Annotated in this window: 97 protein-coding genes and 1 tRNA gene; 62 read left to right on the plus strand and 36 right to left on the minus strand. The window is 65.2% G+C overall.

Annotated features, from left to right (window positions below):
- Positions 1 to 468: 468 nt before the first annotated feature.
- The 3 genes from C9412_RS14635 to C9412_RS14645 form a co-directional block, all read right to left on the minus strand.
- Positions 469 to 1,677 carry an acetyl-CoA C-acyltransferase gene (locus C9412_RS14635; protein WP_107232304.1) on the minus strand — a complete coding sequence of 403 codons (1,209 nt, stop codon included), beginning with the start codon at positions 1,675 to 1,677 and terminating at the stop codon, positions 469 to 471.
- Positions 1,678 to 1,821: 144 nt separating this feature from the next.
- Positions 1,822 to 4,194, minus strand: a complete 2,373-nt coding sequence (locus C9412_RS14640; protein ID WP_107232305.1) for a 3-hydroxyacyl-CoA dehydrogenase/enoyl-CoA hydratase family protein — start codon at positions 4,192 to 4,194, stop codon at positions 1,822 to 1,824.
- A gap of 53 nt (positions 4,195 to 4,247) precedes the next feature.
- Positions 4,248 to 4,901 (minus strand): TetR family transcriptional regulator, encoded by a 654-nt coding sequence (locus C9412_RS14645; RefSeq protein ID WP_107232306.1) that lies wholly within the window; start codon positions 4,899 to 4,901, stop codon positions 4,248 to 4,250.
- Positions 4,902 to 5,218: 317 nt separating this feature from the next.
- Between C9412_RS14645 and ndk the strand changes: the two genes are divergently transcribed.
- The 18 genes from ndk (at position 5,219) to C9412_RS14735 (ending at position 29,742) form a co-directional block, all read left to right on the plus strand.
- Positions 5,219 to 5,644 (plus strand): nucleoside-diphosphate kinase, encoded by a 426-nt coding sequence (gene ndk, locus C9412_RS14650; RefSeq protein ID WP_008265389.1) that lies wholly within the window; start codon positions 5,219 to 5,221, stop codon positions 5,642 to 5,644.
- Between the two features lie 10 nt (positions 5,645 to 5,654).
- A complete protein-coding gene (gene rlmN, locus C9412_RS14655; RefSeq protein ID WP_107232307.1) occupies positions 5,655 to 6,860 on the plus strand; it encodes a 23S rRNA (adenine(2503)-C(2))-methyltransferase RlmN in 1,206 nt (401 codons plus the stop codon).
- Entirely contained in the window at positions 6,847 to 7,632 is a 786-nt protein-coding gene (gene pilW, locus C9412_RS14660) for a type IV pilus biogenesis/stability protein PilW (protein WP_107232308.1), read from the plus strand. The genes rlmN and pilW overlap by 14 nt, the downstream gene beginning before the upstream one ends.
- Positions 7,633 to 7,650: 18 nt before the next feature.
- Positions 7,651 to 8,523 (plus strand): RodZ domain-containing protein, encoded by an 873-nt coding sequence (locus tag C9412_RS14665; protein WP_107232309.1) that lies wholly within the window; start codon positions 7,651 to 7,653, stop codon positions 8,521 to 8,523.
- 65 nt (positions 8,524 to 8,588) lie between these two features.
- On the plus strand, positions 8,589 to 9,227 hold the full coding sequence (locus C9412_RS14670) for a tetratricopeptide repeat protein (protein ID WP_107232310.1): 639 nt from the start codon (positions 8,589 to 8,591) through the stop codon (positions 9,225 to 9,227).
- On the plus strand, positions 9,227 to 10,435 hold the full coding sequence (gene bamB / locus C9412_RS14675) for an outer membrane protein assembly factor BamB (RefSeq protein ID WP_107232311.1): 1,209 nt from the start codon (positions 9,227 to 9,229) through the stop codon (positions 10,433 to 10,435). Before C9412_RS14670 ends, bamB begins: the two co-directional genes overlap by 1 nt.
- 17 nt (positions 10,436 to 10,452) lie before the next feature.
- Positions 10,453 to 11,850 (plus strand): ribosome biogenesis GTPase Der, encoded by a 1,398-nt coding sequence (gene der, locus C9412_RS14680; RefSeq protein ID WP_107232312.1) that lies wholly within the window; start codon positions 10,453 to 10,455, stop codon positions 11,848 to 11,850.
- 137 nt (positions 11,851 to 11,987) lie between these two features.
- Complete coding sequence (gene moeB, locus C9412_RS14685; RefSeq protein ID WP_107232313.1) at positions 11,988 to 13,124, plus strand: molybdopterin-synthase adenylyltransferase MoeB; 1,137 nt, start codon at positions 11,988 to 11,990, stop codon at positions 13,122 to 13,124.
- A gap of 278 nt (positions 13,125 to 13,402) precedes the next feature.
- Positions 13,403 to 15,235 carry a monovalent cation:proton antiporter-2 (CPA2) family protein gene (locus C9412_RS14690; protein WP_107232314.1) on the plus strand — a complete coding sequence of 611 codons (1,833 nt, stop codon included), beginning with the start codon at positions 13,403 to 13,405 and terminating at the stop codon, positions 15,233 to 15,235.
- A gap of 210 nt (positions 15,236 to 15,445) precedes the next feature.
- Positions 15,446 to 16,324, plus strand: a complete 879-nt coding sequence (gene folD / locus C9412_RS14695; RefSeq protein ID WP_049402332.1) for a bifunctional methylenetetrahydrofolate dehydrogenase/methenyltetrahydrofolate cyclohydrolase FolD — start codon at positions 15,446 to 15,448, stop codon at positions 16,322 to 16,324.
- 459 nt (positions 16,325 to 16,783) lie between these two features.
- Positions 16,784 to 18,241: an IMP dehydrogenase gene (guaB, locus tag C9412_RS14700; protein ID WP_065175075.1), complete on the plus strand. Its 1,458-nt coding sequence runs from the start codon at positions 16,784 to 16,786 to the stop codon at positions 18,239 to 18,241.
- A 110-nt stretch (positions 18,242 to 18,351) separates the two neighbouring features.
- Positions 18,352 to 19,917, plus strand: coding sequence for a glutamine-hydrolyzing GMP synthase (gene guaA / locus C9412_RS14705; RefSeq protein ID WP_005413109.1), 1,566 nt, complete (start codon positions 18,352 to 18,354; stop codon positions 19,915 to 19,917).
- A 393-nt stretch (positions 19,918 to 20,310) separates the two neighbouring features.
- A complete protein-coding gene (locus tag C9412_RS14710; RefSeq protein WP_258190261.1) occupies positions 20,311 to 21,195 on the plus strand; it encodes a WYL domain-containing protein in 885 nt (294 codons plus the stop codon).
- Between the two features lie 64 nt (positions 21,196 to 21,259).
- Complete coding sequence (locus tag C9412_RS14715; protein WP_107232316.1) at positions 21,260 to 24,244, plus strand: type I restriction endonuclease subunit R; 2,985 nt, start codon at positions 21,260 to 21,262, stop codon at positions 24,242 to 24,244.
- Positions 24,234 to 25,508 (plus strand): restriction endonuclease subunit S, encoded by a 1,275-nt coding sequence (locus C9412_RS14720; protein WP_258190262.1) that lies wholly within the window; start codon positions 24,234 to 24,236, stop codon positions 25,506 to 25,508. Before C9412_RS14715 ends, C9412_RS14720 begins: the two co-directional genes overlap by 11 nt.
- Positions 25,505 to 26,734 (plus strand): AAA family ATPase, encoded by a 1,230-nt coding sequence (locus C9412_RS14725; protein ID WP_107232318.1) that lies wholly within the window; start codon positions 25,505 to 25,507, stop codon positions 26,732 to 26,734. Before C9412_RS14720 ends, C9412_RS14725 begins: the two co-directional genes overlap by 4 nt.
- A complete protein-coding gene (locus C9412_RS14730; protein ID WP_107232319.1) occupies positions 26,731 to 28,356 on the plus strand; it encodes a type I restriction-modification system subunit M in 1,626 nt (541 codons plus the stop codon). The genes C9412_RS14725 and C9412_RS14730 overlap by 4 nt, the downstream gene beginning before the upstream one ends.
- A gap of 465 nt (positions 28,357 to 28,821) precedes the next feature.
- Positions 28,822 to 29,742 carry a restriction endonuclease gene (locus C9412_RS14735; protein ID WP_308811143.1) on the plus strand — a complete coding sequence of 307 codons (921 nt, stop codon included), beginning with the start codon at positions 28,822 to 28,824 and terminating at the stop codon, positions 29,740 to 29,742.
- A gap of 81 nt (positions 29,743 to 29,823) precedes the next feature.
- Here the strand turns inward: C9412_RS14735 and C9412_RS14740 are convergent, their stop codons facing one another.
- Positions 29,824 to 30,180, minus strand: coding sequence for a hypothetical protein (locus C9412_RS14740; RefSeq protein WP_107232321.1), 357 nt, complete (start codon positions 30,178 to 30,180; stop codon positions 29,824 to 29,826).
- Between the two features lie 540 nt (positions 30,181 to 30,720).
- Positions 30,721 to 31,644 (minus strand): LysR family transcriptional regulator, encoded by a 924-nt coding sequence (locus C9412_RS14745; RefSeq protein ID WP_107232322.1) that lies wholly within the window; start codon positions 31,642 to 31,644, stop codon positions 30,721 to 30,723.
- 96 nt (positions 31,645 to 31,740) lie between these two features.
- Here C9412_RS14745 and C9412_RS14750 point away from each other — a divergent pair, with 96 nt between their 5' ends.
- From C9412_RS14750 to C9412_RS14760, 3 genes are all read left to right on the plus strand, one after another.
- Positions 31,741 to 32,580, plus strand: a complete 840-nt coding sequence (locus tag C9412_RS14750; protein WP_107232323.1) for a type 1 glutamine amidotransferase domain-containing protein — start codon at positions 31,741 to 31,743, stop codon at positions 32,578 to 32,580.
- A 98-nt stretch (positions 32,581 to 32,678) separates the two neighbouring features.
- Positions 32,679 to 33,416, plus strand: a complete 738-nt coding sequence (locus C9412_RS14755) for a hypothetical protein (protein ID WP_107232324.1) — start codon at positions 32,679 to 32,681, stop codon at positions 33,414 to 33,416.
- Positions 33,417 to 33,501: 85 nt separating this feature from the next.
- On the plus strand, positions 33,502 to 33,981 hold the full coding sequence (locus tag C9412_RS14760) for a hypothetical protein (protein WP_258190263.1): 480 nt from the start codon (positions 33,502 to 33,504) through the stop codon (positions 33,979 to 33,981).
- Between the two features lie 127 nt (positions 33,982 to 34,108).
- Here C9412_RS14760 and C9412_RS14765 read toward each other — a convergent pair whose 3' ends face one another.
- Positions 34,109 to 35,485: a hypothetical protein gene (locus C9412_RS14765; protein WP_107232326.1), complete on the minus strand. Its 1,377-nt coding sequence runs from the start codon at positions 35,483 to 35,485 to the stop codon at positions 34,109 to 34,111.
- A gap of 127 nt (positions 35,486 to 35,612) precedes the next feature.
- On the opposite strand from C9412_RS14765, the gene C9412_RS14770 reads away from it, so the two are divergent.
- Positions 35,613 to 36,395, plus strand: a complete 783-nt coding sequence (locus tag C9412_RS14770) for a 3-hydroxybutyrate dehydrogenase (protein WP_107232327.1) — start codon at positions 35,613 to 35,615, stop codon at positions 36,393 to 36,395.
- On the opposite strand, the gene C9412_RS14775 is transcribed toward C9412_RS14770, so the two are convergent.
- Together C9412_RS14775 and C9412_RS14780 are read right to left on the minus strand one after the other, a co-directional pair.
- A complete protein-coding gene (locus C9412_RS14775) occupies positions 36,392 to 37,156 on the minus strand; it encodes a hypothetical protein (RefSeq protein WP_107232328.1) in 765 nt (254 codons plus the stop codon). The two genes, C9412_RS14770 and C9412_RS14775, sit on opposite strands and share 4 nt — an antisense overlap.
- A gap of 97 nt (positions 37,157 to 37,253) precedes the next feature.
- Positions 37,254 to 37,631: a DUF4180 domain-containing protein gene (locus tag C9412_RS14780; RefSeq protein ID WP_107232329.1), complete on the minus strand. Its 378-nt coding sequence runs from the start codon at positions 37,629 to 37,631 to the stop codon at positions 37,254 to 37,256.
- Between the two features lie 267 nt (positions 37,632 to 37,898).
- Here C9412_RS14780 and C9412_RS14785 point away from each other — a divergent pair, with 267 nt between their 5' ends.
- On the plus strand, positions 37,899 to 38,633 hold the full coding sequence (locus C9412_RS14785; RefSeq protein ID WP_181358683.1) for an Imm52 family immunity protein: 735 nt from the start codon (positions 37,899 to 37,901) through the stop codon (positions 38,631 to 38,633).
- A gap of 21 nt (positions 38,634 to 38,654) precedes the next feature.
- On the opposite strand, the gene C9412_RS14790 is transcribed toward C9412_RS14785, so the two are convergent.
- The 4 genes from C9412_RS14790 to C9412_RS14805 all read right to left on the minus strand — a co-directional run bounded on the left by C9412_RS14790 (position 38,655) and on the right by C9412_RS14805 (position 40,912).
- Entirely contained in the window at positions 38,655 to 39,113 is a 459-nt protein-coding gene (locus tag C9412_RS14790) for an SRPBCC family protein (protein ID WP_107232331.1), read from the minus strand.
- A gap of 2 nt (positions 39,114 to 39,115) precedes the next feature.
- Positions 39,116 to 39,430 carry a metalloregulator ArsR/SmtB family transcription factor gene (locus tag C9412_RS14795; RefSeq protein ID WP_107232332.1) on the minus strand — a complete coding sequence of 105 codons (315 nt, stop codon included), beginning with the start codon at positions 39,428 to 39,430 and terminating at the stop codon, positions 39,116 to 39,118.
- A gap of 11 nt (positions 39,431 to 39,441) precedes the next feature.
- On the minus strand, positions 39,442 to 39,897 hold the full coding sequence (locus C9412_RS14800; RefSeq protein ID WP_107232333.1) for an SRPBCC domain-containing protein: 456 nt from the start codon (positions 39,895 to 39,897) through the stop codon (positions 39,442 to 39,444).
- A 175-nt stretch (positions 39,898 to 40,072) separates the two neighbouring features.
- A complete protein-coding gene (locus tag C9412_RS14805; protein WP_107232334.1) occupies positions 40,073 to 40,912 on the minus strand; it encodes an oxidoreductase in 840 nt (279 codons plus the stop codon).
- A 102-nt stretch (positions 40,913 to 41,014) separates the two neighbouring features.
- Between C9412_RS14805 and C9412_RS14810 the strand changes: the two genes are divergently transcribed.
- The 3 genes from C9412_RS14810 to C9412_RS14820 all read left to right on the plus strand — a co-directional run bounded on the left by C9412_RS14810 (position 41,015) and on the right by C9412_RS14820 (position 43,252).
- The gene (locus C9412_RS14810) at positions 41,015 to 41,959 is read left to right on the plus strand and encodes an AraC family transcriptional regulator (protein ID WP_107232335.1); all 945 of its coding nucleotides are present in this window, start codon (positions 41,015 to 41,017) and stop codon (positions 41,957 to 41,959) included.
- 118 nt (positions 41,960 to 42,077) lie between these two features.
- Positions 42,078 to 42,665 (plus strand): TetR/AcrR family transcriptional regulator, encoded by a 588-nt coding sequence (locus C9412_RS14815; protein WP_107232336.1) that lies wholly within the window; start codon positions 42,078 to 42,080, stop codon positions 42,663 to 42,665.
- Between the two features lie 92 nt (positions 42,666 to 42,757).
- A complete protein-coding gene (locus tag C9412_RS14820) occupies positions 42,758 to 43,252 on the plus strand; it encodes a hypothetical protein (RefSeq protein ID WP_107232337.1) in 495 nt (164 codons plus the stop codon).
- Positions 43,253 to 43,288: 36 nt separating this feature from the next.
- Here C9412_RS14820 and ftrA read toward each other — a convergent pair whose 3' ends face one another.
- A complete protein-coding gene (ftrA, locus tag C9412_RS14825; RefSeq protein WP_107232338.1) occupies positions 43,289 to 44,290 on the minus strand; it encodes a transcriptional regulator FtrA in 1,002 nt (333 codons plus the stop codon).
- A 260-nt stretch (positions 44,291 to 44,550) separates the two neighbouring features.
- Between ftrA and C9412_RS14830 the strand changes: the two genes are divergently transcribed.
- The 9 genes from C9412_RS14830 to C9412_RS14870 all read left to right on the plus strand — a co-directional run bounded on the left by C9412_RS14830 (position 44,551) and on the right by C9412_RS14870 (position 55,143).
- Positions 44,551 to 47,127 carry a TonB-dependent receptor gene (locus tag C9412_RS14830; RefSeq protein WP_107232339.1) on the plus strand — a complete coding sequence of 859 codons (2,577 nt, stop codon included), beginning with the start codon at positions 44,551 to 44,553 and terminating at the stop codon, positions 47,125 to 47,127.
- 53 nt (positions 47,128 to 47,180) lie between these two features.
- The gene (gene msuE, locus C9412_RS14835; RefSeq protein ID WP_107232340.1) at positions 47,181 to 47,762 is read left to right on the plus strand and encodes an FMN reductase; all 582 of its coding nucleotides are present in this window, start codon (positions 47,181 to 47,183) and stop codon (positions 47,760 to 47,762) included.
- Positions 47,763 to 47,918: 156 nt separating this feature from the next.
- Positions 47,919 to 48,281: a DUF3088 family protein gene (locus C9412_RS14840; RefSeq protein ID WP_107232341.1), complete on the plus strand. Its 363-nt coding sequence runs from the start codon at positions 47,919 to 47,921 to the stop codon at positions 48,279 to 48,281.
- Between the two features lie 14 nt (positions 48,282 to 48,295).
- Positions 48,296 to 49,273: an MsnO8 family LLM class oxidoreductase gene (locus C9412_RS14845; protein WP_107232342.1), complete on the plus strand. Its 978-nt coding sequence runs from the start codon at positions 48,296 to 48,298 to the stop codon at positions 49,271 to 49,273.
- Between the two features lie 18 nt (positions 49,274 to 49,291).
- Positions 49,292 to 50,635, plus strand: coding sequence for an LLM class flavin-dependent oxidoreductase (locus tag C9412_RS14850; RefSeq protein ID WP_107232343.1), 1,344 nt, complete (start codon positions 49,292 to 49,294; stop codon positions 50,633 to 50,635).
- A 4-nt stretch (positions 50,636 to 50,639) separates the two neighbouring features.
- Complete coding sequence (locus tag C9412_RS14855; RefSeq protein ID WP_107232344.1) at positions 50,640 to 51,860, plus strand: M20 aminoacylase family protein; 1,221 nt, start codon at positions 50,640 to 50,642, stop codon at positions 51,858 to 51,860.
- Positions 51,857 to 52,408 (plus strand): GNAT family N-acetyltransferase, encoded by a 552-nt coding sequence (locus tag C9412_RS14860; protein WP_107232345.1) that lies wholly within the window; start codon positions 51,857 to 51,859, stop codon positions 52,406 to 52,408. Before C9412_RS14855 ends, C9412_RS14860 begins: the two co-directional genes overlap by 4 nt.
- On the plus strand, positions 52,405 to 54,150 hold the full coding sequence (locus C9412_RS21015) for an amino acid ABC transporter permease/ATP-binding protein (protein WP_107232346.1): 1,746 nt from the start codon (positions 52,405 to 52,407) through the stop codon (positions 54,148 to 54,150). The genes C9412_RS14860 and C9412_RS21015 overlap by 4 nt, the downstream gene beginning before the upstream one ends.
- 15 nt (positions 54,151 to 54,165) lie before the next feature.
- On the plus strand, positions 54,166 to 55,143 hold the full coding sequence (locus tag C9412_RS14870) for an ABC transporter substrate-binding protein (RefSeq protein ID WP_107232347.1): 978 nt from the start codon (positions 54,166 to 54,168) through the stop codon (positions 55,141 to 55,143).
- A gap of 19 nt (positions 55,144 to 55,162) precedes the next feature.
- Here C9412_RS14870 and C9412_RS14875 read toward each other — a convergent pair whose 3' ends face one another.
- Positions 55,163 to 55,495: a hypothetical protein gene (locus C9412_RS14875; RefSeq protein ID WP_146161738.1), complete on the minus strand. Its 333-nt coding sequence runs from the start codon at positions 55,493 to 55,495 to the stop codon at positions 55,163 to 55,165.
- 104 nt (positions 55,496 to 55,599) lie between these two features.
- Positions 55,600 to 58,719 carry a discoidin domain-containing protein gene (locus C9412_RS14880; RefSeq protein WP_107232349.1) on the minus strand — a complete coding sequence of 1,040 codons (3,120 nt, stop codon included), beginning with the start codon at positions 58,717 to 58,719 and terminating at the stop codon, positions 55,600 to 55,602.
- 244 nt (positions 58,720 to 58,963) lie between these two features.
- On the opposite strand from C9412_RS14880, the gene C9412_RS20940 reads away from it, so the two are divergent.
- Both C9412_RS20940 and C9412_RS14890 read left to right on the plus strand, forming a co-directional pair.
- Positions 58,964 to 59,206: a hypothetical protein gene (locus C9412_RS20940; RefSeq protein ID WP_107232350.1), complete on the plus strand. Its 243-nt coding sequence runs from the start codon at positions 58,964 to 58,966 to the stop codon at positions 59,204 to 59,206.
- Between the two features lie 33 nt (positions 59,207 to 59,239).
- Entirely contained in the window at positions 59,240 to 59,737 is a 498-nt protein-coding gene (locus C9412_RS14890) for a DNA-binding protein (protein ID WP_107232490.1), read from the plus strand.
- A gap of 38 nt (positions 59,738 to 59,775) precedes the next feature.
- On the opposite strand, the gene C9412_RS14895 is transcribed toward C9412_RS14890, so the two are convergent.
- Complete coding sequence (locus tag C9412_RS14895) at positions 59,776 to 60,852, minus strand: MBL fold metallo-hydrolase (RefSeq protein WP_107232351.1); 1,077 nt, start codon at positions 60,850 to 60,852, stop codon at positions 59,776 to 59,778.
- A 105-nt stretch (positions 60,853 to 60,957) separates the two neighbouring features.
- On the opposite strand from C9412_RS14895, the gene C9412_RS14900 reads away from it, so the two are divergent.
- Positions 60,958 to 61,569: a TetR/AcrR family transcriptional regulator gene (locus tag C9412_RS14900; protein WP_107232352.1), complete on the plus strand. Its 612-nt coding sequence runs from the start codon at positions 60,958 to 60,960 to the stop codon at positions 61,567 to 61,569.
- A gap of 10 nt (positions 61,570 to 61,579) precedes the next feature.
- Here C9412_RS14900 and C9412_RS14905 read toward each other — a convergent pair whose 3' ends face one another.
- Entirely contained in the window at positions 61,580 to 63,526 is a 1,947-nt protein-coding gene (locus C9412_RS14905) for an EAL domain-containing protein (protein ID WP_107232353.1), read from the minus strand.
- A 96-nt stretch (positions 63,527 to 63,622) separates the two neighbouring features.
- Complete coding sequence (locus C9412_RS14910) at positions 63,623 to 64,339, minus strand: SDR family NAD(P)-dependent oxidoreductase (protein ID WP_107232354.1); 717 nt, start codon at positions 64,337 to 64,339, stop codon at positions 63,623 to 63,625.
- A gap of 184 nt (positions 64,340 to 64,523) precedes the next feature.
- Between C9412_RS14910 and C9412_RS14915 the strand changes: the two genes are divergently transcribed.
- Positions 64,524 to 65,327, plus strand: a complete 804-nt coding sequence (locus C9412_RS14915; protein WP_107232491.1) for an APH(3')-II family aminoglycoside O-phosphotransferase — start codon at positions 64,524 to 64,526, stop codon at positions 65,325 to 65,327.
- Here the strand turns inward: C9412_RS14915 and C9412_RS14920 are convergent.
- Entirely contained in the window at positions 65,300 to 65,884 is a 585-nt protein-coding gene (locus C9412_RS14920; RefSeq protein WP_107232355.1) for a dihydrofolate reductase family protein, read from the minus strand. The genes C9412_RS14915 and C9412_RS14920 overlap by 28 nt on opposite strands.
- 75 nt (positions 65,885 to 65,959) lie before the next feature.
- On the opposite strand from C9412_RS14920, the gene C9412_RS14925 reads away from it, so the two are divergent.
- The 4 genes from C9412_RS14925 (at position 65,960) to C9412_RS14940 (ending at position 69,338) form a co-directional block, all read left to right on the plus strand.
- Positions 65,960 to 66,490: a TetR/AcrR family transcriptional regulator gene (locus tag C9412_RS14925; protein WP_181358682.1), complete on the plus strand. Its 531-nt coding sequence runs from the start codon at positions 65,960 to 65,962 to the stop codon at positions 66,488 to 66,490.
- Positions 66,491 to 66,609: 119 nt separating this feature from the next.
- A complete protein-coding gene (locus tag C9412_RS14930) occupies positions 66,610 to 67,200 on the plus strand; it encodes a TetR/AcrR family transcriptional regulator (RefSeq protein ID WP_107232357.1) in 591 nt (196 codons plus the stop codon).
- Positions 67,197 to 68,231 (plus strand): heparan-alpha-glucosaminide N-acetyltransferase domain-containing protein, encoded by a 1,035-nt coding sequence (locus C9412_RS14935; protein WP_107232358.1) that lies wholly within the window; start codon positions 67,197 to 67,199, stop codon positions 68,229 to 68,231. The genes C9412_RS14930 and C9412_RS14935 overlap by 4 nt, the downstream gene beginning before the upstream one ends.
- A gap of 99 nt (positions 68,232 to 68,330) precedes the next feature.
- Positions 68,331 to 69,338 carry an aminoglycoside phosphotransferase family protein gene (locus C9412_RS14940; RefSeq protein ID WP_107232359.1) on the plus strand — a complete coding sequence of 336 codons (1,008 nt, stop codon included), beginning with the start codon at positions 68,331 to 68,333 and terminating at the stop codon, positions 69,336 to 69,338.
- 164 nt (positions 69,339 to 69,502) lie between these two features.
- On the opposite strand, the gene C9412_RS14945 is transcribed toward C9412_RS14940, so the two are convergent.
- From C9412_RS14945 to C9412_RS14975, 7 genes are all read right to left on the minus strand, one after another.
- Positions 69,503 to 70,390 (minus strand): DMT family transporter, encoded by an 888-nt coding sequence (locus C9412_RS14945; protein ID WP_107232360.1) that lies wholly within the window; start codon positions 70,388 to 70,390, stop codon positions 69,503 to 69,505.
- A gap of 32 nt (positions 70,391 to 70,422) precedes the next feature.
- Entirely contained in the window at positions 70,423 to 71,484 is a 1,062-nt protein-coding gene (gene murB, locus C9412_RS14950; protein WP_107232492.1) for a UDP-N-acetylmuramate dehydrogenase, read from the minus strand.
- A gap of 8 nt (positions 71,485 to 71,492) precedes the next feature.
- Positions 71,493 to 72,548: a quinone-dependent dihydroorotate dehydrogenase gene (locus C9412_RS14955; RefSeq protein WP_107232361.1), complete on the minus strand. Its 1,056-nt coding sequence runs from the start codon at positions 72,546 to 72,548 to the stop codon at positions 71,493 to 71,495.
- Positions 72,549 to 72,556: 8 nt separating this feature from the next.
- Positions 72,557 to 73,327: a class I SAM-dependent methyltransferase gene (locus C9412_RS14960; RefSeq protein WP_107232362.1), complete on the minus strand. Its 771-nt coding sequence runs from the start codon at positions 73,325 to 73,327 to the stop codon at positions 72,557 to 72,559.
- 7 nt (positions 73,328 to 73,334) lie between these two features.
- Positions 73,335 to 73,619: a DUF4190 domain-containing protein gene (locus tag C9412_RS14965; RefSeq protein WP_107232363.1), complete on the minus strand. Its 285-nt coding sequence runs from the start codon at positions 73,617 to 73,619 to the stop codon at positions 73,335 to 73,337.
- Between the two features lie 158 nt (positions 73,620 to 73,777).
- A complete protein-coding gene (locus tag C9412_RS14970) occupies positions 73,778 to 74,617 on the minus strand; it encodes an SDR family oxidoreductase (protein WP_107232364.1) in 840 nt (279 codons plus the stop codon).
- Positions 74,617 to 76,149 carry an aldehyde dehydrogenase family protein gene (locus tag C9412_RS14975; RefSeq protein ID WP_107232365.1) on the minus strand — a complete coding sequence of 511 codons (1,533 nt, stop codon included), beginning with the start codon at positions 76,147 to 76,149 and terminating at the stop codon, positions 74,617 to 74,619. Before C9412_RS14975 ends, C9412_RS14970 begins: the two co-directional genes overlap by 1 nt.
- 429 nt (positions 76,150 to 76,578) lie before the next feature.
- Between C9412_RS14975 and C9412_RS14980 the strand changes: the two genes are divergently transcribed.
- From C9412_RS14980 to C9412_RS15015, 9 genes are all read left to right on the plus strand, one after another.
- On the plus strand, positions 76,579 to 78,036 hold the full coding sequence (locus tag C9412_RS14980) for an undecaprenyl-phosphate glucose phosphotransferase (protein ID WP_107232366.1): 1,458 nt from the start codon (positions 76,579 to 76,581) through the stop codon (positions 78,034 to 78,036).
- Positions 78,037 to 78,188: 152 nt separating this feature from the next.
- On the plus strand, positions 78,189 to 78,623 hold the full coding sequence (locus C9412_RS14985) for a low molecular weight protein-tyrosine-phosphatase (protein WP_107232367.1): 435 nt from the start codon (positions 78,189 to 78,191) through the stop codon (positions 78,621 to 78,623).
- 58 nt (positions 78,624 to 78,681) lie between these two features.
- Positions 78,682 to 80,892: a polysaccharide biosynthesis tyrosine autokinase gene (locus tag C9412_RS14990; RefSeq protein ID WP_107232368.1), complete on the plus strand. Its 2,211-nt coding sequence runs from the start codon at positions 78,682 to 78,684 to the stop codon at positions 80,890 to 80,892.
- A 92-nt stretch (positions 80,893 to 80,984) separates the two neighbouring features.
- On the plus strand, positions 80,985 to 82,424 hold the full coding sequence (locus C9412_RS14995) for a lipopolysaccharide biosynthesis protein (protein WP_107232369.1): 1,440 nt from the start codon (positions 80,985 to 80,987) through the stop codon (positions 82,422 to 82,424).
- 58 nt (positions 82,425 to 82,482) lie between these two features.
- Entirely contained in the window at positions 82,483 to 83,589 is a 1,107-nt protein-coding gene (locus C9412_RS15000) for a glycosyltransferase family 4 protein (RefSeq protein WP_107232370.1), read from the plus strand.
- Between the two features lie 91 nt (positions 83,590 to 83,680).
- On the plus strand, positions 83,681 to 85,090 hold the full coding sequence (locus C9412_RS15005) for an O-antigen ligase family protein (RefSeq protein ID WP_146160135.1): 1,410 nt from the start codon (positions 83,681 to 83,683) through the stop codon (positions 85,088 to 85,090).
- A complete protein-coding gene (locus C9412_RS15010; protein WP_107232372.1) occupies positions 85,087 to 86,235 on the plus strand; it encodes a DUF1972 domain-containing protein in 1,149 nt (382 codons plus the stop codon). The genes C9412_RS15005 and C9412_RS15010 overlap by 4 nt, the downstream gene beginning before the upstream one ends.
- Positions 86,232 to 87,065: a hypothetical protein gene (locus tag C9412_RS20580; RefSeq protein ID WP_146160134.1), complete on the plus strand. Its 834-nt coding sequence runs from the start codon at positions 86,232 to 86,234 to the stop codon at positions 87,063 to 87,065. The genes C9412_RS15010 and C9412_RS20580 overlap by 4 nt, the downstream gene beginning before the upstream one ends.
- A gap of 26 nt (positions 87,066 to 87,091) precedes the next feature.
- Entirely contained in the window at positions 87,092 to 87,778 is a 687-nt protein-coding gene (locus tag C9412_RS15015) for an acyltransferase (protein WP_181358681.1), read from the plus strand.
- Positions 87,779 to 87,824: 46 nt separating this feature from the next.
- Here C9412_RS15015 and C9412_RS15020 read toward each other — a convergent pair whose 3' ends face one another.
- The 6 genes from C9412_RS15020 to C9412_RS15045 form a co-directional block, all read right to left on the minus strand.
- Positions 87,825 to 89,966, minus strand: coding sequence for a YjbH domain-containing protein (locus C9412_RS15020; RefSeq protein WP_258190266.1), 2,142 nt, complete (start codon positions 89,964 to 89,966; stop codon positions 87,825 to 87,827).
- A gap of 32 nt (positions 89,967 to 89,998) precedes the next feature.
- Entirely contained in the window at positions 89,999 to 90,760 is a 762-nt protein-coding gene (locus tag C9412_RS15025; RefSeq protein ID WP_107232375.1) for a capsule biosynthesis GfcC family protein, read from the minus strand.
- Positions 90,761 to 90,763: 3 nt separating this feature from the next.
- On the minus strand, positions 90,764 to 91,462 hold the full coding sequence (locus C9412_RS15030) for a YjbF family lipoprotein (protein ID WP_107232376.1): 699 nt from the start codon (positions 91,460 to 91,462) through the stop codon (positions 90,764 to 90,766).
- 1 nt (position 91,463) lies between these two features.
- Complete coding sequence (locus C9412_RS15035; protein ID WP_107232377.1) at positions 91,464 to 92,570, minus strand: polysaccharide biosynthesis/export family protein; 1,107 nt, start codon at positions 92,568 to 92,570, stop codon at positions 91,464 to 91,466.
- A 77-nt stretch (positions 92,571 to 92,647) separates the two neighbouring features.
- Positions 92,648 to 92,980 (minus strand): hypothetical protein, encoded by a 333-nt coding sequence (locus tag C9412_RS15040; protein ID WP_107232378.1) that lies wholly within the window; start codon positions 92,978 to 92,980, stop codon positions 92,648 to 92,650.
- 110 nt (positions 92,981 to 93,090) lie between these two features.
- Positions 93,091 to 93,681, minus strand: coding sequence for a phosphatase PAP2 family protein (locus tag C9412_RS15045; RefSeq protein ID WP_107232379.1), 591 nt, complete (start codon positions 93,679 to 93,681; stop codon positions 93,091 to 93,093).
- A gap of 109 nt (positions 93,682 to 93,790) precedes the next feature.
- Here C9412_RS15045 and C9412_RS15050 point away from each other — a divergent pair.
- A tRNA-Arg gene (locus C9412_RS15050) sits at positions 93,791 to 93,867 on the plus strand.
- Positions 93,868 to 94,028: 161 nt separating this feature from the next.
- Complete coding sequence (locus C9412_RS15055; protein WP_181358680.1) at positions 94,029 to 95,225, plus strand: acyltransferase; 1,197 nt, start codon at positions 94,029 to 94,031, stop codon at positions 95,223 to 95,225.
- Positions 95,226 to 95,258: 33 nt separating this feature from the next.
- Here C9412_RS15055 and C9412_RS15060 read toward each other — a convergent pair whose 3' ends face one another.
- Positions 95,259 to 96,089: a universal stress protein gene (locus tag C9412_RS15060; RefSeq protein ID WP_107232381.1), complete on the minus strand. Its 831-nt coding sequence runs from the start codon at positions 96,087 to 96,089 to the stop codon at positions 95,259 to 95,261.
- A 168-nt stretch (positions 96,090 to 96,257) separates the two neighbouring features.
- Between C9412_RS15060 and C9412_RS15065 the strand changes: the two genes are divergently transcribed.
- The 3 genes from C9412_RS15065 (at position 96,258) to C9412_RS15075 (ending at position 107,033) form a co-directional block, all read left to right on the plus strand.
- Positions 96,258 to 96,824 (plus strand): TetR/AcrR family transcriptional regulator, encoded by a 567-nt coding sequence (locus C9412_RS15065; protein ID WP_107232382.1) that lies wholly within the window; start codon positions 96,258 to 96,260, stop codon positions 96,822 to 96,824.
- A 442-nt stretch (positions 96,825 to 97,266) separates the two neighbouring features.
- Positions 97,267 to 103,347 carry a CshA/CshB family fibrillar adhesin-related protein gene (locus C9412_RS15070; RefSeq protein ID WP_258190267.1) on the plus strand — a complete coding sequence of 2,027 codons (6,081 nt, stop codon included), beginning with the start codon at positions 97,267 to 97,269 and terminating at the stop codon, positions 103,345 to 103,347.
- The gene (locus C9412_RS15075; protein WP_107232383.1) at positions 103,344 to 107,033 is read left to right on the plus strand and encodes a hypothetical protein; all 3,690 of its coding nucleotides are present in this window, start codon (positions 103,344 to 103,346) and stop codon (positions 107,031 to 107,033) included. The genes C9412_RS15070 and C9412_RS15075 overlap by 4 nt, the downstream gene beginning before the upstream one ends.
- Before the next feature lie 100 nt (positions 107,034 to 107,133).
- Here the strand turns inward: C9412_RS15075 and C9412_RS15080 are convergent, their stop codons facing one another.
- Positions 107,134 to 107,493: a response regulator gene (locus C9412_RS15080; RefSeq protein WP_107232384.1), complete on the minus strand. Its 360-nt coding sequence runs from the start codon at positions 107,491 to 107,493 to the stop codon at positions 107,134 to 107,136.
- Positions 107,483 to 108,619, minus strand: coding sequence for a PAS domain-containing sensor histidine kinase (locus tag C9412_RS15085; RefSeq protein ID WP_107232385.1), 1,137 nt, complete (start codon positions 108,617 to 108,619; stop codon positions 107,483 to 107,485). The genes C9412_RS15080 and C9412_RS15085 overlap by 11 nt, the downstream gene beginning before the upstream one ends.
- A gap of 178 nt (positions 108,620 to 108,797) precedes the next feature.
- On the opposite strand from C9412_RS15085, the gene C9412_RS15090 reads away from it, so the two are divergent.
- The 5 genes from C9412_RS15090 (at position 108,798) to C9412_RS15110 (ending at position 114,946) form a co-directional block, all read left to right on the plus strand.
- Positions 108,798 to 111,908, plus strand: a complete 3,111-nt coding sequence (locus tag C9412_RS15090; RefSeq protein ID WP_107232386.1) for a response regulator — start codon at positions 108,798 to 108,800, stop codon at positions 111,906 to 111,908.
- Positions 111,905 to 112,729 (plus strand): CheR family methyltransferase, encoded by an 825-nt coding sequence (locus C9412_RS15095; RefSeq protein WP_107232387.1) that lies wholly within the window; start codon positions 111,905 to 111,907, stop codon positions 112,727 to 112,729. Before C9412_RS15090 ends, C9412_RS15095 begins: the two co-directional genes overlap by 4 nt.
- The gene (locus C9412_RS15100) at positions 112,729 to 113,304 is read left to right on the plus strand and encodes a chemotaxis protein CheB (protein ID WP_107232388.1); all 576 of its coding nucleotides are present in this window, start codon (positions 112,729 to 112,731) and stop codon (positions 113,302 to 113,304) included. Before C9412_RS15095 ends, C9412_RS15100 begins: the two co-directional genes overlap by 1 nt.
- On the plus strand, positions 113,301 to 114,434 hold the full coding sequence (locus C9412_RS15105) for a hybrid sensor histidine kinase/response regulator (protein WP_107232389.1): 1,134 nt from the start codon (positions 113,301 to 113,303) through the stop codon (positions 114,432 to 114,434). Before C9412_RS15100 ends, C9412_RS15105 begins: the two co-directional genes overlap by 4 nt.
- A gap of 83 nt (positions 114,435 to 114,517) precedes the next feature.
- Positions 114,518 to 114,946 (plus strand): BLUF domain-containing protein, encoded by a 429-nt coding sequence (locus tag C9412_RS15110; RefSeq protein WP_107232390.1) that lies wholly within the window; start codon positions 114,518 to 114,520, stop codon positions 114,944 to 114,946.
- A 14-nt stretch (positions 114,947 to 114,960) separates the two neighbouring features.
- Here the strand turns inward: C9412_RS15110 and C9412_RS15115 are convergent, their stop codons facing one another.
- Positions 114,961 to 115,281 carry a metalloregulator ArsR/SmtB family transcription factor gene (locus tag C9412_RS15115; protein WP_107232391.1) on the minus strand — a complete coding sequence of 107 codons (321 nt, stop codon included), beginning with the start codon at positions 115,279 to 115,281 and terminating at the stop codon, positions 114,961 to 114,963.
- Positions 115,282 to 115,343 lie beyond the last annotated feature (62 nt).

Genomic DNA, 115,343 nt, shown 5'->3' on the forward strand with positions numbered 1-115,343 from the left:
CCCCCCTCCGGGGTCCGGCCCAGCCGCTGGCGGCTGTGCGTTCGGGCGCTTGCGAAGCAGTGCTTCGCAAGCAAAGCGCCCTCACCCATGGGGGCTCGATGGCGCCATCCATGGCGCCAACGGTCCTGCAGCGGACTGCCCACGCCTCTCGACAGTTTCGTGCGGGTGCGGACGGGAAGGGCGGAATCAGGGGCGGGAGCACAAGCAAAAAAGGCAGCCTATGGCTGCCTTTTTTGTTTTCCAGAGCAGGGCCAAAAGCATCCACGCATGGCGTGGATCTACTGCTCTTGCCTTTGCTCATCCCTCCGACGCGGGGAGGCTGGAAGGGCCGGGTTGGCAGGGCTGCCTGGGACCGTTGGCGCCATGGATGGCGCCATCGAGCCCCCATGGATGGGTTCACGGCGTGTCCCGGGCAGCCCTGCCAACCCGGCCCACGCCATGAAGCCCAACGAGGCAACGCTTTGAACCTTACAGCGCCTCGAAAATACCCGCGGCGCCCATGCCGGTGCCGATGCACATGGTCACCATGCCGTACTTCTGCTGGCGACGACGCAGGCCGTGCAGCAGGGTGGCGGTGCGGATCGCGCCGGTCGCACCCAGCGGGTGGCCCAGGGCGATCGCGCCGCCCAGCGGGTTGACCTTGCTCGGGTCCAGGCCGCAATCGCGGATCACCGCCAGCGACTGCGCGGCGAACGCTTCATTGAGCTCGATCCAGTCCAGCTGGTCCTGGGTCAGGCCGGCCTGCTTCAGGGCCTTCGGAATGGCGGCGATCGGGCCGATGCCCATCACTTCCGGACGCACGCCGGCCACCGAGAAGCTGACGAAACGGGCCAGCGGGGTCAGGCTGTAGTCCTTGATCGCCTGCTCCGAGGCCAGCAGCACCGCACCGGCACCATCGCTCATCTGCGAGGAGTTGCCGGCGGTGACGGTGCCGCCGAACTGGCCGTTGCGGAACACCGGGCGCAGCTTGGCCAGGCCCTCAGCGGACGAATCCGGACGCGGGCCTTCGTCGGTGTCGGCGATCTTGTTGCGGGTGATGATGCGCTGGCCATCGGCCAGGTCCGGCAGGTGCGAGACGATCTCGTACGGGCTGATCTCGTCCTTGAACTCGCCGTTCTGGATCGCGGCCATGGCCTTCTGGTGCGAGGCGAGGGCGAAGGCGTCCTGGTCTTCGCGCGAGACCTTCCACTCTTCGGCCACCTTCTCGGCGGTGATGCCCATGCCGTAGGCGATGGCGACGTGGTCGTTGTCGAACACGCTCGGTGCCATCGCGATCTTGTTGCCCATCATCGGCACCATCGACATCGACTCGGTGCCGCCGGCCAGCATCAGGTCGGCGTTGCCCAGGCGGATCGCGTCGGCGGCCTGCGCCACGGCCTGCAGGCCGGAGGAGCAGAAGCGGTTCACGGTCTGCGCGGCGATGGTGTTGGGCAGGCCAGCCAGCAGCACGCCGATGCGCGCCACGTTCATGCCCTGCTCGGCTTCGGGCATGGCGCAGCCGATGATCGCGTCATCGATGCGGTTGACGTCCACGCCCGGCGCCTGTGCGACGACGCTGCGCAGCACGTGCGCAAGCATGTCGTCGGGGCGGGTGTTGCGGGACATGCCCTTGGGCGCCTTGCCCACCGGGGTACGGGTGGCGGCGACGATGTAGGCGTCCTGGATTTGCTTGGTCATTGCAGTGATCTCATGAATGGGTTTTGCCGGTGTGCCCACCAAGGTGGGCACCTACCAGAGGCGGAGGCGTGCCGACCAACGGTCGGCACCCACCGGGGGCAGAGGGTGTGCCCACCAGGGTGGGCACCTACCAGAAGCAGGTAATCAGTTCCGCAGCGGCTTGCCGGTCTTCAGCATGTGCGCGATGCGGGCCTGGGTCTTTTCCTGCTGGGCCAGTTCAACGAAATGCTTGCGCTCCAGGGTCAGCAGCCACTCTTCGTCCACCAGGGTGCCGCGGTCGACCTTGCCGCCGCACAGCACGGTGGCGATGCGCTCGGCAATCTCGTAGTCGTACGGGCTGATGAAACGGCCTTCCAGCATGTTGACCAGCATCATCTTGAAGGTGGCGATGCCCACGTCACCGGCCACCTGGATGCGGCGTGCCGGCAGCGGCGGACGGTAACCGGCTTCGGCCAGCGCGCGTGCTTCGGCCTTGGCGATGTACAGCGCCTCGTAGCTGTTGAACACCACCTTGTCGGTGCTGCGCAGCAGGCCCAGTTCCTGGGCGTTGACCGCCGAGTTGGACACCTTGGCCATCGCCACGGTCTCGAAGGTCTTCTTCAGCTCGGCGAACACGTCACCGCCCGGGCCAGCGGCCTGCGAGGCGCGCACGGCCAGTTCCTTCAGGCCACCACCGGCCGGCAGCAGGCCGACGCCGGCCTCGACCAGGCCGATGTAGCTTTCCAGGAAGGCCACGGTCTTGGCGCTGTGCATCTGGAATTCGCAGCCGCCACCCAGGGCCAGGCCACGCACCGCCGCCACCACCGGCACCAGCGAGTACTTGATGCGCTGGCTGGTGCGCTGGAAGTTGTGCACCATTTCTTCGAACTGGTCGACCTTGCCGGCCTGCAGCAGGCCCAGCGCACCGGCCAGGTCGGCACCGGCGGAGAAGGGTTCCTTCTGCTGCCAGATCACCAGGCCCTGGAAGTCCTTCTCGGCGCGGCTGACGCATTCCTGCAGGCCGTCCAGCACCTGGTCGGACACGGTGTTCATCTTGGTCTTGAAGCTGACCACGGCGATGCCATCGCCGTCATGCCACATGCGCAGGCCGTCGTTCTCGAACACGGTCTCGCCCGGCGCGAATTTTTCGCCCAGCAGCGGATCCGGGAAGCGCTGGCGCTGGTACACCGGCAGCGACGAGCGCGGCAGCTTGGCGTTGCGCGACGGGCTGTAGCTGCCTTCGGCGGCATGCACGCCGTCGCGGCCATCGAACACCCAGTCCGGCAGCGGGGCGTTGCTCATGCTCTTGCCGGCCACGATGTCGTCGGCAATCCACTGCGCAACCTGCTTCCAGCCGGCAGCCTGCCAGGTTTCGAACGGGCCCAGCGACCAGCCGTAGCCCCAGCGGATGGCCAGGTCGACGTCGCGTGCGGTCTCGGCGATATCGGCCAGGTGGTAGGCGCTGTAGTGGAACAGGTCGCGGAAGGTCGCCCACAGGAACTGCGCCTGCGGGTGCTGGCTCTCGCGCAGCTTGGCGAACTTTTCGGCCGGGTTCTTGATCTTCAGGATCTCGACCACTTCCGGGGCAGCAGTGCGATCGGCGGCGCGGTAGTCCTGCTTTTCCAGGTCCAGCACCACGATGTCCTTGCCGACCTTGCGGAAGATGCCGGCGCCGGTCTTCTGGCCCAGCGCGCCCTTGGCGATCAGCGCGTCCAGCCACTTCGGCGACTTGAAGAATTCATGCCACGGGTCGTTCGGCAGGGTGTCGCCCATGGTCTTGATGACGTGGGCCATGGTGTCCAGGCCGACCACGTCGGAGGTGCGGTAGGTGGCCGACTTCGGGCGGCCGACCAGCGGGCCGGTCAGGCCGTCCACTTCATCAAAGCCCAGGCCGAACTGCTGGGTGTGGTGGATGGTGGACAGGATCGAGAACACGCCAATGCGGTTGCCGATGAAGTTCGGGGTGTCCTTGGCGTACACCACGCCCTTGCCCAGGGTGGTGACCAGGAACGCTTCCAGGCCTTCCAGCACGGCCTTGTCGGTGGTGGTGGCCGGAATCAGTTCGGCCAGGTGCATGTAGCGCGGCGGATTGAAGAAGTGCACGCCGCAGAAGCGGTGGCGCAGCTGCTCGGGCAGCACGTCGGCCAGCTTGTTGATGCCCAGGCCCGAGGTGTTGGAGGCCAGCACCGCGTGGTCGGCCACGAACGGGGCGATCTTCTTGTACAGGTCCTGCTTCCAGTCCATGCGCTCGGCGATGGCCTCGATGATCAGGTCGCAATCCTTCAGCTGTTCCAGGCTGGTTTCGTAATTGCCGGGAGTGATGGCTTCGGCCAGCGACTTGCTGGCCAGCGGCGCCGGGCTCAGCTTGCCCAGGTTGGCGATCGCCTTCAGCACGATGCCATCGGCCGGACCTTCCTTGGCGGGCAGGTCGAACAGCACGGTGTCGACGCCAGCGTTGGTGAGGTGGGCGGCAATCTGGGCACCCATGACGCCGGCACCCAGCACGGCGGCGCGGCGGACTAGCAGGGAATTGGACATGGTGTAGGGCCTTTGTTGGTCAGCAGTTACGGGGTGGGTCGCACCCGATGGAATTACGGGGAAGCGGGCAGGGCGCTGGCGCGTGCGGCGGCGCGGAACCCGGCTTCGGCGAAATGGATCAGTTCGTGGGCGGCATGGGCACGATGCGCCGCTTCGGTGACACCGGCGGGACGCTTGATCAGCCCGAAGTCGGCCATGGCATAGGTGAGCGAGCCGGCCAGGAAGTCCAGGCGCCAGTACAGCTCTTCCTTGCTCAGGTCGGGAATGCACTCGCCGATGGCCTTGCCGAACGCACGCAGCACATGGCCGTAGTGGTCGGACAGGAACTTGCGCAGGTTGTCGTTCTTCTCGGCGTAGGCGCGGGCGATCACGCGCACGAAGGCGCCGCCGTTCTGGCGGTCCTGGGCCAGTGCCAGCGCCGGCTCGACGAAGGCGGCCAGCACCGGACGCAGCTGCCCGGGGTGTTCGGCACGGGCGCGCTCGAGCTGTGACAGGCGGGCGCCGGTCATCTCGTCCATGCGGCGGCGGAACACCTCGTTGACCAGGTTTTCCTTCGAGCCGAAGTGGTAGTTGACTGCCGCGATGTTGACGTCGGCCTGGCTGGTGACCTGGCGCAGCGAGGTGCCGGCGAAGCCGTGCTGGGCGAACAGCTCCTCGGCGGCACCGAGGATCCGGTCCTTGGTCGAGAAGTGGGCGGGCTTGGCCATCGGCGGGCGGACCTTAATCAAACGATTGTTTGATACTAGAACCAGACGGTAGCGTATGGCATTTTGCAGTGCAGCAAAACTGCCGGGGCCGGTCAGATTTCACTCAGGTGGGTGAATGGGCGCGGTGGGGGCGGATCCCCGCAGGGGCTCCGACCCCTGGCGGTGATGGGTTGCCGGCCAGCGGCCGGCACTACCATGCCGCCGCTTTATCTTTTACAATTCGCCTACGTTTATCAGGCTAAGCCCGCGTCCCGACGCGGGTTTTTTTCATGTTACCCTTCGGGCCATCAGCGGCCCGATTCCATTGGAGACATCCCATGGCGCTGGAGCGCACCCTTTCGATCATCAAGCCGGACGCCGTTGCCAAGAACGTCATCGGCGAAATCTACGCCCGCTTCGAGAAGGCCGGCCTGAAGGTCGTGGCCGCCAAGTACAAGCAGCTGTCGCGCCGTGAAGCCGAAGGCTTCTACGCCGTGCACCGCGAGCGTCCGTTCTTCAACGCGCTGGTCGAGTTCATGATCTCCGGCCCGGTGATGATCCAGGCCCTGGAAGGCGAGAACGCCGTCCTGGCCCACCGCGACCTGCTGGGCGCCACCAACCCGAAGGAAGCCGCTGCGGGCACCATCCGCGCCGACTTCGCCGAATCCATCGATGCCAATGCCGCCCACGGCTCGGACTCGGTCGAGAATGCAGCGATTGAAATCGCCTACTTCTTCGCCGCCACCGAAGTCGTCTCGCGCTGAGAGTAATGCCGTGAACGAGGTCGTACAGTCCCCCGCCATCCAGCCGCTGCCGAAGTCGGCACCCACGGCTGGCAAGCAGAACCTGCTCGACCTCGATCGCGCGGGCCTGGAACAGTTTTTCGTCGAAAAACTCGGCGAAAAGAAGTTCCGTGCCCATCAGGTGATGAAGTGGATCCACCATCGCTACGTCACCGACTTCGATGAAATGACCGATCTCGGCAAGGTCCTGCGCGCCAAGCTGCAGGCCCATGCCGAGGTCGTTGTCCCCAACATCGTGTTCGACAAGCCCTCTGCCGATGGCACCCACAAGTGGCTGCTGGCGATGGGCGTGGATGGCAAGAACGCCATCGAGACCGTGTACATCCCCGACAAGACCCGCGGCACGCTGTGCGTGTCCTCGCAGGTCGGCTGCGGCCTGAACTGCACGTTCTGCTCCACCGCCACCCAGGGCTTCAACCGCAACCTGACCACCGCCGAGATCATCGGCCAGGTGTGGGTCGCCGCGCGCCACCTGGGCAACGTGCCGCACCAGATGCGCCGCCTCACCAACGTGGTGATGATGGGCATGGGCGAGCCGCTGATGAATTTCGACAACGTCGTGCGCGCCATGAGCGTGATGCGCGACGATCTGGGCTACGGCCTGGCCAACAAGCGCGTGACCCTGTCGACCTCTGGCCTGGTGCCGCAGATCGATCGCCTGTCCGCCGAAAGCGACGTGTCGCTGGCCGTTTCCCTGCATGCGCCGAATGACGCGCTGCGCGAAACTCTGGTGCCGTTGAACAAGAAGTACCCGATCGCCGAGCTGATGGCCTCGTGTGCCCGTTACCTGCGCGCCAACAAGCGCCGCGAATCGGTCACCTTCGAGTACACCCTGATGAAGGGCATCAACGACAAGCCCGAGCATGCCCGCGAGCTGGCCCGGCTGATGCACCAGTTCGACAACGCGGTGCAGGCCAGGGATTCGGGCAAGGTCAACCTGATTCCGTTCAACCCGTTCCCGGGCACCCGCTACGAGCGCTCCGAAGAGGCGCATATCCGCGCCTTCCAGAAGATCCTGCTGGACAGCAACGTGCTGACCATGGTCCGCCGCACCCGTGGCGACGACATCGACGCCGCCTGTGGCCAGCTCAAGGGCCAGGTGATGGACCGCACCCGCCGCCAGGCCGAGTTCAACAAGACGCTGCAGGCGGGGAAGGGGAGCGATGCCGCGGCCTGACCGCCTCTGGCTGGTCCTGTTCGCAGGCACGCTGGCCCTCGCGGTCGGCGGCTGCAAATCCCATCCCAAGGCCAGGCTCGGGCCGAGCGAGGCGCCGGTGTATTCGGTGCGCGACCCGGACGGGGTGCGCCGCCAGGTGCGCCTGAACGACCTGCTCACGCTGGCGGCCCGTGACATGCAGGTCGGCAACCTCGACGGTGCCGAACGCAAGGCACGCGAAGCCATGAAGCTGGCCCCGGGCGAGCCGGATGCGCTGGTGCTGCTGGCCGGCATCGATGAGCGCCGTGGCCGCACCGTGCAGGCCGGCGAGGGCTTCCGTCGGGCCGCCGAGCTGGCCCCGACCCGGGGTGACGTGCTCAACAACTATGGCGCCTGGCTGTGCCAGCAGGGGCGCCCGGCCGAATCGCTGGCGTGGTTCGACCGCGCCCTGCAGGCGCCGGGCTATCCCACACCGGCCGAAGCCCAGGCCAACGCCGGGGGCTGTGCGCTGGATGCCGGGCAGTTCGAGCGTGCCGAACGTGACCTGCGCGCCGCGCTGGCGACGGTGCCCGGCAACCCGGTTGCACTGGAAGCGATGGCACAACTGAGCTTCCGCCAGGGCCGCTACATGGAGGCTCGCGCCTTCGCCGAGCGCCGTATGGCGGCTGCACCGGCAACACGTTCCGTGTTACAACTTGCCTCTCAAATCGAAGCGCGGCTGGGCGATCGGGCGGCATCTGATCGCTATCTGCAGCGGATTCGACAGGAATTTCCGCAGGATGCGGGCTCCTAACTCCAGGGTTGATGCATTGTGATTGATGACCAGACTGTGAGCGCTCTCGAGACTGCGGCCGGCTGTGGCACCCGCCTTCGCCAGGCCCGTGAGGCGGCCGGACTGACCCTTGAAGACGTTGGCTCGCGCCTGCGCATGCCCGTCCAGGTGGTGAAGTCCCTGGAAGAAGAACAATGGCAGAAGCTGGGGGCGCCGGTGTTCGTGCGCGGCCAGCTGCGCAGCTATGCGCGCCTGCTGAACGTGGATATCAGCCAGCTGCTCGAGCAGGCCCAGGTCGGGCCGGTGGTGCCGCCGACGCTGGTCAGCCATACCCATACCCCGCGCGCGCGCCGCATTGCCGAGAACCTTGGCCGGCGCGTGCTGTATGTCGGCATCACCGCGGTGCTGGCGGTGCCGGTGTGGTTCGCCACCCGCGGCCATTTCGATGGCAGTGCCAGCTCCTCGCCGAGCACCGCGTCGCTGGATGCGATTCCGGCAGCCGTGCCAGTGGCTCCGTCCGCGGCCGGTGTCGAGCCTGCCGCGCCGGCCGATGCCGGCAGCGCGCCGGCCAGCAAGCCGGCAGCCACCCCGTACGTGGCCTCGCTGGCCCCGGTGCCGCGTCCTGCGCCGGCCCCGGCGGCGGCCGGTAACACGCTGGAGATGCAGTTCAGCGGCGACAGCTGGGTCGATATCGGTGGCCCGGACGGCGCCACCGTCGAGAAGGCACTGATCAAGTCCGGCGAGAGCCGCAGCTTCACCCCCGGCCAGGTGGCCCGGGTGACCCTGGGCAACGCCTCGGCGGTCCAGGTTCAGCAGAATGGCGCTATCGTCGATCTGACCCCCTACCAGCGAGCCAACGTGGCACGCTTTCAGGTATCCTCTGAAGGCTCCGTAGTCCCGGTTTCGCACTGAGGCGCGGTTTCACCACCTTCGATTAAACCCAATGGTCCCTCCCGATGGGCGGGGCGAGAGTACGCATGGCGATCGACGATCTGCTCGACGAGCACGAACAAAGTGAACGCGTCCGCAGCTGGCTGCGGAAGAATGGCGCCAGCATCCTCGGTGGCGTGGTCATCGCCATCGGTGCCATTGCCGGCTGGCAGTGGTACCAGAAGGATCAGGGCGGCAAGCTGGCCTCGGCCAACGTCGAGTACCAGAAGGCGCTCGAAGGCCTGCAGCAGAACAAGCTCGACGATGCCGCCAAGGCGGTCAAGGCGCTTGAGGCCGGCCCGTCCAGCATCTACGGCGACCTCGCGGCGCTGCAGCTGGCCAAGGCCCAGGTCGATGCCGGCAAGAACGAAGAAGCCCTGGCGACCCTGCGCGCGGTGAAGGTTGAAGGCGACCTGCAGCGCGTGGTCGACCAGCGCGTGGCGCGCCTGCTGGTGGCCACCGGCAAGAGCGATGAGGCGATCAAGCTGCTGGGCAGCGCCACCGACAGCAGCAGCCTGGAAATCCATGGCGATGCGCTGCTGGCGCAGGGCAAGCGCGATGACGCCCGTGCACAGTACGAGAAGGCGCTGAAGTCGCTGGACGTGGCAGCGCCGCAGCGGCGCCTGCTGGAAACCAAGGTTATGGACGCCGGCGGCACCGTCGCCGCCCCTGCGGAGTCGGTTTGATGAGTCAGAAGGTCATGATCACCCGCGTCGCCACCGTGCTCCTGATGGGCATGGCCCTGACCGGCTGCAGCACCGTGAAGGGCTGGTTCGCCGGCAAGGACGCGGCAGCGAAGAAGGCGCAGGAGCCGGCTGAACTGGTCAAGTTCGAGCCGACCGTGAAGGTCAACAAGATCTGGTCGGTCAACCTGGGCAAGGGCGAGCGCCGTATCGGCGTGCGCCAGGGCCCGGCGGTGGCCAACGGCCACGTGTTCGCTGCGGCGATCACCGGTGGCGTGCATGCCATCGACCTGGAGACCGGCAAGAAGGCCTGGACCTGGGAGCCGAAGAAGGAAAAGAAGAAGGCCAAGCTGCGCCTGTCCGGCGGCCCGGGTGTCGGTGAGAACCTGGTCGTGGTCGGCACCCTGGACGGCCAGGTCATCGCCCTGGACATCAACGACGGCAGCGAGAAGTGGCGCGCCCGTGTTCCGGGTGAAGTCATTGCCGCACCGGCGGTGGCCCAGGGCCTGGTCTACGTGCGCAGCAACGATGGCCGCGTGACTGCCTTCGATGCCGGCAACGGCACCCAGAAGTGGTTCAACCCCAGCGAGCTGCCGGCGCTGACCGTGCGTGGCAACGCGCCGGTGGTGACCGGCCCGGGCGTGCTGTTCATCGGCAAGGACGAGGGTTCGGTTGCAGCCCTGGCCCAGCAGGATGGGCGTACCCTGTGGGAGCAGAACCTCGGCAACGGCGAAGGCCGCACCGAGCTGGAGCGCATGGCCGACGTCGACGGCGCGCCGGTGCTCGAGGGCAACACCCTGTATGTGAGCAGCTTCAAGAACCAGACCATGGCCATCGAAGGCCCGACCGGTCGCCCGCTGTGGGCGCGCGACCATGGCGGTGCCGGTGGCGTGGCGGTGTCGTCGGGCAATGTGTTCGTCACCGACAACAAGGGCGGCGTGTTCGGCCTGGACAAGGCCAGCGGCGCGGCCATGTGGTCGCAGACCGAGCTGGCGCGTCGTTCGCTGACCGGTCCGGCGCTGCACGGTGACTACGTGGTGGTCGGCGACTACAAGGGATACGTGCACTGGCTGCGCAGCTCCGATGGTGCCATGGCGGCACGGGCCAAGAGCGGTGGCGATGCCCTGCTGGCCCAGCCGGTCGTGGTGGATGGGGTGCTGCTGGTGCAGAACGTGGATGGCAAGCTGACCGCCTTCCGGTTGGCAAATTAAAAATTGGAGTAATCGCGATGCTGCCTTTGGTCGCCCTGGTTGGACGGCCGAATGTCGGCAAGTCGACTATTTTCAATGCGCTTACGCGCACCCGTGACGCGCTGGTCCATGACCAGCCCGGCGTCACCCGTGACCGCAACTACGGCGTCTGCCGCCTCGACGAGGACAACCATTTCCTCGTCGTGGATACCGGCGGTATTGCCGGTGAGGACGAAGGCCTGGCCGGTGCCACCACGCGCCAGGCGCGTGCTGCTGCCGCCGAAGCCGATCTGATCCTGTTCGTCGTCGATGCCCGCGAAGGCACCTCGGCGCTGGACGACGAGATCCTGGCCTGGCTGCGCAAGTTGTCGCGCCCGACGCTGCTGCTGATCAACAAGATCGACGGCACCGACGAGGACAGCGTGCGTTCGGAGTTCGCCCGTTACGGCTTCGGCGAGATGCTGACCGTCTCGGCCGCCCATCGCCAGGGTCTGGACGACCTGCTGGACGAAGTGATCCAGCGCCTGCCCGAAGAAGGCAGCGGCGAAGAGCTGGACAACGATCCGAACCGCATCCGCATCGCCTTCGTCGGCCGCCCGAACGTGGGCAAGTCGACGCTGGTCAACCGCATCCTCGGCGAGGAGCGCATGATCGCCTCCGATGTGCCGGGCACCACCCGCGACTCGATCGCGGTGGATCTGGAGCGCGATGGCCGCGAATACCGCCTGATCGACACCGCCGGCCTGCGCCGTCGTTCGCGTGTGGACGAGGTCGTCGAGAAGTTCTCGGTGGTCAAGACCATGCAGTCGATCGAGCAGTGCCAGGTGGCGGTGCTGATGCTGGACGCCACCGAAGGCGTGACCGACCAGGACGCCACCGTGCTCGGTGCCGTGCTCGACGCCGGCCGCGCGCTGGTGATCGCCATCAACAAGTGGGATGGCCTGACCGAGTACCAGCGCGAGCAGGCTGAAACCATGCTGTCGCTGAAGCTCGGCTTCGTGCCGTGGGCAGAATCGGTGCGCATCTCGGCCAAGCATGGCTCGGGCCTGCGCGAGCTGTTCCGTGCCGTGCATCGCGCGCACGAATCGGCGAACAAGACCTTCACCACCAGCGAAGTGAACAAGGCGCTGGAAGTGGCCTACGAGACCAACCCGCCGCCGACCATCCGCGGCCATGTCTCCAAGCTGCGTTACGTGCATCCGGCCGGCGCCAACCCGCCGACCTTCATCGTGCACGGTACCCGCCTGAAGGAGCTGCAGGAATCGTACAAGCGCTACCTGGAGAACTTCTTCCGCAAGCGCTTCAAGCTGATCGGCACGCCGGTGAGCTTCATCTTCCGCGAGGGTGCCAACCCGTACGAGGGCAAGAAGAACGTCCTCACCGAGCGGCAGGTGAAGGCCAAGCGGCGCTTGATGAAGCACGTCAAGGGCAAGTGATCTGCGGTAGTGCCGGCCGCTGGCCGGCAACCTCGCATCGTCTGATGTGGTGACGGCGTTGCCGGCCAGCGGCCGGCACTACCCCGTCGGACACCCCGGGGCGGCCCCGCACGCAGGGTCTGCGCGATAATGCCGCCATGAGCATCCAAGAGCTTTCCCCTGCGCAGGCGCGTGACCGCCTGGCCCATGGCGCCGTGCTGATCGATGTGCGCGAGGCGCACGAGCGGGCCGGGGGCATGGCCGAAGGCGCGCGGGGCGTGGCCAAGGGCGAGTTGCTGGCTGACGCGGCCGCGCATCTGCCGCGACGCGACCAGGAAATCCTGCTGATCTGCCAGAGTGGCAAGCGCTCGGCCGATGCGGCGCAGGCGCTGCTGGATGCGGACTACACGAACGTGAGCTCCGTTGCTGGCGGCACCGTCGCCTGGCGCGAACAGTCGCTGCCGCTGGTGCAGCCGCTTTCCAGCGCCGCCGACCGTGACTTCTACGATCGTTACTCGCGCCACCTGCTGTTGCCGCAGGTGGGCGAGACGGGGCAGCGCCGGCTGCAGCAATCACGCGTGCTGGTGCTGGGCGCGGGCGGGCTGGGCGCACCGGCTGGCTTCTATCTGGCCGCGGCCGGGGTGGGGCATCTGCGCTTTGCCGACCACGACCGCGTCGAGCGCAGCAACCTGCACCGGCAGATCGTGCACACCGAGGCCAGCGTCGGCCAGCTCAAGGTCGATTCGGCGCGCGAACGGTTGCTGGCGCTGAACCCCTCCATCGAGGTCGAGGCGGTGCCGGAGCGGGTGACCTCCGACAACGTGGATGCGCTGCTGGATGGCGTGGACGTGGTGCTGGACGGCTCGGACAACTTCCCGCTGCGCTACCTGCTCAACGACGCCTGTATCAAGCACGCAAAGCCATTGGTGTATGCCGCCATCGAGCGCTTTGATGGCCAGGTAAGCGTGTTTGACGCCGGCCGCCAGCGCGGCGTGGCGCCCTGCTACCGCTGCCTGTTCCCGGAGCCGCCGCCACCGGAGTTCGCGCCGAACTGTTCCGAGGCCGGCGTGCTGGGCGTGCTGCCTGGCCTGGCCGGCGTGCTGCAGGCCACCGAGGTGCTGAAGCTGCTGCTGGGCATCGGTGAGCCGCTGGTGGGGCGCCTGCTGCGCTTCGATGCGCTGGGCATGCGCTTCCGCGAGACCGGCATCCGGCCGGACCCGCAGTGCCCGGTGTGCGCGCCGGGCGTGCCGTTCCCGGGGTATATCGATTACGCCGCGTTCTGCCGGGGCGGGTGAGCCGCATCGGGGATTCATCCACGCATGGCGTGGATCTACTGTAGAGCCGAGCCCATGCTCGGCTGCTTCTGCTCTCGGCACGAAGAGCAGCCGAGCGTGGGCTCGGCTCTACAGGTCATCGGGCCCAGCGAAGCATGTGCATGCTTTCGGGATGATGGCGGGGGTCGCTCCCAGCATCGTTCCACCTCCAAGACAATCCGGCGCAACATGCGTGCTATTGCCGTCATCGGCATTGCTCTATTGTTGAACCCGATTCTGGATCTTGGGGAAAACACCGCATGGCGGTAGAAGCAGCGACCAGCGAGCTGGTCAAGGTCGTGGCCCTGTTGGGCGCAGCGGTGGTGATGGTGCCCCTGTTCCGCCGGGCCGGCCTGGGCTCGGTACTGGGCTACTTCGCCGCCGGCCTGGCGATCGGACCGTTCGGGCTGGGCTGGTTCTCCGACCCGCAGGCCATCCTGCATACCGCCGAGCTCGGCGTGGTGATGTTCCTGTTCGTGATCGGCCTGGAAATGCGGCCCTCGCACCTGTGGAGCCTGCGCAAGGAAATCTTCGGGCTGGGCACGCTGCAGATTGTCGCCTGTGCGCTGGTGCTGACCAGCATCGCCAAGCTGTTCGGCCTGCCGTGGCAGGTGGCCTTCATCGGCGCCACCGGCTTCGTGCTCACTTCCACTGCGGTGGTGATGCAGCTGCTGGCCGAGCGCGGTGACATCGCGCTGCCGTCGGGGCAGAAGATCGTCTCGATCCTGCTGTTTGAAGACCTCTTGATCGTGCCGTTGCTGGCGCTGGTGGCGTGGATGGGCCCGAGTGCTGGCAGCGCCGATGGCGAGGGCTCGCGCTGGTTGTCGGTGGCGATCGGCGTGGGCGCTATCGTTGGCCTGGTGCTGGTCGGCCGCTTCCTGCTCAACCCGCTGTTCCGCGTGCTGGCCGAATCGAAGGCGCGCGAAGTGATGACCGCCGCCGCGTTGCTGGTGGTGCTGGGCGCGGCGCTGCTGATGCAGCTGTCGGGCCTGTCGATGGCGATGGGCGCGTTCCTGGCCGGCGTGCTGTTGAGCGAGTCGACCTTCCGCCACCAGATTGAAGCGGACATCGAACCGTTCCGCGGCATCCTGCTCGGCCTGTTCTTCCTCAGCGTCGGCATGGCGCTGGACCTGAGCGTGGTGGCCGCGCACTGGCAGCTGATCCTCGGTCTGGTGCTGGCGTTGATGGCAGCCAAGGCGCTGTGCATCTACGTGGTCGCGCGCATCATGGGCAGCGATCACGCGCAGGCGCTGGATCGCGGCGTGCTGATGGCGCAGGGCGGCGAGTTCGCTTTCGTGCTGTTCTCCGCTGCCGCATCGGCCGGCGTGATCAACATGGAGATCAATGCCAACTTCACCGCCGTGGTGGTGCTGTCGATGGCACTGACCCCGCTGGTGGTGCTGGTCTACAAGCGCGTGGCGCCGAAGCCGACGGTGAACATGGACGGCGTGGACGAGGCCGACGGCCTGTCCGGCAGCGTGCTGCTGATCGGCTTCGGCCGCTTCGGCCAGGTCGCCAGCCAGTCGCTGCTGGCGCGCGACGTGGACGTGACCATCATCGACAACGATGTGGAGATGATCCAGAGCGCAGCGCGGTTCGGTTTCAAGATCTACTACGGCGACGGCACGCGGTTGGATGTGCTGCATGCTTCGGGTGCCGCGACCGCGCGCGCGATTGCGGTGTGCGTGGACAAGGCTGAGGCGGCTGACCGCATCGTTGAACTGGTAGCGCACGAATTCCCGCAGGCCAAGCTGATGGTGCGTTCGTTCGACCGTGAGCATTCGCTGCGGTTGATCCATGCTGGCGTCGATTTCCAGATCCGCGAGACGTTTGAATCGGCGGTGCTGTTCGGCCAGGCCGCGCTGGTGGAGCTGGGCGCGGATGAGGATGACGCGGTGGAGATTGCCGCCGAGATCCGTCGCCGCGATGCCGAGCGCTTCGAGCTGGAAATTGCCGGTGGTGGTTTGAATGCCGGCGCGCGGATGATCTATGGCAACGCCCCGCAGGGCGTGCCGACGCCGACCCCGTTCACCGCGCCGAAGCGCGCGAGCAAGACGCTGAACCCGCAGGATGTGCCGGAAGAGGAAGAATAAAGCCCGGTAGTGCCGGCCGCTGGCCGGCAACCTCCGCGCACCCTCCGTCGGTAGTGCCGGCCGCTGGCCGGCAGATACGGAAACGTTCCGACGTCATGAGCTTGCCGGCCAGCGGCCGGCACTACCGGCGCGCGGTGCCGACGCGTGGCGGTGGGCGAGGGGGCCTGAATCGGGGACAATAGCGTCCCCGCCGCCCCACGCCTGCCCCCGATGACCGATTCCGCCCCCCAGCATCCTGCCCGCATCCTTGATGGCCGCCGTATCGCCGAGGACCTGCTCGACAGCCTGAAGGTGCGCGTCGACGCCCGCGTGGCCGCCGGTGGCAGCCGCCCGGGCCTGGCCGTGGTGCTGGTCGGTGGAGACCCGGCCTCGACCGTGTACGTGCGCAACAAGCGCCGTGCCGCCGAGAAGGTCGGCATCGAGGCACATGACTACGATCTGCCGGCCGGTACCACCGAAGCCGAGCTGCTCGACCTGATCGACCAGCTCAATGCCGATCCGAAGATCAACGGCATCCTGATCCAGCTGCCGCTGCCGGGCATTCCCGACGCGCGCCGGCTGATCCAGCGCATCGACCCGCGCAAGGACGTGGACGGCTTCCACCCGGAAAACGTCGGCCACCTGGCCCTGCGCGAATTCGGACTGCGCCCGTGCACCCCGCGCGGCATCACCACGCTGCTGGGCCACACCGACCAGCCGGTGCGCGGCCGCAACGCCACCATCGTGGGCGTGAGCAACCACGTCGGCCGGCCGATGGGCCTGGAGCTGCTGATTGCCGGTTGCACCGTGACCAGCTGCCACAAGTTCACCCCCAAGGACGTGCTGGAACAGGCCGTGCGCAACGCCGACATCCTGGTGGTGGCGGTGGGCCGCCCGGGCATCGTGCCGGGCGAGTGGGTGAAGCCGGGCGCGGTGGTGATTGACGTGGGCATCAACCGGTTGGATGACGGCCGGTTGGTGGGCGATGTTGGGTTTGAGGCGGCTGCCCAGCGGGCCAGCTGGATTACCCCGGTGCCGGGTGGCGTGGGCCCGATGACCGTGGCCACGTTGATGCAGAACACGTTGGAAGCGGCGGAAGCGCTGAGCTGACCTCACCTGGGGCTGTTCTCAGGTGTCTGAGGGATAGTGCGGACCAACGGTCCGCACCCACCTAAAGCGGCTGGATCTGGCCCTTGGGTCTGCTCGCGAGAGTTGCTGCTGGTGGCTGCCGACCGTTGGTCGGCACAATGCTGGGGCACAGGTGTCTGAAGGGTAGTGCGGACCAACGGTCCGCACCTACCAAAGATGCTCCAGGGCTGGCCCGAGTGATCCTCTCAAGGTCAAGGTGGGTGCCGACCGTTGGTCGGCACAATGCCGGTGCACAGGTATATGAAGGTAATGCGGACCAACGGTCCGCACCCACCAAGGGCAGGTTCCAGGCCCTGAGAGCCGGTTCCAAGCCCGCCTGAACCGATCGTTGCCCGCGCGACACTGCGTCGCATCTACCCCCTGCCACACGGCGCGAAAACAGGGTAAAATGTCGCGCTTCCCCACATCTCGGGTATGCCGATGCTGCGCATCCAGGCTGAAGCACTCACTTACGACGACGTCTCGCTCGTCCCCGCCCACTCGACCATCCTGCCCAAGGACGTCAACCTCGAAACGCGGTTGACTCGCGACCTGAAGCTGAAGCTTCCGATCCTGTCTGCAGCCATGGATACCGTCACCGAAGCCCGCCTGGCCATCGCCATGGCCCAGCTCGGCGGCATGGGCATCATCCACAAGAATCTCAGCCTGGAACAGCAGGCCGCGGAAGTGGCCAAGGTCAAGAAGTTCGAGGCCGGTGTCATCCGCGACCCGATCACCGTCGGCCCGGAAACCACCATCCGCGACGTGCTGGCCCTGACCCAGGCGCACAACATCTCCGGCGTGCCGGTGGTGGGCAGCGACGGCCTGCTGGCCGGTATCGTGACCCACCGCGATATGCGCTTCGAGACCGAGCTGGATGATCCGGTCCGCCACATCATGACCAAGAAGGATCGCCTGATCACGGTCAAGGAAGGCGCCGCCAGTGATGAAGTGCTGCAGCTGCTGCACCGCAACCGCATCGAAAAGGTGCTGGTGGTCAATGACTCGTTCGAACTGCGTGGCCTGATCACCGTCAAGGACATCCAGAAGAACACCGACTTCCCGAACGCTGCCAAGGATCTGTCGACCCGCCTGCTGGTCGGCGCTGCCGTCGGCGTGGGTGGCGATACCGATCGCCGCGTGGAAGCGCTGGTCGCCGCCGGCGTGGACGTGATCGTGGTCGATACCGCGCACGGCCACTCGCAGGGCGTGCTGGACCGCGTCAGCTGGGTCAAGAAGAACTTCCCGAACGTGCAGGTCATCGGTGGCAACATCTGCACCGGCGAAGCCGCACTGGCGCTGCTGGACAGCGGCGCGGACGCAGTGAAGGTGGGCATCGGCCCGGGCTCGATCTGCACCACCCGCGTCGTTGCCGGCGTGGGCGTGCCGCAGGTCACCGCCATCGACCTGGTGGCCGAAGCGCTGCAGGACCGCATCCCGCTGATCGCCGACGGTGGCATCCGCTACTCGGGCGACATCGGCAAGGCGCTGGCCGCCGGTGCCTCGACCATCATGGTCGGCGGCCTGCTGGCCGGTACCGAGGAATCGCCGGGCGAGACCGAGCTGTACCAGGGCCGTTCGTACAAGAGCTACCGCGGCATGGGTTCGCTGGCTGCCATGGAGAAGGGGTCGAAGGACCGCTACTTCCAGGACGCCGCCACCGCCGACAAGCTGGTGCCGGAAGGCATCGAAGGCCGTGTGCCGTACCGCGGCCCGGTGGGCGGCATCATCCACCAGCTGATGGGCGGCCTGCGCGCCACCATGGGCTACGTGGGCTGCGCCACCATCGACGACATGCGCAGCAAGCCCAAGTTCGTGAAGATCAGCGGCGCCGGCCAGCGTGAGAGCCACGTCCACGACGTGACGATCACCAAGGAACCGCCGAACTACCGCGCCTGACGCGGGCCGGGCAAAGAGGAACGAGGAAGCTGATTCCCGTTCCTCTTTCTCTATCTGCTGTTGAAAAAGTATTCGAAGTTTCGTTTTCCCTACTGCATTGCCAGGGCGCCATGACCAACATCCATAACGACAAGATCCTGATCCTCGATTTCGGCGCGCAGTACACGCAGCTGATCGCCCGCCGCATCCGCGAGCTGGGTGTCTACTGCGAAATCTGGGCCTGGGACCACAACCCGGCCGAGATCGCGGCGTTTGGCGCCAAGGGCATCATCCTGTCCGGTGGCCCGGAATCGACCACGCTGCCGGGCGCCCCGGCCGCGCCGCAGGAAGTGTTCGACAGCGGCCTGCCGATCTTCGGCATCTGCTACGGCATGCAGACCCTGGCCGCACAGCTGGGCGGCGCCACCGAAGCGGCTGACCAGCGCGAATTCGGCCATGCCGAAGTGAACGTGATCAACCCCGATGCGCTGTTCAAGGGCCTGAGCGACCACGGCGGCGAGCCGAAGTTGAATGTCTGGATGAGCCACGGCGACCACGTCTCCGTTGCGCCGCCGGGCTTCACCATCACCGCCACCACCGACCGCATTCCGGTGGCCGCCATGGCCAACGAAGAAAAGCGCTGGTACGGCGTGCAGTTCCACCCGGAAGTGACCCACACCCTGCAGGGCCAGGCGCTGCTGCGCCGCTTCGTGGTGGACGTGTGCGGTTGCCAGACCCTGTGGACCGCCGCCAACATCATCGACGACCAGATCGCGCGCGTGCGCGAACAGGTGGGCGATGACGAAGTGATCCTGGGCCTGTCCGGCGGCGTCGATTCGTCGGTGGTGGCCGCGCTGCTGCACAAGGCCATCGGCGAAAAGCTGACCTGCGTGTTCGTGGATACCGGCCTGCTGCGCTGGCAGGAAGGCGACCAGGTGATGGCGATGTTTGCCGAGCACATGGGCGTAAAGGTGGTGCGCGTGAACGCCGCCGACCGTTACTTCGCCGCGCTGGAAGGCGTGAGCGACCCGGAAGCCAAGCGCAAGATCATCGGCAACCTGTTCGTTGAGATCTTCGATGAAGAGTCGAACAAGCTGAAGAACGCCAAGTGGCTGGCGCAGGGCACCATCTACCCGGACGTGATCGAGTCGGCCGGCAGCAAGACCGGCAAGGCGCATGTGATCAAGAGCCACCACAACGTGGGCGGCCTGCCGGAGCACATGAAGCTGGGCCTGGTGGAGCCGCTGCGCGAGCTGTTCAAGGACGAAGTGCGCCGCCTGGGCGTCGAGCTGGGCCTGCCGCGCACGATGGTCTACCGTCACCCGTTCCCGGGCCCGGGCCTGGGCGTGCGTATCCTGGGCGAAGTGAAGCGTGAGTACGCCGAGCTGCTGGCCAAGGCCGATGCCATCTTCATTGATGAGCTGCGCAAGGCGGACCTTTACGACAAGACCAGCCAGGCGTTTGCCGTGTTCCTGCCGGTGAAGTCGGTGGGCGTGGTGGGTGACGCGCGCGCTTATGAGTGGGTGATTGCGCTGCGTGCGGTGGAAACCATCGACTTCATGACCGCGCACTGGGCGCATCTGCCGTATGAGTTCCTGGGTACGGTGAGCAACCGGATCATCAATGAGTTGCGGGGGGTTTCAAGGGTTGTCTATGACATCTCGGGGAAGCCGCCGGCTACTATTGAGTGGGAATGAGTTGAAAGAACGAGGGCGCCGAGAGGCGCCCTTGTTGCCTTGCTGTGAATCCAGGGGTGCATTTCGCCTGGCTGTGTCAAGCCCGGGTGCGGCTGGTTTATCAATTGGTAGTGCGGGCCCACAGACTGATGCTTTCTGGAACTTGATCCGGCTTGCCCTCGCGTGGCTCTCATGCGGCTCTTGGAAACAGGCTTTCCATGGAGTCATCGTGGCAAAGATCAAACTCACCTAGCATGCTGAGAATGAGTCGCTTGAAGGGAATTCTGCTGCATAATGTCATCATCTTGATGATGTTAATGGCCTAAAAATGGATAGCCCTCAAGCTAGCAGCCATCTTTCGATTGCTCGTCTCAGATGGGGCCATCGGTGAAACAACCCCGGGGCTTCGAGAGCTTGAACCACGCCCTGCGAGAGCGGCTGGCCTACATCGACTTCCGGCTCTACTTCTTCGGTGAGATCGGTCGCCCAGACCTGATTGAGCGATTCGGCGTGGCTCCGGCCGGGGCCACGCGCGACTTGGCTCTGTACCGGGAAATGGCGCCGCAGAACATCATCTTCGACGGTAGCAACAAGATCTACCGGATCGGGCAGGCGTTCGCCCCGCTGTTTGACCACGTATCTCAGCGCGTGCTGTCAGCGCTGACTCTAGGCTTCGGCGATGGTGTGAACGGCGCAACGCAGCCGCTGCTGCCGTGCGAATCGCCCACCGCCCTGAGCAAGCCCAGGATGGATGTGCTGGCCCCGGTCTGCCGAGCGATCTACGCCAAGCGGGCAGTTGCTATCCGCTACCACTCGATGAGCAGCGGTGAGTCAGAGCGGGTCATTGTGCCCTTTGCGCTGGTGGATACCGGCCTGCGCTGGCACATCCGGGCATTTGATAGGAAGAGTGGCGAGTTTCGGGACTTCGTCGTCACGCGTATCGAAACGCCGACGCTGCTAGATGAGGAGCCACAGGCGAACGAGAGTCCGGACAACGATATCCAGTGGATGCGCATCGTCGAGCTGGACTTCGTGCCGCACCCGCGCCTTGAGCGCCCCGAGATTATCAAGATGGACTACGGGATGAGCGACGGCGCGATCCGGATGCGTGTTCGCGCCGCTGTTGCGGGCTACATGCTGCTGCGATGGAGCGTGGACTGCTCGCCCGACTATCGTCTCAAGGAAGAACAGTATCGCCTGTGGCTCAGCGATCCGCTTGCGCTGTACGGTGTTGAGAACGCAAAACTCGCGCCGGGGTATCAATCTCCAACGGCGAAAACGGCGAAGGAAAAAACATGATGACACAGACCAACTCGAGCAAGAGACAGATCTGTGCTTATCTTACAATTTGGAGGCTTTGCTCATGACAACAACAGAAAACCAAATCGAGCAGGATCTGATCTCCAAGCTGGAAGATCTCAAATACGTCCCGCGCCCGGACATCCGCGACCGCGCTGCGCTGGAACAGAACTTTCGCCAGCACTTCGAGACGCTCAATCGCGTTCGTCTGACCGATAGCGAATTCACACGCCTGCTGGAATCCATCGTCACTCCGGACGTCTTTGCTGCTGCCAAGCACCTACGCGAGCGCAACAGCTTCGTGCGCGACGACGGTACGCCGCTCTACTACACACTGGTGAACATCAAGGACTGGTGCAAGAACAGCTTCGAGGTGGTGAACCAGCTTCGCATCAGCACCGACTACAGTCACCACCGTTATGACGTGATCCTGTTGATCAACGGTGTGCCCGTCGTACAGATCGAACTGAAAACGCTCGCCATCAGCCCTCGCCGGGCAATGCAACAGATCGTCGACTACAAGAATGACCCAGGTAACGGCTATACGAAGACATTACTGTGCTTCCTGCAATTGTTCATCGTCAGCAACCGTTCGGACACTTGGTATTTCGCCAACAACAACAGCCGTCACTTCAGCTTCAATGCGGATGAGCGCTTCCTGCCGCTCTATCAATTTGCGGCAGAGGACAATAGCAAAATCACGCATCTGGACAGTTTTGCCGACGCTTTTCTCGCCAAATGCACGCTGGCGCAGATGATCAGTCGCTATATGGTGCTGGTGGCTAGCGAGCACAAATTGTTGATGATGCGCCCCTATCAGATTTATGCAGTTAAGGCAATTGTCGAGTGCATTCGCCAGCGCTGTGGCAATGGCTATATCTGGCACACCACGGGCAGCGGCAAGACGCTAACGTCGTTCAAAGCATCCACGCTTTTGAAAGACAACCCGGACATCGACAAATGCTTGTTCGTGGTCGACCGTAAAGACCTCGATCGGCAGACGCGGGAGGAATTCAACAAGTTTCAAGAGGGGTGTGTCGAAGAGAATACCAACACCGAAACGCTGGTGCGTCGTCTGCTTTCTGATGATTACGCCGACAAGGTGATCGTCACCACTATTCAGAAGCTAGGCCTGGCACTGGATGGCGGCAACAAAAGAAGCTACAAAGAGCGACTGGAGCCGCTGCGCTACCTGCGTCTGGTCTTTATCTTCGATGAATGCCATCGCTCGCAGTTTGGCGAAAACCACAAAGCTATCAAGGAGTTCTTCCCGAACGCGCAATTGTTTGGCTTTACCGGCACGCCCATCTTTGACGAAAACGCCAGTTATCAGCAAATCGATGGGCAGCAGGCCAGCTTCAAGACGACGGCGGACATCTTCCAACAGCAACTGCACGCCTACACCATTACCCACGCTATCGAAGACCGCAATGTGCTGCGCTTCCACGTGGACTACTATAAACCGGACAGAAAGCCCGACGGAAAGAAGGGGCTCAAGCCCGGCGAATCCCTGACCAAGCGCGCAGTTGTAGAGGCCATTCTCGCCAAGCACGATGCCGCTACTAATGGGCGCAAGTTCAATGCTGTGCTGGCCACTGCCAGCATCAACGACGCCATCGAGTACCACGCGTTGTTCAAGACTCTGCAGGCTGAGAAGCTGGCAGAAGGCTCAGGCTTCCAGCGCCTGAACATCGCCTGCGTATTTTCCCCGCCCGCCGAGGGTAATAGAGATGTACAGCAGATTCAGGAAGACCTGCCACAGGAAAAAGCTGACAACGAAGAAGCGCCGGATGAAAAGAAAGCTGCACTGAAAGCCATCATTGTCGATTACAACACCCAGTACGACAGCAACTTTCAGCTCAGCGAGTTCGATCTCTACTATCAGGACGTGCAAAAGCGCATCAAGGATCAGCAATGGCCCAATGCTGATCTGTCGCACGCCCACAAGATCGACATCACCATCGTAGTGGATATGCTGCTCACCGGCTTCGACTCTAAATACCTGAACACGCTGTACGTAGACAAGAAGCTCAAGTTCCACGGTTTGATTCAGGCATTCTCACGTACCAATCGTGTGCTGAACGACACTAAGCCCTACGGCAACATCCTTGACTTTCGTCAACAGCAGGATGCAGTCGACACCGCTATTGGCCTGTTCTCCGGCCAAGCTAGCAAGCCCGCCAAGGAAATCTGGCTCGTGGATAAGGCTCCAGTGGTCATCGAAAAGCTGCAAACTGCCGTGCAAGCCTTGGATACGTTCATGCAATCTCAGGGGCTGGAAAACAAGCCCGAAGCGGTGGCCAATCTCAAGGGCGATGCCGCTCGCGCGCAGTTTATCAACCTTTTTAAAGAGGTGCAGCGCCTCAAAACCCAGCTTGACCAGTACACCGACCTGACGCCAGGCGACAAGGTCAGCATCGAGAATATACTGCCAAAAGATCAGTTGCAGGGCTTCAAGGGTGTGTACATCGAGACAGCCCAGCGTCTGAAGGAAAATCAGGACATCGGCGGCGATAAGGCTGATCCGACGGTGCAGGAGCTGGATTTCGAGTTTGTGCTATTTGCCAGCAGCATCATCGACTATGACTACATTATGGCGTTGATTGCGCGCTACTCCAGCCAGACACCGGGCAAGCAGAATATGAGCCGCGAGCAGTTGATTGGCCTGATTCAGGCCGATGCCAAGTTCATCGACGAGCGTGACGATATCGCCGAGTACATCAGTACGCTGGAAGTAGGCAAGGCGCTGGACGAGAAGGCCATCCGTGCCGGGTTTGACGACTTTAAGGCCGAGAAGCACGCGAAAGCTCTGGCTGGAACTGCGGCCAAGCACTCGTTGGATGCGGCTGCCCTGCAATCGTTCGTAGAGTCCACCTTGCGCCGTATGGTGTTCGATGGAGATCAACTAAGCGAGCTTTTCGCCGCGTTGGAGCTCGGCTGGAAGGCGCGCACTAACGCAGAGTTGACCCTGATGGAAGACTTGATTCCGCTGCTCAAAAAACTCGCCCAGGGGCGGGAGATTTCAGGCTTGGGTGCGTATGAAAAATAAAAAGGAAGGTGTGCGGATGCAGCCAGATAAGAAAAATGGACTTGTGCCGAAGCTGCGGTTTCCTAAGTTTTGGAACGCTGCCGAATGGAAGTTCGTCCCGCTAAGTAAGCGGGTAAAACGCTGCACCCAGAGGAATCGGAATGGCACAATAACGCGAGTTTTAACGAATTCGGCGGAATATGGTGTGGTTGATCAGCGCGACTACTTTGATAGGGATATCGCCACTCAGGGCAGCTTGGAAAATTACTATGTTGTGGAGAAGGGTGACTACGTATACAACCCGAGAATATCTTCAGCGGCGCCTGTAGGCCCAATTTCGAAGAACAATGTTGCGGTTGGTGTTATGTCGCCTTTGTACACCGTATTTAGATTTGATAACAACAATAATGATTTCTATGCCTACTATTTTAAGACTACCGGCTGGCATCAATATATGCGTCAAGTATCGAGTACGGGTGCTCGGCACGACAGGATGGCCATTACAGTTGATGATTTTATGGCCATGCCTGTTCCCGTATCAACGCCGGAAGAGCAGCAGAAAATCGCTGACTGCCTTTCCTCAATTGATGTGCTCATTGACTTGAGAGCGCAGAAGGTCGATGCACTTAAATGCCAAAAGAAGGGGTTGATGCAGCAGCTTTTCCCGGCCGAGGGCGAAGCACTGCCGCGCCTCCGCTTTCCCGAGTTTGATGGGTGCGGTGAATGGGAAGAGAGGCCGTTCTCTACGATTATTGACCTCATCTCTGGAGTGCATTTGTCGCCCGAGAAATATAGCGATACGGGCGAAATTCCGTACTTTTCCGGCCCATCAGACTTCACGGATGAATCGTCTGATGCAAGGAAATGGACGGCTTTGACAGCTAGCGTAGCTAGAAATGGCGACACTCTGATCACCGTTAAGGGCAGCGGTGTCGGAGAAGTCTGGTTTTCCGCGTTGCCTGCAGTGGCGCTTGGAAGACAACTCATGGCTGTTCGAGCGAAGGATGGTCAAATCCGCCATTTTGTTTTTCAGTTTCTGCTTACGAAGAAGCGCCGATTCGAAGTCTTGGGGGCGGGCAATCTAATTCCTGGAATATCGCGCCCTGACATTCTCGATCTAAAGGCTTTCTTTCCACAGCCTCCAGAACAACAGCGCATCGCCGATTGCCTGACCTCCCTGGACGACCTCATCGCCGCTGAGACCCGAAAGCTCGACACGCTCAAGACCCACAAGAAGGGCCTGATGCAGCAGCTCTTTCCCCGGGTCGGGGAGGCTGCCGCATGAGCACATACAAGAGCTTGAAGTCGCTAGTGGTCAGGCTTCGTGACGATCTGAATAACCCCACCAAGCCCACCGCGCTGATCCTGATCTACGCCTACAATCGCACTGGCAAGACCCGCCTCTCGATGGAATTCAAGGACGCGGGCAAACGCAAGACGAAGAAGAACCCGACCGGCACGCCCGACACGCTCTACTTCAACGCCTTCACCGAGGATCTTTTCGTCTGGGAAAACGACCTTGAAGGCGACAGCGTGCGTCGTCTGCAGCTGAACGAGAAGTCGTCCTTCTTCAACGCAATGACAGAACTCGCGCTGGATGAGACGATTGCCAGATACCTTTCCCGCTATGCCGATTTCGATTTCGACTTCACCTACAAGGACGTTCAGCAGGGCAAGGACACAATCTCCAAACCGGATTTCGTGAGCTTCCGAAAAGGCGACGAGCTCAACATAAAAGTATCACGGGGCGAACAGAACATCTTCATTTGGTGCATCTTCATGGCTATCTGTGAACGGATGCTGGATGGGCATGACTCCTATCAGGGGAAGAAGTACCTCTATATCGATGATCCGATCTCGTCGTTGGACGACAACAACGCAATTGCAATCGCCTGCGACCTGGCTAAGCTACTCCGTCGGGCGGCCACACGGAAGAGTGCTGACGGCGCGTCCGCTCCGATCAAGGTGATTTTCTCTTCCCACCATGCACTGTTCTTCAACGTCTTGTGCAATGAAATGGGGCGGAAGATTGATGATGCGCCTTCGGTCGACCATCGACGCTATTTCCTACGCCGACCGAGCGGTGATGGGACCTACACGCTTCAGGCAACGGAAGATACGCCCTACTTTCACCATGTGGCGACGCTCGCCGAATTGCAGTGCGCAGCTGATCCGAGGAAGGGAAAGCTCTACACCTTTCACTTCAACGCTCTGCGCAGTGTTATGGAGAAGACGGCCTCCTTCTTTGGGCACCCGAGTATCGTCTTCTGCCTGAAGGCACTGGACAACGAGGCAGATCGGGCGCTGTTCAACCGGGCCCTGAACCTGCTAAGCCACGGCGCTTATGCCATTCATGAACCAACGGAAATGGGCGAGGACAACAAGGAACTTTTCCGACGTATCCTACGCGAATTCATCGCGCGGTTTGACTTTGCCCTGCCCGGAACTGTTCCGACCCGGGCCACAGCACCGGCACACGCGCCAGCACTTCAGGAAGCACCGACACCATGACCGAACAAGATCAAAAGCAACTGGGTACCACCCTGTGGGGAATTGCCGATTCCTTGCGCGGGGCGATGAATGCGGATGATTTCCGCGATTACATGCTCTCTTTCCTATTTCTGCGCTATTTGTCCGACAACTATGAGGCGGCGGCACAGAAGGAGTTGGGATCAGATTACCCGAAGCTGGGTCAGGGCGACCGTCGCTCGGCGCTGAGCGTGTGGTACGCGCAGAACCCGAATGACACAGAAGAGTTTGAAAAACAGATGCGCCGCAAGGTGCATTACGTGATTCAGCCCGCCTACCTGTGGAGCAGCATCGCCGAGATGGCGCGTACGCAAGACGGCGAGCTGCTGCACTCGCTGCAAAGTGGATTTGATTATATCGAGAACGAATCCTTTGCCAGCACTTTCAGTGGCTTGTTTTCCGAGATCAATCTAAATTCGGAAAAACTGGGCAAAGGCTACGCCGCGCAGAACGCCAAGCTCTGCACAGTGATCAAGGCGATTGCGGACGGGCTGGAAGAATTCTCGACCGACAAGGACACGCTGGGCGATGCCTATGAGTACTTGATCGGCCAGTTTGCGGCGGGCAGCGGAAAAAAGGCCGGTGAGTTCTACACGCCACAGGAGATTTCCAGCATCTTGTCGGGAATCGTCACACTTGATAGCCAGGAGCCAGCAACCGGCCAAAAGAAGCATTTGGAGAGCGTATTCGACTTGGCATGCGGTTCTGGTTCACTACTGCTGAATGTGCGCCACCGTATGGGGCCGCATGGTATCGGGAGAATCGTTGGCCAAGAGAAAAACATCACCACCTATAACCTGGCGCGCATGAACATGCTGCTGCACGGGGTGAAGGATTCTGAGTTCGAGATCTACCACGGCGATACGCTCACCAACGACTGGGATGCGTTGCGGGAAATGAACCCTGCCAAGCAACTAAGGTTTGACGCGGTGGTGGCCAATCCGCCATTTAGCTATCGTTGGGAGCCTACCGAGGCGCTCGGCGAGGATATGCGCTTCAAGAATTACGGCCTGGCTCCAAAGTCTGCTGCTGATTTCGCTTTCTTATTGCATGGTTTCCACTACCTGAAGCAAGACGGCGTGATGGCCATCATTCTGCCTCATGGCGTGCTTTTCCGGGGTGGTGCAGAGGAGCGCATTCGCACGAAGCTGCTGAGGGATGGCTGTATCGATACGGTGATCGGCCTGCCGGCCAACTTGTTTTTCTCCACCGGCATTCCTGTGTGCATTCTCGTGCTGAAAAAGTGCAAAAAGCCCGATGACGTGCTGTTCATTAATGCGGCCAATCACTTTGAGCCTGGCAAGCGGCAGAATCGACTGCTGTCCGGGCATATCGACAAGATTCTCGATACCTACCAGCACCGCCGCGAAGAAGACCGCTACTCGATGCGCGTTTCGATGGAACGTATAGAGGAGGAGGGCTATAACCTCAACATCTCGCGCTACGTGAGCACGGTGGAGGCGGAGGAGGAGGTTGACCTCTTTGCGGTGAATTCGGGGCTGGTTTCGCTCGAAGAGAAGATCCATGTAGCCACCAAGCGGCACAACGAGTTCCTAAAGGAAATTGGTTTGCCATCACTCCCTAACGAGCCATCGCTGCATTAACAGGGGGAAGTTTGGAGTCTGGGGGTCGTCATGGCCTACGTGAAAGATCGCACTGAAGAAAAATTGAGTGTGGGGCGAATCCGCTCCGTGGACCATGCTGCCCCACGTTCGCGATTCGCTCATCTCTAACACCTTCGACCGGGCTTCCAGCTTCGGGCCTGCGAGCTTGGGCTTGAGTTCGGTTTTTACACTGTGAGAGCCAATGTCGTGTTTAGCCGTCTATCTTGATCTCATCGCCATAGCCGCGACCGTTGTCTGATACCGTGCACCGTCAAGGCCCGAGTGTAATGAACCAGTCGTTTCCTGCTTGGGTGTTACTTTTCCCGAGCGAGACATCGATGATGATTCCAGATGCGGCCCATGCCGCTTCACTAGACGCATGACCTGAGAAAATTTGGGAGGTCATTATATGTGTCGGAATGAGTTTATGGTTGCCACAAACTGCGCGATGCGAAGGCGAATTTGATGATTCCAACTTACGACAAGTTCATCGATCCGGTGTTGCGCTTCCTCGAGGGCAGTCCTGGAGGAGTTGCCGCTGCTGCGGCATATGATGCCGCTGCTAGTTCCCTTGGGTTGACTGAAGAGCTGAAGCTCCGGGTGCTGGATAGTGGTGCGCAGATCTATAAGAATCGAGCGGCTTGGGCGCATGATCGGCTGAAGCGCGCTGGCCTTTCGTCCAGCCCGAGACGCGGTGTCTGGCAGTTGACGGAGGCTGGCAGAAATTACGTTAGCGATCATCCGTTCCCGCTGGACGATGCGGAGGTTGGGAGAATCGCAAATGGCTACCTCTCGGTTAAGCTTCGATCTTCGGTGGATGCTGCGGTGCTAGATGGGCCAGACTCCAATGAACTAGCTCATGGATCAACGGTATTGAGCCCCGACGATCGACTTGATGGTGCGCTTGCTGAATTGAAATCGGCCACAGCGGCTGAGCTTCTGGATTGCCTGTTGCGTGTTTCGCCCGGGCGGTTTGAAATCATCGTTCTCGATATCCTGCATCGACTGGGGTACGGCGCGAGCCGCTCTGACTTGTTACGCGTCGGAGGAGCTGGAGATGGTGGAATCGATGGCGTGATCTCGCTGGATAAGCTCGGGCTGGACAAGGTCTATGTGCAGGCGAAGCGCTGGAAGAGCACGGTTGGTAGGCCCGAGCTTCAGGCCTTCTATGGGGCGCTTGCCGGACAGAAGGCCAAACGCGGGGTTTTCATAACCACGTCTGGCTTCACTCCTCAGGCTGTTGACTTTGTTGGCTCTGTTGAAGGCATTGTGATCGTCGATGGAAATCGCTTGGTTGGTCTCATGATCGACAATGAGGTGGGTGTGAGCTCGCGTATTCTTCGGGTCCCATCCGTGGATAGCGATTATTTCGACGAAGATGCTTGATTCCCATTCAGGCGACGTTTTCGAGGGAATAGGCGGGAGCGCTGCTGGGGCTGATTTCGGACCTTGTGAGCGGATGCCGCCTCATTCCGGTCGTACCTCCCGACAAGCCCACTCAACCAACCCCCGGCAAGCGAGAAACAGTCCATCCACAACGCCCTCATCCAAATGCCGCTCCGGGTCCGCTGCCACCCGGCAGCGGTCTGCCGCATGCAGCAGTTCCAGCACCGTCAGTGCTCCCACCATCGCGCGCTCGCTCCTGGCCAGGCTTACACGTCGGCCGGGCGATACATCGGTTTCCGGCCAAGGGTGCCCATCAGCCCCTTCGCAGCCGCGCATGCGCTTGAGGATGCCGAGCAGGTAGTTCAGGTCGGGCAGGGAAGCGTCGTCGTTGATGGGCTCAACAACGGTGTAGGCAGAGAGGATGTCGGATTCGTTCATGGCGTCGGTTTCCTTGGCTGTGCTTAACAGCGCCACCGCGCGAGCGGGTGGCGGACGGTGCGGGTTGCAAACCGGGACGCAGAGAAGTGACCGGCGGGCCCGAAGGCCCCCACGCACCGTCCGCCATATAGGCCGACGGATTGCCAGCCGGCACCGCCCTAAGGACGGTGCCGACTGGCAAGCGTTTTCACTCTACGTCTCGGGTTTGCACGCCCGGCCACCCGCTGTCGGTGGCGCGTCATGGTGTTTACACCGCCGCTGCGAACGCCAATAGAAAATGGCGAACAGGAAGCGGAATTCGAGAGCGAGGAACTATTGTGGCATGCACCATTCGTGCAGCACGCGACACCGCCAGACGTATTCGCGCAGCTGCTCTGTTGATTGCGATTCAGAATGACGCAATCGCCCGCGCCGCAAGCGAATAGCGCGACGGCCTTCTTTACAACAATTCTTGGTCTTGCTCGGCAGGCAACGGGGCCCGACCAGCCTCACGCCCTGAAAAACGGTTCAAACACGACACCCCCAGCAGACAGCGCAGCCTCAACCAGCAACGTCCGAAGCCACAGCTGAATTGCCCACCAGCAATTCAATCATCGCCCTTGCCGCAGCCGACTGCCGCCGATGCGGCGCATAGATCACCGAGAACGGCCGCGATCTCCCACGCAACTGCGACAACACCTCCACCAGCTGCCCACGCTGCAACCGCTCGCGCACAATGAATTCATAGCTCTGGCAGATGCCGATGCCCTGTTCGGCCAACGACACCACGCCCAGCACATCGTCGGAGGTCTCGATGGACGAACGTGGCAGCCAGTCCACGTCGCGCCCCCCGTCGCGGAAGATCCAGGGCGCCAGCCGCCCGGTACGCGGCATCACGAACGGCAGGCACAGGTGCTGCTGCAGATCGTCCAGCGTCTGCGGCGTGCCCCGGAGCTGCAGGTAATCCGGCGCGGCCACCAGCACCAAAGGCGCATCCTCCAGCTTTCGCCCCACCAGCCCGCTGTCCGGCAGCTGGCCCAGGCGGATGGCCAGGTCGAAGCCTTCGGCCACCAGGTCCACGTTGCGGTTGGTGATGTTCAGTTCCACCTGCACCTGCGGGTACTGCTGCGCAAAGCGCGCCAGCACGGGCGGCAGCCGGTAGTGGCCATAGGTGGTGGGCACGCTCAGGCGCACGCGGCCGGCCAGCGCATCGTCCTGGGCCAGTACGTCGCGCTCGGCGTCGTCCAGCAGGCCGAAGGCGGTGCGCACCTGTTCCCGATAGAGCCGCCCGGCGTCGGTAAGGCCCACGCGGCGGGTGGTCCGCTGCAGCAGCTGTCGGCCCAGCCGCGCTTCCAGGCGGGTGACCGCACGGCTCAGCACCGAGGGCGTGGTGGATAGCGCCACCGCGCCGGCCGTGAACGAGCCGTGCTCGACCACCGCCAGGAACACCTCCACGTCGCCCAAGTAGTCGAACTTGCGGCTCATTTGGCTCTCCCGGGAACAGATGTTTTGCGATGGGGCCAATTTATCGCCGCTGGGGCGATGAATAAAGTGGCGGCCATTCCCCGATAGGAGATCCCCATGAACCCGATGACCCGGCTGGCCGCAGCGCTGGCCCTGACCTTGGCCGCCAGCGGCGCGCAAGCCGCCAACGTGCTGGTGGTGCTGTCCGACGAAAACCACCTGGACCTGAAGGACGGCAAGGTGCTGTCCACCGGCTTCTATCTCAACGAACTGATGCAGCCGGTCAAGCTGCTGCTGGACGCGGGCCACGAGGTGACCTTCGCCACGCCGCAGGGGCGGGCGCCGACGGTGGATGCGTCCTCGGTGACGCCGGCGTACTTCGGCAACGATGCCGCGCAGCTGACGCTGCACAAGGAGCTGCTGGAGAAACTGGCGCTGACCTCGCCGACCGCCTCGCCGGTGGTCAGCCTGGCGCGCATCGAGCAGCAGGGCTACGCGCGTTTCGATGCGGTCTACATTCCCGGTGGCCACGCGCCGATGCAGGACCTGCTGAAGAGCCCGGCGCTGGGCCGGTTGTTGGCGGACTTCCACCAGCGCAACAAGACCACCGCACTGGTCTGCCACGGGCCGATCGCGCTGCTGTCCACGCTGCCGGATGCGGGTGGTTTCGTGGCGAAGCTGGAAACCGGTGCGATGCCGGCCGCGCCGAAGTGGATCTACAGCGGCTACCAGATGACGGTGATCAGCAACCAGGAAGAAGAGCAGGCCAAGCCGCTGCTGGGCGGCGGTGAGATGAAGTTCTACCCGCAGACGGCGTTGCAGCGGGCGGGTGCGAAGTTCAGCAGCAATGCCACGCCGTGGACCGGGCATGTGGTGGTGGACCGCGAGCTGATTACCGGGCAGAACCCGGCTTCGGCGCTGGAGGTGGGGCAGTTGTTGGTTGAGCGGTTGAAGTAAGCCGGTTTTTTCATCGAATGCTTCGCCGTGGCACCATGGTGGACTGGCCTCGTCCTAACGGGCGGGGCTGGTTTTCCAGGGAAGCCATTCAATACGACATGCGAACGTCCATCCGCTTTATTCTCTCCGTGCTGTGCCTTGGCCTGCTGTCTGGCTGTGCCAGTGGGCCGGACTACCACCATTCCAATCGCGAGATTACCGGCGCGTTCGTGGCCGACGACGGCAAGCTGTACCTGCTGCCCGTCTATGACGAGCCGATGCGCTTCGACGCTGCGCCGTTCCGTGATTACCGTGCCCTGATGGACAGCCCGCTGCGCGAGGCCGTGGTCTGCGCGCAGCTGTACTTCCGTGAGGACTGGCGGGTGCCGGCCGATAGGGCAAAGGTGCATGGCAGCTACGCACTGCTGCTGCGGCCGGAGCAGGTGACGCCGGAACAGGCGGCGCAGTTCAAGCTGGAGCGGTTGGAGATCAGCCCGCGGGTGGCCAAGGCCATCGCTGCGTTGACGCGCCAGCCGTACATCCTTGAAGCGCGGAGCCGCTACGAGCTGGCGGCCAACCCGGACTGCAACCTTTCCAGGCAGGGTGGCAGCTATTACAGCGCGCTGTTCGAGAGTGATGGCGAGCGGGTGAAGCTGCCGGACGCTGCTGCGCTGGCCGCGAAGGCGAAGCTGGCGCAGCCGATTACCGCGCGGGCTGAGCGAATCCGGCCGGACGATACGGACAAGCCGGGGGTTGGGACGGCGGCCGGAAAGGTGCTGGGTGCAGCGTTGGTGCCGGTGGCGGTTCCGGTGTTTGTGTTGAGCCTGCCGTTCCTGGGGCCGGATCATTGGAAGTGATGGGGCGTTGAAGCCAGAGCATCCACGCGTGGCGTGGATCTAGTCGGGCCTTGCAAGTGCCTGAACGTTCATCCCGGAGATCTGTGTGCCCAGCACGCTGGAAACTGTTTTGAAGTCCGTAGGTTTCATTGTCCTTGCCGCACTTCCGTTGGTGATCCTCTGGTTTACCCTTCGGCGAATGTCAGCAACTGCTCGCTCGTCCGTGAAATCGGGGCTGCGTTTGGATCCTCCTCGCCGGATTTCCGGTACATCCATGACTTTGGTGATGGTGGATGGGAAAGAGGATCGGGAGCACTACTTCTTTGATGCGGAGTCCTTCTACCTGCGGCGTGGGCCGGTGCCCACGGCGGTTCCGCTTTCGCAGATCACCTCAGTCACGCGAACGTCCGACAGGATCTACGGACGCTATGTCTGGCAGGTGTGCTTCAGCAAAGCATCGGGCAGAAAGTGCGTGACGTTCACCAACAACCTGACGCTGTTCAACCGCGATTTCCTGCTGTTCCTGGAGGCGGTGCGGAAGGCCAATCCGCTGGCGACCGTTGAGCGAGCGGGTCTGTTCTTCTGATTGTGCGGCGATATCAGCGGCGCTGATTGGCAAATAGAGGGGCTAGGAGGGCGGGTTGCCTTGGACACAGTGCTGGATGATTCAGATATGCGGACGTTGAGGCAGTGAATCCACGCATGGCGTGGATCTACTGGCATCTCTGCCTGCCGCCAGCCACACAGCTTGCCCGCCAATGCTCCCAGGTCTTGGCATCGATGCCGGCCTTCAGAGCGATGGCCTGCAGCTCCTTCCAGTTCGTGGGGGAGGGCGCGGCCAGCAGCCCGCGCATGAAGGCCTGCATCTTCGCCTCACCCACCTGCTTTTCCAGCGAGAGCAGCAGTAACGGGCCATAGACGTAGCGATACATCTCACCCAGGTCCGAGCTGCCGTCGATGGCATCGAATGCCGGCAGCGGCGTGCTCTGCTTGTCGACGGCCGCCTGCAACCCGGCAACATAGCGATCAGCCGCCGCATCGCCACTGATCTCGCGCAGCGCCTTGATCGACAGGAACTCAGCGCTGGATTCCAGCAGCACCCAGAAATACGGCCCCTGCGGACGGTTCAGTGTGCCGAAGTAGTAGTGGCCCATTTCGTGCGCGATGTACTGCACCCGGCGGTCGGCGTTCTCGCCTCCGGCCAGCAGTGAATCGGCCACGTTGCCGATGCTGCCGCTCATGGCGATGGTCGGCCAGGTGGCAAAGCCCCATTCGCTGCCTTCGCGGTCGCGCTCGATCTGGTTGAGCGTGACCATGCGCAGGAAAGTGGGGCGGTCGGTCAGCGGTACGCGCATGTAACGGCTGTGCACGTCGGCTACTTTCTGCACCGTGCTGGACAATGCATCGACCTTGGCCGCCGGCAGGGTCTCGTTGAGGATGGTGACCTGCGCGGTGCGGGTGATCGGGCCGCTGCCGCCGAACAGCAGGATCGGCCGCGCGTTGTCGCTGCGGAATCGCCCCTGCGCGCCTTCGATGGCCGGGCTGCCGTTGAGATACAGGAAGCGGCAGCCGGCGCAGTCCACCTGCAGGTCGTAGCGGCTTTGGCTGCTGCGCACGCGCGCCTTGGGGTCGAACGCCTGCGGCAGCCACGCGGACTGCTCGGTGAAGCGGGCGCTGTCGCCGTTGAAGGCCATCATGCCTTTGAAGTCGCCCAGGGCATCGTGCCTCGGGTACAGCGGGAACGCGCCGACGTACTGCACGCAGAGCGTGGTGGTGGGCTCGGCCAGGGTGTAGACGCGTGCTTCGCCATCCACGCCCGGGTCGTACCAGCCGTCGAATCCGACCGGGTTGCCTTCGCCATCGGTGACCCGTGCCACGTTCAGGCCGGCGTTGAGCACGAACTGGGCTTGGGCGTTGGCGGGGGCATTGGATACGCATACATCGCCATCCACGCGGCCGGTCGCGATATCCACCCGCACGCTGCCGGTGGTGAGCGGCGTGGCTGGCTGCGCGGGCAAGGCGGCCTGGCTGATGGCGGGGGCGAGCAGTGCGGCGACAACGGCGGGCAGCAGGGCCTTGCAGGGGTTCATCGAGCCATCCTTGGGTGGATGGTGGTGACTATAGGGGGAATGTGGATTTATGCCGAGGGGGAGCATCCACGCGTGGTGTGGAGGCACAGGGCTACACTGGTGACCTATGCCCGATGGAAGCTCGCCCATGTTCTCTGGAAAGGTTGCGGTGGTCACCGGCTCCACCAGCGGTATCGGTCTTGGCATTGCCACGGCGCTGGCCCGGCAGGGCGCCGATGTTGTGCTGAATGGCTTCGGCGACGCGGCGGAGATCGAACGCATTCGCACCGGACTGGAAGCCGAGTTCGGCGTGCGCGTGGCGCATGACGGCGCGGACCTGTCCAAGGGCGAGGCGGTGCGCGCACTGATCGGCAACGCCGTTGCGAAGATGGGGCGCATCGACATCCTGGTGAACAACGCGGGCATCCAGCACACCGCATCCATCGAGGAATTCCCGGTCGAGAAGTGGGATGCGATCCTGGCGCTGAACCTGTCGGCGGTGTTCCATGCAACAGCCGCGGCCTTGCCGCACATGAAGCAGCAGGGCGCCGGCCGCATCATCAACATCGCGTCGGTGCATGGGCTGGTGGGCTCGGTGAACAAATCGGCGTATGTGGCGGCCAAGCATGGCGTGGTGGGCTTCACCAAGGTGACCGCTCTGGAGAATGCGGGCAGCGGCATCACCGCCAATGCCATCTGCCCGGGCTGGGTGCGAACGGCGCTGGTCGAGCAGCAGATCACCGCGTTGGCAGAGAAGGACGGCACGGATCAGGAATCCGCGGCGCGTGCGCTGCTGGCCGAGAAGCAGCCGTCGTTGCAGTTCGTGACGCCCGAGCAGCTGGGCGAGATGGTGGTGTTCCTGGCCTCGGACGCGGCAGCGCAGATCACCGGCACGGCGCTGCCGGTGGATGGGGGCTGGACGGCGCGCTAGTGTGCCGGTTGCGCGCGCCGCTGCAGCATCGGCAGCGCCACCAGCGTTACCAGAATGGTGAACAGCACCAGCGACGAACCTACCGTGCCGAAGCCCAGCCCGCCCTTTTCCAGCGGCTTGGTGAGCAGGTCGCCGAAGGTGGCGCCGAACGGGCGTGTGAGCACGAAGGCGATCCAGAACAGGATGACCCGGTTGATGCCCTTGATGCGGGTGGCCAACGCGGTGAGCGCGATGAGGCTGCCGATCAGCAGTGCGCCGCCGGTGAAACCGAGCCCGGAATCGTCGGCGAGGAAATCACCCAGCGCGGTGCCGAGCGTGTTGGAGAACAGCACGGCGGTCCAGTAGAAGCCTTCGGCGCGGCGCGATGCGATGTTGCTGACCGAGATCGACTTTTCCGATATCCGCCAGGCCAGCAGCACCAGCGCCAGACAGCCGGCCAGCAGGCTGGCGCCGGTGGCGTAGCCCAGGCCGAGCGTGCGGTCGAGCAGGTCGGACATAGTGGTGCCGGCGGTGCTGGTGGCCAGCACCACCGACCAGAACAGCACCGGATGGAAGCGCCGTGCCGAGAGCTGCAGGGCCAACAGGCCAGCGAAGATCGTGAGCAGAATGGCCGAGCTGGCCACGTAACCCAGGTTGAGCGTCATCGACAGCAGGTCGCCGGCGGTCTCGCCGAGGGTGGTGGCGGCGATCTTCATCACCCAGAAACCAAGGGTGACCGCCGCCACCTTGCTGTGCAGGGAATCTGCGTCTGAAGCACGCATCGAACGTCACCAGGGGAGCCTGCCGGTGATGCTGTGGCGGGCGGCGTCGGAGTGCGGTCGGAACCGGGTTCGGTGAGGGTGAGCGTGGCGCTGGCGTTCAGTCCACGCTGGCCGGGGTCGACAGGCGGGCGAGCAGGGCATCCCAATCGGCCACGAAGCAGCCGTCGCGACCACGGTTGCATTCGGTGATCCACGCGTCCAGCGATTCGCTCTGTGCGCGGTAGTCGCTGACATCGCCCAGCACGGCGAAACGCAGGCGGTAGTTCACCAGCATCTGCAGCCATTGCCCGGCCATGCCGGAGCGCAGCTCGAAGAAGTCCGGAGAGAGGCGCTGCACCGGAATGGCGATCCACTCGGCCTGATGCCCAAAGGCGTCGCCGACCAGATCACGCAGGCCGTTGGCATCGAGTGCGGGGCCCTGCGTCTCGATGCGCAGGATACGGGTGGTGCCGAGCTGTTCCAGAGAAGGGGGCATGGGGTGTCCTGGGGTATGTCCTTATGTCCAGCCTGTCGGATTGTGCAGTGCTGAGTGTCGTAAAGCACCACTTGATCGGGGCGATCTGTGTGGCCGTGCTGATAACGTTCCCTTTTCCTTCAGCACCTTACCGGATCGATGCGCTGCGATGGGGGGCGTCGCTGCTGGACGGAATTTCATGGATGTGGTCGCCTCCAAGGCAGGCCTCATGGTCGGAATCCCTCCTGCGTCTGTACGCGTCACGCCTTTGATCATTGGAAGAATGCCTTGAACATCTCGATGGCCTGCCACTTCCCTTCAGCAGCCCGCACGCCGTTTCAGGTGTGGGAAGACATTGTTGGAATCACGTCCAGTCTCTCAAGCGTTGACCCACTCTTCGCGAGTTGGTGGGCCGCCCCACGATCACCACGCGACGCCTACGTGCCCGTCGATGAAGGTGACGCATTTGTTGCCCGGGTGCAGGACGATGACATCAGGTTTGCCCAGGAGTATCCCGTTCAGCCTTCGACGGGAAGCGGTGGCGTGGTTCTGACGAATGCTGGGAATGACAAGGACTGGCTGAGACGAGGCGGTGTTGGGCTGAGTTATATGCCCGCGCTCGGGATGCTTCGACTTCATGTGGACCGCATCGAGAAGGTGTTCGATTCCCCTGTCAGTCTTCTTGAGTCCTCGCTTTCGGTGCTGCTGAACAGCCTACCCATCACATTTGCAAAGACAAATGTTCAGCAGCTCGTGGAGGGGGAGTTGCTGCTCTACAGCGTTGATCGCGCGCCCTTCCTGCATCGGGAATTCCTCGGTTGGATGGGCTACGTAGACGCCCCGCTGACCCAAGAACAGGTTCCTGCCGCAGCAAGGCTTGAGCGTCGGGGTGGTGGCACGCTCATCCTCGCCACGGAAGTTCTCGATCTTGCTGATGCCCATGCCGTCAAACAGGCCAACCAGGTCGAGATGAACCTGGTTGACCTGGGGCTGCTTCCGGTTACGGATCCCTTGTTGAGGTAGCGCGTTTCGTCCCGCAGCGAATCAACTCGGCTTCGCAAACACATCCAACCCTTTGCCCGTCTCCAACAACGACTTCAGGCTCGACAGCACAATCGGCCAGCCCTGGCGGATGCCGGTATCCATGCCGCTGCCGGGTTCCAGCTCGTCATGGGTAACGGTCAGCCGCACCATGTCCTGGTAGGGCACGATCTCGAAGGTGACGCGGCTGTAGGCAGCCGGATTGTCAGCCTGTGAGGCGGCGGCCCAGGTGATGACCAGCCGCGAGGGCGGGGTGCTTTCCACCACTTCGCCAACCAGCTCGACCGAGCGCGTTTCGTTGGCGCGCACATGCTGCCAGCGCGAGCCGGGTTTCCAGTCCGAGACGTTTTCATGGCCCCAGTAGCGGCTGGCGATCTCGGGGCGGGTGATGGCCTCGAACACCTTCTGCGGTGTGGAGGCGATGTAGATCACGTGGATGAAGCGGGTGGTCTCTGCGGACATCATCATTCTCCTTCCAGTTCTCGTTTCAGGTCATGCAGCAGGCTCAGGCGCTGCTGCTCGAACTTGCGTACCCAGCGTTCGTAGACTTCATGCAGCGGCACCGGGTTGATGAAGTGCAGCTTCTCGCGGCCACGGCGCAGGGTGCTGATCAGGTTGGCGTCTTCCAGCAGGCCCAGGTGCTGGGTGACCGATTGCCGGGCCATGTCCAGGTGCTCGCAGAGCTGGCCCAGGGTCTGGCCGTTGTCTGCGCAGAGCAGGTCCAGCAGGGTTCTGCGCGTGGGGTCGGCCAGTGCCTTGAACACCTTGTCTGCATTCATGCGGGGCGTCTTCAGTTCCAGTTGTCGATCCTGATGTCGTGCGGGTTGGGCTGGCCCTTGCCGGTTTCCAGCAGCGCTTTGAGGCTGAGCAGGAACACCGCCCACTTGGTGCTGCAGTGGGAGGTGAACTCGACGCGTTCCTTCCAGCCCTCGTGGGTGAACAGCACGATGCAGTAGTCGCCTTCCTGTTTCAGCACGAAACGCGCATGCGTGCCGATCCATTCGGTGGGGCCGGCCAGGAACTGCCAGAGCACGAGTTCGCCGGGAATGAGCTGTTCCAGCTTCATCTGCATGGCGCCGATTTCCTGCCCGTTGTTCGTGAAACGGACCTTGACCGTGCCGCCGGTCTGATGGTCGCCGCGGGTGTCTTCTGCCCACCAGGCGGCGACGCCTTCGGGGGTGGCCAGTGCTTGATACACCTGGCTTGCGGGGGCTTTGATGCCGACCCGATGTGCGATATCCACCATTGCAGGTTCCTCGCGATGGGCGGGCAGGTGCCGTCCTTCGCACTGACTATATGCAGGTGAATGCCTGCATGTCAATGATGGCGCTGGGGAGGGCTGGAAATTCACGCCGGGTGGGCCGCCGGGCTCGCCGGGCACGGCCCGGCGCTACCGCACCCTGGCCATCGACCGGCAGCGCCTACGGGGTGCTGTCGGTCGAGCGGCTCAGTGGTTCCCACGCGTCGATGTTGCCGGCCATCGATGCCAGCTTTGCGCGCACCAGCTGCAGTGCGTCGCTGCCCAGCAGCAGATGGCTCGGCGGCGCATCGCTGTCGATGATCTGCAGCATGGCCTGCGCCGCCTTCACCGGATCGCCCAGCTGCTGGCCGCTCTTGTCCTGGCGCGCACTGCGGATGGGATCGAACAAGGCGTCGTAGTCTTCAATGCTGCGCGGCGCCCGCACCATCGAGCGGCCGGCCCAGTCGGTGCGGAACGAGCCCGGCGCGACGGCGGTGACGTGGATGCCGAACGGCGCGACTTCCTTGCCTAGCACTTCGCTGATGCCTTCCAGTGCGAACTTGCTGCCGCAGTACCAGGCGATGCCGGGCAGGGTGATGAAGCCGCCCATGGAGGTGATGTTGAGAATGTGGCCGCGGCGGCGCGCACGCATGTGCGGCAGCACGGCCTTGATCAATGCGGCCGGGCCGAACACGTTCACTTCGAACTGCTGGCGCAGCTCGGCCAGCGTGGATTCTTCGAGGATGCCTTCGTGGCCGTAACCAGCGTTGTTGACCAGTACGTCGATGTTGCCGACGTTCGCTTCGATCCCGGCGACGAGCGCATCGATGGCAGCGGTATCGGTGACGTCCAGCAGGCGACCCATGGCGCGACCGGGAGCGAGGGCTTCAAACGCCTGGCGCGCGGTGTCGTTGCGTACGGTGCCGACCACGCGATGGCCGGCCAGCAGCGCCTGCTGGGCAAGCGCGCGGCCGAAACCGCTGCTGGCGCCGGTGATGAGGAGGAGGCGGGATGTGGTCATGATCGGGAGTTGGTGGAGGGCAGGGCTTGCACGTTAGTGCTTGCGCGAGGCCCGCCACAGGCCTAGGCTTCGCCGATTCTTGCCTATTCCTCTGAGGTGCCTGTGGTCGATTCCCTGCAACGGCAGGTGCAGGCGCGCATGGTCGGCCTGCTGCAGACGCTGGCGGTGGAGGAGGGCTATACGCTCACGCCGCTGCCCGGGGTACGGCTGCTGCGATCCAACCGTCCCCTGGCGCGCACACCGGTGCTGTATGACCCGGGCATCGTGATCGTCTGCCAGGGCGTGAAGCGCGGCTACCTGGGCGGGCAGGTCTACCAGTACGACGCGCAGCACTACCTGGCGGTGTCGGTGCCGGTGCCGTTCACGATGGAAACCGAGGCATCGGCGCAGGCGCCGCTGCTGGCGATCTACCTGCACCTGGATCTGCAGATGGCGGCGGAGCTGCTGATCGAACTGGGCGAGCAGGCGGGTACGACCGAGACGCCGGCGCAGAGCATGATGTCCAGCCCGATGCAGGCGCCGATGCAGGCCACGGTGCTGCGCCTGCTGGAGGCGCTGGCCGAGCCGTTGCAAGCGGCTGTACTGGGCCCGGCGCTGGTGCGCGAGCTTTACTTCCGTGTGCTGACCGGTGCACAGGGCGGTGCGTTGCGCGAGGCGCTGGCCATGCGCGGGCGCTTCGGCAGCATTGGCCGGGTGCTGCGTACGATCCATGCGGCGTATGCCACGGCGCTGGATGTGGCGCAGCTGGCCGCAGAGGCCGGGATGAGCGTGGCGACCTTCCACGATCACTTCCGCGCGATGACCGGTACCTCGCCGATGCAGTACGTCAAATCGACCCGGCTGCATCAGGCGCGGTTGCTGATGCTGCGCCAGGGGATGACCGCCGAGGCGGCGTCGCTGGCGGTGGGGTATGCCAGTGCGTCGCAGTTCAACCGCGAGTTCAAGCGCTTGTTCGGGTTGCCGCCAGCTGCCGAAGTGGCGCGGATGCGGCGCAGCTTCGCGCTGCCACCGCCGCCGACCGATGCGGTGTACGTGTCTTCGCATTGAGGCGCCCGGAGGAGGATCGGCCTGGTTTCCTGGGATGCCGGCCAGCGGCCGGCACTACCGGTGGAGGTGGCAGGGTGGGGTATTGACTGTGAGTCTACCTACTAGTAGGGTGTGGCCTATGAAAGAGTCGCTCTCGCCCAAGGCCCAGGAGATCCTGGCCCATGCCCGTTCGCTGCTGGAGGCCGGTGGCTACAACGGTTTCAGCTATGCCGATGTGTCGGCGCGGGTGAACATCAGCAAGGCCAGCATCCACCACCATTTCCCCAGCAAGGCGGACCTGGTGCGCACGGTGGTGGTGCTGTACCGGGCCGAGGCGCGTGAGGGACTGGCGCTGCTGGATCGGCAGCTGGACGATCCGCTGCGCGAACTCCAGGCCTATGTGGACTACTGGTCCAGCTGCATTGCCGGTGGCACTTCGTCGTTCTGCATCTGCGCGATGCTGGCGGCCGAGGCGCCGATGATTCCGCCGGAAATCGCCGAGGAAGTGCGCGGGCATTTCCAGGACCTGAGCGGCTGGCTGGCGCTCACCCTGGAGAAGGGCGCGGCGGCCGGCCAACTGCGGTTGCAGGGTTCGGCGGCCGATGAGGCCAAGGCGTTCATGTCCGCAGTGCACGGGGCGATGCTGGCCGCGCGGGGGCTGGGCGATGCGGCAACGTTCGCGGCATTGGCGCGGTTGGCGATCGCGCGGGTGGCCGTGGCTGCCTGAGCAGTGGTGTGTGGGGCCTGCCCAAGTGCAGGCCTTCTCTTTGCCTTTCATACCTACCTACTAGTAGGTTCAATCACTCGATGGAGGTTTCCATGTCGCACCCACTTTCGACCCTCGGCGTTGTGCATACCGCCGTCAGCCTGGTTCCCTTGCTGGCCGGGGTGTACGGCTTCATCCGCCATCGCGCGATCGATCCTGCCACGCGCTCAGGCAAGCTCTACCTGTGGGGCCTGCTGTTGTCGGTGGCCACATCGTTCACGGTCTCCAGTACGGGCGGGTTGAACCCCGGCCATGCGTTCGGGGTGATCGTGCTGCTGGTGGCGTTTGGCGGTGTGGTGCTGGCGCGGCTGCGCTGGCTTGGGCGTGCGGCGCGCTATCTGTCCACATTCGCGCTGTCTTTCAGCTTCCTGCTGTCGCTGGTGCCGGGCGTGAATGAAACGCTGACGCGGCTGCCGGTGGGCCATCCTGTTGCTGCTGCGCCGCTGGCGCCGGTGATACAGCAGACGCTGCTCGGGTGTCTGGCCGTGTTCGTGATTGGGTTTGCCGCGCAGTGCTGGCGGATTCATCGACGCGTCACCCGTTCCTGATCGCTGCCGGCCGGCGGCCGGTACTAGCGCAGGAATTCAGCAGCCCACCAGCCGGTCCGCGCCGATGCCATTGCGATGCTGGCTGCGGTATTCGGTCGGGCTGGCCGCGGCCTGGCTGCGGAAATGGCGGCGAAACGATTCCTGCGAACCGAAGCCGGCCTGCTCGGCGATCCACTGCAGCGGCCGGTCGGTGGTTTCCAGCAGTTCGCGGGCGTAGGCCACGCGCTCGCGGATCAGCCAGTCGATGGGCGACAGGCCGGTGGCTTCCAGAAACTGCCGCTGTAGCGTGCGCTGGCTCAAGGCCGCCTGCTCGGCGAGGCTGCCCAGCGAGTGCGGCTCACGCAGGTTGCGGCGCATCCACTCCATCAGCTTCGCCAGCCGCGTCGGTTCACCATTGGGGATGGCCCGGCTGACGCGCTGGCTGCGGCCGGCATCACGCCACGGTGCCAGCACCAGCCGTTCGGCCACCAGGTTGGCCACGCGTGCGCCGTAATCCTTGCGCACCATGTGCAGCATCATGTCCATGCCGGTGGCTGAACCTGCGGAGGTGATGATGCTGCCGGAATCCACATACAGCACATCCTCGCGCACATCGATGCGCGGAAAGTCACGCGCGAGGGCATCGGTGAGGCGCCAGTGGGTGGTGGCCTGGCGGCCATCGAGCAGGCCGGCCCAGGCCAGTACGAAGGCACCGGAGCAGATCGAAGCAATGCGGGCACCACGTGCGTGGGCACGGATGAGGGCATCGAGCAGCGCCTGTGGCGGACGCTCGCTGGGTTCGCGCCAGCCGGGGATGACGATGATGTCGGCGTCTTCGACGGCATCGAGCGCGTAGGGCAGTTGTACCTGTGTGCCACCCAGCATGCGCAATGCGCCGGGCTCGCCTGCGCAGAGCTGGGTGCGGTACCAGGCCACGCCCAGCTCGGGTCGAACCGGTGCGAACAGGCCGACCGCACAGCCGAACTCGAACAACCCCTGGCCGTGGCAGGCGACGATGGCGACGAGCGGCGCGGTGGGATCGGCGGATGGACTGGTCATGGATCGATGCTACGGGCGGTGGTGCGCGGCGCGCAGGGGTGTGCGGGCATGAGGTGATGCCTGCGAAGCATGTAGAGCCCGGGGTCAGATCCCTTCCGCAGGAAGGGATCTGACCCCTGGCGCGCTGGGTGCCTAACCTCATTACCAGCAGTCATGTGGATGGCCGGATGTTACGGCTGGGTGACGCGATTGCGTCTGTCACGGCGCGTGAACAGGCCCTTGAATGGAAGCGTGTCTCCGGCCCACCCCCACGAGCCCCCATGCCTGCCGCCCACACTCCTGCCCTGAGCTCTCTTGCCGTCCTGATCGCAGCCGTGCTTGCTGCCTCGCCCAGCCATGCTGCTGAAGCTGATGCAGATCCTGCCACCACGGCAGCGACCGCCAATGTCGCCGCCTCTACGCTGGATGCGGTGGTGGTGACCGGGTCGCGCACCAGCACGCGCACGGTGAAAAACAGCTCCACGCCGATCGATGTCATTTCCGCCGAGGACCTGGCGTCCACCGGTCAGGCCAACCTGCTCGAAGCGCTGCAGCGTGCGCTGCCCTCGCTCAGCCAGATTGGTGGCTACCAGAGTGATCAGGAGAGCCTGATCCGCGGCTACCAGCTGCGCAACCTGTCGCCGGGCTACACGCTGGTGCTGGTGAACGGCAAGCGCCGCAATGCCAGTGCCTACGTGAGTGGCGCAAACGGTGGTGGTTTCCCGGGCCATGCCTGGGCCGACCTGGCGCTGATTCCGGTCTCGGCCATCGACCATGTGGAAGTGTTGCGTGATGGTGCGTCTGCCATCTATGGCTCGGACGCGATCACTGGCGTGGTCAATGTGATCCTCAAATCACAGGCGCAGGGTGGCGAGTTCGCCGTGGAAAGCGGGCAGAGCGTCGATGGCGATGGTTCGCGCACCAGCGTGCGCGCGAATGTGGGCCTGCCGTGGGGCGCCGATGGCTTCGTCAACCTGTCCGGCGAGACGACGCGCCAACACCATGCGATCCGCACCCGGCGCTATATCGATGGTTACCTGAGCTATCCGGCGCTGGATGCCAGCGGCAGCCGGGTGGCCTTGCGCCCGAACAACCGGCTGCCGGCCGGCGCGTCACCGAACCCGGCCGAGGCCACGCGTGATGCTGAGGCCAACACCATCCTCAGCTCGCCGTCGTATGCGCTGAAGGCGTTCGCGGTGAACGTCGGCCATGGGCTGGGTGAGAGCGCGCAGTTCTATGCCAATGCCACGGCCAGTGATCGCACGGCACAGGCAATCCAGAACTTCCGCCTGCCGGCAACGATTTTCACCACCTATAAGGCGCCCGGCGTGCTGAGCGTGTTTCCCGACGGCTTCCTGCCGGTGCTGGAAACCAAGGAGAAGCAGTACACCGGCACTGCGGGGGTGAAGGGTCAGATTGCGGGCTGGGATTACGACGCCAGCCTGACCGGCAACCGCAGCACCGTGCGCACCTACACGCGCAACTCGGTGAACTACTCGCTGCCGTATCCCGGTTCGCCCACCGATTTCTACGACGGCAAGCTGGACTACCAGCAGGGCATCGCCAATCTGGACCTGCGCCGTGGTTTCGAGGTGGCGGCGTTCGCCTCGCCGCTGGAAGTGAGCGCCGGTGCGGAATACCAGCATGAACAGTACGAGCGCGGGGCCGGACAGTGGGAGTCGTATACCGGCTTCGGTGCGGCCGCCTTCGTGGGCTACTCCACCGCCGATGCGGTGAAGGCCACCCGCAACAGCAAGGCAGTCTATGTGGGCGCGGCCACCAACATCACCTCGCGCTGGTACCTGGATGCGGCCGCGCGCTGGGAAGACCATTCCGACTTCGGCAGCGTTTCCACGGGTCGTCTGACCACGCGCTTCGACTTCACCGATGCGCTGGGTCTGCGCGCCACGGTCAGCAACGGTTTCCACGCACCGAGCCTGGGCGCGCAGTTCTACCAGGCCACCGGCAGCTGCCCCTGCGGCACCACGCTGGTGGCGCAGGTGTCTTCACCGGCGGCCGTCGCATTGGGCGCCACGCCGCTGAAGCCGGAGAAGGCCACCAACTACAGCCTCGGCGTGACCTGGGACCCCAGCCCGGCCTTCCACCTGGCGGTGGACGCGTACCAGATCGATATCCGTGGTCAGCTCGGTCAGTCCAGCCAGATCGGCTACAACGCGCAGGATCCGGCGCGCATTACCGACAACAGCGGCACGGTGCTGAGCGCGGCGCAGAAGAACACCATCGATGCGCTGTTGGGTTCGGCCGGCATCAGCATCCTGCCCGGTGATGCGTTCTACGCCAGCTACTTCACCAACGTGGGCAATACCCGCACGCGCGGTGTCGAGCTGACCCTGGAAGCGAACCAGGAAACGTCGTGGGGCAAGCTGCGCTGGAGCTATGCGGCCAACGTGGGGCGCACCACCATCCAGAAGGTCAGCGACATTCCGGCGGCCCTGCAGGGGCTGCCGAACATCAATCTGCTGACCAAGAGCAGCGAGTACGCGCTGCGCTTCCGCACGCCGAGCTACTCGCAGGTGGCCGGGCTGGGCTGGCAGAACGGGCGTTGGCGTTCGAACGTCGATTTCACCTATTACGGCCCGATCAAGCGGCTGAACAACGGCGTGGAGTACAAGCAGCCGCCGGTGCTGGTGACCAACCTGTCCGGTGCGGTGGAGCTGGGTGCGGGCTGGAGCGCTGCGCTGGGCATCAACAACGTGTTCGACAAGCGCACACGCAAGGTGCCGGAGTACGCGCGCAGTGCCACCGATGTGGCGAGCATCGAGACCACCTGGGATTCGGGCGATGTGCTGAGCCGGATCGGGGCGTTCTGGTATGGGCGGGTCAGTTACCGGTTTTGAGGTTCAGGCCAACGGCAGCCGAGCATGGCTCGGCTCTACAGAGGAGCAGGTCAATGTCAGGTGCTTTGAAGGTGGTTGCGCTGGTGGGGTCGCCGACCAGTTCGGCGACGTCGCGCACGCTGTTGCTGGTGCGGCATCTGCTGGAGTCGCTGCAGCAGCGGGTGCACGCCAGTGTGGAACTGGTGGAGCTGGCGCCGATCGCGCGCTCGCTGGGGCAGTCGCTGTCGCGCGATGAGGCGGAGCCTGCGGTGGAGCAGGCGCTGCAGACGATCGAGGCGGCCGAGCTGCTGGTGGTGGCGGCGCCGGTGTACCGCGGCTCCTATCCGGGGCTGTTCAAGCACCTGGTTGATTTCATCGGGTTGGAGGCGCTGGTGGATACGCCGGTACTGCTGGCGGCAACCGGCGGTAGCGAGCGCCACGCACTGGTGATCGATCATCAGCTGCGGCCGTTGTTCAGCTTCCTGCAGGCGCACACGCTGCCGATCGGGGTGTATGCAACGCCAGCGGATTTCGAAGGCGAGCGTATCCACAGCGCGGCCTTGCAGGCGCGGATTGCGCTGGCGGCCGAGCGCGCGGTCGGGCATCTGGCCACGCAGGCACGGGTGTTGCCGGTGCCGCTACGGCGCATCGCCTGACGCCATAACCGGCGGCGCTTTGCTTATGGCCAAGGCGCATCTGCATGGCCGGATATGACCGCCGATTGTCGCCTGGTATCGCTGTCGCAGCCGCTGGCATCTCTAGCATCGAAGTTGAAGCGGCATGGCATTGCCGACCCTTGTGAGGACATCCCCGTGGCGTTGGACGCAGCAAGCAAACCCATCCTGTTCCTGCTCGACCGTGAGTTCGAGGACGGCCAGATTCCCGGCCAGCGCTTCTTCTGCCGGCACAGCCTGCTGCTGGAAGGCGCGCTGTCGAGCATCGAGGGCCTGGACACTCAGCTGGACGTGCGCCGCATCGGCTTCGCGCGACCACGCCACGAGGTGATCGCCGAGATCGGCGAGCAGGACCAGTCGCTGCCGAAGCTGGTGCTGCCGCAGGGCGTGCGCAGCGAATTGGCCAGTGGTGCCCACCAGGACCGCCAGTACATCTCCGGTGCCGAGCCGATCCTGGCCGCGCTGAACGGCCTGCTTGGCATTCCCGTGGCCCATCCCTGAGCGAGGACGCAAGCATGAGCTACCTGATCAGCGTATTGGACAAGAGCCCGGTGGCCGAAGGTGCGTCGCCCGAACAGGCGCTGCGCAACAGCCTGCAGCTGGCGCAGCGCGCCGAGCAGCTGGGCTACCACCGCTACTGGTTCGCCGAGCACCACGCGGCGCCGACCCTGGCCAGCCCGGCGCCGGAAGTACTGGCGGCCTGGGTGTTGGCGCAGACCCGGCGCATCCGCATCGGCAGTGGTGGGGTGATGCTGCGCCACTACGCGCCGTACAAGGTGGCGGAGAACTTCAACCTGCTGGCCGCGCTGGCACCGGGCCGCGTTGATCTGGGCGTGGGCAAGGCCCCCGGTGGCCTGCCGGCCTCGACGGCCGCGCTGGCGGCAGGGCGACCGGCGTTCGCTGACTTTGATCAGCAACTGCGCGACCTGGAAGCCTATTTGTCCGGCGCCGACACCGAGGCGCGGGCGCGTCCGATTCCGCAGCAGGCGCCGGAGCGCTTCCTGCTCGGTGCCAGCCCGCAGAGCGCGCGGCAGGCGGCCGAGCTGGGCTGGCGATTCGTCTACGCCGCGCACTTTGACGGTGATCCGAAGCACATCGAGGCGGCGTTCGACGCCTACCGTAGTGTCTCCACGCAGTCACCGCTGCTGGCCACGGTGGCGTTCGCCGCACCGACCGCCGAAGCGGCCGCACGCCATATCGGCGCACTTCGGGTCTACAAGCTGCACCTCGGCCCTGCGCAGACGGTGAACCTGCCCAGCCCCGAGGCCGCTGCCGAGTACGCACGCCAGGTGGGTGTGGCCGACTTCCGCATCGAGGAAACACGCCCGAGCGTGCTGTCCGGCGATGCGCAGCACGTGCGCGACGCGCTGGACGCGCTGCACCGGCGCTTCGGCGTGGGTGAATTCATTCTCGACGCGCCGGTGGCCGACCTCGACGCACGCCTGACATCCCTTGAACTGCTGTCGCCCGCGCCGCGCGCGGCGGTGGCCTGACCTGCAGGAGCGATCCCCATGAGCACGACCCCGCGCCACATTCCGTTCGGCATCATGCTGCAGGGCCCCGGCAGCCACATGCATGCCTGGAAGCATCCGTCCAACCCGGCCGATGCCAGCGTCAACCTGCAGTTCTACATCGACATCGCGCGCACCGCCGAGGACAACGGCATCGCCTTTGGTTTCGTGGCCGATGGCCTGTACATCAACGAGAAATCGATCCCACACTTCCTCAACCGTTTCGAGCCGATCTCGCTGCTGTCGGCGCTGGCCACGGCAACCAGGAAGATCGGATTGGCCGGTACCTTGTCGACCTCCTACAGCGATCCGTTCACGGTGGCGCGCCAGTTCGCCTCGCTGGACCTGCTCAGCGGCGGCCGCGCCGGCTGGAACGTGGTCACCTCGCCGCTGGAAGGCTCCGGCCGCAACTATGGCCGCCCGCATCCGGAACACGCCCTGCGCTATCAGATCGCCGACGAGTATCTGGAGGTGGTGCAGGGGCTGTGGGATTCGTGGGATGACGACGCCTTCGTGCGCGAGCGCGACAGTGGCACGTTCTTCGCGAAGGAGAAATTCCGCCGGCTCGACCACAAGGGACGCTTCTTCCAGGTGGAAGGCCCGCTCAACATCCAGCGTTCGCCACAGGGGCAGCCGGTGATCTTCCAGGCCGGTTCGTCAGACGATGGCATTGCGCTGGCCGGCAAGTACGCCGATGCGGTGTTCACTCATTCGCCGTCGCTGGAAGAGACCCGCGCGTTCACCCAGAAGGTGAAGAACTCGGCGATCGCGCATGGCCGCAGCGGCAACGACGTGAAGATCTTTCCCGGCATCGGCCCGATTGTCGGCCGCACTGCCGAGGAAGCTGAAGCCAAGTACCAGGCAATTGCCGCCTTGGCCACGCTGGAGGATGCGCTGGCGTACCTGGGGCGCTTCTTCGATCACCACGATTTCAGCCAGTACGACCCGGACGCGCCGTTCCCCGAATTGGGTGACATCGGCAGCAACTCGTTCCGTTCCACCACCGACCGCATCAAGCAGGACGCGCGCGAGAAGGGCCTGAGTCTGCGCCAGGTGGCGTTGGAAGCGGTGAGCCCGCGGCCGAACTTCATCGGTACGCCCGAGCATGTGGCCGACGAGCTGATCCGCTGGTTCGATGCCGGCGCCAGCGATGGCTTCATTCTCGGCTTCGCCGCACAGCGCGAAGGCCTGGACGATTTCGTGACCCAGGTGCTGCCGATCCTGCAGGCGCGTGGCTACCACCAGCGTGAACTGGAAGGGCAGACCCTGCGCGAGCATCTGGGCCTGCCGTACAAGGCCAGCCGGTATGCGACCGATGCCGAACCAGCGCGGAAGGTGGGGTAAGGCGATGAGCGGAGAAACCGCACTAGCACCGGGCCACACCCGGCAGAATTCCTCGACAATCGGCGTGCTGCCCGAAATCGCAGCACGTGCCGAGGCGGCCATCGCGATCCGCCATGATCTGCACCGGCACCCGGAACTGGCCTTCGAAGAGCATCGCACCAGCGCCCGCGTGGCCGAACTGCTGCAGCAGTGGGGCTATGAGGTGACCACCGGCCTCGGCGGCACCGGCGTGGTCGGCACGCTGCAGCGCGGGCAGGGCAGCCGGCGCCTCGGCCTGCGCGCGGACATCGATGCATTGCCGATCCAGGAAGACTCCGGGCTGGCCTACGCCAGCCAGACCGATGGCCTGATGCACGCCTGCGGCCACGATGGCCACACTGCCATCCTGCTGTCCGCCGCGCATTACCTGGCCCATCACGGGCGCATCGATGGCACCCTGCAGTTGGTGTTCCAGCCCGCCGAGGAAACCGGCTCGGGCGCGTCGAAGATGATTGCCGATGGGCTGTTCGAGCGCTTCCCGGTGGATGCGATCTATGGGCTGCACAACTGGCCGGGTGTGCCGGTGGGCCATTTCGGTTTCGTCGATGGCCCGGCGATGGCCTCGGTGGACTGGGCGCGGCTGAAGGTGATCGGCAAGGGCGGCCATGGCGCCGAGCCGCAGGGCAGCGTCGACCCGATCCTGGTGGCGGCGCACATCATCACCGCGCTGCAGAGCGTGGTCTCGCGCAATGTCGATCCGCGGCAGATGGGCGTGGTCACCGTCGGCTCGATCCATGGCGGGCAGGCGGCCAATGTGATTCCGGACGTGGTGGAGCTGAAGCTGACGGTGCGCGCCTATCTGCCCGAAGTGCGCGATACGCTGCGGCGCCGGGTCACCGAGCTTGCCGAGCAGACCGCTGCTGCATTCGGTGCGCGAGCCGAGATCGAGTTCCCGCGCGGCTTCCCCAGCGTGATCAACCACCCACAGCAGACCGCCTATATCCGCGAAGTCGCCGAGCGCGGCTTCGGCGCTGGACAGGTAGCGCCCGACTTCGCGCCGCGCACGGCCAGCGAGGATTTTGCGTTCCTGCTGCAGGCGCGGCCCGGCAGCTTCGTGTTCGTCGGCAACGGCGACAGCGCGCCGCTGCACAGCCCGCGCTATGTGTTCAATGACGCGGCGATCGCACCCGCGGCCAGCCTGTGGTCGCGGTTGGCCGAGGACTATCTGGTGAAGGACGCCGCATGAGCAGCAACGAACGCTTCCTCTACACCTCGGTGGATGACCCGTTGGCGCGTCCGCTGTTCGACGGCCTGGAGCAGGAGTACGACAGCCGCTATGCCGACGTGCGTCGCCGCATCGGCGGCAGTGCCCGCGAAGAACTGCAACGCTATCCAGCGCAGGCATTTGCCGCGCCGGTAGGGGCGTTCGTGCTGCTGCTGCGCGATGGCCTTGCCATCTCCGGTGGCGCCTTCATGCCACACCGGGACCCGGATACCGCCGAGTTCAAGCGCATCTGGACGCTGCCGGGCCTGCGCCGCCAGGGCATCGCGCGGCGTGTGCTGCAGGAACTGGAAGACCAGGCGCTGCGCCAGGGCTACCGCCGCGTGTTCCTGACCACGGGTTTCCGCCAGCCCGAAGCGGTGGGCCTGTACCTCAGCCATGGCTACACTGCACTGTTCGACCTTCAGGCCGATCCGGAAACCGTCGCGCATCTGCCCTTCGAGAAGCACCTGCTCGCGCCGGCGGCGGTGATCGCACCTGCACCTGCCGCAGTGCACGGAGCCCACGCATGAGTACGCCCTCGACTGCACTGGAGGGCATCGCTGCACGGCCGGCACAGACGCCTGCGCTGAAGATCGTGCCGGCCCGGCATCCGTTGCAGGTGTTCGGCACCGTGTTGGCGCTGGCCCTGATCCTGATTGGGCTGCAATCGGTGCTGGGCAATCCGCGCTGGGGTTGGGGCACCTTTGCCGAATGGTTCTTCGCGCGCCCGGTGCTGGAAGGGCTGGGCCGTACGCTGCTGCTGACCGCACTTGGCACCGCGCTGGGGTTTGCGCTGGGCACGCTGCTTGCGCTGGCGCGCGTGTCCGGTTCGCCGTTGCTGTCGGCGGTGTCGTGGGGTTATGTGTGGTTGTTCCGCTCGATTCCGCTGCTGGTGCTGTTGCTGCTGCTGAACAACCTGGGCTATCTGTACAGCACCATCGAACTGGGCGTGCCGTTCACAGGCATCAGCCTGTTCTCGTACCCGACCACGCAGTTGATCGGCGTGTTCACTGCCGCAGTGCTGGGCCTTACGCTGAACCAGGCCGCATTCTCGGCCGAGGTGATCCGTGGCGGCATTCTGTCGGTCGACCACGGACAATACGAGGCGGCCGCCGCGCTGGGTCTGCCGCGTGGCCGCCAGGTGCGCCGCATCATCCTGCCGCAGGCAATGCGCTCGATCCTGCCGGCCGCGTTCAATGATGTGATCGGCCTGGCCAAGAGCACCTCGGTGGTCTACGTGCTGGCACTGCCGGAATTGTTCTACACCGTGCAGGTGATCTACCGTCGCAACCTGGAAGTGGTGCCGTTGCTGATGGTGGCCACGGTCTGGTACCTGGTGATCCTGACCGTGCTGTCACTGCTGCAGCGACGCGTGGAGCAGCGCTTCGCACGCGGCCAGCTGCAGCGTGAGCGCTCTGTGTCGCGCGTATCATCGCCGCTGCGCGCGCAGAGTGATGCCACACCGCGCGTGATCAACCGCCCGCGCATCGCCACCCAGGTTGAAGCGGGCGAGGGCGCGGCAGTGTCGCTGCATGGCGTGGGCAAGGCATTCGGCGATCAGCCGGTGCTGGAAGATGTGAACCTGGACCTGCACGCCGGCAGCGTGACCGTGCTGATCGGCCCGTCCGGTGCCGGCAAGTCCACGCTGCTGCGGCTGATCAACCACCTGGAACGTGCCGACAGCGGTTATGTGACCGTCGGCGGCCAGCTGATCGGCTACCGTCGCGACGGTGACACGCTGTACGAGTTGCCCGAGCGCGAGATCCGCCGCCGTCGTGCCGAAGTCGGCATGGTGTTCCAGGGCTTCAACCTGTTCCCGCACCTGACCGCGCTGGAAAACATTGTCGAGGCACCGATCGCGGTACGCGGCGTGCCGCGCGCGCAGGCCGAGCAGCAGGCACGCACGCTGCTGGAACGGGTCGGTCTGGCCGACAAGGCTGATGCCTTCCCGCGCCAGTTGTCCGGTGGCCAGCAGCAGCGCATCGCCATTGCCCGCGCGCTGGCGCTGCAGCCGAAGGTGCTGCTGTTCGATGAGCCGACTTCGGCGCTGGACCCGGAGCTGGTGGCCGAAGTGCTCAGCGTGATCGAAGAGCTGGCCCGCTCCGGCACCACGCTGGTGATCGTCACTCATGAGCTGGGATTTGCCCGCCGCGTGGCCGACCACGTGGTGATGATGGACCAGGGCCGGGTGATCGAGCAGGGCACGCCCGACGCCGTGTTCGAGCGGCCGCGCCAGCAACGTACCGCCGATTTCCTGGCCAAGACTCTGTAACCCTCAAGGAATGCCATGAGCCCTGCATCCCCCCGTCGCCCCTCGCGCAGCACCCTGTTGATCGTGGGCGTGCTGGTGATCGGCATCGCCGGCATTGTCTATTCGCGCGTGCACCAGGCCCCGGAGGCTGCGGTGGTGGCCGCGACCAGCCTGGCCGGTACCAACACCGCCGTGCTGAAGGGCACGCTCGATCCCAAGGCGCAGGCGTTGATTCCCGCCGGCTACCACTTTGTCACGCCGGGTGCGTTCACCGTTGCTACCCATCCGGGCCAGCTCCCGCTGGCTGACTACGGCGCCGACAGCAGGGAGGTGGTCGGCATCGAGCCGGATATCGCCCGCCTGATCGCCGATGGCCTGGGCCTGAAGCTGGTAATCGTGCCGGTGGCCTGGGCCGACTGGCCGCTGGGGCTGGAATCGGGCAAGTACGATGCGGTGCTGTCGAACGTGACGGTCACTGAAGAGCGCAAGAAGAAGTTCGATTTCTCCAGCTACCGTTACGACCTGCTGGGCATCTACACGCGCAGCGACGGGCCGATCCAGAAGATCGAAAAGCCCGCCGATGTGGCCGGGCTGAAGGTGGTGGTCGGCGCCAGCACGAACCAGGACCAGATCCTGCGCCAGTGGGACCAGCAGAACATCGCCGCCGGCCTGAAGCCGGTGGAGTACCAGTACTTCGATGACGCGGTGGTTGGTCGGTTGGCGGTGATCACCGGCCGCGCCGATGTCTCGTTCGAGCCCAATGCTACCGGCGCGTATTCGGCGCGCGACGGCAAGGTGCGGCGCGTGGGCCTGTTCCCGGGTGGCTGGCCGAATGCCGCGGCGATCTCGGTGACCACGCGCAAGGGCAGTGGCCTGGCCGATGCAGTGACGCAGGCGCTGAACACGCAGATTGGCAGTGGCACTTATGCGCAGGCGTTGGCGCGCTGGAACGTGGCCGAGGAAGCCGTGCCGCAGTCGCAGACCAATCCGCCGGGATTGCCGACGCTGCAATGACACCGGGCGTGGCCCGGCGCTACCACGACGTCGGGATTGCGCCGGTGATCTCGTAGCGTCGAGCTTGCTCGACGGGCGTGATGATGGGCGAAGAGCAGTCGAGCAAGCTCAACTCTACCAACGCGCCTCCAGCGTCCGGCATCTCCGCCGGGATTGCCGGCGCTGCAATGACGCCGGGCGTGGCCCGGCGCTTCCACGACGTCGGGATTGTGCCGGTGATCTCGTAGCGTCGAGCTTGCTCGACGGGCGTGATGATGGGCGAAGAGCAGTCGAGCAAGCTCGACTCTACCAACGCGCCTCCAGCGTCCGGCATCTCCGCCGGGATTGCAGACGCTGCAATGATGCCGGGCACGGCCCGGCGCTACCACGACGTCGGGATTGCGCCGGTGATCTCGTAGCGTCGAGCTTGCTCGACGGGCGTGATGTTTGGCGAAGAGCAGTCGAGCAAACTCGACTCTACCAACGCGCCTCCAGCGTCTTGAACGGCTTCGCCAGCCGCACACCCTCGGCATCGAAGGTGCTGACCGCTCGACCGTCCACGCGTACTGTCTTCGGTGCCGTGCGATCAGGCCACCAGACCTTCACCGCAGACCCGCTGCGCAGCCCCTCGCCCAGCGTGACCGTCAGCGTGCCATCGCGCTGCCGTGCCTGCATCTGCAACGTGCCATACGCGGTCGGCAGGCGCTCCACCGCCAGCCCGTCGCCGGCCACCCAGGACGGCGGCGTGCCCGGCAGCAATGACAGCGCGTCATCGTCTTCGCGCATCAGCATGCCGAACAGCGTGCGGCCGTACTCGGCACCGATCCAGGTGTGCGGCATGTCACCCAGGTAGCGCGGGAAGCGCAGCCGCGAATGCACGACCTCGGCAAGCACCTGCCATTGCAGCGGGCGCCGATCGTGCAGCAGGCCCTGCAGCAGTTCATCGGCCACCTGTGGTTGACCGAGGTGCACATAGCTCAGCACGTTGCGGATCTCGTACGGTGTGTACGCGTACAACGCGCCAGGCTGGCCGCGCTTGCGCACGTCCTCCAGGTAACGGGCGAAGGTGGTCTTCAACGCCTCGGCAGGCAGCACGCTCTGTGCCCCGGTCGGGTCCAGCGCGATCGATACCCCGGTAGGGTCACCATCGCCCAGATCGGCAGAGGAGGGGATGAAGTCGATGCCCTTCCACGCCATCGTCGCCCGGATCGAAGCATGCAGCGCGTCGTACAACGCCTTGTACTGTTCGCGCGCCCACGCCGCAGTCTCGCGGTCGCCCAGTGACTCGGCCAGCCACGCGCCGTCGTGCCAGCCCTTCAGGCCCCAGTAGTCATCCCAGTAGCTGTGCGTGGGCGAGGGGTAGCCTTCGTGGCTGATCGACGGTGCGAGAATGCCGGCAAAGCGCTCCGGTGCAGGCTGGTCGGCCTTGTAGCCCGGCACCAGCGTGCGCTCGCGCAGTTCCTGCAGGAAGCGCAGGGCCGCTTTCACCCTCGGCAGGTACGCGCGTACCGATTCGGGCCCGCCATCGAGGCGCGCCACATCGGCCACCAGCGCGACGTACTGGCCTTGGCTGTCGTACTCGATGTCCGAGCCGAAGCCGGTGTTGACGCTGCCATCGTCGTTGAGGATCGGTGAGACCAGGCCGTTGGCGTGCACGCCGTGCTCGCTGTACCAGGCCAGGTAGTCGCGCGCGACCTTCGCCTCGCCCATGCGCAGCAGCACCGCCGAGGTGGCCATGCCATCACGGATGAAGGAACGGTTGTAGTTGCGCGGCCCCGGCTGCATGGCAGGGCCGGTCTGGTTGATCAGCATGTAGGCGGCCTGCGCGCGCAGCATGTCGACTAGGGACGGGTCGGGCAGGCGCAGGCCAACCTGGCCGAGTCGTGCCTGCCAGTCCGCCGAGGCCTGCGTGGCCAGTGTGTCGAAGGCACTGTTGGCGTCGTCTGGCAGCGAGGCCAGATCGAGCGGTGGCGCTTCGGGCAAGCTGCCGTTGGCATCGGCCGCAGCGGTGCCCAGCGGGAAGGCCACCACGACCGATTGGCTGGCACCCGGCGCCAGCGAGATGGGATAGTCCAGCGCCGCTGATGCAAGACCCTGGTCGTCGCGCGCCTGCTGTGCGGAAGGCAGTTGTCCGGCGGCAATGCCCGCGGTGATTTCCGTTGCACCGTCCTTGCCGAATGGCGCTGCACCGGACGCAGCCACCGGCGTGAGTGACTGCAGCAGCGTGCGCCCGTTGATGTGCACGGCCTGTCCGTTGATGACCACCTCGCGGATAGGCGACAGCCCGCCGTTCTGCCACGGTGGGTTCATCTGCATCGGGCGCACGACCAGGCTGAGTGTGCCTTCCACCTTGGTGCGGCCGGTGTTGTGCAGACGGTGGCGCAGGAAGGTGACCGGCTGGCCAGCGCGTTCGATGGCGAAGGCCTCGCTGCGCAGCTCCAGGCCTGGCTGCGGTGACCAGGAGGCCGAGGGCATCGGCTTCCAGCCATCGCGCAGCGCATGCTGCACGGGCTGTTCGGCGGCACCTGCGCTGTGGCCGCCAGCGTCGCGCCAGATCGGCTGCACCAGGGGGGCGCCCTTGAACGCTTCCAGGTTGCCGTACTCGTCGAAGATCGACTTCTGTCGCCCGGCATGCACGCCTACCGCTGTCCAGTAGGTCTGCTGCATCTGCAGCGATGCGGGAAACAGCGTGCGCTGCGCGCCGCTGGCGGCAATCTGGTAGCGCTTCATCGGCGTCATCACCGCCTTCGGCCCGAGCAGACGCAGGCGCGCGATCTGTGGGGCGCTGCCGTCCACACTCAGGCGGAACGCACGCAGCGGCTGCGCGCTATCGGCGGCGAGCCAGCTCTGTCGATGAGTGGCCGCCTGTGCATCGTGTGCCAGCGCGTGCCATCGGCCCTGTGCATCCTGCGCCTGCAGGTGGGCCGCGCCACGCGCGCCGTTGGCCCAGTCCACCACCAGGCCGGCGGTCGGCTGGGCCCGGGGCAGGGTGAGCTCAAGCGTATGGGCACCGCCTTCTGCGCGCGGAATCGCGACAGCGCTCCCGCCTTGCCAGAGCGAGGCCGCCTGCGCTGCATCCAGGCCCCTCACACGGGCGCTGAGCGTGCTGTCCAACGGCTCCATTTCGAAGATCGATACCCCCCAGTCGGAGGTGCGCTGGGGGCTGGCCAGCCGCAGGTAGCGCGCCTGGCGTGGTGCGAAGTACAGCGTTTCCACATCCCCCAGCGAATCGGCCATGGTGTAGGCGGTCTGCCACTGCGTGCCGTCCAGCGAGGTCTGCAGTGAATAGCCTTCCGGGTTGGAGACATCCCAGGTGAGGCGGGCGCCGGCCAGCTCTGTCGGTGCGCCCAGATCGATCTGGAACCAGTGGCCGGGACTGAAGGCGCCGCCGGTGACGGTTTTCGCATCGCCATCGATCAGGTGGCTGATCGCCATGGCCGGCACCTGCTGCGAGGAACTGCTGGCCAGCCACTGGCTGCGCGGGGGAAGGGTCTGTGCGTGTGCGGCGGCGGCCAGGGCGGTGAGCAGCAGGGCCGCAGCAGGCCGCATCGGAGGGGAGAGGGGAGTGAGCCTGGAACGTTCAGCGCGCAACGTCATTACGGACAGCCTCGCAGGTTCGGCCGGAATCTGGCGAGCACAACGCTAGCAAGGGGTGTAATCGTTTACATGACGCGCTGCAATATCGTCGGTGCCGTTGCGGGCACGAGCCGGGCCGGCCGGCAGACGGGTATGGCTCTGGACGTGTCCGCACGATCGGCTAGGTTCGATGCACGCCACGGAGCTCGGGGTGGTTGTCATTTGACAATGCGCCCGAACAGGTACAGACTTCGGAGAACAGCGGATGTCTCGAGTGCGTCACCCTGACAAGGACATAGAAGCCGCGTTGCGTTTTGCCGAGACGCGGGGCTGGAGGTTGCGCGTCGGCGGGAGCCATGCCTGGGGCCGGATGTACTGCCCGTACAACGACAGCGAATGCCGGTGCGGAGAGTTCTGCGTTGTGAGCATCTGGAGCACGCCACGTAGTGGACGTAATCACGCCCGGGCGCTGCGTCGCGTTGTCGAGAACTGCAGCCGCGAGCAATGAGTAGCGGTCGAAGCCGAAACGAGGTGGGTAATGATGGAATTCAATTTCACCCTGAAGTACCGCGTGCCGGACGTGTACGACGATACCGATATCCTGGAGCAGCGCCTGGCGGCATCGGGTTGCGACGATGCGCTGTTGGGCATCGGGCGTCCGGGCAGGATGGCGCTGGCGTTCTGCCGTGAGGCCCCGCGTGCCGATCAAGCGCTGCAGTCGGCGCTGGAGGACGTGCAGCAGGCGGTGCCGGGCGCCGAACTGGTTGAAGTAAGCCCTGATCTGGTGGGGTTGACCGATGTGGCCGACCTGCTGGGGATGTCGCGGCAGAACATGCGCCAGCTCATGCTGGCCCACCCGCAGTCGTTTCCCTCGCCAGTGCACGAAGGTAGTACGTCAATCTGGCACCTGGCCGACATCCTCGGCTGGTTGCAGGCGCGTGGAAGCGGCAAGGTCAGCTCGGAACTGGCCGAGCTGGCCGCCGTTGCATTGCAGCTGAATCTGGCCCGCGAAGGGCGCAGGCTGCAGCCCAAGGCATAGTGCCAGGCAGGACCGGCACCCACCCGCAGCGGGCTGCGTTACAGCTGCACCTTTTCCCACCAGCGTCTACCGGCCCGCGGCGCCTGCATGTCCAGGGCCTCACCCATCATCGGCGTCGCTACCGGCACGTTGCTGGCGGCGGCCAGCGCGGTGATGCGCTCGAACGGCTGCTGCCATTCGTGCAGGGCCAGATCGAAGGTGCCGTTGTGGATTGGCAACAGCCACTTGCCGCGCAGGTCCAGATGCGCCTGCAGGGTCTGCTCGGGCTGCATGTGCACGAAGGCCCAGCGCGGGTCGTAGGCACCGGTTTCGATCATGGTCAGATCGAACGGGCCGTACTTCTCACCGATGGCCTTGAAGCCGTCGAAGTAGCCGGTGTCGCCGCTGAAGAAGATGCGGAAGTCGTCATCCTGGATTACCCACGACGCCCACAGGCTGCGGTCGCTGTCGCCCAGCCCGCGGCCGGAGAAGTGCTGGCCTGGCGTCGCGGTCAGGCGCAGGCCGCTGGCCTCGGTCGATTGCCACCAGTCCAGTTGTTCCACCTTGCCCGCGTCGATGCCCCAGGCGATCAACTGGTCACCCACGCCGAGCGGGGCGATGAAGCGCGCGGTCTTGCGATCCAGCTGCATCACCGCCGCGTGGTCGAGGTGGTCGTAATGGTTGTGCGAGAGAATGACGCCGGCGATCGGCGGCAGTTCATCGATGCTGATCGGCGGGGCGTGGAAGCGCGCCGGACCCATCCACTGCACCGGCGAGGCGCGCTCGGAGAACACCGGGTCGGTCAGCCAGTACTGGCCGCGCAGCTTCAGCAGGATCGTGGAATGGCCGATGCGGAACAGGCTGCGGTCGGGCGCGGCATCCAGCGTGGCGCGGTCCAGCGGCTGCACCGGAATGGGGTGGGCGGGCACGGTGCCCTTGGGCTTGTTGAACAGGAACGTCCACCAGATCTCCAGGCCGTCGCGCAGGCCCATCGCCGGCTTCGGCAGGGCGTTGCGGAACTTGCCGTCGCGGTACTGCGGCGAGGCCGGGAAGTCGGGGAGGGACCAGGACTTGCAGAAGGTGTAGGCGGTCACGGCAAGGGTTCCAAGCAGGAGGACAAGGAGCAGGCGCTTCATGGGTGACGTCCGCTGAGTACACTGCACAGTGTAGTTTCCTGTTTCTCAAAAGTACACTGCTGGGTGTAAAATGTACGCATCCGTTCAGATTCCTGGTGCTCCGCCATGCCCCGTGCCCCGCAACGCCTGACCGACCGCAAACGCGAGGCCATCGTGCGCGCTGCGGTCGAGGAGTTCCGCGCAGCCGGCTACGAGGCCACCAGCATGGACCGCATTGCCGAAGTGGCGGGGGTGTCCAAGCGCACCGTCTACAACCACTTCCCGAGCAAGGAAGCGCTGTTCTCGATGATCCTGGAGGAGCTGTGGGAGCGCAGCGTGGCCAGCGACACGCTGCCGTACCGCGCCGACCAGCCATTGGAGGCGCAGCTGCTGCAACTGCTTGGCCAGAAGCTGGAGCTGCTCAGCGACGCCAACTTCATCGACCTGGCGCGGGTGGCAATGGCCGAGATCATCCATTCCCCCGAACGCGCGCAGGCCATCGTCTGCCGCATGGGCGAGAAGGAGAGCGGCGAGAGTGCCTGGATCCGCGCGGCGATCGCCGATGGCCGGCTGCGCGCGGTCGATCCGGAGTTTGCCGGCCACCAGCTGCACGGGCTGGTGAAGAGTTTTGCGTTCTGGCCGCAGGTGACGATGGGGCAGGCGCCGTTGAGTGCGGCCGAACGCAGGCGCGTGGCCGAGTCGGCGGTGGCGATGTTCCTGGGCTTCTACGCGCTCTGAACCCTGCAGGCTAGCGTGCCGCAAGCTGGCGGAACTCTGCGGCCGGCAGCGCCGCCGAGTACAGGTAGCCCTGTCCGACATCCACCCCCAATGCACGCAGTTGCTGTTCCTGCGCCAGCGTTTCGGTACCCTCGGCCACCACGATCGCGCCGCAGCGATGGGCGACCTCGACGATGAAGCGGACAATGGACTGCGATTTCGCATCGGCCAGTGTGGCGATCAGCGACTGCTCGATCTTGACCTCGGCGATGGCCAGCTGCGAAAGCAGGATGAGCGTGGAGTAGCCGGCACCGAAATCATCCAGCGACAGCGTCACGCCTGCGGCGAGCAACTGGGCGATGTTGGCGTCGACGACGTCGCGCTCGACGATCTCCGTCCACTCCACGATCTCCAGGCGCAGCATCGCACCGGCCACGTCATGCAGCTGCAGCAGCTCCTGCAGGCGCAGGCCGAAGTCGGGCAGGCGCAGTGACTCGGCCGAGACGTTGACGGCGATGGTCAGCGCGGCGACGTCCTGCTGGCTGTGCTGCAGGAAACGCACCGCCGAACGCAGCGTGGCCCACTCCAGGTCCGCCAGCCGGCCGTGCCGGCGCACCAGCGCGATCACCCGCATCGGTGCGATGGCACGCCCTTCACCATCGCGCATGCGCAGCAGCGCCTCGGCACCCACCAGCTGCCGATCGTGCAGGCGATGCTTGGGCTGGTAGCACAGCGGGGCGTCGCCCTGCTGCAGCCAATGATCGAGCGCGCTCTCGATCAGGGCGTCGATCTCGCTGTCGCGCTGGATCGGATCATCAAAGAACACCACGCCTGATTCGATCGCACTCAGCGCCAGGGTGATCGCACGGAACGGCAGGTGGCCATCGTCGGCATCGCCTGGGGGCTTCAGTTCCACCACCGCGCAACGGAACAGCGGCCGGAAGCCCGGCCAGTCCTGCGCAACGCGGTCGGCCAGGTTGGAGGCCAGTTCGGCGATCTGCGGCTGCACGCGCAGTTCGGGCAGCGACAGGTCATGGATCAGGATCGCCAGCGCGGCGTCGCCAAACTGGTAGATCTCCACCCGCTCTGCGGGCAGCGGCGGCAGCAGCCGGCGCACGTCGTCGCTGCTGTCGCGTCGCCACAGTCCGCTGTCCTGCAAGGGCCCATAGCGAAGGCGCAGGTCGCGCAGGTTGCCCATCTCGGCCACGATCAGGCAGGCCTTGCCGAGGCCGTCGTTGTCGCGCCAGATCTGCTGCAGGCGTTCGCCCAGTGCACGCATGTTCGGCAGCCCGCTGATCGGATCAACACGCAGCCAGGCCTGCTCGCGCTGACGCTGCGCATCGATCTGCGCGTCGTTGTAGACCAGCGCGAACACCGCGCCGAGCATCAGCAGCGAAAGCGGCAACGCCAGCAAACGCTGGATCGCCAGTTCTTCCACCGGCAGGTGGGCGGCACCGATGATCGCCACGCCCAGCGCCAGGCCAAGGGCGGTGACCCCGATGCGCACCCCCCACGCCTGCAGGAGAATGCGCAGCGAGAGTTCGCCCAGCATGCGCGGGTGCAGGCGACGACGCAGCCAGATGCCAGCCAGCATCTGCAGGGTGGATTCGAGGCTGGCAGGCAGGAAGAACTGCGTACCCGAAAACTGGTAGCGCGCCATCAGACTGCCGGCGAGACAGGCCAGTCCGCCGCGCCAGCCGCCGAGCAGACCACTGATCAGCAGGATATCGAAGCCGAGGTGGAGCTTGACCACCCCCTGGGTATAGCGGGCCACAAACCAGGAATTGAACAGGTAGATCAGGCCCAGCGCCACGCCCACGTACAGCCGGCGGCCTTCGATGGCATGGCCGGCACGGCGGGTGGCGATCAGCAGCACGCCGATCATGCCGATCACCGCGGTGGCCTGCAGCAGGTACAGCGGCAGGCTGGGCAGGGCGCTGTCCAGGACCTGGGCCGCAACCCGTGAAAGCGCATCCATAGCAGGTTCCCGCCTGTGACCGACGGCCAGTGAGGAGCAGGGTAAACCACGGCCGCGCGCGCGGCCACTGAGGCCGCGCGGCGCTGGCTGCCGGGGTCAGTAGCGAGGGTCGGCGATGGCCGGCAGCACCAGTTCGCGTACGAAGCCGGACGGCGACAGCTGCAGCAGTGCACGCACCATGGCCACCACGTCGTGCACCGGTACCAGTTCACCTTGGCCACGTGCCGCCGCGTCGGCCACCGGTACCGACAGCGCATCGTCGGTATTGAGATAACCCAGCTGCAGGCTGGTTACCGCCAGGCGTCGATCACGGAAGCCTTCGCGCAATGCGTCGGCGATGCCGTTGAGTGCGAATTTCGAAGCGCCGAAGGCTACTTCCGGACGGCCACTGCGCGGCAATGCCGAGGTCGAGCCGGTCAGCACCAGCTGCGGTCGCGGCGCGTTCAGTACGCGCGGCAACAGGCGCTGCAGCAGCACCAGCGTGGCGGTGATGTTGACGTCGACCAGCTGCGTGAGCGCCGCATCGCTTTCATCGAGGAAGGCGTACTCGTCGCTGAAAGCCTTCTCTTCCCAGATGCCCAGGTTGTGAATCAGCACGTCCAGATCGGCCGGTGCCTGCGCGGCAATGTGGTCGGCGGCAGTGGAGGGTTGGGCCAGGTCGGCCTCGATCCATTGCAGGGTGATTCCATCCGGGCATTGCAGGTCGCGCGGGCGGCTGCGGGAAACGCCGATGACCGTATCGCCGGGGCTGCACAGGCCTTCCACGAACGCCCGACCGAGGCCCCTGCTGGCGCCGATGACCATCAACTTCATGTTGCTTCCTTGTATTCGGGAGGTGCAGCGATCGTCGCGGCGCCGGCTACTGTGGACGGCATGCAGCGATTCGTCCATCGCCGCGCGCGCTGGCGTACGGATCCGGTTCAGCGCGGCGACGTGCCTGCCGGAAGTACGCGACAATTGCCAACGTCACCGACCGACGCCGGACCTTCGCATGTGCATGGACGAACCCGAACCCACCGCTGGCGATATTCCGCTGCCGCAGGCGTGGCGGGAAATGCTGGCCGGCGCCCGCATCGAACGGCAGTCGATTGGTGTCTCGCGTGCGGATGTTGCCCGCGTATATCGGCCCGGACAGGCCGACGCTTTCCTGAAGTCGGAAGTGATCGATGCCTTCAGTGAACTGGGTGACGAGATCGCGCGCCTGCGTTGGCTGCAGGCTCAGGGCCAGCCTGCGCCGACGGTGATTGCCACCGCAGAGGAAGCCGGTCGACGCTGGTTGCTGATGAGTGCGCTGCCGGGTCGTGATCTGGCTTCTTCACCGGACCTGCCGCCGCAGCAGGTGGTAGCTGTGCTGGCCGACGCGTTGCGCGGCCTGCATGCCTTACCGGTGGCGGCGTGTCCGTTCGACCAGCGGTTGGCCTCGCGCCTTCAAGCCGCACAGGCGCGCGTCAAGGCGGGTCTGGTCGACGCCGACGACTTCGATGACGAACGTCTGGGGCAGAGCGCGCAGCAGGTGTTCGCCGCGCTTGATGCCACCCGGCCGGAGCACGAGGACCTGGTGGTGAGCCACGGCGATGCCTGCCTGCCCAATCTGATGGTGGCCGATGGCCGCTTCAGCGGTTTCATCGACTGCGGGCGGCTGGGCGTCGCCGACCGCTACCAGGACCTGGCATTGGCGGCGCGCAGCCTTGTGCACAATTTCGATGACACCCGCTGGGTGGCACCGCTGTTCCAGCGCTATGGCGTGATCGCCGATGAGCGACGGTTGGCGTTCTATCGATTGCTCGACGAGTTCTTCTGAGGCAACAGGCGGGCGCTGACCTGCAGAAGACCGTTGCCGGCCGACGCTGCCGAAGTGAACTGCAGAGCCACGGGCTCGGGTAGTAGGTCGAACAGGCGTACACCGCCGCCGAGCAGCACGGGCAGCCATGTCAAAACCAGTTCGTCCAGCAGTTGTGCCTGCACCACTTGGCGGACCATCGCGCCACCATCGACATAGACGTCCTTGCCAGCGGCGAGGGCGCCTGCCCGTTCGACCAGATTGCCGATGCTGCCCTGTGCAACCTGCACGTTGGCAGGGGCGTCATGCAGTGCGCGATGGCTGGCGACGAGCACTGGAAGGTCACGGTACGGCCACTCCGGCATGGCGGCCACCACGTCGTAGGTGGTGCGCCCCATCAGCAGGCAACCGATGTCGGCGATGAAGCGTGGGTAATCCAGATAGTCCGGTGACGCGGGCAGATCACCTTGGCATGCGTGGTCTGCGCTGAGCCAGTCCAGATCGTTGTCCGGTCCAGCAATGTAGCCATCCAAAGAACTTCCCAGATAGGCGCGGATGCGTGATCGAAGCTGAGTCATTGTCAGGTTATATATAAACGAATATTCATTTATATTATGCCAATGGCACGGACCAAATCCATTTCCGACGAACGCGTGGTCGACCTGGCCGTGGACCTGTTGGTGGACGCCGGCCCGCAGGGCTTTACCCTTGCCGCGCTCGGCGCGCGCGCGGGGCTGTCGGCGGCGACGCTGCTTCAGCGTTTTGGCAGCCGCGCCGCATTGCTGGAAAGGGCGATCCGCCGTTCCAGCGAGCGCCTGGCCGCCTCGGTACCGGCACCTGCAGCAGCGACGGTGGAATCGCTGGTGAGCTGGCTGGGTGGGCAGACCCGCGGCATGGAAACGCGTCAACGTCTCGCCGGTCATATGGCGCTGCTTATGGAAGACCTGCGTGCGGCTGGCGGGCGCCGGGCCCTGTTGGCCAATACACATGTGCTTGACATGCGGGCCGGCATTGCGAAGCAGCTGCAGGCGATGGGGTTCATCGATGCCGACGCAGCTGCGTCGACGGTGGAAGCGCACTGGCATGGCCTGGTGATCCAATGGGGGCTCACCGGCAAGGGCAGCCTTCGCAGCTGGGTTGAGGCCGGACTGCGGCGGGTCATCGCTCTGCTGCCGAAGCGCTGATCGCGCGGGGGCGATGGGCGGAGTTGAATCTTCGTTGAGGTCAGGGCTGGCTGAACGAATCCCGGCTGAGGATAGATGGGTGCTTACAATAGAACGAACGTTCGTTCATTGTTGGGGCCATGAACCGCATCGACCGCAATCAGCAACGCATCGCGCAGATCCTGCAGGCGGCCCTGCAGTGCTTCCTGGCCAAAGGCTTCCATCAGACCAGCATGCGCGACATCGCACAGGCAGCCGGGGTCAGCCTGGGCAATCTCTACAACCACTTCCCGGGCAAGGAGGCGATCATCCTTGCGGTGGCAGTGGCCGAGAGCGAGGAACTGGCGCCACTGCTGGCGCGGTTGACTGCAGCAGACGGTGAACGTACGCAGGTGCTCGCGTTCCTGCAGGCGTTCCACGCGCTGTGCCGGCAGCCGGAATGGGCCACGCTTGCCGTCCAGATCCTCGCCGAATGTGCGCGGACCCCGGAAGTAGCCGCCGCCTTCAACGCCAATCGACGGCAGGTGCAGCAGGCGCTGGCAGATGCATTGCTGCGCCTGGCGAAGCGCGAACGCCGGCGACCTGCACTGGCACCGGCGCTGCAGGCGCAGGTCATGCTGGACGCCATCGAGAGCGATGCGCTGCGCCGGGGCCTTTTCCAGGCGGGGGATGTGCAGGAAGTCGCGCTTGATCCCGGCCAGCTGCTGGCACTGCTGGGCGCACACGGGTGAGTGCCGTCGACCGGCGCATGCATGGCCTGGATCTCGCGCGCTACCTGGCCCTGGCCGGCATGGTGCTGGTCAACTTCCGGCTGGCGATGGCCGTGCCTTCGGAAGGTGACGGCTGGCTGGCCAGCTTCTTCCATCTGCTCGAGGGCAAGGCATCGGCGACGTTCGTCACGCTGGCGGGGTTGGGCCTGGTACTGGCCACGCAGCGCCAGCAATGGGGGCCGGCAACGCTGCAGACCTGGCGGCGCGCGATGGCCCTGCTGGTGCTGGGCCTGCTCAACCTGACCCTGTTTCCGGCCGACATCCTGCACTATTACGCGGTGTACTTCGCGCTTGCAGTGCTGTGGCTGCGCGCGTCGCCGAAGGTGTTGCTGGCCAGCATCGTCGGCCTGGCGGCGTGCTCGTTCTGGGCGCTGCTGCGCTGGGATTACAGTCAAGGCTGGAACTGGCAGACACTGGAGTACGCGGGCCTCTGGCAATGGCCTGGCGCGGTGCGCAACCTGCTGTTCAACGGTTTCCACCCAGTGCTGCCGTGGCTGTGCTTCTTCCTGCTGGGGATGCTGTTGGCGCGCCTGCCGCTGTCGCTACCCCGGGTGCAGCGGGCAGTGCTGATGCTGGGGCTTTTGCTGATCGTTGCCGGCCACGGTGTGCAGCATCTGGCGCAGGCAACGCCCTGGCAGGCGTGGCTGGGAACGCAGCCGATGCCACCCGGTCCGGCCTACCTGCTGACCGGCGCTGGTGCGGCGTGTTCGCTGATCGCGACCTGCCTGCTGCTCACGCGTCGATACCCGGGTGACTGGATGGAACCGTTCACCGCCGCAGGGCGCATGACCCTGACCCTGTATGTCGGCCACATCCTGCTGGGCATGGGCACACTGGAAAGCCTGGGCCTGCTGGACAGCAGGGCTTCGTTGGCGTCGGTGCTGTTGTGGGCGCTGCTGTTCCTGATGCTGGCGACAGGCGCAGCGTGGCTGTGGTCGTGGTGGTTTGCGCGTGGCCCGCTGGAAGCGTTGATGCGTCGCGTCGCGGGCTAGCCTTCAGCGCGCCCCGGCACGACGTTGTGACGGACATGTCTGTGTCTCGGCGAGGGCATCTGCGATAGTGGGCGCAGGTAATACTTTCCCCTTCCATTCATGTCATTCGCGTCGGCGCAGCATCTCGGCGAAGTTCTACAACAGTCCTACGGCATTACGGCGACCGCAGTGGTGCCACGCGCGATCGGCGCCGACGCGGGCGCCAGCGTGTACCGCGTCGATGCGCGGCACGGCCAGTGGTGGCTGAAATGCCGTACCTACCAGGTTGATCCCACGGTGTGGGACAGCCTGCATTGGTTGCGCGGCACCTCCGGCATCGACGAGATCGTGGCGCCCTGGCCGGCACTCACCGGCGGCGCATCGGTTCAGCGCTGGGGCCTGCAGTTCACCCTGTTTCCCTATGTTGAAGGTCAGTCCGGTTTCGAGGCCCCCTTGAGCCGCGCCCAGTGGAACCGGTTGGGCCAGGTGCTGCGGCGTCTGCACGAGGTGCAGCTGCCTGCGGAACTGCGGGGAGCATTGCCGCGCGTGCAGCTGGAGCCCGCAGCGCTGGAAACGGTGGGCCGCTGGCTGGCAGAGGATGGCCTGCCGGCGGCACAGGACGGGCTCAGTCGCGCGTTCGTCTCCATATGGGAGCAGCAACACGCGCGCATCTCCGCGCTGCACGCCCACGCGCTGCAGCTGTACGGCGCACTGCAGGGCGTTGCGGTGGACCTGCACCTGTGCCACACCGATCTGCACGCCGGCAACCTGCTGATGGGCAACGATGGCGGGCTGCACCTGATCGATTGGGACGGCCTGTCACTGGCACCGCGCGAACGTGACCTGATGTTCGTCGGTGCCGCCGTTGGAGGGCGCTGGGGCCGTGAGAACCCAGCGGGTTTCGGCGAAGGCTATGGCAGCGACCTGGGCGATCCGCGCTGGATCGCCTGGTATCGCCACTGGCGCATCCTGCAGGATCTGATCGAATTCCAGCAGGTGCTGCTGGCGCCAGGCGCGCTGGATCGTTCGCCCCAGCTGCGCCGGCAGTCGCTGCATTTCCTCAGCGAGCAGTTCGCTCCGGGCAACGTGTTTGATGCCGCCGAGCGCGCGTATCGCGCGCTGGGCTAGGTTCCGGGCCGTTGCCAGAATCGCACCGGGTAGAGTCGACCGTTGGTCGACTGCGATTCGATTGGACCAGGCAAAGCACGCGCTGCGCGCGATAGTCGACTAACAGTCGACTCTACCCATGGCTTGTCCATGCAGCACCCATGGCCTGTCCATGCGGGCAGTTTTCATTCGGCCGGTTTGGCGGCGGCCGAGGCGGCAGCGCTGGCGGCACGCCGCGACAGCACAGCTTCGCGATGGGCGATATAGGCATTGGCGGCGAGGATGATGCCGGCACCGAGGATCGTCCAGCGATCGACGGTTTCATCGAACAGCAGCCAGCCACACAGGGTCACCAGCGGAAGCTGCAGGAAGCTGATCGGGGTCAGCGCTGACACCTCGCCCAGGCGCAGTGCGCGCGTCCACAACAGCTGGCCCAGGGTGCCAAGCACGCCGGTGGCCAGCAGCCACAACCAGGCCACACCGGTGGGCCAGACCCAGACGAACAGCGCCGGGACCAGCGACAACGGCACCCAGAACACATAGGTGTAGAGCACCACGGTGTCGGCGCTGTCGATGCGGGTCAGCTGCTTGATCTGGATCGCTACCAGCGAGCTGAGCACGGCCGCGCAGACCGCGACCAGGCTGCCAGCGGTGAAGCCGGCGGTGCCAGGGCGCACGATCACCAGCACGCCGATGAAGCCGACCACCACCGCCGCCCAGCGGCGCACGCGCACGGTTTCGCCCAGCCAAAGTACCGCCGCAATGGTGACGAACAGCGGCGTGGAGTATGAGAGCGAGACCGCCTGTGCCAGCGGCAGGTGGCCCAGCGCCCAGAACGCACACAGCATCGACGCCAGGCCGATCGCACTGCGCACGAAATAGCGGGGCAGCTGCTGGGTCTTCAATGGCGCGCGGCCTGGCCGCAGCAGCATCGGCAGCAGCGCAAGCAGGCCGAAGGCGTTGCGGAAGAACGCCACTTCCTGGGTCGGCACGTAGCGGGTGGCATAGCGGATCGCCACCGCCATCAGGCCAAAGGCCATCGTGCTGCCGAGCATCAGCAGCGCCGCCCGCATCGGGGTGGCGCCGGGGGAGAGGGTGGGGCTGTTCACCACTGTGCGCCGAGCAGGCGGGGCTCCGGTTCGATCGGTACGCCGAATTTCTCCAGCACCGAGGCCGAGATGCGGCGCGCCAGCTCCAGCAGTTCGGCGCCGGTGGCGCTACCGTGGTTGACCAGCACCAGCGCATGGCTCGGCGCCACGCCCGCATCGCCTTCGCGGAAGCCCTTCCAGCCGCAGGACTCGATCATCCATGCCGCCGAGACCTTGCGCTTGCCCTCCTGCTCGGCCGGGAACACCGGCAGCTCGGGGAAGTGCTGCAGCAACACGTCGACCTGCTCCAGCGGCAGCACCGGGTTCTTGAAGAAACTGCCGGCGTTGCCCAGCACATCAGGGTCGGGCAGCTTGCGGCGGCGGATGGCGATCACTGCATTGGCCACGTCCACCGCGCCGGGTAGTTCCACGCCCTGAGCGTGCAGCTCCTCGCGGATGCCGGCGTAGTCCATGCGCAGGTCATGCAGCAGCGGCAGCTTCAGTTCGATGGCGGTGATCAGGTAACGGTCCATCTGCTGCTTGAACACGCTGTCGCGGTAAGCGAAGCCGCACTGCTCGTTGTCCAGGCGGACCCAGGCCTGCTGCTGGCAGTCCCAGGCTTCGACGGCCTGGATGAACTCGCCGACCTGCACGCCATAGGCGCCGATGTTCTGGATGGGGGCGGCACCGGCGGTGCCGGGAATCAGGGCCAGGTTTTCCAGGCCGGACAGGCCTTCCTGCAGCGACCACATCACCAGGCCATGCCACGGTACACCGGCGCCGGCGCGGATCACCGCATGGTCGGCGCGGTGTTCGAGGAAGCTGATGTCGCGGTTGCCGAACACCAGCACGGTGCCGGGCAGGTCCTCGGCGATCAACACATTGCTGCCGCTGCCCAGTACCAGCAACGGGCCCTCAGCCACTTCGGGCAGCGCCAGCACCTCCGGCAACAGCGCCGGGTCGTGCAGTTCCAGCAGCTGTGCCGCGCTGGCCTGCACATGGAAGGTGTTCAGTGCCTGCAGCGGCGCATTGCGGGTGAGCGTCCAGCGCAGCGGTGCGGCGGCGTCGGTGGTGTCCATGGGCGCGTTCACAGCGGTGCCACCGCGCCACGGCTCGGCGCTTCGCGGCGGCGACGGATCGCCTCCACGCATTCGGAAACCAGCGCCGGGCCACGGAAGATCAGGCCGCTGTAGCACTGCACCAGTGCAGCACCGGCGGCCATCTTGGCCACCGCGTCGGCACCGGACAGGATGCCGCCGACACCAACCAGCGGCACCGATTCGGGCAGGCGCGCACGCAACCGGCGCAGCACCAGGGTGGACTGTTCCAGCACCGGTGCGCCGGACAGCCCGCCGGCTTCGTTGGCCAGCGGATCGCCGGCCACCTTGCTGTGGTCGATGGTGGTATTGGTGGCGATCACGCCGTCCACCTGAAGCTCACCGAGCACACGCGCGGCGGCATCGATGTCACGCTCGCTCAGGTCCGGCGCCACCTTCACCAGCATTGGCACGCGACGGCCGTGCCGCGCGGCGAGGTCTTCCTGGCGGTCACGCAGCTGGCTGACCAGCTGGCGCAGCGCGGTCTCTTCCTGCAGTTCGCGCAGGCCGGCAGTGTTGGGCGAAGAAATGTTGACGGTGATGTAGTCCGCCAGCGGGTACACCTTGTCCATGCAGGCGATGTAGTCATCGGCCGCCTGCTCGTTGGCGGTGTCCTTGTTCTTGCCGATGTTGATGCCGAGCAGGCCACGGCGGTTGCGCGCGCGTTCGACATTGCGCACCAGCACATCCACACCGGCATTGTTGAAGCCCATGCGGTTGATGATGGCGTTGTGTTCCGGCAGCCGGAACAGGCGCGGCTGCGGGTTGCCGGCCTGCGGGCGCGGGGTGATGGTGCCGATCTCGACGAAGCCGAAGCCCAGCGCGAACAGGGCATCGATGTGCTCGCCGTTCTTGTCCAGCCCCGCGGCCAGGCCGACCGGGTTGGGGAAATTCAGCCCGAACACGGTGCTCGGCATCGGCGCGATGCGGGCGGCCAGCAGCGGCGTGGTGCCGGTGCGCCAGGCCAGGTCCAGTGCGGACAGGCCAAGGCCGTGGGCGCGCTCGGCATCGAGCGAGAACAGGAAGGGTCGGGCAAGCGAATACATGCGTCGGTTCAGTCCAGCGTGCCGAGGAAGGCTCGGGTTTGATATTCAAAAGCGACCTGGCCGTCGACCGCGTGGGCGGCGAACAGGTCCTGCAGCGCGGCGATCATCGGCGCGTGCCGCGCATGACCGGCCTGCGGGGCGTAGGAAGAGGACAGCAGCCGCCCGCGCAGAGCGTCCAGATCCAGGTACTGCACGTTCGGCAACTGGGCCATGCCGCGCAGCCCCGCCCCGAACCATGCCTGCATCGTGGCGTCGTCCTGGTAGCGCTCGGCCACCGCGCTGTAGTCGGTGCCGAAATCCAGCAGCAGCTGCTCGTAGCCCACCAGGAACGGGCTGGCATCGAGCAGGCGCGAATTCCAGTAGATCAGCGCCTGGCCACCGGGACGCAGGATGCGCTGCCATTCGGCGCGCACGGCCACGGTGTCGAACCAGTGGAAGGCTTGGGCGACGCTGACCAGATCGATGCTGGCATCATCCAGTCCGGTGGCTTCGGCGCGGCCATCGACGGCCCGGAACTGCGGGTATTGCGGGCCCAGCCATTGCTCGGCGGCGGCGCGCATGGCCGCATTGGGTTCGACGGCAACCACGGGATGGCCGGTGGCCAGGAACAAGCGGCTGGAGATGCCGGTGCCGGCGCCGATGTCGGCGACCTGGGCCTGATGGCTGACGCCCATCGGGCCATGCAGCCACTCCAGCAGGGCGGGGGGGTAGTCAGGCCGGTAACGGACGTAGTCGGCGACGCGGCTGCTGAAGCGTTCAGTGCTGTCGGAAGTCGTCATGGCGGGCTCAGTTCGACATCGCGGCGAGCCAGGCCAGGCCGCCGAAGAACAGGATGAAGACCACGATCGCGGCGATCACGGCGCCGACCATCAGCCAGCCCAGTACCAGGCCAGTGACGGCCAGACCGTCACCGTCAAGGTCGTGCGGGCGGCGGCGGATCTCGGCGCGGGCCATGTGCCCGGTGACGATGGCCACGATGCTGGCCACGAACGGCAGGACGGTCCAGCTGGCGATGCCGGCGACCAGGCTCACTACGGCCAGGGCACTTGTCTGTCGGGGTGCCACGCTCATCGGGGTCCTCCTTGCAGTGTGCACATGATAGTGCCTCTGCCCGGGCAATCCCATGGGCAGTGCCCTGTAGAGCCGAGCCCATGCTCGGCTGGACCCTGGGCAATGCAGTGTCGATCGCGCCTCGCGCGCTAGCCGAGCATGGGCTCGGCTCTACAGATTCAGCCCATCAACACCTGGCCGCCATCGACATTGAGCACATGGCCGGTGATCCAGCGCGCCAGCGGCGAGCACAGGAACAGGGCGGCATCGGCGATCTCGCGCGGATGACCGAAGCGCCCGAACGGAATCTTCGCCAGGGTGCCGTGGTACAGCGCAGGATCTTCGGTGCGGCGACGGTCCCACAGGCCGTCGTCGAACGCGATCGAGCCCGGTGCGATGGCGTTGACCCGGATGCGGTGCGGGGCCAACGCCAGCGCCTGCGAGGTGGTGTAGTGCGAAAGCGCGGCCTTGGCTGCGGCGTAGGGCGCGCCACCGGGGCGCGGCTGCTGCGCGGCAATCGAAGACAGGTTCAGGATGCAGGCATCGTCGGAGGCACGCAGCCACGGCTGCGCCAGCCGCGACGCACGCACCGCCGCCATCAGGTCGATCTGCAGGCTCGCGGCCCAGCCGTCCTCATCGTCGGCCATGCCGTAGCCGGTGGCATTGTTGACCAGTACGTCGATGCCACCGAGTACGTTGGCGGCAGCGTCCAGCCACGCCTGGATCTGGCCGATGTCGGCCAGATCGGTGGCAAACGTGTGCAGCGGTGTGCCTTGGGCGTGGGCGTCGGCCTGCAGGGCATCCAGCCCTGCCTGGCCGCGGGCGCAGGTCGAAACCTGCGCACCGGCAGCAGCGAATGCCAGCGCCATTTCACGGCCAATGCCCTTGCTGCCGCCGGCGATCAGCACCCGGCGGCCGGTGAAGTCGAGGGTCGGAGCCCCTGCGGGGGTCCGACCCTGGGCAGGGGTCAGATCCCCGGAGGGGCTCTGACCCGCAGGCATGGCCGAATCGTTGGCCATTACAGGTCGAACTTGATGCCCTGGGCCAGCGGCAGCGAATCCGAATAGTTGATGGTGTTGGTCTGGCGGCGCATGTAGACCTTCCACGCATCCGAACCCGACTCGCGGCCACCGCCGGTGTCCTTCTCGCCACCGAAGGCACCACCAATCTCTGCACCGGAGGTGCCGATGTTGATGTTGGCGATGCCGCAGTCGCTGCCGGCCGCCGACAGGAACTTCTCGGCGGTCTTCAGGTTCTGGGTGAAGATCGACGAGGACAGGCCCTGCGGCACGCCGTTCTGCATGTCGATGGCTTCATCGATGCTGTCGTACGGCATCACGTACAGGATCGGCGCAAAGGTCTCGTGCTGGACCACGGCATCGCTGTTCTTCAGGCCCGAGACGATCGCCGGCAGCACGAAGTTGCCGGCGCGGTCGATGCGGGTGCCACCGGTTTCGATGGTGCCGCCGGCAGCCTTGGCCTGGGCGATGGCATCGAGGAACTGCTGCACGGCGCCGTCGCTGTTGAGCGGGCCCATCAGGTTGGCGGCATCGGTCGGGTCGCCGATCTTGCCTTCCACCTGCTTGTAGGCCTTGACCAGGGTGGCCAGCACGTCGGCGTAGATCGAGCGGTGCACGATCAGGCGGCGGGTGGTGGTGCAGCGCTGGCCGGCGGTACCGACCGCACCGAACACGATGCCCGGCACGGCCAGCTTCAGGTCGGCGGTTTCGTCCAGGATGATGGCGTTGTTGCCGCCCAGTTCGAGCAGGCAGCGGCCCAGGCGGCGTGCGACCTTTTCGTTGACGGTGCGGCCGACCTTGGTCGAGCCGGTGAAGCTGATCAGCGGCACGCGGCGGTCATCGACCATCTTTTCCGACAGCGCGGTGCCGGCGTCGTTGATCAGGAAGAAGATGTCCGGGAAGCCGGCTTCGCGCAGGGCGTCGTTGCAGATCTTCAGCGAAGCGATGGCGGTCAGCGGGGTCTTGTTGGACGGCTTCCAGATGCAGACGTCGCCACAGATGGCGGCCAGGAACGAATTCCAGCTCCACACCGCGACCGGGAAGTTGAAGGCCGAGATGATGCCGACCAGGCCCAGCGGGTGGTACTGCTCGTACATGCGGTGGCCGGGACGCTCGGAGTGCATGGTGTAGCCGTACAGCATGCGGCTCTGGCCCACGGCGAAATCGGCGATGTCGATCATCTCCTGCACTTCGCCGTCGCCTTCGGGCTTGCTCTTGCCCATTTCCAGCGCGACCAGCGAGCCGAGGGCGTCCTTGTGCTTGCGCAGTGCTTCGCCGCACAGGCGCACGGCTTCGCCGCGGCGCGGCGCCGGCGTGGTGCGCCAGACCTTGAAGGCTTCCTGGGCGCGGGCGACGACGGTGTCGTATTCGGCCTCGGTGGTCGCGCGGACCTGTGCGATCGGCTCGCCGGTGGTCGGGTTGACCGGGGTGATCAGCTCACCGCTGGTCGCGCTCGACCACTCCCCGTTGCCCAGGTACGTGCCAGCGTTGATCGCGTCCAGGCCAAGGGACTTGAGCAGCTCGGAAGACATGCAGACTCCTGTGTTTCGTTACGTTGTTTGGCGCCATCGCGGGCAGGTGGGGGATGCGATGAACGGAACCGCCGATGGTAGCAGAGCCCGGTTGCGCGGCTTTGGTGCGGTGCGAGGTGGCGGTCGGCGGACCGGGGCGTCAAGCGGTTGGCGCCCTGTGAAGGCTTGTTGACGGTTTGTGACGCAAGGTGACGCATATCGACACCCGCTGAAACAAACAAAAATAAGAATAGTTCTAATGACTTAGCTCCGGCGGGAGCGGAGGGTAGGCGCCATCGGGCGATCGGGTTCCTATCTTTTGCGTGCGACATCATTCACAATCCCTACACATTTAATTGACACAGCCTCGACACTTCCGCGCGGGCTGGGGAGTCCCGCGCGCGACAGCGAGCCGCTCGCTGTCGGGTCGGGTAGACATGGAGAAGTGCTTTGCTACATGGATCAGTAGAAGACCTTCCCGCCGAGCGGGCCCGGGCAGGCCGCCGCCGGGTCGAGGCCCGGGCTGCCCTGGAACTGGGGCTGCGCCTGGGTGATCTGTTGCTGCTGCCCGGCATGGCGGTGCTTTCGCACGTGCTGTGCTACGCCAGTGGGGCGCCAAGTCCCTCGCAGCGCATCGTGTTCGGCGCGGTGATTCTCAGCGCCATCGTCTGTTTCTCCATCGCCCCGGTCTACCGCAACTGGCGCTTGCGCGGTCTGCTTGCCGACCTGTGGCTGCTGCTGCTGGCCTGGTCCGGCACGTTCGCCCTGTTCTCGCTGTACGCAGTGCTGGTCGGCCTGGGTGACGCGGTGCCGGCGCAGTGGCTGGTGGGTTGGTACTTCACCGGCCTGGCCTCGATGGCGACGGTGCGCGTGCTGTTGCGGGTGCAGCTGCACCGGCTGCGTTCTCGCGGCCTGGACCGGGAGCGCGTGTTGCTGGTGGGCCTGCGGGCGCCAGCGCTCAGGTTGCACCGCCTGCTGCGCGGCAAGCCGGAACTGGGCAAGGAAGTGGTCGGCTATTTCAGCAGCGCCGGCGACATCGCCACCCGCCGTGGCGGCGATGCGCCGCGCCGTCTGGGCGCTCTGGACGACGTTCCGCAGTACATGGACCTGCACCGGGGCGAGTTCGACCAGGTCTGGGTGTCGATGCCGATGGGCGACACCGCGCCGATCAAGGACATGCTCAAGCAGATCGAGCGCTTTCCCGTGCCTGTGCGCCTGATTCCCGATACCACCGGCCTGGGTGCATTGAATCCCGGGGTGCACCAGGTGGGCGATGTGCCGATGATCGGCGTTCGCCAGGGTCTGGCTGATCATCGCTTCCGGTTGTTCAAGCGCGTCGAGGACATCCTGGTGGCTGGTGTGGCAGTGGTGCTGCTGTCGCCGCTGTTCGTGGTGCTTGCGTTGGGTGTGAAGCTCAGTTCGCCGGGCCCGGTGCTGTTCCGGCAGCGGCGTCATGGGCTGGGTGGCAAGGAGTTCTGGATGCTCAAGTTCCGCTCCATGCGCGTGCATGAAGAGGGCGTGGGGCAGCTGACCCAGGCCACGCGCGGCGATCCGCGGATTACCCGGTTTGGTGCCTTCCTGCGCCGCAGCAGCCTGGATGAGCTGCCGCAGTTCTTCAATGTGCTGGGCGGCAACATGTCGGTGGTGGGGCCGCGGCCGCACGCGATCCAGCACAACAATCACTACGAGCGGGTGATCGAGCGCTACATGCATCGCCACTACGTCAAGCCAGGCATCACCGGCTGGGCGCAGGTGCACGGGCTGCGTGGCGAGACCCCCGAGCTGCGCTCGATGAAGAAGCGCGTGCAGTACGACATCGACTACATCCGACGCTGGAGCCCGACGCTGGACGTGCGGATCATCGCGCTGACCGTGCTGAAGGTGCTGGGCCAGAAGTCGGCGTATTGAGCTGGCCGATGTCCGGAACTGCGACGTAATTCCATGAATCTGTTGGCGATTTCATCGCCTGTAATGCGCTTGTAAGGTATCCTGTGCGGCTGCCGCCGGCCCTTGTTGTTGTGGTCGGGTGCGCCGCAAGGAATGCCACAGGATCCAGGTCAGTGTTCAAGAACGTTCTTTTTGTATGTGTAGGCAACATCTGCCGCAGCCCTTCGGCTGAAGTCATGCTCAGGCAGGCCGTGGCCGGCAAGGGCATCCAGGTGTCCTCGGCGGGTCTGGGCGCGCTGGTGGGGCACGGCATCGATGCCACCGCACAGGAGCTGCTGGTGGAGCAGGGCATGGATGGGTTGGCCCACCGCGCCCGCCAGATCGATGACGCCATCCTCGGCGCCGCCGATCTGGTACTGACCATGGAGCGCAAGCACGTGCGCCGCATCGCCGAGATCGCTCCGCAGGCGTCCGGCAAGACCTTCCTGCTGGGCAAGTGGCAGCAGGATCGGGAGATTCCCGATCCGTACCGCCAGCAGCGTCCCGCGTTCGAGCATGTCTACAAGCTGATGGCTGAGGGCGTGGAGAGTTGGGCGCGTCATCTTTGATTGCTGCCTGTTCCTGGATGTATCGCCGTCCGGCAAATCGCATAACTGAACAAGAACAATGAAAACCAACTCCCGCATCACTCAGGAAGACGGAAGCGACGAACTCGATCTGCGGCAGCTTCTGGGCACGCTCCTCGATCATCGCTGGTGGATTCTGGCAAGCACCTTGCTGTTCTTTGCAGTGGCCGCGGCCTACGCACTGCTGGCTGCGCCGATCTATCGGGCCGACGCGGTGGTCCAGGTGGAATCGAAGATGCCTTCGATTCCCGGTCTGACCGATCTGAGCAAGTCGCTGGGCCTGGGGTCCGGATCCGGCGAGGCCACGACGGAAATCGCCCTGATCAAGTCGCGGGCCGTCGTCGGCAGTGCCGTCGATGCGTTGAAGCTGGATATCGAGATTGCCCCGAAGCGCTTCCCGGTGGTGGGAGGATTCCTCGCCCGTCGTGCGGAGGCGCGCGATCCAGCCGTCCTGGCGTCGCCGATTCTCGGATTGAGCCGTTACGGCTGGGGTGGGGAGACGCTGCAGATTCACCGTCTGGACGTGCCACGTGGGCTGGTTGAAGAAACCCTGACCCTGGTTGCCGGCGAAAAAGGGGCGTTCGAGCTGCGTGGCCCCGACGGTGAGACGATCCTGGACGGTCATGTCGGGCAGCTTGGCAAAGCGCGAGGCGTGACCCTGGAGGTCGCCGCGCTGCGCGCCAATCCGGGCATGCGCTTCACGGTGATCAAGCGTCGCCAGCTGGCCGTCATCAACGAGCTGCAGGAGCGGATCGGTGTTGCCGAGATCGGCAAGGATTCGGGCATCCTGGGGCTGTTCTACGAAAATCGCGACCCTGTTGCAGCCGAGAACTTCCTGCACCAGGTCGCACTGGCCTACGTCCGCCAGAACGTGGAGCGGAACTCCGCCGAGGCATCGGCCCAGCTGAGCTTCGTGAAGGAGCAGCTGCCGGGCATCCGCATGCAGGTGGAGGCCTCGCAGAAGGCATTGAGCGAGTTCCAGATGCGCGAGAACTCGGTGGACCTGTCGCTGCAGACGAAGGGCCTACTTGATCAGGGTGTGGCCGTTGAGACCAGCATCCAGCAGCTGCGCCTGCAGCAGGCTGAGATGGATCGCAAGTTCACCCGGGACCATCCGGCCTATCAGGCGTTGATGAAGCAGATTGGTGAACTGGAGGCCAGGAAGAACGGCTTCCAGGGAGAGGTAAAGCAGCTGCCCAAGGCCCAGCAGGAGCTGCTGCGCCTGACCCGTGACCTTGCGGTTGCAAACGAGATGTATACCGTCATGCTGAGCCAGGCCCAGCAGCTGGACGTTGCACGAGCGGGAACGGTCGGCAATGTGCGCGTGGTGGATGCTGCCCGCGTTGACGACAGCACGCCGGTGAAGCCGAAGAAGCAGGTGATCGCATTGGTCGGCGCATGCGCTGGCTTCCTGCTGGCCGTGCTGGCGATCCTGTTCCGCCAGATGATCAACCGTGGCATCGAGGATCCCGGTCTGATTGAGGAACTGGGCATTCCGGTGTACGCCTCCATCCCCGCGAGCGAGAATCAGGCAAAGGACTCCGTCCGTGGCAAGTTCCGCCAGGATGGCAATCTCCACCTGTTGGCGGTCAAGGATCCTGCGGATCTGGCCATCGAAGCATTGCGCAGCCTGCGAACGAGTCTCCACTTCGCGCGGCTTGAGGCCAAGAACAACATCGTCCTGATCTCAGGCGCAAGCCCGAACGCCGGCAAGACGTTCGTTTCGACGAACCTGGCCACGGTCGTTGCCCAGTCCGGTCAGCGCGTGCTGATCATCGATGCCGACATGCGCAAGGGCACCATGCATCGGGCCTTCGGTGTCAGCCAGACGCCGGGCCTGTCCGAGGCGATTGCTGGCGCGGCCAAGGTCAACGATGTCATCCGCTCCTTCGCACCGGTCAACGGGCTGGACTTCATTGCCCGTGGCGAGGTGCCGCCCAATCCGTCCGAGCTGCTGATGCATCCGAACATGACGCGACTGCTGGAGGAAGTCTCCTCCCGCTATGACCTGGTCATCGTGGATACGCCGCCGATCCTGGCAGTCACCGACGCCGCCATCCTTGCCGCCCAGGCGGGTACGTCGCTGCTGGTGGCGCGATTCGGTCTGAACCAGCAGAAGGAAATCGCGCTGGCCCGGAAGCGGTTCGAGCAGAACGGTGCGGTCATCCGTGGTGCGATCTTCAATGCGGTGCAGAAGCGCGCAACCGGTTACTACAGCTACGGTTACTACGAGTACAAGTCGACCGAGTAACTGCCGTAACGGCAGGTGCCTGGAAGCGCCCTGAGCCCGCGATCTGCAACTGGCAGGAGGGCGTTACCGAACACGCCCCGAACGATCTATCCATGAAGCTTGGTCACAACCTGAAGTGGACATCACTGGCGCAGATCTCCAAGCTCTGCGCACAGTTCGTTGTCGTCTTCATGCTTGCGCGGCTGCTTGAGCCGGGCGAGTACGGCGTTGTGGCGATGGCAACGGTGGTGGTCAACTTTTCGCTGATGTTCCGTGACATGGGTCTGGGCGCGGCGATCATCCAGAAGCAGGATCTTGGCAATGGCGACATTGACGCGGCCTTCCGCGTCTCGCTCGTTGCCGGGAGTCTGGTGTGCCTGCTGGTGCTGCTCGCAGCCGTTCCCCTCGCCAGCTACTTCTCCACCCCAGGGCTGGCGCCATTGCTGGCGGTGCTGTCACTGAGTTTTCCCATCGCAGGCTGTGGAATCGTCCATCAGGCCCTGCTTGAGCGGGCAGGGCAGTTCCGTACGATTGCCCGCATCGAAGGAAGCAGCAACCTGGTGGGTGGGGCGCTCGGATTGATGTCCGCTCTGGCGGGCGCAGGTGCCTGGAGCCTTGTTGTCCAGCTCGCGTTCGTTTCGATCGCAACCAGTGTCCAGCTTTGGCTTGCCTCGGAGTGGCGGCCGAGTGCCACGCGCGGGCTCGGGTATCGCGGGTTGGCCGAGTTCGGCTCGGGTGTGCTCGGCTTCAATCTGGTCAACTACCTGTCGCGCAACCTGGATAGCATCCTTGTCGGGCGCTTCTATTCTTCGACCGTGCTGGGAAACTATTCGCTGGCCTACAGGCTCATGCTTTTCCCGTTGCAGAGCATCACGCTGGTGGTCTCGCGATCGCTTCTTCCGGTCCTTTCGCGGCTGCAGTCGGATCGCAAAGGCAGGGTCGAGGTCTATCAGGTTGCGGTAGGCGGAATCACTCTTGTGGTCGCACCCATGATGGTCGGGTTGTACGTGCTGCGCGAGCCGTTCATCAGGCTGGCTTTTGGCGACGGCTGGGATCTGGCGGTGCAGTTGCTTGCCTGGTTCGCTCCCACCGCCCTGCTGCAGTCGGTCATGAGCGTCACCGGCGTGGTTCTGATGGCCGCGCGTCGCACCAGGACACTGCTTCACCTTGGAGTGATCGGCGCAATGCTGCAGGTAGGCGCCTTTGCGTTGGGCATCACGCACGGCGTCGTGGTGATGGCCGCACTGTATCTGCTGGCCAATGTGCTCAACTTCATTCCCGTCATGCTGGTCTGCGCGCGGGTGCTGGGGGCCCGCCCGTCGGAGGTGATCCAGCCGATGATTGCACCGCTCATTGCGGCGCTGGTCATGGGAGGCACGCTGGAACTGTACATGCGGTTCGGAGATTCCGCGCAGGGCGCGGTCTCGCTCACGCTCGCCATCATGGCGTCGGTAGCATGGTACGTAGTTCTGGCGCTCGCATTCTCCCGGGAGTGGCGGCGACGGGTGTTCTCCGCGTTGAGTGTCTTCAGGCGCGCCACGAAGGCGGCCTAGCGGGCAGCATGTCCCTGCCGATGCGATCTCACTACATGGACGTTCCTGGACCACACTCATGAAGATAGTCTGCGTACACCAGAGTGCCGAGCTGTACGGCTCTGACCGGAGCTTCCTGGCCGCCGTGGAGGCGATTGTCCAACACGCGCCGACGCCTGCGGAGGTTGAAGTCATTCTTCCCGAGCATGGGCCGTTGGCGGCTCGCATTTCGGAGGCCGGCGGCTCGGTGCACTTCGAATCCGAGGGCTACCTGAGAAGAAGCCTGCTGCGCAGGCCCCTCTCGTTCGCTGCGGGGCTGCTGGCTGCCACCCGACGCCTTCTGCATCGTTTCCGTGGCGCCGATGTGGTCTATGTGAATACCCTGGTCTGTGCGTCGGCCCTGCTGGCTTGCGCGCTGTCCGCGCGCCGCGTACGCCGCATTCTGCATGTCCGGGAAATCCCCGGGCGCAAGGAGCTTGCCTTCTTTCGCATGCTGATCAGGCTGTCAGGCGTGGAGATCGTGTACAACTCGCAGGCAACCCGGCTCGCCATTGGCCTGCCCGGCACTGTCGTCTACAACGGCGTGCCCGGTCCTGCCGAATGCACGCCGGAGCTTGGCGGAGATGACGGGATACGGTTGCTGATGATCGGCCGCATCAATGCCTGGAAGGGGCAGAAGTTCCTTCTCCAGGCCTTGCTGCGTAGCCAGAGGCGCATCCAGCTGAGAATCGTTGGATCGGCGATCGATGCGCAGGTGCACCTGGTGGAAGAGCTCCATCACATCGCCCGTTCGCTGCCGGAAGGCGTGTCCTGCGAGTTCTTCGGCTTCTGCGAGGACCCCTCGGAGCACTATCGCTGGTGCCATTACGTGGTCGTTCCCTCCACCAGTCCCGAGCCGTTCGGGCGGGTAGCAATCGAGGGGTTCTCGTATGGAAAGCCGGTGATTGCCGCCGCGCATGGCGGCCTGACTGAAATTGTGGAGCATGGACAGGATGGATTCCTGTTCGAACCTGCCAGTCAGGTCGCGCTTGCACAAACGATCGAGGGCCTTCCCCGTGCCCTTTCACCTGGCCACCTGGCACTGGGCAGGCGTGCCTTCGACGTGTTCTCCTCGCGCTTCTCGGTGCAGAACTACGCAGAGCAGATTTCACGATTGGTGTTTGCTTCATCTGGACCTACGACATGATTGACTCCCAACCAGGGCATTGCGACCGAACCGCCGCAGCTACCGTTCGGACAGCGGTCCGTCATTGCGCACCTGGCATGGCGGCATTCGCATGATCTTTCTGTTGGCATGCATCGGCGCGCTGCTGATCATCCTCTACTTCCGAAAGGCCGTGCTCCTGATGCCGGCCTGGATGATGCTCACGCCCAAGGCGCTGCTGCTGGTCGATGTGCCCGGCATTCCGGTGCTCAGTCTCTATCGCTTCCTGATGGCGATGGTGCTGGTCATGTATCTGATGACGCTGGCGCTTGCGCGCAAGGGCTCGGTCAGGAAGGGGCCATTCTTCAACGGTTTGATGCTGTTCCTGGGCGTGGCGGCCGTTTCGGTGTTGATGAACATAGGCAGCGCCTCTGCTGGCCTGCTTACCTGGATTGCGCTGTGCCTGGAAGTGGGTGTTCCGGTCCTGGCCTTCAGTCACTTTGCCGGCGGATTGGGCCTGGCAGAGGCCAAGCGCCTGCTCAGGATCTACGTGGTGTTCTTCAGTCTGCTGGCGGTGTATGCCATCGCGGCCTATCTGGTGAACTGGAATCCCTATATCGACTTCATCAATTCGACGACCCAGACCGGCCGCGTGATGGCGAGGACGTATGCCGACACACTGCGGGGCATGCGCGCGCAGGGAACCACATCGCATCCGATCACCTATGGCGCGCTGGTCGCGATCATGCTTCTGACGTACTACGTCGCCCGCCTGTGTGGCCAGGTGCGGATGCGCGACATGCTGGCAATTGCTGCTGTTTCAGGGTGCATCATCATTTCGATGCTCTTCACCAACTCACGCAGCCCACTGATGCTCTATTTCTTTGCCCTGCTGGTGTTCGGCGTTTCGGTGGGTATCGTCAGGTCGCTGAAGTACTCGCTGCTGGGCGGCATGGCGTTCGTGATCGCATTGGCAACGTCGAATGTGTTCCTCGAGAAAGTCCTTTCCGTGGTCAACATCTTCGATGCCTCGGTGGGTGCCGAGCAGAACGGTTCTGACCTCGCCATGCGGGCAGGGCAGTTCGCCGTCTCGCTCTCCTACTTCTGGCAGTCCCCCCTCTGGGGCTTGGGTCTGGACGCAACTCGCGAACTGGTGGCCGGCGGCGCGGCGGCCGATCTGTACGATGCCGAGAGCGTTGTGTTCACCCTGCTGATCAACCAGGGATTGCTGGGCTTCATCGGCTACATCGGCTTGTTGCTTGCCGTGCTTCGAGGCGTGGGACGTCTTCTGCCGACGGTAGGTTCTCGTCGAATGTTCACCGGGCTCGTGCTGGGCTACGCCTTGTTCACCATGGCCACCGGAGTGATGGATACGTTGCAGTTGTTCCTGCTCCTGTCGCTGTTTGTGGGTGCCTATGGAAGGGCATTCGCTGCTTCTAATGCCATCGAGCACCGCAGGCCGGATGGACAGATGGTTCAAGCAGCAGCGATGCCGGGTTCGGCGATGCAGGATGCAGGTCAACTGGAACGAGGTGGTGTGTGAGCAAGCGCGTGTTGAGGATTCTGGGTATTCGCGGCGTTCCGGCGGCCCATGGTGGGTTTGAGACCTTCGCCGAGCATCTCGCTCTGTATCTGGTGTCGAGGGGCTGGGAGGTGGTGGTGTACTGCCAGGTCGACGGCACTGGGGATGTCTGGCGTGACGAATGGAATGGCGTGCAGCGAGTCCATATTCCTGTCTCCACCGCTGGGCCTGCAGGTACCATCATCTTTGACTGGAAGGCGAATGTTGATGCGGCCAGGCGCGGCGGGCTGTGCTTGACGCTTGGCTACAATACGGCGGTTTTCTCTGCGATGCTTCGTCTGCGCGGAGTTGTCAATGTCATCAATATGGATGGCATCGAGTGGGCCCGCGCGAAGTGGGGGCGAATCGCAAAGACCTGGTTCTGGCTCAACGAACGTTTCGGTTGCTGGATTGGCGATCACCTGGTCGCAGATCATCCGCGCATCAAGGATCACCTTTCCACCCGTGTCAGGCGCAGCAAGATCACCACCATCGCCTACGGCGGTGAAGCGATCCATTCGGCGGATGCATCAATCGTTGAGGGGCTTGGGCTCACTCCGAACGGCTACTACACGGTGATTGCGCGTGCGGAGCCGGAGAACTCGCTGCTGGAGATCGTCCAGGGTTTCTCACGGCAGCCGCGGCGCAGAAAGCTTGCGGTTCTCGGCAAGTATGACTGCGACAACGACTATCACCGGAAGGTGCTCGAGGCGGCCGGAGAAGATGTGGTGTTCCTGGGGCCGATCTACGACAAGAAGGTCGTCCAGGCGCTGCGTTACTTCAGCAGTGCCTACGTTCATGGGCATCAGGTAGGCGGCACCAATCCGTCGCTGGTCGAGGCGCTCGGTGCCTCCAATCCTGTCATTGCCCACGACAATCCCTTCAATCGCTGGGTGGCCGGGCCAGGCGCGTGCTACTTCAATGGTGCGGCTTCGTTTGCATCGCTGCTTGACGAGCTTGAAGGTGACGCGCCCCGGCTGCAGGCGATGTCCGCAGCGTCGGCATCGCGCCACCAGGAGGCATTTACCTGGGAGCAGATTCTTGGTCAGTATGAGCAGCTGCTCTCGCGCTTTGCAGCAGGATCCAAGGCGCGCGCGACGGCAGTAGCGGAAGCGGAGCGGGAATGAGTCAGCCATCAGCGCAGCGTCACGTGCTTCGGATCGTGGTGGTGCTCTACGGTACTGCACCCGATCAGTCGCTTACGCTGGAATCCCTTCAGTTGGCCAGCAGGTCGAACGAGGACTTTGTTGGTGAGATCGTCGTCTGGGACAACAGCCCGCAGTCGTTCGGCGCCGCCTCGCTCAATGGCTTGAGCTTCCCCGGCTTTTCGGTGAAGTACATGGCGTGTCCTGAGAACCTGGCCCTGTCGAAGGTCTACAACAACGTCGCTGCAGGCATTGCGATGGGGTATTTTCTGATTCTCGATCAGGATTCGCAGCTTCCGGCAGACTATTTCCCCGTACTGCGGTCGCAGTTGGACGCCCATCCTGCGCAGGACCTGTTCCTGCCGGTGGTGCTGTCCAGTGGCCGGTGCGTAAGCCCGGGGGAACTCTGGTACTTCAAGGGAAGGCATCTGGCTTCACCGCGACAGGGTCAGCAACGTTCCCGCAGAATGCTGGCCATTACCAGTGGCATGGTCATTCGATCCGCCTATCTTCAAGAGCCTCGCTTCGATGAGCGGTTGAGCCTGTACGGCATTGATACGCGCTTCATGCTGGACTACGCAGACAGTGGTCGAAGTGTGGTCGTGATGCCGATCATTCTGGGGCACGACACCGCACTGTGGTCCGACATCAGTGCCGATCGCATGCTTGGCCGCGTGCAGACACTGGTGCGCTCCTGGCCGATCGTCTTCGAGAAGAGGCCGTTCGCACGGCTGCTCGCGCGATGCCATGCACGTCTCATGTTGTTGAAGCTCGCGATCAAGTACCGCGATCCCAGATTCCTGTTTGCATGATGGCTGAAAGGCCCCGGAACCCTCCCATGACACTACTCAGCCGCCTTGGCTCGCTCCTTTCGCTGCGCGTACAACTGGATGAGCGCGTTCCCCTGTCCTACAAGCTGCGACTCTCGATGGAGTACGGCGTCTGTCTGATCCGGGGCGCGCTCACGTGGGGTGTGCGTGAGTCGTGGCTGTCGCCGTTGTTCCGCGGGCGAGGCGTCGTGGTGCGCTGTGCCTCGCGCATCCGCCTGGGGAAGGGTGTGCGGCTGGGTGATTTCGTCGTGCTTGATGGCCTTGGCGCTTCCGGCATCACCTTCGGTGATAGCGTGAAGATCGGTGACTTTGGTCGGCTGATCTGCTCTGGCAGCCTGACCCACCTGGGTGAGGGCATATCCATCGGCCATCGCGTCGGCATTGGCGAGTTCTGCCGGATTGGTGGCTCTGGAGGCGTGTCCATTGGCGAGGACACAATCGTCGGGCAGTACTTCAGTGTGCATCCGGAGAATCATGAGTTCTCCGATAAGCAGCGCCTGATCCGTAAGCAGGGTACTGCCCGGGCGCCGGTGGTGGTCGGCGCCAACTGCTGGATCGGCGCAAAGGTCACCCTGCTTGCCGGAAGCGAAGTGGGGCACTCCAGTGTGGTGGCGGCTGGCAGCGTGGTCAATTCCCGCTTCCCGCCGTATTCGGTCATCGGTGGCGTTCCGGCCCGCCTGATCAAAAGCTACTGACTCTTCGGCCACTCGAGGGTTCGAGTGGCCGCATCTGTTTGAAACATCAATCAGCGATACCCTGGATATTCTCGTAGAAGAAGCGCTCGTCGCGCTCGCCCGTGAGGTTGTAGAGCGGGTACTTCCTTGCGAGCATGGCGCCACCGTCACGGATCAGCGGGTTCCAGGTGAGCGTAGCCCTGGCCGGAGTCGATCGAGGTAGCAGGGTGTCAAACGGGATGCTGAAGTAGATGCCCTTGTCGAAGCTGCCTTCGCCGAACTCGGCGGAGCTGATGTTGGTCTTGGTCGCGTAGGCACCCATGGTGACGCCGTTGCGGAAGACCCGCGCCACGTTGGCGGTGGCACCGTAGTCGCCTGCCAGGTACCGGCCAGCGCTCAGCGAAGCAATAACCCGCTGCTGATCTCCGAAGGCATAGTAAAGCGTCGCGTGACCGGTGGTGGTCGAGTAGTCGCGCAAGCCAAAGCGCTGGTTGAAGTCACGCTGCTTGACCCAGTTGATGTTGGCGCTGATCGCCCAGGGCTGATCCATCGGGCGGTACAGCACTTCGCTGCCGGCGCCGGCGTACATCCACTCCAGGTAGCCTGCATAGGCGATGGCGTAGACGTCGCGGGACAGTCGTCGCGACAGGTTCAACTGCAGATTGGGAATCGTGAAGTCCGAGGTGCGCGTGTACTTGCGCACGTCGGTCCGGACGCGCGGCAGGTTGCTCGGTGCGTCGTACTTGAACTTGTCGTAGTTGTTGAGCAGGTTCTGGCTTGCACTGCCAGTCAACCAGACGTTCTTGCCGAAGAAGTAGCTGGCGCTGTAGTTGGCCGACACCTGGTACAGGATGAAGCCATCCGGGCCGCCAAGGTTCTGTCGGTACCCGAAGCTGAAGCCGCTGCCAAAGGGCGAACGCTTCGGTTTGAACAGCTCGTGCCCCTCGGTGGTCCCTGGCGCGCTGAGCTCGGTGCTCCGCTTGAGGGTTGCTTCGTCGACGCTGCCGTTCACATAGCCCTCAAATGCATCGCGCTTGACGGACATGTCGGCGACGGGCATGCCCAGGCGTTCGGTGCGCAGCGTGTACCAGTCGTACTGATCGCCCAGATGATGGGAGAGGACACGTGCCGAGCGGCCCAGGCCTTTGGCCGGGTTGAAGTAGCGCGATTGCGATCCGGTCAGGATGAGTTCCTTTCCTTGCACGGAGGCCCGCTGCAGGTTGAATCCTGCATTGGATCTCAGATCCGCCGTGATCGCCTCCCAGTCGTGCGATATCGGCGCTGCTCCGGTCGGGGTCGCGCGCTGTTGTCCTTCCTGGTGGCGGTCACCTTCAAGGGAGAGGGGCAGGGGGTCCAACGGTTTTGGCGCCCTTCGCGAGCCGCCAGGGTTGCCACGCAACGTCAGTGAGAACATGGCGGCGTCGCCGCGCTCCCAGGCGGCCGTCAGCTCAACCACCTTGCTGGGGCGATAAACGAGGCCGACGTTGATGGGGGTGGACTGGTTGAGGTTGGCGCCGCGCGGCTCCCGGCGGTAGTCGTTGCCGTCGTATTCGACTTTCACGATGAGCTGTTCAAGCGGTGTCTGGTAGGAGACGCCGCCGAAGATCCCGACCGGACCACGGAACATCGCGCTGGCGCCAAATTTGCCTGCATTGACAATGGCGCTGGTCGGCATTGGCCGCTCCTTGAAGCGATCGTCAATGGCGCCCAGCGGGTTGGAAAAGTCGCCGCGATTGCCGATATAGCCGGTTGCCAGACCAAGCGATGCATCAAACCGCCCGTAGCGCTTGCTGGCCACGAGGTATTCACTCGAGAACAGGCCGGTTCCGCCAAGGTCACGGACACCAAAGGCTACCTCGGGAATCCAATGGGATTCCTCGAGCAGGCGAACCTTGAAGTCGATCGACTTGTCCTTGTAATTCTGGTCACCGCTGACCGAAGGAATGCCGTACCGGAGGTTGGAAACGTTGATGTACCGGAACGAGCCCTCCAGCCAGGGAAGCGGCTGCATCGTCACGTTGTAGCGGCTGTACGGCGAGTTGTGCGAAGCGGTGATCGCGATGTCGCCGTCGTCGGCCATGCGCGCGGTCGGTGTCTGCAGCAGGCCGATGCCACCCCATTCGCTGGAGGTCGGTGGTGGTGCTTCCTGCGCATGCAAGGCGGCACAGACGGACATCGATAGCAGGGACAGGGCCAGCGTGGCACGCACCTTGCGGCCCGTAGTGTTGCGGAGACTATGGATCACGGGGTAGCGGCCTGGGTCGCAATGAGAGCAGCAAGGTCTGCGTTGAATTCGGCGTCCACCGATCGGAGGTACTTCGTTGCGAACGGCACCAGCACCACCCCGCCCGGCGAAACCGGTTGCGGGTCAGCGCGGTTCCAGGCAGCGGCGCCCAGCGTCTGTACGGTGCCGTCGACCTGGATGACCAGCACGGTGTCGGCATCAGCAAAGGCCGTGGCGGCGCAGTCCTTCACGTACTCCAATGCGCTGCGCAATGGCTGATGGGGGAGGGTGCAGTGCTCGACAACCGCTCCGACCACCTGGATGGTGGCGGGCCGCTGGAACAGGCGCACCGAATCACCTGCCTGGATCGGCGGGTTCCATCGGGGTTGCAGCTGCATGAGGCGGGGGTCGGCCAACAGCGGGACACGTCCGGTGACCGGCATGTCCTCGATCCAGCGCGCCAGGCGTTCAGAGAGCTGGCGGAGCGCGTCGTCGCCACCCTCGCTCAGTGTCTGCAGATCATGCAGCACGCCTGCCTTCAATCGAACCTGCGCCAGCCGGGCGCTCTGCCGGGCAAACAGTGTTGCCGGCAGGAACGCATCGGGCGCGGGTCGAGCAGCAAGAAGCGCAGCTGCGAGGCGTCCGCCGTCGTCGCCACGGTGCATTCCAGGCTGCTGCACGGCGCCGCTGAACAGCGCAGCGTCTGCGCCGAAACTGTTCGCCGAGGGGAGCGCGATGGCCGCCAGCAATGCGGCAATCTGCAGGGTGAATCTGTACATGGATCAGCGTCCTGCCGGCCGATAGGGCTTTAGATGGACCAGGTCGACCGGATAGCCCGGGGCGAGAAACTGCCGGCTCTTCCAGATGAAGCCGTCGGCAGGGTCGACCCAATAGCTGTTGGTCGCGCGCATGTCGCCCCCGCTGAGCTGTTCGTCGAAGCGCAGCAGCGTGCGGCGCTTGTCGAGGAGGGTGATCGTGTCTTCGCCCTTCGCGCGGATCGTGCCGACAACCTCGACGCCCATCGCATAGCCGGGTGTGCGGTCGTAGTGCCGGACGACGCGGGCGCCGTCGGCGGCGCTGCGAAGGTCGGCGAACAGTGCTTCGTCCTCGACGGTGGTGGCGTACTGCGCGTCCTGTTTGCTGAGGGACAGAAGCACGCCGGTCGCCGACAGGCGCAGCACGGCATGCTTGCCCGCCATCCAGACCTGCTGGCCGTCGTCCACGTAGCCCAGCACGACCAGGCCACGGATGTCCGGGGTCTGCACATCCGCCTGCGGATACGGCGTGCGCAGCACCTGTTGCGTCGTATAGGACGGCTGGCGATGCACCAGCTGCCTGATGCTGTCAGCCGTCGCCCGGCTCGCGGTCGTGCAACCGGACAGCAGCACCGCCAGTGCCGGGGGCGCGAGCCAGAAGGCGCGTGCCCAGGTGCCGTTCCTTGGCAGGCGGCCAGCAACGGCCGCCGACGTCTTCCATCGCATATCAGTTGCTCAGATCGTTGCGTGCGCTTGCAGCATTGCTCAGGATCGAGGTGAACGGCAGCAGCTGGTTCACGAAGCGGCTCCAGCGCGTCACGCCGGCCGCGCCGACAAACACCACATCGCCAGGCACCAGGTGGAACTGGCTGCCGACAGCGAATGCGGCCGGTGAATGCGCGTCAAGCTGGTAGACCACCGAGGGTTGTTCCAGCAGATTGCTCGATCCGCGGATGACGTAGACGGCCTTGCCGTTGGCGGTGGTCTGGCTGAGTCCGCGCGCACGGCCGATGGCCTGGTTCAGCGTCACGTCGCCCGTGCGGAAGCTGAAGGCGCCGGGTTGCCCGACTTCGCCGACAACAAAGATTTCCTTGCGATCCAGGAAGGGCACGTAGATCGAGTCGCCGTCCTTCAGGTAGATCTGACGACCACCGTAGCGGGAGGCCAGTGCTTCAAGATCGATCGTGTAACTGGCGCCGTCACGGCTGAGCTGCACGCCGGACAGGTCGGCTCCGGCCGAACTGAGGCCGGCCTGGCTGATCGCATCGGACAGCGTAAGCGGTGCGGTACCGAGCGTGACCGGTGTCGACTGCTGCGCCGCACCGGTTACCCACACGCGCTTGCTGGCGTAGGTCAGCACGGAAACGTCGACCTGCGGCGATTCGATGTACTTGGCCAAGCGGCGTGCCACTTCTTCGCGGACCTGGCTGGGGGTCTTGCCATCGGCCTCGACCACGCCGATGTAGGGGTAGAAGAACGAGCCGTCGCTCTGCACGGTGCGGCCAGCCAGATTCGGCGTCTGCTGGGGGCCCGCTGGCACGGTCAGTTCCGGGTGATCCCAGACGGTGATGTACAGCGAGTCGCCGATGCCGATGCGGTACTGGCCGGGGGCGTAATTCAGAAGGGCCTCGGGCAGTGACTGCTCACTTTCGGACGCCGCATCCATCGCGATGAGCTTGGCAGTGATCGGCACCAGCTGCAGCTGACCGTCGTCGCTGGTCTGGGAGCGGATCAGTTCAGAGCTGCGCAGATGTTGCCCGGGGGCCCACATGCAGCCGGGCAGGACAGAGGCCGCCAGCAGCGCGGCAGCGATTCGAAAGTGCGTCTTGGTCATGGCCATATCGAGAGAAAATCGGGCATAAAAAACCCTCGCCGGGGTCCGGCGAGGGCTTGGGGCAGGCTCGGGCTGGATCAGCCGCCGGTGCCGCCGGTGCCGCCCGTACCGCCAGTGCCACCGGTACCGCCGGTGCCACCCGTACCGCCGGTGCCGCCGGTGCCGTCGTTGCCACCGTTGTCGCGCTCACCGCTGGAGCTGTCACCGGCCACGCTGTACAGCACTGCGCCCGCTGCGACGGCAATGACGCTGGTGCCGACAATGGCGGCGGTGGAAATGCCGGCCGCCTCTGCACCGGCGGCGCTGGTCGCCACGGTGGTTTCGGACGAGGCTTCCACAGCCGGAGCTTCCTGGGCGAACACAGGCGAGGACAGACCCAGCAGGGCCAGAGCGGCAATCATCTTCTTCATCTACGGGGTCTCCTACTCCGTGAGGTAAATTTTTTCCACCGCTATGGTGGCCAATCCGCATTTCCCCTGTCAAGGAAAGTGAAGAAATTGTGGAGTCCAGTCGACAGTTCTCAGTAGTGCGGGAAGATTTCCGCACGTCCCGACAGTGTTTTCGCCAGCGCGATCACGGCCTCGTGCGTATGCAGGTCTGGCAGACTGAGCGGCAAGGCCATTCCGGCCAGTACCGCAAGGAGCAGGGGGGTGGCCGCTGGCCGCCGCGTCGGATGGCACGCGCGCAACGCCCAGGTGGCGCTTCCCAGGCCCAGTACCAGCCCTGCGATGACCTCGGACAGGCTGTGGGCCTGCAACGGAATGCGCGACCATGCGATGGCTGCCGCGAGCAGGCAGCCTGAGGTGATGCCGACCGCGCGTGCGCGCCGATCCGCACCGGCCAACAAGGCACCCACGACAGGGTAGACCACGCTGGACATGGCGGCGTGCCCGGAGACACCGGTGAAGTGCAGGCTCTGGATGCCCCATCCCCATCCCATGAAGGCGAGTTTCGAGCCGAGGGTGATCGTTGCCGTGGCGCCGATGGCGATCAGCCAGCGCCATCGGAAACCGCCCTGCGAGCGCGGCAGGGTCAGCAGCAGCACCGCAGCCATGGGCAGCAGCCAGCGGCTGTCGCCGAGGGTGGAGAGCGCTCGCCAGACGTCCTGCATGGTGTCGATACTGGATCGGGGCGCGCCAGCATAACCACTCCTGTTATCTGGCGCTGTGCTGGCAGCTTGGTCCATTCAGCCGGACGCGGTATGCTCTGCCGCTGCCAATGGCCCCGTAGCTCAGCTGGATAGAGCGTTCCCCTCCTAAGGGAAAGGTCGCCCGTTCGAATCGGGCCGGGGTCGCCAACTGCCAAGCCAGGTTCAAGGTCGAACGGACCTTGTCATCGCATCGCCGACCGGATGCGCGCCAGCAGTTGGATGTCGGCAATGCTTGAATTCCCTTTTTGGTGTCCGCCTCGCGCCGCTGGCGTGCTGTGGCTGTTGGTTTCGTTGCTTCGGGTGGCCTGGTGTCGATCGACCTGTATTCCCCCTTGGTGCCCGTTGGCATCGCTCTGCTTGCATTGCTGTGCGCGTGGCCCTTGGCAAAGTGGGTGCCGCTTCCGGATCCCGGCGGCCGGGCGACCTCGATTGACGGCCTCAGGGGACTGCTGGCGTTGGGCGTGTTCGTCCATCATTCGTCGATCTGGTACGTCTATGCCAGGACCGGGGCCTGGAAGGCGCCGCCGTCACCGCTGTATGCGCAGCTGGGCGAAGCCGCCGTCGCGCTGTTCTTCATGATCTCAGCGTTCCTGTTCTATCGTCAGATCGCCCAGAGCAGGCAGATTGACTGGCTGCGGCTATACGTTGGCCGGGTTCTGCGCATGCTGCCGCTGTATGCGATCTGCGTTGCACTGCTGGTGCTGCTGGTCCTGGCTGAGGGCGGCTTCCAGATGGTCGATCCTCTGCTCCGATTCGCGGTCGGGCTGGTGCAATGGCTCTCGTTCACCGTGCTGGGTGCGCCTGATCTCAATGGCGTGGTGGGCACTCGCTACATCATGGCCGGGGTGGTCTGGTCGCTGCCGTATGAGTGGGCCTGGTATGCACTGCTGCCGTTGATCGCATGGTGCCTGCGCAGGTCGGTTCCGCGCGGCCTGCTGTTGCTCCCGGTGCTGGGTCTGGCCTTCGCGGTGCTCCGCTTGAGCCTGGTCCTGCTGTTGCCGTTCGCCGGTGGTATCGCGGCCTATTACGCAACGACCCATCAAGGCGTAGCGGGCTTCCTGCGGGGCCGGGGCGGTGCGGTCCTTGCATTGGCTTGTGTGCTGTTGTCGGTGCTCTGTTTCGAATCGGCCCGGCACCCGGCGGCCGTTGCCTTGTGGTCGATCTTCTTCGCCGTCGTCGCATGTGGAAACACGCTGTTTGGCGTGTTGGCGTTGAGGGTATCGGCCGTGCTCGGCGAGCTGTCCTATGGCATCTACCTCCTGCACGGCTTCGTTCTGTTCATTGCCTACAAGAGCCTCGGCCCGGCACTGTTCGCCGGTTTGAGTCCCGCTTCGCACTGGGCGTTGACCGCCGCGCTGCTGCTGCCGCTGCTTGCACTGTGTGTCCTGAGCTATCGCATCGTCGAGTTGCCTGCAATGCTGGCCCGCCGGGAGGTTCTGGCGAAAGTGCAGTGGGTGCGCGGCAGAATCGATCTGTGGCGCGGCACGCAACGGGTTGCGGAATGAAGCAGGCGGAGGCGGATCGTCCCTCCGCCATCGCTAATGCGAAACAAACAACGGCGCCGGCACCTCCGCCAACAGGTCCTCGGTCACCCCGCCAAGCACACGCTCGACCACGCGGCTGCGGCTGTACGGCCCGAGCACCAGCAGGTCGGCGTCGGCATCCAGCACATGGCGGCGGATGGTGGCGGCCACGCCGCCCTGGCTTGAACTGATCGCCTGGATCTCCACCTCCACACCGTGCCGCGCCAGATGCTGGGCCATCTCGGCGCCGGGCATCGCTTCGGCTTTCGGGGTGTCGACCATCAGCAGATGGACGGCCTGCGCACGCGCGAGCAGGGGCAGGGCATCGGCCACCGCGCGGCGCGCCTGCTTGCTGGCATTCCATGCCACCACGATGCGCCGACCGACCTGCTCTCCCTGCCAATGCGGCGGTACCAGCAGCATCGGCACCCCGGTCTCGCGCAGCGTGCCCAGCGGATGCCAGCCGGAGGGGGCGCCGGGCGTGTGCGGGTAGCCGGCAATGATCAGGTCGCAGTACAGCGATTGCAGCGCCAGATCGGCGCCACCGAGATAGTCGGAAACGATGCGCAGCTCGTTGCTGATCTGCAGCGGTTCGGAGGCGTTGCGCAGGTTCTGCATCAACTGCGCGGTGCAGGCGGCGTCGGCACGTGCCTCATGGTCAAGCGCGGCGGCAATGCCGGCGCCCCGGGCGAAACCACTGGCAATGTCGGTTGGATGCTGGGCGGTGGAGACCGCGACCAGGTGCGCCTGCTGGGCCTGTGCCAGCTGTGCGGCGATGTGCAGGATGCGGTTGCCGGTGTCGCTGGCATCGAACAGCACGGCGATATCGCGTAGCGGATGCAGCATGGCGTTGTCTCCTTCGATGCCGTGACGCGTTCCCTGGCGTGCACCGACCCGGGTGCACCGGACGCACGTCCGTTGTAGCGCACTCCTGATTTAAATGAATCAACTGTGATTCAGTTCATTAATTCATGATTCATGCTAGCGTGAGGTGCCCCCTCCTCAGGTACCGCCATGCACGCCGCCTCGCTGCGCTCCCGTCGCGACCTGCATCACGCGCTGGCCGCCACCCTGGTCAGCCATCCGCGTTGCACGCTGAGTGAGCTGGCGCGCGGTGCGGGGATCAGCCGCGCCACGCTGTACCGGTTTGCGCCCACCCGCGAGGCGATCGACGAAGCGCTGTTTGCGGCGGGGTTCGAACGTCTGGAGGCTGCGGCCATTGCGTTCGAGGGCAGTGGCGATGCGCGGCAGGTACTGGAACAGTTCACCGTCGCGCTGCTGGCGGACTGGGAGCTGGTGACCCTGCTGTTTGCCCGGATGATGGAAGAGCAGCAGCGCCACGGGGACCTGCATCTGCTGCCGGCGCGCTGGGCGCCGCTGGGCGAGCGTTTCGAGGCCTTTTTCCTGCGTGGACAGACCGCAGGCATATTCAATGTCGGCTTTTCCGCCGTGTGGCTGGCCGACTTCTACTGGACCTGCTTCTACGGCATCACCTGGTCGCTGGCCCGAGGCCGGCTGGCCCCGGCCGCCGCGGCGTCCACGTTGCTGGCGTCGTTCCAGCATGGCGCGATGAAGCCCTGAGCCGCAGCCAGGCTTGTTGCTGCTGCCGAATCTGCGTGGCGTTTTGCCGGAAAGTGGGGGCGGGGTGCCGGATTCGTGCCGAGACGGTCCATCCCCGGTGGCTATAACTGTGGTCGTGGGGCCTGGCGCCAGAGTCCGCAAAGTTAAATGTGACGTTCATCACACAATTGTTTGTAATGTGTTATCTTCGTCACAGAATTAGGTGCCTGACCAACGGGGTCCAGGGACGAAAGTGATTGCCACGGAGCCGGCAGGACACGCAATCGGGTGTGCCGCCGTCCCGCGGAATTCGTCGCTGGCCGCCCACTGACCATCGGCCCGGCATGGGCCGACGACGGGGAAATCAACCATGTGGCAGTCGACGACGTCGCGCGCAAGCGCGGGCGGTGAACGCGTTCATCCCGAAAATGATGCCCGGACGGGCCGATCCAGCCGCTGGCTGGTGGCGGGCCTGCTGGCCCTGGTGTCACTGCTGGTGCCCTCGCTGGCCTGGGCGGCGGCCTACGCCACCGGCGGCAGCAGCCCCTACCGCAATACGGTGCTGTGGCTGACCTGGGGCGGCGGCGCCAATGGAGTGAACAACGTCGTGCTCAACGACGGCGCGACCTCGTCGATCGACATGCCGGTCGCAGCGGGAGTGAATCTGCGCGTCGATTGCCGCCTGAACACGGCCGAGACCAACGTGCTGCGCAGCTATCGTCCCGGCAACTTCGGCGGCGACAGCCTCGACGACCTGTACAACATCGGCGGCACCGGTACCAGCAACCAGCTGATTGCCGGCATCGCGCGCGCCAGCGGCACCTCCAGCTTCAGCATCACCTGTACCTCGACCCTCGGTGGTGCGCCGTACCGCCTGCGCGGCGTGGTGATGGCCGACGCCGAGTCGATCAACAACAGCGGTGAATTCGTCGAGGCCAGCGCGCAGGGCACCTGGAACGTGGTCGAGGTCCGCAAGAACCTGGCCAACGCCACGCCCTATCTGGTGAACAAGTCGACCAGCGGCGCCAACCAGGTGATCCGCTTCGGCCCCGGCAACGACGACAACACCGCGGCGGTCACCTTCCTCAGTTTCGACAACGCGGCTCACGCGCCGGGCAATCTGGCGGTGAACATGGGCTTCTCGATGCGCGGCGGCGGCACCACCGCCATCGCCATCGGCCTGCTGGTGCCGTATGCCGACTTCGGCGATGCGCCGGCCAGCTATGGCGACGCCATGCACGTGGTGGACGATCTGCAGTTCCGCTCCGACGGCATTCCGGCCGGCGCCAGCAACTTCAACATCAACACCGCCGGCTACACGCCGGGCGGGCTGGCGCCGCCGCTGACCGATTTCCTCGGCAGCCTGGGCCCTGATACCGAGCAGCGCAGCAGCTACAGCGCCGATGCACTGGGCGACGACAACTCGCCGCAGGCCGGCAGCCGCGAGGAAGACGGGTGGCCAACGAGCTACCGCCTGACCGTGATGCAGGCCGGTACGCTGATCAACCAGCCCGTGGCCTGCGTTGGCAATGGCAGCGTGGCCGGCTGGATCGACTTCAACCGCAATGGCCAGTTCGACGCCAACGAGCGCAGCAACACCGCGCTGTGCAGTGGCGGCCAGGCCAACCTGAGCTGGACCGTGCCGGCGGCGGTCAGTGCCGGCACCAGCTACGTGCGCCTGCGATACGCCAGCCTGGCCACGCAGATCCAGAACCCGACCGGTGTGGCCGATGATGGCGAAGTGGAAGACCACCGGGTCACCATCACCGCGCCGTCGCTGAAGGTGGTCAAGGGCAACAACGCCACCGGCGGCGTCTGGAACTATGGCCAGGCCGGTACCACCTACACGCTGACCGTGAGCAACACCACCGATGTGCCGACCGGCAATCCGCCGAATGTGCCGGCCGCGGCCATCGTGGTGCGCGACCAGCTGCCGGCCGGCATCGTGCCGAACTGGACGGGCACCCATGTGAGCGGCAGCTGGAGTTGTACCGCCAGCGGCCAGGACGTGACCTGTACGAGCAGCCAGGTGCTGGCCGCCACGGGCAGCCCGGGCTCCAGCTCGGTCTTCACCCTACCGGTGACCGTCACCGCCGCTGCCACCGGCGTGCTGACCAACCATGCCAGCGTGGGCGGTGGGCACGACCCGTTCAACAACGGCACGCCGCCGGCGCCGGGCGTGGGTTGCACCGATGCCGACCACTGCACGCGCAGTGACGTCACTGTGCCGGTGACGCGCGTGAGCTACGCCAAGCGTTCGAACACTGCCGGTCCGGTCGCGGTGGGGGCGACGGTCAGCTACACGGTGGACGTCACCGTGGCCGACGGCAACACCCGCGATGTGCTGACCCTGACCGACACCCTGGGCACCGGTCTGGATTTCGCCAGCGTCAGCAGCCCCGGTGCATTCACCTGCAATGCCGCCAATCCGCTGGTGTGCACGCTGCCGGCTGGCACCGCACCGGGCACCTACAGCCTGAGCTACACAGCCACGGTCAACGCGCAGGCCAGCGGGCAGGTGGTCAACACCGTGGTCGGCACCGGTACCGACACGCCCACCTGCAGCAGCAGCTGCACCACCACCACGCCGGTGGCGGTGCCGCGCATCTCGGTGTCCAAGGCCAGCAGCACCGCCGGTCCGGTTGCCATCGGTGACAGCGTGTCCTACACGGTGACCGTGCTGGTGGCCGATTCGCGCACCACGGCGGTGACCACGCTGACCGATACGCTGGGCACCGGCCTGGACTTCGGCAGCATCACCAGCGCCGGCAGCTTCAGCTGCGTGCCGGGCAATCCGCTGGTCTGCACGCTGCCGGCCGGGACCGTGCCGGGCAGCTATGCGTTCTCCTACACCGGTGTGGTCAATGTGCAGGCCAGCGGCCAGGTGCGCAACGCAGTGGTGCCCAGCGGCACCGACAACCCGTCCTGCGTGGGCGCGTGCGATACCACCACGCCGATGGCCAGCGCGCAGGTGGTCTACGCCAAGCAGGCCTCCACCGGCGGCCCGGTCCGCGTGGGTGACCGCATCGACTACACCCTGACGGCAACGGTGACGCGCGCGCGCACCAGCGCCGTGGTCACGCTGACCGATACCCTGGGCAGTGGCCTCGATTTCGCTGGTGTCAGCAGCGCGGGCAACTTCACCTGCAACGCCGCCAATCCACTGGTGTGCACGCTGCCGGCCGGCACCGTGCCGGGCACCTACAGCCTCACCTACGGCGCCACCGTCAATGCACAGGCCAGCGGCAGCGTGCGCAATGCTGTGCTTGGCAGTGGCACCGACAACCCGTCGTGCAGCGTGAACTGCGATACCACCACGCCGGTGGCGACGCCGGGCGTGAGCTATGCCAAGTCGGTGAACAGCACCGGCCCGGTCGCCGTGGGTGATCGGCTGACCTATACCCTGACCACGGTGGTGACCAACTCGCGCACCACCGACGTGGTGACCCTGACCGATACCCTGGGCACCGGCCTGGACTTCGGTGCGGTGACCAGTGCGGGCGCCTACACCTGCAACGCCGCCAATCCGCTGGTGTGCACCCTGCCGGCCGGGACCGTGCCGGGCAGCTACAGCCTGTCCTACACCGCCGTGGTGAACGCGCAGGCCACCGGCCAGGTCACCAACGCCGTGCTCGGCAGCGGTGGTGACAACCCCTCGTGTACCGCCAACTGCGGTACCAGCACGCCGGTGACCGGCAGCGCCATCGATTACCGCAAGACCTCGGCGGCAGCCGGTGCGGTGAAGGTGGGCGACAGCATCGCCTACACGCTCACTGCAGTGGTCAGCAACTCGCGCACCACCGCGGTGTTCACCCTGACCGACACCATGGGCACCGGCCTGGACTTCGGTGCGGTGACCGCCAGCCAGGGTTTCAGCTGCAATGCGGCCAACCCGCTGGTGTGCACGCTGCCGGCCGGCACCGTGCCGGGCACCTACACGGTGAACTACACCGCCACGGTGAACGCCCAGGCCAAGGGCAGCGTCAGCAATGCGGTCCTGGGTGGCGGCACGGGCGTCACTACCTGCACCAGCAACTGCGGCACCACCACGCCGGTGCTGGCGGCAGTGGTGACCTACCGCAAGCAGTCGAGCACCGTGGCCCCGGTCGATATCGGCGATGCGGTGGACTACACGGTGGAAGTGACCGTGGCCAATTCGCAGACCGCCGATGTGGTCACCCTGACCGATACGCTCGGTCGTGGCCTGGACCTGCAGGCGGTGACCCAGCCCGGTCCGTTCACCTGCAACGGCGCCAACCCGCTGGTATGCACGCTGCCGGCCGCAACGGCCCCGGGCACCTACACGCTGGGGTATCGCGCGGTGGTCAATGCGCAGGCCAGCGGCAGTGTCCGCAACGCGGTGCTGGGCAGTGGCGGTGACACGCCGTCCTGCAGTGGCGACTGCAGCACCGAGCACGCACTGGCCGACCCGCGCGTCGTGCTGGAGAAGCTGTCCGGTCCGGCCAGCGGTGCCGAAGTACGGCCAGGCGATCGCCTGCGCTATACGCTGGTGGCCACCGTCGAGCGGGCAGCGCTGCGCCAGCCGCTGCAGCTGGTGGATACCCCGGATGCAGGCCTGAGCATCGAGAGCCTGCCTGCGGGCTGTGCACAGCAGGGCGCGGACATCGTCTGCACCGTGCCCAGCGGAACCCCGGTGGGTCGCCACGAATACGTCTACCAGGCCATCGTCAACCAGGAAGCCCGCACCGAAGTGCTGAACCGGCTGCGGGGCCAGTATCCGGACGGCTCGCCGCCGCCGGAATGCACCACCTGCGAGACGCGCCACAAGGTGGTGTCCGACTTTGCGCTGCGCATCACCAAGACGGCCAACCCGCGCCGGGTGAAGGTGGGCGACCTGGTGCGCTACCAGCTGGTGGTGGAGAACGTGGGCGGCAGCCACTGGCGCGATGGCGTGGTGGTGGACACGCCGCCGCCGGGCTTCAGCTACGTGGATGGCTCGATGCGGGTGGCCGACGATGACGGGGCGTTCGCCCTGGCCAGCAGCCAGTCGCCGTTGCGCATCGGCGCGGTGGATATTGCTGTGGGCCGCAGCGCGACCATCACCTACCTGCTGCGGGTGGGCGCTGGCGTGCGTGCCGGTACCCATGTGAACCAGGCCGTGGCGACGGCGGAAGACGGAAGCCCCGTGTCGAACGTGGCCACCGCCGAAGTGGCGATGGACGCCGACCCGTTGCTGGAAGACAGCCTGGTGTTCGGCACCGTGTTCGATGATCGCGACGGCGACGGCTGGCAGGACAGCGCCGAGCTGACCGGGGTGCGCGTGCAGGGTGGCTTCGCCGCGTCAGCCTATGTGCCGGGCTCGACCACGCTGGATCGCGGCGAAGGTCCGCAGCCGGTGGCCGACGCCAGTGCGCCGTTGCTGCATGGCGTGCAGATCGGCGTGGTGCATGGCCGCGCGTCGACCTCCGACACGGCCGAAATGCATCAGGTGGTGCTGCGCCAGCGTTTGCGCGAGCTGACGTTTACCGATGACTTCGTGCTGGAAAGCGCGCAGGGCCATCGCCTGCGGATGGATGCACAGGGCGCCACGCGTGTGGAGCGCAGTGGCGAGGCCGGCAAGGGCCTGACCGCAGCCGAACCGAGCGTGCGCCGCGAGATCGCCCGCGTCGCCGAGGGCTACGAGGTGGCCTATGTGATTGGCAACGACGGTATCCAGGAGCAGGGCATCCCCGGCGTGCGCCTGGCCACGGTGGAAGGCCTGCTGGTGGAGACCGATCCGTTCGGCCGCTATCACCTGGCCGACGTACACGGCGGTGACGCGCGCCTGGGCCGCAACTTCATCATCAAGCTGGATCCGGCGACATTGCCGGGCGGTGCAGAACTGACCACCGAAAATCCGCTGCTGCGGCGGGTGACGCAGGGCGTGCCGACCCGCTTCAGCTTCGGCGTGCGCTTGCCGCCGTCGCCGCAGGCCGGCGTCGAGCGGATGGAGATTGCGCTGGGCGAGGTGCTGTTCGCACCGGGCAGCAGCGAGCTGCAGTCCAGCTATCGCCCGGTGCTGAAGAAGATGGCCGAGGTGGTGGACCGCTACCAGGGCGGCGACGTGGTGATCGCTGCCAATGGCGAGAGCCAGGCACTGGCCTTTGCCCGCGCCGCAGCGGTACGCGATGCGCTGCAGGACGAGGTGGCCGAGAGCGCACGCGCCGGCCTGACCGTGCAGCTGCGCACCGACGTGCGTGATCCGCACTCGCTGCTGGCCGGCGTGGATGCCGGTGGCGCGCTGCTCGGCAACGTGCTGTTCGACACCGACAAGGCCACCGTGCGTGAGGAGTTCAAGCCATTGCTGGCCGCCATCGCCGCACGCCTGGAGGCGCTGGGCGGCGGTCAGGTCAGCCTGGTCGGTCACACCGATGTGCGCGGCAGCCACGCCTATAACCAGGCGCTGGGCCTGCGTCGTGCCAACGCCGTGTTCGAGGCGCTGCGCAGCCAGCTCAGTCCCGCCGTGCAGCAACGCCTGCGCGTACACAACGAGGAGAGCGCCGCCACCCGCGCGGCCGCCCGCCAACAGGAGGCCCGCCGATGAGCGCGCATCACTCTGCCGCCCGCCGTGCGGCCCGCCTGCCGCGCGCTGCCCTGTACCAGGCGCTGTTGCTGGGCCTGGCCGCAACGGCCCAAGCGGCCCCGCCGGCTGCCGAGCCGACGCCGATCCGTTGTGACGGCACCCAGTGCAACGCCGAGGGCGAACTGTTGTTCAGCCTGCGCTCGCGCAGCTATGACGAACCGGTCACCGAGGGCACCTCGGCGCGTTCCGGCTCGCAGGCACTGCAGCCGGATCGCCGGGTCAGCCTGGCCATCGATGAGCCGGGCAAGGCCACCGTGCGAGGTGAGTTCATGATCCGCCTGCCGGAAGGTGGCGCGATCTGGGCCACCGAGGATCCGGCAATGGGCCAGCCCGAGCTGTCGGTGTCGGCGCCGGGCATGGTCGCCTTCGATGAAGGCCGCATCGTGCGGCCGGTCGAGTTCTACGTGCGCGGCAACTACACCGCCTTCATCCAGCGTCTGGAAGTCAGCGTCTACCGCGGCAGCGACAGCGATCGCGTCGCGGCGCTGGCGACGTTCGAGTTGCCGGTGGCCGCGGTGTCGCAGGGGTACTGGGACGGGACGATGCCCGCGTCGACGCCGCTGCGCCGGGGCGATCGCCTGGTCTATGTGCTGCGTGCCTTCGACGCTGATGGCAACGTGGATGAAACCACCGCGCAGTCGATGCAGCTGGTGACGCCGGCGGAGTTCGAGCGTGGCAACCAGCAGTTGCGTGACGCACTGGAAGACCGTCGCGGCACCTCGGTGGACGCCAACCAGGCCGCGTCGCTTTCGTTGCTGCAGCAGGTGTTCGACGGCAATGGCCTGCGCCAGCAGAACATTCCGGTGTACGGCTCGCGGGTCCGCCTGCGTGGCCGCGACCTGCCGCTGGGTGCCGCACTGAAGATCAACGGTGACAGCTACCCACTGGACCAGGACCGCAAGTTCGCCGCCGAGTACCTGATGCCGATCGGCCACCATGCCTTCGACGTGCGTGTCGAGCGGCCGGATGCGCCGGCCATCGCGCGTACGCTGGAGGTCGATGTCAGTGGCCAGTACCTGTTCGGTGTCGGCCTGGCCGACATCACCGTGTACCAGAACAAGGCCAGCGGGGCAGGGCAGGACCTGGCCCGTGGCGAGCGCAATGACGATGTGCTCAGCGATGGCCGCCTGGCGTTCTACCTGAAGGCCAAGACGCGCGGCCGCTACCTGTTGACCGCGCAGGCCGACACCCAGAACCGTCCGCTGGACGAGCTGTTCACCGGCTTCACCACCGCCGACCCGCGCGACCTGTTCCGCAGCCTGGACCCGGACCTGTATTACCCGACCTATGGCGACGACTCGCTGACCCAGCGCGACGTGGACAGCATGGGCCGCTTCTACCTGCGCATGGACTGGGACAAGAACCAGGCGCTGTGGGGCAACTACAACACCGGCCTGACCGGCACCGAGTACGCGCAGTACGTGCGTTCGCTGTACGGTGCGGCGCTGTCGTGGCGTTCGCGTGGCGCCAACGCCTGGGGCGATGCGCGCAGCGAGCTGCGCCTGTTCGGCTCGCAGGCCGAGACCGCGCCGGGCCACAGCGAGTTCATCGGTACCGGCGGCAGCCTGTACTACCTGCGCCACGCCAGCATTCTCAGCGGCTCGGACCAGGTGGTGCTGGAAATCCGTGACCGCACCACCGGCCGCGTGGAGCAGCGTGTGCCGATGGTGCGTGGTGCCGACTACGAGATCGACGCCCTGCAGGGCCGCATCCTGTTGACCCGGCCGCTGGCCCAGGTCAGCCGCGAGAACCTGCGCCGGATCAGCCGCGACGTGCCGCTGGACGGCTATGAGCAGCGCTTGATCGTGGACTACGAGTGGGTGCCGACCGGCTTCGACAGCGACGACATCACCGCCGGCGTGCGCGGCAAGCACTGGTTCGGCGATCACGTCGCAGTGGGCGCCACCTACGTGGACGAGCAGCGCTCCGGTCAGGACTATTCGCTGAAGGGCGCGGACCTGACCCTGCAGGCCGGCCGTGGCACCTACCTGAAGGTGGAGCACAGTCGCAGCGAAGCCACCAGTGCGCCGGTGTTCTTCTCCGACAACGGCGGCCTGAGCTTCAGCCGCCTCAATCCGGAAGGGCCGCGCGAAGGCGAGGCGACTGCGGTGGAAGCGCGCATCAACCTGCGCGAGCTGGGCTGGACCCAGCGCGACTGGAGTGCCGGGGCTTGGTGGCGCCAGGTCGACGGCGGCTACTCGGTGGGCCGTTTCGATACCGGCCAGCGCGTGCGCGAACAGGGTGCCGAGCTGCTGGGTTACGTGACCGACGACTTCAGCCTGTACGCCCGCTACAGCGAGGCCCGCCGTGGCAGCGAGTCGCTGATCCAGGCACAGGCCACCGCCGAGTGGCGGATCGGCGAGAACGATCGCCTGTCGGCTGAGCTGCGTCGCGTGCAGGAAGACCGTGGTGCCGGCGGCAACGTGGCCGGTGTGCTGGCCGCCGCCCGCTACACGCATCGGATCGGTACCTCGCTGGACGTGTACGGAGGCGGCCAGCTGACCGTCGATGATGACCATGGCCGCTACGCCGACAACGATGCGGTGGTGGCCGGTGGTACCTGGACCTTCGCCAATCTGTCCACCGTCGGTGCCGAGGTGAGCGATGGTGACCGTGGCACCGCTGCGCAGGTCAACGCCGAGTACCGGTTGACCCCTCAGCACAGCTTCTATGGCGCATTTACCCAGTCCACCGACCGCAGCGAGTACGACCCGTTGTTCAGCCCGAACGCACAGGATGGCTGGACGCTGGGCCAGCGCTGGCGCCTGTCCGACCAGGTCAATGTGTTCAATGAAAGCCAGTTCCTCAAATCCGGGCAGGACTCCGGGCTGGCGCACACCTTCGGCATGGATTTCTACCCGGCGGTGGGGTGGAATGCCGGCTTCACTCTCAGCGACGGCAAGCTCGATTCCAGCAGTGGCCAGGTGGACCGCAAGGCGGTGAGCCTGTCCGGCGGGCGGACCTCGCCCGGCACCGAATGGCAGAGCAAGCTGGAATGGCGCCGCGATACCGGTGCCGAACGACGCACGCAGTGGGTCGGCACCAACCGCCTGAGCCATCGTCTCAACGACAGCTGGCGGATCGCGGCGCGCTTCAACTACGCCGACACCGATGATGCGATCAACCCGGTGGCAGGGGCGCGCTTCATCGAAGGCAACCTGGGCTTCGCCTACCGCCCGTGGGACAACGACCGCTGGGCGTTGTTCGGTCGCTACAGCTACCTGTATGACCTGTCCACGATGGGCCAGGTCAATGGCGTGGATTACGACCAGCGCACCCAGGTGCTGTCGCTGGAAGGTGTCTACCGCATCGACCAGCGCTGGGAAGTGGCGGCCAAGGCGGCGCGCCGCGAGGGCGAGGTGCGCTATGGGCGCGGCACCGGGCCGTGGTTCGATTCGGCCACCAACTTTGCTTCGGGCCAGCTGCGCTACGACCTGTACTACCAGTGGCATGGCCTGCTGGAGTATCGCCTGCTGGACGTGCGCGATGGCGGTCGCCGGCAGGGCTGGCTGGCCGGTGTCGATCGCGATATCGGGCGCAACTTCCGCGTCGGTGTGGGCTACAACTTCACCGACTTCAGCGATGACCTGACCCGGTTCGACTACACCCATCGCGGGTGGTACCTGAACCTGGTGGGGCGCTATTGATGAGGGCAGCCGAGCGTCGGCTCGGCGCTACAGGAACGGATACGCCGGGGAATGCCCGGCGGAGAGGGGCTGGTAGCGCCGGGCCATGCCCGGCGAATACTCATTCCTGCTTCAGCAGCTGCACCAGCTGGCGCAGGCGGTAGGGCTTGGGCAGGAATTCCACCTGCTCGGGCAGCGGTGGCAGCTGCGAACGCGCATAGCCGGACGACAGGATCATCCGCGCCTGTGGCTGTTCACGGGCGACGTGTTCACTCAGCTCGATGCCAGACATGCCGTTGGGCATGCTGATGTCACTGAACACCACATCGAAACGCGCTTCGCCCTTCAACAGTGCGGCCGCTTCATGGGCATCGGCGGTGGTGGACACGTCGATGCCGAAGTCGCGCAGGGCCAGGCCGATCATCTCGCGCAGATCGGTCTGGTCCTCCACCATCAGTACGCGGATCGGGTCATCGGTCATCGGCAGGGTCCTCTATTGCAGGGAGCAGCAGGCTGACCGTGGTGCCGACACCGGGCGTGGTGGACACGTCGACGAAGCCGCCGCTCTGGGTGGTGAATCCGAACACCTGGCTCAGGCCCAGACCGCTGCCCTTGCCGATGTCCTTGGTGGTGAAGAAGGGTTCGGTTGCGCGCTCGGCGATGTCGGCAGCCATGCCATGGCCCTCGTCACAGACGCTGAGGGTGACATAGCCACGTTGCAACGTGCTGTCCGCATCCGGGTCGAGCCGATGCTCCAGTGCGGTGGCCACCAGGATGCGGCCGCCATCGAGGGTGGCTTCCACGGCATTGGCCACCAGATTGCTCAGCGCGGTCTGCAGCTGCATCGCGTCGGTGCTCACTGCGGGCAGGCCGGGCGTCAGCCGCAGGTCCAGCACCACCGTGGGCGGACAGGCGCGCTGCAGGTCCGGCAGCCAGTGCTGCAGCTGTGCGTTGAGGTCCAGCGGCTCGCGGATCAGGGTCTGCCCGGTGCTGAAGGCCAGCAGCTGGCGGGTCAGCAGCGCGCCGCGGTCAGTGGCGGCCTGGGCCGCATCCAGCAGTTCGGCCGCGCGCCTGTCGTCGCTGCCTACGCGCATGGCCAGCAGATCCAGCGCATTGCCGATGGTGGTCAGCAGGTTGTTGAACTCGTGCGACAGCCCCCGGCTGAGCCGGCCCACCGTCTCGAACTGCTGGGTGTTGCGCAGCGCACGCTGGGCATCGCGCAGCAGCCGTTGTGCCTGCCACTGCTCGGTGATGTCACGGGTGATCTTGACGAAACCGAGCAGCTCGCCGGCTTCAACCACCGGCTCGATGACGATGCTGGCACGGAACGAGGAACCGTCGCGGCGCAGGCGCCAGCCCTCGCTGGCGTGATGGCCATGCTGCGCGGCAAGGCGCAGCAGGCGCTGCGGTTCGCCGGACTCGCGATCGGCCGGCAGGTAGAAGCGGCCGAAATGGCTGCCGATGACTTCGTCGGCTGAATAGCCCTTGATGCGCTCGGCGCCCGGATTCCAGCTGCACACCATGCCCTGCGGATCAAGCAGGTACAGCGCATGGTCGCGCACGCTGTCGATCAGCAGTCGCAGTTGTCGGGAAGGGTCCGTCAGCACGGACGTCGTAGAAGCGGCTGCGTCCACGTGGAAATGAGCATTACCCCAGGGAGGGACGTGAAGCTAGGCAGTGCAGTGTGAAGAGTGCGTGCAGGCGCGGCACGTGCCATTCGTCCTGTGCGGCTGAATGCGACACGGAGTACCATCACCCACCCTTTGACCTCTGGAACCGACCCGCATGCGTCCTGGTGCAACCACGCGTGACCGCTGGATCTGGATGACGTCCACCGTATTGCTGGCGGCGACCATCGCGCTGGAGCTGGTGGTGCCACTGGGCTACGCGGTGTGGCTGGCCTACTTCCTTGCCGTGGGCGTGATGGTGTTCCAGCGCAGTGCGCGGGCGCCGTTCATCGTGGCCGTGCTGGCCTGCGTGCTGCTGATCGCCGGCTACAACATCGCGCCGGCCAGCTCCAATTCCGCGTTCTCGTTCGTCAACCGCAGCATTGGTGGCGGCGCGTTCCTGATGATCGCGCTGATCGTCTCCCGGGCCATCCAGGCACGCCGCGAGGCGATGCGCGCGTTGTGGCTGCAGGAGGCCGAGAACGCCGTGGCGATGAGCCTGCGTGGCGACCTGGGGCCGGAGCAGATCGCCGAGGCGGCGGCGACCAGCCTGGGCGCGCAGCTGCAGGCCGAGGTCGGTGCGGTATACCGCCTGGAGGGTGGGCGGCTGCAGCTTACCGGCGGCCTGGCATTGCCGTCGGGCATGCCGGCATCGCTGGCCCTGCAGGAAGGCGTGGCCGGGCAGGTGGCCCGCGACGGACGCATCCGCCATCTGCACGGCGGCGAGGCGACGGTGCTTGAACTGCAGACCAGCCTGGGGCGGCTGCCGGTGCGCGAGCGCCTCCTGGCGCCGATCAGCAGTGATGGCAGCGCGGTCGGCATCATCGAGCTGGGCCGGACCCGTGCCGGTGAGCAGCCGCGCCTGGATGTCGAACTGCTGGAACGTTGTGCCGAGACCATCGGCATGGCACTGCGGGCCTCGCTGCTGCGCGCGCAGCTGGTGGTGCTGCTGGAGGAATCGCAGCGCCAGGGTGAGGAGCTGCAGGCCCAGCAGGAAGAGCTGCGCGTGGCCAACGAGGAGCTGGAAGAACAGAGCCGCAGCCTGCTGCAGTCGCAGAGCCATCTGGAAGAGCAGCAGGCCGAGCTGGAGCAGAGCAACGTCCAGCTGGAAGAGCGCACCCATGAGCTGGAGGCGCAGAAGCAGGCGCTGCTGGTGGCGCAGGGCCAGCTGGTGCGCAACAGCAACGAGCTGGCCGCCACCTCGCGCTACAAGTCCGAGTTCCTGGCCAACATGTCGCACGAACTGCGTACGCCGCTGAACAGCTCGCTGATCCTGGCCAAGCTGTTGGCCGACAACAAGGACGGCACGCTGACCGAAGAGCAGGTCAAGTACGCACGCGCGATCCTGTCCTCGAACAACGACCTGCTGGCGCTGATCAACGACATCCTGGACCTGTCGCGCATCGAAGCGGGCCATGTCGAACTGGCCGATGAAGTGGTGGTGGTGGACAGCGTGCTGCAACGCCTGCGCGAAACCTTCGAGCCGATGGCGCGGCAGAAGGGCCTGGCGCTGCAGATCGAGGCCGATGCGCTGGCGCCCAGCCAGCTGGTGGCCGACAACCAGCGCCTGCAGCAGATCCTGAAGAATCTGCTGGCCAATGCACTGAAATTCACCGAACACGGCAAGGTCAGCCTGCACGTGCGCGCCGCCGGCGACGGCCGCATCCGCTTCGAAGTCTGCGATACCGGCATTGGTATCGCCCGCGAGCAGCTGCAGGTCATTTTCGAGGCTTTCCGCCAGGCCGATGGCAGCACCCGGCGCCGTTACGGCGGCACCGGGCTGGGGCTGTCGATCTCGCGAGATCTGGCCGAGCGCATGGGCGGTGCCATCCGGGTCGACAGCGAGCCGGGGCGCGGCAGTTGCTTCATCCTGGAGTTGCCGTTGCAGGGGGCACCGGCGGCTGCGGAGCCGGGCACCGCCGAAGCCGCCAGCGTGGCGCCGGCCGTGGCGGTTCCCGCGATCGCGCCCGTTGCCGCCGCTGCAGCGGCTCCGGGTCCGGGTCCGGTCGCGACGGTGGCAGGCGTAGCCGATGATCGAGGCCGCCGCCAGCGTGCTGGCCGGCTGATCCTGGCCGTGGAGGACGATGCCACCTTCGCCGAAGCGCTGGTGGCGCTGGCCCACGAACTCGATTTCGACTGCGTGGTGGCCGGCACGGCGGAAGAGGCGCTGGTGCTGGCCGCCGATCTGCGCCCGAATGGCATCCTGCTCGACATCGGCCTGCCCGATGTGTCGGGGTTGAGTGTGCTGGAGCGCCTCAAGCGCAATCCGGACACCCGGCATATCCCGGTACATGTGGTTTCGGCGATGGACCGCAGCCAGGTCGCGCGCGAGCTGGGCGCGATCGGTTTTGCGATCAAGCCGACCACGCGTGAGCGTCTGGTGGCGGCCATCGAGCAGCTGGAACAGACCAGCCAGCGCGACGTGCGACGGCTGCTGATCGTCGAGGACGACAGCGAACTGCGACAGAACCTGGAGCTGCTGCTGGGCCGTGAGCAACTGCAGATCGTGGCAGTGGGCACCCTGGCCGGTGCGCTGGAGCAGCTCAGCTCGGTCACCTTCGACTGCATGGTGATGGACCTGTCGCTGCCCGACGGCAGCGGCTACGACCTGCTCGAGCACATGGCCGGCAATGATGATGTCGGCTTCCCGCCGGTGATCGTCTACACCGGCCGCGCGCTCGGCCGCGAGGAAGAGCAGCGCCTGCGCCGCTATTCGAAGAGCATCATCATCAAGGGTGCACGTTCGCCCGAACGCCTGCTGGACGAAGTCACCCTGTTCCTGCACAGCGTGGAAGCCAGCCTGCCCACCGACCAGCAGCGCCTGCTGCGCGAAGCACGTCGCCGCGACACCGTGCTCGACGGACGCACCGTGCTGCTGGCCGAAGACGATGTGCGCAACATTTTCGCGCTGTCCAGCGTGCTTGAACCGCTGGGCGTGACTCTGGAAATCGCCCGCAATGGCCAGGAGGCGGTGGATCGCCTGGCCGAGCGTGAGGTCGACCTGGTGCTGATGGACATCATGATGCCGGAGAAGGACGGACTGGCCGCGATGCGCGAGATCCGCGCGCAGCGCCATCTGCAGGACCTGCCGATCATCGCGCTGACCGCCAAGGCCATGCCGGACGATCGCGAACGCTGCCTGCAGGCCGGCGCCAACGATTACATCGCCAAACCAATCGACGTGGACAAGCTGGTTTCGCTGTGCCGGGTCTGGTGCTCGCGGCAATGAACGATCAGGCGCTGTTCGACCTGGAGCTGAAGGTCCTGCTGGAGGCGATCTACCAGCGCTACCACTACGACTTCCGCAGCTACGCGGTGTCATCGCTGCGGCGGCGCATGCGCCAGGCCATGCAGCGCTACGAGTGCGCGCGCCTGGCCGACCTGCAGCATCGCCTGCTGCACGAGCCGGAGCTGTTCGCCCAGGCCATGCAGTTCTTCACCGTGCAGGTGTCGGAGATGTTCCGTGATCCGGCCTACTTCCGCGAGCTGCGCGAGCAGGTGGTGCCGGTACTGCGCACCTATCCCTCGGTCAAGCTGTGGGTAGCCGGTTGCAGCACGGGTGAGGAGGTCTGGTCGCTGGCGATCCTGCTGCACGAGGAAGGCTTGCTTGAGCGCAGCATCGTCTATGCCACCGACATCAATCCCTCGGCGCTGGCCAGCGCCGAGGCAGGCGCCTATGGCATCGACCGCATGGCCCAGTTCAGCCGCAATTACCTGGCTGCCGGTGGTACCGCATCGCTGTCGGACTACTACGCCACCGCGTACGACGGCGCCGTGTTCGATCGCCAGCTGCGGCGCAATGTGGTGTTCGCCGACCACAGCCTGGCCACCGACACCGTGTTTTCCGAAGTGCACCTGGTGTCGTGCCGCAATGTGCTGATCTACTTCAACCGCGATCTGCAGGACCGCGCCGTTGGCCTGTTCCGCGAGGCGCTGGTGCATCGCGGCTTCCTTGGCCTGGGCAGCAAGGAGTCGTTGCAGTTCGGTCGCCACCACGAGGCGTTCGAGGTCTGTTCGCGCGAACACCGACTGTATCGGAAGGTCGCGTGATGGCCATGAGCAGGCGGCCTGGGTTGCTGGTGATCGGCGCATCCGCAGGCGGGGTGGCTGCCCTGCAGTCGGTGCTCGGTGCGCTGCCCGCAACGTTTCCTGCGCCGGTGTTGGCGGTGCTGCATCTGCCACGCGATCGCTCCAGCCGCATTGCCGAAGTGCTGGCGCCCTGCTGTGCGCTGCCGGTGCGCGAGGCGGAGGACAAGCAGCCACTGCAGCCGGGAACCGTCACCTTCGCCCCGCCGGACTACCATCTGCTGGTGGAAGACGCTGCCTCGGTGGCGCTGTCGGTTGACGCGCCGGTGCTGTATTCGCGCCCGGCCATCGACCCGCTGTTCGAATCGGCTGCTGCGGTGTTTGGCCCGCAGGTACTGGCCCTGCTGCTGACCGGGGCCAGCAGCGACGGCAGCGAAGGCGTGGCTGCGGTACGCGCTGCCGGTGGCCATGCCTGGCTGCAATGTCCCGAGGAGGCCGAGGCATCGATGATGCCGGCCTCCGCCCTGCAGCACGCCGGCGCCGATGCCGTGCTGCCCCTTGAATTGATGTGCCGTCGCCTGAAGGAGTTTTCCGCATGAACCTGCTGCCACCGGACCCTGCGCAATCGCAGACCCCGGTCAACCTGCTGATCGTCGATGACGTGCCGCAGAACCTGGTAGCCATGCAGGCGCTGCTGCAGCGCGAGGGCGTGAATCTGCTGCTGGCCGGCTCGGGCGCACAGGCGCTGGAGCTTCTGCTGGAACATGAGGTGGCGTTGGCGTTGCTGGACGTGCACATGCCGGAGATCGACGGCTTCACCTTGGCCGAACTGATGCGGGGTTCGCACCGCAGCCGCACCATCCCGATCATCTTCCTGACCGCCTCGCCGGATGACCCGGTGCGCGCCTTCAAGGGCTATGAGACCGGCGCGGTGGATTTCCTGCACAAGCCGGTGGCGCCGCAGGTGATCCTGAGCAAGGTCAATGTCTTCATCGAGCTGTACCAGCAGCGGCAGCTGCTGAAGGCGCGCAATGAGGCACTGGAGCGCGCACTCAAGCTCAACGAGACCATGGCGGCGGTGCTGACCCACGACCTGCGCACGCCGCTGTCGGCAATCCTGTTGTGCGCCGACAAGCTGGCGCTGGATCTGCCAGGCGACAACATCGGCGCTCGCCAGACCCTGGCCCACCTGGAGGCCAGTACGCTGCGCATGGCGCGGATGGTGGAGCAGCTGCTGGACTTCTCGCGGATCCGCAGCGGCGGCCTGCGCCTGCAGGCGAGCAGCTGCGATCTGGGCGATGTGGCGCGTGCGGTGGTGGCCGAAGCCGGCAGCGCACATGGCCACTCACGGATCCGCCTGGACATGCACGGTGACACCGCCCTGCAGGGCGATTTCGATCGCCTCGGCCAGGTCGCGGCCAACCTGGTCGGCAATGCGCTGACCCATGGCAGCGAGGCGAGGGTGGAGGTGGATGGCCGCGATGCGCGCAACGTGCTGCTGCGGGTGAGCAATGCCGGGCACATCGATGAAGCCCTGCTGCCGCGCCTGTTCGAACCGTTCAAGGCCAGCTTCCATCCCAGTAACGGGTTGGGCCTGGGTCTGTACATCGTCGATCAGTTCGTACGTGCCCACGGCGGGCGCATCCAGGCCCGCAACGAGGCCGGTCAGGTGGTGTTCGAGGCGCGGCTGCCCCGACGCTGCGACGGTCCGGGCGTCGCCGCGAACTGAACACTTCAGCAAGCGTGAACCGGTTCTGAGACGGGCTCGTCCGCAACTGTTACCGTGGTTTCACCTCCTGCCAGGGAAACGCCATGCCTCTGCGTGCCATTGCCTACGTCAGCCAGGCATCGCCGGACCTGTCACCCGAACGGCTGGATGCATTGGTCGAGGACGCTGCGCGCTTCAACAAGCTGGCCGGAGTGACGGGCGTGCTGCTGCATGACGGCGGTCGCTTCCTTCAGTACATCGAAGGACCGCCGGATGGCATCGATTCGGTGTACGAACGCATCCTGCAGGCGGGCAGCCATATCGACATCGTGGAGCTGGCCCGCGGGCGTCTGGGCCAGCGCCAGTTTCCCTATTGGGCGATGCGCGCTCTGCCGGTGGACGCGATGCTGCTGCGCCAGCTCTCATCCAGCGACTGGTCCGGGTTTACCCGCGCCCTGCAGGGCGACCGTTCCGCGCCCACCCCGGTGGACCTGCTCGACACCGTCGTGCAGCCGGCGCTGCACGCCGTCTGAGCGTACCGCGCGGTTCAGCGTGCCGGGCCGCCGCAGTACGCGGCGTGCAATGCCTGCAGTACGCCCAGTGCCGGGCCTTCGATCATCCGATAGTGGATCGACTGTGCCTGACGCCGCGTCGCCACGATGTCCAGTGCGCGCAGCACCGCCAGATGCTGCGACAGCGCCGATGCGCTCAGCCCGGTCAACGCCTGCAGTTCCGGTACCGGCGCTTCGCCTTCCACCAGCCGGCACAGCACCTGCAAACGCGCCGGGTGGGCCAGGCTCTTGAGCAGGGCGGCCGCATGCGCGGCATGTTCGGCCATCACGGTGGTGTCCAGCGGGGTGCGGGCCATGGTTGACCTTGTGGTTTGGATGGCGCTAATTTAGGGAAATCTAAATTAAGTGGCAATCGAAT

The organism is Stenotrophomonas sp. Nf1 (assembly GCF_003028475.1).
In the GTDB taxonomy this organism is placed as follows: domain Bacteria; phylum Pseudomonadota; class Gammaproteobacteria; order Xanthomonadales; family Xanthomonadaceae; genus Stenotrophomonas.

Bases quoted from the DNA above. Each gene is read 5' to 3' on its own strand.
- bamB (WP_107232311.1), top strand. From the start codon at position 9,227: ATGAGTCAGAAGGTCATGATCACCCGCGTCGCCACCGTGCTCCTGATG.
- C9412_RS14740 (WP_107232321.1), bottom strand. From the start codon at position 30,180: ATGAACGAATCCGACATCCTCTCTGCCTACACCGTTGTTGAGCCCATC.
- C9412_RS15000 (WP_107232370.1), top strand. From the start codon at position 82,483: ATGAAGATAGTCTGCGTACACCAGAGTGCCGAGCTGTACGGCTCTGAC.
- C9412_RS15060 (WP_107232381.1), bottom strand. From the start codon at position 96,089: ATGCTGCATCCGCTACGCGATATCGCCGTGCTGTTCGATGCCAGCGAC.
- C9412_RS15075 (WP_107232383.1), top strand. From the start codon at position 103,344: ATGAGCGCGCATCACTCTGCCGCCCGCCGTGCGGCCCGCCTGCCGCGC.
- C9412_RS14945 (WP_107232360.1), bottom strand. From the start codon at position 70,390: ATGCGGGCGGCGCTGCTGATGCTCGGCAGCACGATGGCCTTTGGCCTG.
- C9412_RS14820 (WP_107232337.1), top strand. From the start codon at position 42,758: ATGTCGCACCCACTTTCGACCCTCGGCGTTGTGCATACCGCCGTCAGC.
- C9412_RS15035 (WP_107232377.1), bottom strand. From the start codon at position 92,570: ATGACCAAGACGCACTTTCGAATCGCTGCCGCGCTGCTGGCGGCCTCT.
- C9412_RS21015 (WP_107232346.1), top strand. From the start codon at position 52,405: ATGAGTACGCCCTCGACTGCACTGGAGGGCATCGCTGCACGGCCGGCA.
- msuE (WP_107232340.1), top strand. From the start codon at position 47,181: ATGTCAGGTGCTTTGAAGGTGGTTGCGCTGGTGGGGTCGCCGACCAGT.
- C9412_RS14920 (WP_107232355.1), bottom strand. From the start codon at position 65,884: ATGACTCAGCTTCGATCACGCATCCGCGCCTATCTGGGAAGTTCTTTG.
- C9412_RS15100 (WP_107232388.1), top strand. From the start codon at position 112,729: ATGGCCATGAGCAGGCGGCCTGGGTTGCTGGTGATCGGCGCATCCGCA.
- C9412_RS15005 (WP_146160135.1), top strand. From the start codon at position 83,681: ATGATCTTTCTGTTGGCATGCATCGGCGCGCTGCTGATCATCCTCTAC.
- pilW (WP_107232308.1), top strand. From the start codon at position 6,847: ATGCCGCGGCCTGACCGCCTCTGGCTGGTCCTGTTCGCAGGCACGCTG.
- C9412_RS15090 (WP_107232386.1), top strand. From the start codon at position 108,798: ATGCGTCCTGGTGCAACCACGCGTGACCGCTGGATCTGGATGACGTCC.
- C9412_RS14795 (WP_107232332.1), bottom strand. From the start codon at position 39,430: ATGAATGCAGACAAGGTGTTCAAGGCACTGGCCGACCCCACGCGCAGA.
- C9412_RS20580 (WP_146160134.1), top strand. From the start codon at position 86,232: ATGAGTCAGCCATCAGCGCAGCGTCACGTGCTTCGGATCGTGGTGGTG.
- C9412_RS14780 (WP_107232329.1), bottom strand. From the start codon at position 37,631: ATGCCCCCTTCTCTGGAACAGCTCGGCACCACCCGTATCCTGCGCATC.
- C9412_RS14940 (WP_107232359.1), top strand. From the start codon at position 68,331: ATGTCATTCGCGTCGGCGCAGCATCTCGGCGAAGTTCTACAACAGTCC.
- C9412_RS14800 (WP_107232333.1), bottom strand. From the start codon at position 39,897: ATGGTGGATATCGCACATCGGGTCGGCATCAAAGCCCCCGCAAGCCAG.
- C9412_RS15040 (WP_107232378.1), bottom strand. From the start codon at position 92,980: ATGAAGAAGATGATTGCCGCTCTGGCCCTGCTGGGTCTGTCCTCGCCT.
- C9412_RS14635 (WP_107232304.1), bottom strand. From the start codon at position 1,677: ATGACCAAGCAAATCCAGGACGCCTACATCGTCGCCGCCACCCGTACC.
- C9412_RS14845 (WP_107232342.1), top strand. From the start codon at position 48,296: ATGAGCTACCTGATCAGCGTATTGGACAAGAGCCCGGTGGCCGAAGGT.
- C9412_RS14890 (WP_107232490.1), top strand. From the start codon at position 59,240: ATGGAATTCAATTTCACCCTGAAGTACCGCGTGCCGGACGTGTACGAC.
- C9412_RS14900 (WP_107232352.1), top strand. From the start codon at position 60,958: ATGCCCCGTGCCCCGCAACGCCTGACCGACCGCAAACGCGAGGCCATC.
- C9412_RS14755 (WP_107232324.1), top strand. From the start codon at position 32,679: ATGCGAACGTCCATCCGCTTTATTCTCTCCGTGCTGTGCCTTGGCCTG.
- C9412_RS14995 (WP_107232369.1), top strand. From the start codon at position 80,985: ATGAAGCTTGGTCACAACCTGAAGTGGACATCACTGGCGCAGATCTCC.
- C9412_RS14750 (WP_107232323.1), top strand. From the start codon at position 31,741: ATGAACCCGATGACCCGGCTGGCCGCAGCGCTGGCCCTGACCTTGGCC.
- C9412_RS20940 (WP_107232350.1), top strand. From the start codon at position 58,964: ATGTCTCGAGTGCGTCACCCTGACAAGGACATAGAAGCCGCGTTGCGT.
- C9412_RS14720 (WP_258190262.1), top strand. From the start codon at position 24,234: ATGAAAAATAAAAAGGAAGGTGTGCGGATGCAGCCAGATAAGAAAAAT.
- C9412_RS14690 (WP_107232314.1), top strand. From the start codon at position 13,403: ATGGCGGTAGAAGCAGCGACCAGCGAGCTGGTCAAGGTCGTGGCCCTG.
- C9412_RS14965 (WP_107232363.1), bottom strand. From the start codon at position 73,619: ATGAGCGTGGCACCCCGACAGACAAGTGCCCTGGCCGTAGTGAGCCTG.
- C9412_RS14805 (WP_107232334.1), bottom strand. From the start codon at position 40,912: ATGACCACATCCCGCCTCCTCCTCATCACCGGCGCCAGCAGCGGTTTC.
- C9412_RS14640 (WP_107232305.1), bottom strand. From the start codon at position 4,194: ATGTCCAATTCCCTGCTAGTCCGCCGCGCCGCCGTGCTGGGTGCCGGC.
- C9412_RS14905 (WP_107232353.1), bottom strand. From the start codon at position 63,526: ATGGATGCGCTTTCACGGGTTGCGGCCCAGGTCCTGGACAGCGCCCTG.
- der (WP_107232312.1), top strand. From the start codon at position 10,453: ATGCTGCCTTTGGTCGCCCTGGTTGGACGGCCGAATGTCGGCAAGTCG.
- C9412_RS14975 (WP_107232365.1), bottom strand. From the start codon at position 76,149: ATGTCTTCCGAGCTGCTCAAGTCCCTTGGCCTGGACGCGATCAACGCT.
- guaA (WP_005413109.1), top strand. From the start codon at position 18,352: ATGACCAACATCCATAACGACAAGATCCTGATCCTCGATTTCGGCGCG.
- C9412_RS14895 (WP_107232351.1), bottom strand. From the start codon at position 60,852: ATGAAGCGCCTGCTCCTTGTCCTCCTGCTTGGAACCCTTGCCGTGACC.
- C9412_RS15095 (WP_107232387.1), top strand. From the start codon at position 111,905: ATGAACGATCAGGCGCTGTTCGACCTGGAGCTGAAGGTCCTGCTGGAG.
- C9412_RS15065 (WP_107232382.1), top strand. From the start codon at position 96,258: ATGCACGCCGCCTCGCTGCGCTCCCGTCGCGACCTGCATCACGCGCTG.
- C9412_RS14730 (WP_107232319.1), top strand. From the start codon at position 26,731: ATGACCGAACAAGATCAAAAGCAACTGGGTACCACCCTGTGGGGAATT.
- C9412_RS14770 (WP_107232327.1), top strand. From the start codon at position 35,613: ATGTTCTCTGGAAAGGTTGCGGTGGTCACCGGCTCCACCAGCGGTATC.
- C9412_RS14910 (WP_107232354.1), bottom strand. From the start codon at position 64,339: ATGAAGTTGATGGTCATCGGCGCCAGCAGGGGCCTCGGTCGGGCGTTC.
- C9412_RS14830 (WP_107232339.1), top strand. From the start codon at position 44,551: ATGCCTGCCGCCCACACTCCTGCCCTGAGCTCTCTTGCCGTCCTGATC.
- C9412_RS14930 (WP_107232357.1), top strand. From the start codon at position 66,610: ATGAACCGCATCGACCGCAATCAGCAACGCATCGCGCAGATCCTGCAG.
- C9412_RS15115 (WP_107232391.1), bottom strand. From the start codon at position 115,281: ATGGCCCGCACCCCGCTGGACACCACCGTGATGGCCGAACATGCCGCG.
- C9412_RS14915 (WP_107232491.1), top strand. From the start codon at position 64,524: ATGGACGAACCCGAACCCACCGCTGGCGATATTCCGCTGCCGCAGGCG.
- C9412_RS15105 (WP_107232389.1), top strand. From the start codon at position 113,301: ATGAACCTGCTGCCACCGGACCCTGCGCAATCGCAGACCCCGGTCAAC.
- C9412_RS14990 (WP_107232368.1), top strand. From the start codon at position 78,682: ATGAAAACCAACTCCCGCATCACTCAGGAAGACGGAAGCGACGAACTC.
- ndk (WP_008265389.1), top strand. From the start codon at position 5,219: ATGGCGCTGGAGCGCACCCTTTCGATCATCAAGCCGGACGCCGTTGCC.
- C9412_RS14725 (WP_107232318.1), top strand. From the start codon at position 25,505: ATGAGCACATACAAGAGCTTGAAGTCGCTAGTGGTCAGGCTTCGTGAC.
- ftrA (WP_107232338.1), bottom strand. From the start codon at position 44,290: ATGACCAGTCCATCCGCCGATCCCACCGCGCCGCTCGTCGCCATCGTC.
- C9412_RS14970 (WP_107232364.1), bottom strand. From the start codon at position 74,617: ATGGCCAACGATTCGGCCATGCCTGCGGGTCAGAGCCCCTCCGGGGAT.
- C9412_RS14645 (WP_107232306.1), bottom strand. From the start codon at position 4,901: ATGGCCAAGCCCGCCCACTTCTCGACCAAGGACCGGATCCTCGGTGCC.
- C9412_RS14880 (WP_107232349.1), bottom strand. From the start codon at position 58,719: ATGACGTTGCGCGCTGAACGTTCCAGGCTCACTCCCCTCTCCCCTCCG.
- C9412_RS14960 (WP_107232362.1), bottom strand. From the start codon at position 73,327: ATGACGACTTCCGACAGCACTGAACGCTTCAGCAGCCGCGTCGCCGAC.
- C9412_RS14775 (WP_107232328.1), bottom strand. From the start codon at position 37,156: ATGCGTGCTTCAGACGCAGATTCCCTGCACAGCAAGGTGGCGGCGGTC.
- C9412_RS14815 (WP_107232336.1), top strand. From the start codon at position 42,078: ATGAAAGAGTCGCTCTCGCCCAAGGCCCAGGAGATCCTGGCCCATGCC.
- C9412_RS14765 (WP_107232326.1), bottom strand. From the start codon at position 35,485: ATGAACCCCTGCAAGGCCCTGCTGCCCGCCGTTGTCGCCGCACTGCTC.
- C9412_RS14745 (WP_107232322.1), bottom strand. From the start codon at position 31,644: ATGAGCCGCAAGTTCGACTACTTGGGCGACGTGGAGGTGTTCCTGGCG.
- guaB (WP_065175075.1), top strand. From the start codon at position 16,784: ATGCTGCGCATCCAGGCTGAAGCACTCACTTACGACGACGTCTCGCTC.
- C9412_RS14670 (WP_107232310.1), top strand. From the start codon at position 8,589: ATGGCGATCGACGATCTGCTCGACGAGCACGAACAAAGTGAACGCGTC.
- murB (WP_107232492.1), bottom strand. From the start codon at position 71,484: ATGGACACCACCGACGCCGCCGCACCGCTGCGCTGGACGCTCACCCGC.
- C9412_RS14715 (WP_107232316.1), top strand. From the start codon at position 21,260: ATGACAACAACAGAAAACCAAATCGAGCAGGATCTGATCTCCAAGCTG.
- C9412_RS15025 (WP_107232375.1), bottom strand. From the start codon at position 90,760: ATGTACAGATTCACCCTGCAGATTGCCGCATTGCTGGCGGCCATCGCG.
- moeB (WP_107232313.1), top strand. From the start codon at position 11,988: ATGAGCATCCAAGAGCTTTCCCCTGCGCAGGCGCGTGACCGCCTGGCC.
- C9412_RS15110 (WP_107232390.1), top strand. From the start codon at position 114,518: ATGCCTCTGCGTGCCATTGCCTACGTCAGCCAGGCATCGCCGGACCTG.
- C9412_RS15045 (WP_107232379.1), bottom strand. From the start codon at position 93,681: ATGCAGGACGTCTGGCGAGCGCTCTCCACCCTCGGCGACAGCCGCTGG.
- C9412_RS15015 (WP_181358681.1), top strand. From the start codon at position 87,092: ATGACACTACTCAGCCGCCTTGGCTCGCTCCTTTCGCTGCGCGTACAA.
- C9412_RS14735 (WP_308811143.1), top strand. From the start codon at position 28,822: ATGATTCCAACTTACGACAAGTTCATCGATCCGGTGTTGCGCTTCCTC.
- C9412_RS15030 (WP_107232376.1), bottom strand. From the start codon at position 91,462: ATGCGATGGAAGACGTCGGCGGCCGTTGCTGGCCGCCTGCCAAGGAAC.
- C9412_RS15080 (WP_107232384.1), bottom strand. From the start codon at position 107,493: ATGACCGATGACCCGATCCGCGTACTGATGGTGGAGGACCAGACCGAT.
- C9412_RS14955 (WP_107232361.1), bottom strand. From the start codon at position 72,548: ATGTATTCGCTTGCCCGACCCTTCCTGTTCTCGCTCGATGCCGAGCGC.
- C9412_RS14850 (WP_107232343.1), top strand. From the start codon at position 49,292: ATGAGCACGACCCCGCGCCACATTCCGTTCGGCATCATGCTGCAGGGC.
- C9412_RS14790 (WP_107232331.1), bottom strand. From the start codon at position 39,113: ATGTCCGCAGAGACCACCCGCTTCATCCACGTGATCTACATCGCCTCC.
- C9412_RS14855 (WP_107232344.1), top strand. From the start codon at position 50,640: ATGAGCGGAGAAACCGCACTAGCACCGGGCCACACCCGGCAGAATTCC.
- C9412_RS14860 (WP_107232345.1), top strand. From the start codon at position 51,857: ATGAGCAGCAACGAACGCTTCCTCTACACCTCGGTGGATGACCCGTTG.
- folD (WP_049402332.1), top strand. From the start codon at position 15,446: ATGACCGATTCCGCCCCCCAGCATCCTGCCCGCATCCTTGATGGCCGC.
- C9412_RS14870 (WP_107232347.1), top strand. From the start codon at position 54,166: ATGAGCCCTGCATCCCCCCGTCGCCCCTCGCGCAGCACCCTGTTGATC.